This window comes from Sphaerochaeta associata (assembly GCF_022869165.1).
Taxonomy (GTDB): Bacteria; Spirochaetota; Spirochaetia; order Sphaerochaetales; family Sphaerochaetaceae; genus Sphaerochaeta; species Sphaerochaeta associata.
Window position 1 is genome coordinate 574,717 of the sequence record NZ_CP094929.1, and the last position, 115,343, is coordinate 690,059.

Genomic DNA, 115,343 nt, shown 5'->3' on the forward strand with positions numbered 1-115,343 from the left:
CAACAATCTCTATCGAAATGCCGTTGGTATTGAAAAAGGAGGAGGAAGAGGATGATCAAGATACTGATAGTTGATGACGAAAGTGTCGAACGAGAGCTTCTGTATAAAATACTCTCGCCCAATCCCCTCCTGGAACTGTATCAGGTGGAAAACGGGCGGTTGGCCGTTACGTATGCCTCCCTGTACGATGTGGATGTCGTCCTTATGGATATTGAGATGCCGGCTCTCAACGGTTTGGAAGCCGCCCAAAGGATTCTGGCGGACAAGCCCTTGTGCCGTATTATTTTCATAACGGCCTACAGTGTATTCTCCTACGCCCGTGAAGCTGTAAAGCTGGGGGCCATCGACTATATTCTCAAACCAGTGGATAAGGAGGATGTGTTGAGGGCTGTAAAGCGGGCGATCAGCCAGGTGGAAGCCGAGCGGCAGCTGAAGGCTGTCCGGCCTCCTGAAGGCGATTGTCTGGAAGTGGATGAGGTTTCCGACAAGGCCGCCCTGATGATGGCCAAGGTAAAGAAGTATCTGGAACACAGCTATATGAACTACGACCTTTCCTTGGATTCGGTAAGCAGCCTGCTCAATATCAATGCATCGTATCTGAGCTGCATCTTCAAACGCTGCACCGGGGTCAATTTCCTCGATTACATCACAAATCTCAGGATTTCGGCGGCAAAGGACTATCTGTGCGATCCCTTCAAGTCGGCTTCGGAAATCGCCTCGATGGTCGGCTACGACAGTTCCAGCTATTTCACCCGTGCCTTCAAGAAAAATACGGGGCTTACTCCAACCGAATACCGAAGACAGGTCAGTGGGGGAGTGAGAAAATGAAGAAAGTCCTGCTTGTTGCATTGTTGCTCATCTGCATCTTCTTTGCCTGCCGCAAGGAGGAGCCCAGCCATCCCGAGTTGGTGCTCCGCTATGCCGATAACCAGAGTACCGGCTACCCCACTGTTGAAGCGGCCAAATATATGGCTGAACTTGTGAAAAAGCGGACTGGGGGGAAGATAGAGATCAGGATCTACCCCGATAGTGTATTGGGGTCGGAGAACAGTGTGATGGAGCAGATGACCTATGGAGGCATCGATATGTCCCGTTTCTCGCTGGGCACGCTCTCCCGTTTCTTTCCAGAGCTCTGGACGCTCCAACTGCCCTACTTGTACACCGACAGCGAGCATATGTGGAGGGTCCTGGACGGGGATATCGGTGACATGTATCTGCGTGAAATGTCGGGCAAGGGTATTATTGGATTGGCTTGGTACGATGCCGGAGCCAGGAGTTTCTACACAAGAACTCCGATTTCCAGCTTTGCTTCCCTTCAGGACCTTACGATAAGGGTCCAGGAGAATGACATGATGAGTCGTACCATCGAACTGCTTGGTGCCGAGGCGGTGCAGATTCCCTATGGGGATGTCTATTCTGCATTGCAGAAACTACGAATCGACGGGGCGGAGAACAACCTTCCCAGTTATGTGTTTATGGACCACAACCAAGCGGCCCCTTATTTCTATCAGGATGAGCACTTCCGGCTGCCCGAAGTCGTAATGATAAGCGCCGATGCCCAAAAGAAAGTATCCGCCATCGATCCCGGCTTTGTTGAGATTATCGAAGCATGTGCAAGGGATAGCGGGGTGTATGAGCGAAAACTCTGGCAGGAAGAGGAGAACCGGGCGTATGAGAAGGCAGTGCAATCAGGAGTTACATTCATCATTCCCAGTGATGAGGACATGTTTGCATTGAAGCAAGCCATGGAGCCGCTGTACCATGAGCTGGGACAGAAGGAACGAGAAATTGTTGAAAGGATTAGAGATACCTAAACAGTTTTTTCAATTTTTTGGATAGATTGTACTTTCTTTGACTGCTCCTTGTGTGCGTGATTTTCCTGATTTACATTTTTCATGTACCTGTGGTAACCAGGTCGAATTTCTATTAGGAGGCTCCTATGAAACGTGTAATGTTGGTTCTTTTGGCGCTCGTGCTCTGTTCATCCATGGCATTTGCCGCTGGTTCGCAAGAAGCTCCAGCTGCGGGTCCCGCAGTTGAAAAAAATGTAAAGCTTGTCTATGCCGAGGTAAACCCTCTTGACAGCATCGTTGGCAAGACCGGTGTCTATTTCAAGCAGCAGGTCGAAAAACTCAGCGGTGGAACGGTGACCATCGACATCCAGGCTTCCGGTGTTCTTGGATCGGAGAACGACGTTCTTGACTCGATTCTCGGTGGTGGTACCTCGATCGACATGTCCAGAATTTCCGCTTTTGCACTGACCAGTTATGGTGCTGTAAAGTCCAAGCTTCTTTCTATTCCGTTCACCTTCGAGAACAGGGCTCACTTCTGGGCATTTGCCAACTCCGACCTTGCTCCTGAATTCTTGAACGAACCCCAGACCATCGGTCTTCCCATCCGCGGTGTTTTCTATGGTGAGGAAGGTTTCAGACATTTCTTTACTGTAAAGAAAGTTGCAAAGATGAGTGACCTCAAGGGCATGAAGCTTCGCGTATCCAACGACCCCGTTATGAACGGCATGGTAAGAGGCCTTGGGGCTTCCCCGACCGTAGTATCCTTTGGTGAGCTCTATTCCGCCCTGCAGACCGGTGTTGTCGACGGCGCCGAGCAGCCGATTGCAAACTACAAGGCCAACGCTTTCCAGGAAGTTGCCCCTACCATGATTCTTGACGGCCACACCCTTGGTGCCATCCAGGTTGTCATCACCGACAATGCTTGGAACAAGCTGTCCGAGAAGCAGAGAAGCGCCATCATGGAAGCAGGCAAGCTTGCTCAGGCATACAATGCCGAGATCAGCGAGAATGCCGAGAACGAAGTGCTTGCAGCGCTCAAGGCACAAGGCACCAATATTGTTGAAGTAACCAACAAGGCTGAATGGGCCGAAGCCAGCAAGGCTGTGATCGAAGAGAATACCAAGAGCCAGGCTGCTCTGTATCAGAAGATCAAGGCATTGAAGTAAGGGTTTTTATGTCAGGTATCGGTGGGATTGAAGAATCAATCCCACCTTTTCAAGTCTCAGGAGATACACCATGTCAAAGTTCTTTGCAACCATGGATAAAATCAAACATGCATATGATTGGACGGACAGGATTGTCATGATAGCCTGCAAATTATTGCTGATTGCAGACATCCTGATCACCAGTTATGCAGTAGCCGGCCGAATGTTCAATCAATACATTCCTTTCCTTAAAGACCCTGCCTGGTCGGAAGAGGTGGTATTGACTTGCATGTCCTATATGGCTGTCCTTTCCGCCGCCCTTGCCATCAGGCGGTGTTCGCACATCAGGATGACCGCCTTTGATAAATACCTTCCCAAACGGGTCATCAAGTTCCTGGACATCCTCTCTGATATCGCAGTCCTCAGCCTGGGCTTGATCATGCTCTTTGTCGGTTGGCGTTATGCCACGACCATCGGAAGTAGGGGAACATATGTTTCAATGCCATGGCTCAGTCGTTTCTGGATGTATTTTCCTGTTCCCCTCGCAGGATTTGCCATGATCATTTTTGAGTTGGAATCCCTGTACAACCATTTGAAATCCTTCTTTGTGAAGGAAGAGGAGAAAGCCTGATGGACGCAAACAGTATTGCAATTCTGATTCTCCTGGGAACTTTCTTTGCCATGATTCTCCTTCGTTTTCCCATTGCCTATGCGGTAGGGCTTTCCTCAGTCTTCTGTATGCTTTTCCAGGGCTCAAGCCTGAATGATATCTGCCGACTTATGGTCAAGGGCATCAGCTCGTTCTCGCTGATGGCGGTTCCCTTCTTCATAACCATGGGTGTGCTGATGGGTTCCGGTGGGATATCGGAAAAACTCATTGCTCTTGCCAATGCGTGTGTGGGTTGGATGAGAGGCGGCCTTGCCCAGGTGAACATCGTGGCTTCGTACTTCTTCGGAGGCATTTCCGGCTCTGCTGCCGCCGACACAGCCTCACTTGGCTCCATCCTCATTCCCATGATGGTCAACGAAGGCTATGATGCAGACTTCTCCACCGCAGTCACGATTACCAGCTCCTGCGAGGGCTTGCTCGTGCCTCCCAGCCACAACATGGTCATCTATGCCACCACCGCTGGCGGTATTTCAGTTGGAAGCCTCTTTCTTGCCGGCTACCTCCCTGGTGCTCTGCTTGCCGTCACCTTGATGATCGGTTCTTACATCTTTGCGGTGAAGCGCGGCTATCCCAAGGGGGATGCGTTCAGTATCAAGAACTTTTTTGTGCAATTGGGAAAATCCTTCTGGGCTTTGGCGGCTGTCATCATTGTTGTCATCGGTGTTGTCGCCGGTTTCTTTACTGCTACTGAATCAGCAGCCATTGCAGTTATTTACTCCCTTATTGTCTCGGTCTTCATCTATAAGGGCTTGACCTGGAAGGGTGTATGGAAGGCTTTGGACGATTGTGTAGGAACCTTGGCAATAGTGCTGATTCTTATCGCTACCTCTTCGGTCTTCGGGTACTGTCTGACCACTCTCCATGTCCCCGATCTGGCCGCAAATGCAATCACCAGTCTCACCAGCAACAGGATTCTTCTGATTCTGTTGTTGAATGTGATTTTGCTGGTTCTCGGCTGCATCATGGATATGGCACCGATCATCCTCATCGCCACCCCGATTCTGTTCCCCATCGCAACCGGCGTCTGCGGCCTCGATCCCATTCAGTTCGGCATCATGGTGGTGCTCAACTGCGGTATCGGTCTCTTGACTCCTCCTGTAGGAGCCGTTCTGTTCATCGGTTCGGCCGTTGCAAAAATTTCCATGGAAAGGGTTGTCAAGGCAACGCTTCCGTTCTATCTCTGTATGATCGTCGCGCTTTTGCTCGTGTCCTTCATTCCCCAGATCAGCCTCTTCCTACCGATGGTTTTTGGAGGCTATATTCCCACCAATTTGTAGCAGTTGGTGCATGCCTTTTTTTCGTATTAAGCCGGGGTTTACGCCCCGGTTTTTTGTATGGTGATGATGTATGGAATAAAAAATGACCGCGGTCATTTTTTTGTTGACCTCTGATCAAACCCACTCTACCATGGAGCAAAAGAGGGGGTATCATGCATATCATCGTTCCCATCAAACAAGTTCCCCAGACCAGTGATGTACAGATGGACAAACAGACCGGCACCATGATCCGGTCGAGCTCTGCATCCATTCTCAATCCATTGGATCTGTATGCCGTCAGTGCAGCCCTTGCATTGAAGGATCGCTATCAGGCACGGGTCAGCGTCATCACCATGGGGCCGCAAAGCGCCGTCAAGGTGCTCAAGGAAGCCATCGCCATGGGGTGTGACGACGCCGTGCATCTGACCGACCGGGCCTTCGGAGGCTCCGATACCTGGGCTACTTCATACATCCTGTCACTGGCAGTCAAGAAGCTTGGCATTCCTGACTTGATTCTGACCGGAGAGCGGGCAACCGACGGGGACACCGCCCAAGTCGGGCCGGCTCTTGCCTCATGGCTCGGTCTTCCGGTTCTGAGCTATGTATCAAAGATTGAGCAGGTGCATGCTGATTCCCTTATCGCCGAGCGCTTGGTCGAGGAGGGCTATCAGAAGGTGAGAACCACCTTGCCGGCACTCCTTACCGTCATAAAGGAAATCTCGTCGGTTCGCCTTCCCACCCTCAGCGGAAAGAAGCGGGCGATGGCCAGTTCAATCGCAGTCTGGGACGCCCAGGCCCTTGAGGCCGACAGCCGGTTCATCGGTCTTAAGGGATCGCCGACCAAGGTCGTCAAGATCGAGATTCCCAAGGTCAGCCGAAACTGCATTGTCGCCAAGGTTGAGGACGATGCCTCCCTCGTCGCGGCTGTGGACCGGTTGATTGCATTTCTGGAAGAGCGGGATTTGCTTGGTGAAGGAGGTGCCCATCATGGCTGATGTATGGACGCTCAGTGAATATTCCGAGCATGGGATGAAGGATGTCTCCCTCGAGCTCCTTGGTAGAGGAAGGGCCCTTGCCGACAGCTTGGGTGTATCGTTGGCGGCAGTGGTGTTGGGACATGGGATCGAAGAGTCCGCATTGCAATCGCTGATCGAACATGGGGCCGATGTAGTCTACGTTGCCGATGATCCGTGTCTTGCCGACTTTACGTGCGAAAGCTATGCAAACGTGTTGGTTCCTCTGATCAAGGAACACAAGCCTCAGGTGATGATTGCAGCGGCCACCACCACCGGACGCACCTTGATGCCCTATGTGGCCGTCCAGGTCCATGCCGGTTTGACTGCCGACTGCACCGAGCTGGCGATCGAGCCGGGAACGGGGAATCTGCTACAGACCAGGCCTGCAATCGGTGGCAATATCATGGCAACCATCAAGAGTCCCGACCATCGCCCCCAGATGGCGACCATCAGGCCTCGTTCAACCAAGAAACCAATGCGTGACGGCAGTCGTGTTGGTACGATTGTGCATATTCCTCCATCTCCGAGTTGGAAGAATGCATGTGTAGAGGTTCTCGGACTGAGGAGTTTGGAAGGCCAGAATGCAAGCATTGAAGAGGCCGAGATTGTTGTCAGCGGAGGTAAGGGCTTGAAGAAGCGGGACAACTTTACCTTGGTCGAGGACCTTGCAAAGGCTCTCGGCGGGGAAGTTGGAGCGAGCAGGGATGCAGTGGACCGCGGGTGGGCGGCCTATCCCCATCAGGTCGGACTCTCGGGCAAGACCGTCTCACCGCGCCTGTATGTGGCGGTGGGGATTTCGGGGGCCATCCAGCATCTTGCAGGCATCAAGACCGCAAAGTGCATTGTGGCGATCAATCACGACGAGCATGCAAACATTCTCGATCTCGCAGACTTCGCCCTGGTCGGAGATTTATTCACCATCCTGCCGGAGATTCAAAAGCGGCTGGAAGCAAGGAGGCAGGCATGAATTCGATATATGGAGTCGTCACCAGGGAACTGGTCGGTGAACTTGAGGCGATTGTTGGCAAATCCAATCTCCTGACCGACCTTGAGCGGATGGAAAACTACAGTCATGACGAAACCTCCAAGGAGGAGTATGCCCACAGTCCCGAGGTGGTAATCACCCCGACCTCGGCCGATCAAATTGCTGCGGTTATGAAGCTTGCCACCAGAGAACGTATTCCTGTAACACCCCGTGGTGCGGGTTCGGGCCTCTCAGGTGGTGCCATTCCCTTGTTCGGAGGCATCGTATTATCGGTGGAAAAGATGAACAAGGTCTTGGAAATCGATGAGGCAAACCTGACGGTCACCGCCGAGGCCGGTATCGTCACCAATGAACTGAATGAACAATTGAAGAGCCGGGGGCTCTTCTTTGCAGGCTATCCGATGAGCCTTGAGACCTGTTTTTTAGGCGGCAATATTGCAGAGAATGCCGGTGGAGGAAAGGCGGTCAAGTACGGAGTGACCGGTCGATACATTTTAGGTATGGAGGTGGTCACCCCGCAGGGAGACATTGTGGAACTGGGCGGAAAGGTGACCAAGGATGTGAGCGGATATGACTTGAAGCAGCTGTACATCGGCAGCGAAGGGACGCTGGGAATCATCACCAAGGCAACGATCAAGCTGCTGGGTGTGCCCAAAGTCGCCTCCAATCTTTTGGTACCGTTCGCCACCGCCCAACAGGCAATCGCGGTGGTTCCCCTGATCATGAAGCAGGGCATCATCCCCACCAGCATTGAATTCATGGACCGCAGCTCGATCGAGATGTCCTGTTCCTACCTGAATGAGAGCCTGCCTCTTGAAGGGGTGGGTGCCATGCTGCTCATCGAGATTGACGGAACGGATGAACAGACTGTCGAGCGGGAACTGATTCAGGTTGGGGATCTGTGCAGCGGGCAGGGGGCGATGGAAGTCTACATCGCCGAGGATGCCACCACCCGTGAACGCATCTGGTCGGTGCGGCGCAACATCGCCGAGGCGATCAAGGTCTACAGCCCGGTTCAGAGCCTGGAGGATGTGGTGGTTCCCATCGCCTCCATCCCGCTTGTACTCCCCCGTCTACAGGAGCTGAAAGAGAAGTATCAGGTCAGGATTCCCTGCTACGGCCACGCCGGGGATGGGAATCTCCATGCGACCATAGTCAAGGATCCCGGGATGAGCCTTGCTGATTGGAAGGAGTTGGAACCAAAGCTTCTTACCGAGCTCTATGCCTTCATCACCGGCGAGCTGGGAGGGAAGATCAGCGGGGAGCACGGTATCGGTTTGAAGCGAAAAGGGTTCTTGAAAGCGTTGATTCCTGATGCGGAGTATCAGCTCTTCAAGGCCTTGAAAACTGCCTTCGATCCCCTGTACATAATGAACCCCGGCAAGATTCTGGACTGAGGAGAAGGAATGGCAAAGCAACCCAAACCGCACGGCAAGGCAGAAGCAACCAAGCAACTGATTTTTGAAAGAGCATTGACGCTGTTCAAGAAGAAGGGCTTCGACCAGGTCTCCATCAGGGAGATCACCGATTATGCGGGTACGGCGAAGGGGAGTTTTTACACCTACTTCAGCACCAAGAGCGACATCATCGTCGAGGAGTTCTGGACCATCGATGCCTACTACCGCAGCATTGAGGCAGAGGTGCTCAAGCAGGCCTCTGCTCCACGGCGACTGCTCAGGTTCACCGAGTTGCAGCTTCTGTATGTACGCGATGTCATCGGCTGTGAGACACTGAAGGTCCTGTATGCCAATCAGGTGCTCAAGGAGGGATCGGACAAGGTCATCACCGACCAAAGCCGATTCTGGTACACCTTCATCTGCTCGATCATCGAGGAGGGGCAAGAGACGGGCTTGTTTCGGAAGGAGAAAGGGGCTGCTGAATATGCAAACTTCTTCAACCGAGCGATTCGCGGTCTCTTCCTCGATTGGAATATCAGCTCGGCCTCCTTTGATTTAGTGGAGGCCGGGCTCGATTATTGCAGGTCCTTGTTGCTTCCCGCCCTGCTACAGTCCTAATCCCTGCTGAATTAGGTGTGAGAGGGTTTTCATTCCCTGTCTGGTGGGGTGGAGGTTGTCTGCCAGCATCCCGTCCCCTTCGTGGATGGGATAGGCTGCCAGGTCGATAAGGTTGGCTTTCGGATGGCGAGCAACGCAGTCGCGTACCACCTGCGCAAGCTCAAGCTGACTCCAGTTGTGCATGTTCACTTGCTCCAGGGTTCTGTCGGTGCGTTGCAGGGGAGTGCAGAAGTAGAGCTTGCTTGCTGAATGCCGCTCAAGCATGGCTGCCACCAACTGCTCATATGCTTGGATGAACACCTCCTTGGTTACCGGCAGGTCGGCCTGTCCCCAGTCGTTGGTTCCTCCAAAGACGATGATCAGGTCGCCACAGAGCCGGGACTGCCTTTTTTCATCCTGGAAACAAGAAGAAAGGGGTCTCAAGCCGGTTCTGCTGATCCTGCTGCCCGAGTACGACTCGTTCATGATCAGGTCCAGATTGCACCGCTTTGCCAGCTGATGCCACCAGGTGTGTTCGACGTTGATGACGTCCACCCCCTCCTTGGGGTAGAAGAGTTCGTTCTCTTGGGGAACAAAACCTTTGAAGGTTGATATGGAATCACCGAGGATTGAGAAGGTTGTATGTGTCATGGAGGCAGTGTATCGCACTGCTTTTCCTCACTCAAGAGTCTGTGGTATGCTCAAAAAGGAGGCTTGCATGGATACGAAGATTTCGCTGGTGCAAAGAGGGGCCTTGAAGAAGGTAGGCTCAACCTTTGTGGAGGCATTCGGTCATACGAACGCGCTGTTGATCGCCGATGGGAACACCCTTCGCATTGGAGGCTTTGCCACCGCCCGATCGCTACAGAAGGCCGGCATCGAGGTTCGTCAGTTCATATTCCCGGCCCACCCGCAGCCCTATGCGGACGAGCACTCCATCGCCCAGGTCCGTCTCAGTCTTGAGATGGACAACAGCATCGCCGTCGTCCTCGGCTCGGGGACGCTCAATGATATCACCAAGCGTGCAAGTTCAGAGCTGGACCGTCCCTACATGGTAGTCGCCACCGCCCCTTCGGTGGATGGATACACCTCCTATGGCGCAGCCGTCTCGATCAAGGGTTTCAAACAGACGCTCAGTTGTGCCGCCCCTATGGTGGTCCTTGCCGATACCGATATTCTCTGTGAGGCTCCTGCTGAGATGATAGCCAGCGGCTATGGTGATTGCATGGCCAAATATACGGCGGGCATGGACTGGATCCTTGCAGATCTTTTAGGTGTGCAACCCATACGGGACGATGTCTGGGAGATGGTCCAAAAGCCTCTTCGCTTGGTGTATGCTCATCACAAGGGTATCGCCAACAGGCAGCGCGAAGGTATCGGCCTGCTTTTCGATGCGCTCTCGGCAAGCGGGTTTGCCATGCAGATCATGCATGACTCACGCCCGGCAAGCGGTGCAGAACATCTGATCAGCCATATTTGGGAGATGGAACACCTGAGCAAGGACGGTCTGCCGGTAAGCCATGGGTTCAAGGTCGCGGTAGGGACGATGGCAATCGCTCACCTCTATGAAGAACTTGCCATGCTGGATGTTACTGAATGTTATGGCAAGCCCACCCAAAGCTGGGAGGAGCGGAAGCAGGCAATTCTCTCCTTCTTTTCCAATAAAACGGTAGCCGAGGAAGCTCTTTCCGTCTCCAAGGCGAAGTTCTTGGAAGGGAAGGCCTTGCAGGCAAGACGAAAGGCGTTGATTGCCCTGCTGCCCACCCTGAAGGAGCGAATCTCCGTACAGCTTCCTCCTTCCAAGGAGCTGAGGGATTCTCTTATTGAAGTGGGCTGTCCCGTGCATCCGAGCCACATCAATGCAACGCTCGAGGACTTGAAGCGGGCCGTGACCGGGGCGCAGATGATTCGCAATCGCTATACCGTGCTCGACCTTTATTATGAGCTTGGACTGTTCGACCGGGCGCTGCAGAGCTTGGAAGCGCTCAGCGGAAGAGTTGGTTGATGCTCTTCTGTATTTCCATTTCCAACGACTCAATGTCGAGGTTCTGTACTGCAGGACTGAACGGTTCAAACGAGAAGGTTCCCCGATAGCCGCTGTTGACCAAGGCTTGCGCCTGTTCCCTGGTGGCCAGCAGATCGTCCTCCAAGAAGAGGATCCTGTCGGCATCGGTCGGTTCTTTGTGCAACGAACCTGCTGCCACAGAGGAGAGATGTACCAAGCCGGTCATTGAGGCAAAATACTGCTTTTCGTTGGCAAGGTGATGGTGGAAGGTGTCATGCACAAGGCGGTACCACCGCTCATATCCGCTGCCTTCGATCGCCTCAATCGCCTCGGCTTTGCTTCGCAGGGAACTTGCTGTGAAGCCCAGCGGTTCTACATAGCCGTATAGTCCATACTCTTCAAACAGCGGTCCGTACTGGGAGAGTGCATAGCGGGTGCGTTCCAACCACGACGAGCGATTCTCATTGGCATCGATGCCGTTGACCGGGCAGAGCACAATCGCATCGGCACGCAGGTTTTTTGCATATTCCAAAAGAGTGCGGAGCTCTTGATTCTTAGCCTCGGAATACTCATTGAAGCGTTGGAGGGCGTTGATGGTAGCCACCTTGAGCTGATGCTTGGCAAGATGGTCGCGTACCTCTTCTGCCTTTTTCCCGTCGAACGGGTGTTGAGTTCCTCCATCATTTCTCAATTCAATGACCGAGCAGCCACACCGCTGGGCGAGAGAAAAGAAGTCATAAAGGGGCAGCGAGGGGGCGATGATTCTATTGAGGCCGATCTGCATCTGAATAATCCTCCTGTGCCTCATAGTATCATCCGATATTCTGCTGTCAAGCAAACGATGCTGGTGTTTGCAAGACAGCGGTGCTACACTTGCCCTATGCAAATAATGAGATGGCCGGTTATCGGGGTGAAAATGCCCAAAGTCAGAACCTTGGAGGCCCTCGATGCCTTCCTGGCAAAAGTTCAGGGGCAAGGATTCGATGCCGTTGAGATGTCGCTGGAGATGTTCCCCTTCATCATCGATGGGAATATTTGCTCGGCCTGGGTAGATGCCGTCGAGCCGGTGCTTGCACGGTACCCCCTACTGTATTCAGCTCATATCGGACGTGGCCTGGATTTACGCAATCTGGAAAACCACGAACTTCATGCTTCGGTCCTGCGCTCCTCGCTTCAAATCTGCCACGTCCTGCATATGGATATCCTGGTATTGCATTATGAGGTGAAGACCAACAACCTGAAGGCCGAACGGCAGTTCCTCGATGCCCATAGATGGGCGGCCGACCTTGCCCTCAGGCTTGGAATAACCTTGGCTGTCGAGAACATCGAGGTTGAGCTGGTAGAGCCGGTGGTGGCATTGATGGATGAAATCCGTCATCCCAATCTCAAACTCAATCTCGATACGGGTCATGCATACCTCGCATCCAAGCGCTTTGGGTTCGACTTTCTGGAGGCTGTGAAGCAGATGGCCCCCCATCTATGCCATATGCACCTCAATGACAATACCGGGCGTTTCGAGGAGTTGAGGATCACCGACCGTCTTGCCTACGACTGCCTGTCGATGTCCCATCGCAGGGAATTCGGACGGGGTGATATCCACATTCCGCCTTTCTTTGGCAGTGTTCCGTTTGACCAGGTGTTCTCCCTTGTCCAATCGTATCAAGGTCGATTCATCTGTGAGTATACCTATGAGGATTTCGAACCGTTCAATCAAGCAATCGGAGAGAAGGTTCGCTCCCGTCTGCTTGCCTCTCGGTCCCTGCTGTAATGTGAAAACGTTCTTACAGTCAAGCCTGATGAATTCCTGCAATTTTCTTGCAGTGCATTGCTGTTGCTGGTGAATGGGAAGAAATTTGAGAATTATTTGACAAATGACAACTTTGATGCAATCATCAAAGTATGGTAACGTTTTCATGAAAGGGTCAGGGACAAAGGAGGATGCGTTCCTGAGCTCGAAGGTGTTGCCGCTCCTGGTAAAGGAGCTGTATAGAAAGGAGGATCGATTATGAAGAAAATGGTATGTGTAGTGGCAGCTGTGCTCATGCTTGTCATGCCTTTGTTCGCCCAGGCGACAGCGGAAAGCGGACCGAAGAAGTATCAGACGCTGCAGATGTATACTGCGCTCGATACCGAGGAGGCTCAGTACTACTTGGATGTATTTCAGAAGTCTTCTGGGATCAAGGTAGAGTATGTACGTATGAGCTCTGGTGAGGTTTTGGCCCGAATGGAGGCGGAGAAGTCCAATCCGCAGGCTAGTGTTTGGTTCGGCGGTTCCAATACCGATCACATCAATGCCCAGTCCAAGGGTCTGCTGACTCCCTACAAGCCCGCCACTGATTTCGAGCTTGCACCGATGCTGCATGCCGATGATTACAGCTGGAATGGCTTTTATACCGGTGCCATCGGCTTTGTGACCAACACCGAGTTTTTGAAGAAGCATAATCTCCAACCCCCCAAGAGTTGGGACGATTTGCTCAACCCTGTCTACAAGGGACAGATTGAAATGGCGTATCCGTATACCAGCGGAACCGCCTACACAACCTGGGCCACCATCATTCAAATGAAAGGTTTGGCCGGAGCCCTCGATTGGTGGGAGAAGTTCGATAAGAACGTTCATCAGTACACCAAGAGCGGTACTGCCTGTATCGCACGCGCCGGCCTTGGCGAATGTGCCGTCGGCATCTCCTTTTCCCACGATATTGTTGCAAAGGGTGTTGCCATGGGGTATCCGTTGGTCATGAGCTTCCCCGAGGAAGGAACCGGCTATGAAGTTGGTGCAGTTTCCATGATCAATGGGGCCAGGCAGGTGGAAGAAGCCAAGATTTTCATGGATTGGTGTTTCACCGAAGAAGCACAGAACCTGTTCAAGAAGTACTCCCGTCTGCCGGTCAACCCGAAGGCTACCGTTGCAGAAGGTGCTGTGAAGCTGTCCGACATCAAGTTGATCGACTACGATGCAGTGAAGATGGGTCTTGCCAAGGATGAGTATGTCACCGCTTGGAGAGATCGTATCGGCAAGTAACAGTTCATGTCCGAATTCAAGGTGCAATCTCAGCTCTTCCTGTGGGGTTGCACCTTGCTGTAAAGAGGTAGGTGATGAAACATCAGGGCCGCAGCACTATTCAGCGCATCAATGAGATAAAGAAACTGATACAGGAACCGTTCTTGCTAATTTCCATCCTTGTAATTTTCTATCTCTTGATTCTCTTTGTCATTTTCCCGATTTATCAGGTGTTTAAGACCAGCCTGTCATACGACGGGCACTTCAGCCTGAAGAACTACAGTGATGTTCTCAGGCAGTCGTACTATATAAAGCCGCTCTTCAATTCAATGATTCTTGGAGTCCTGGTGGCAACCATTGGAACATTGGTCGGCTTTGTATTCGCCTATGCCATCACCAGGACCCCTATGAAGGCGAAAGGTGCATTCCGCTTGATTGCAACCTTCCCGATGGTAAGTCCTCCGTTTGTCGTGGCTCTTGCCTGTATACTGCTCTTTGGTAGATCGGGGATATTTGCAGGTGCGATCGGAAACATCTACGGCCTCACCGGTCTTACCATTGTTGAGGTGATCGCCTACGCTCCGACGGCCTTTCTTGCCTTAGTCGGGGTGCTGCAGGCAATAGATCCGGCCCTTGAAGAGGCCGCCATGGATTGCGGGGCCTCCAGGATTAAGATTTTCAAGACCATCATCCTGCCACTGGCCACTCCGGGCATCGTCAGTGCTTGGCTCCTGGTGTTCATCCAGTCCCTTGCAGATTTCGGCAATCCCATGATTCTAAGCGGGGATTTTTCCGTTCTCTCGGTGCAGGCGTATCTGCAGATCACCGGCATGTATGACCTTGCCCGTGGATCGACGCTGGCCATCCTGCTTTTGGTTCCCACCGTCGTCGCCTTCTACCTGCAGAAGTACCTGCTTTCCAAGAAGTCGTATGTCACGGTTACCGGCAAGCCTACATCGGCAACCATCAAGAATCTTGAATGGTACATCAAGTATCCGGTCTATGCGTTTTGCATGCTGTTTGCCCTGATCGTACTCTTGTTTTACAGCATGGTTGTCTGGGGTTCATTCCAGAAACTGTGGGGCGTCGACTCCACCCTGACACTGCGCAACTATGTGCAGATGTGGCGTGTGGGAAAGAACTACATCATCGACTCGCTCTACATTTCGGCCATCATCACTCCGATCACCGGAATTTTGAGCATGTTCATCGCCTATTTGATCACCCGCAAGCAGTTCTTCGGGCGCAATGCGATGGAGTTCTCCAGCATGCTGACCTTTGCGGTTCCCGGAACCGTTGTAGGTATCGGCTATATTCTTGCCTTCAATACTCCCTCTCCCTTGATGCCTATCACCCTTACCGGTACGGGTTTCATCATCATGGCTCTCTTGGTGTTTAGAAACCTGCCGGTCGGCATTCGAAACGGGGTTGCCGCCATCGAACAGATCGACCCTTCCATCGAGGAGGCCTCGATTGATTTAGGCGCCGACAGCGGTCTTACGTTCCGAAAGATCACCTTGCCGATGATCACCCCGGCGTTCTTTTCCGGTTTGGCCAACTGCTTCGTCCGTTCGATGACCGCCATCAGTGCCATCATCTTCGTTGTCTCGGGTCGGTGGAACTTCATCACCGTCGCCGTACTCGGGTTTGTAGACAATAGTCAGTATGCTCAGGCTGCAGCCATGAGCCTCCTGCTGATCGCCATCGTTTTGCTCGCCTTGGGCCTGATCAAGTTTGTAACAGACAAGATGGGCAGGGGCATGCAATCCACCTCAATCATTGAATAGGAAGAGAAGCCATGAAAGAAGCATATTTGGAGTTGAAAGATTTGACGAAGTCCTTCGGAAACGATGCGGACAAGGTAGTTGCCGTCGACCATATCAATTTGCAGGTGAAAGAGGGCGATTTGGTGACCTTGCTCGGTCCCTCGGGATGCGGAAAGACCACCACCCTCAGGATGATTGCGGGTTTTCATACACCCACCGGAGGTGATGTGTATATCGACGGGGTGAGCATGAATCAGATTCCCCCGAACAAACGTCCGACTGCGATGGTGTTTCAGAACTATGCACTGTTTCCGCATATGACGGTTTTTGAGAACATCGCCTATGGGTTGAGAATCCGAAAAGAGAGCAATGATGAGGTGAAACGCAAGGTAGAGGATATCATGCGCCTGATCGGCCTGGAGAATCTGGGAGACCGACAACCCCGCCAGCTTTCCGGCGGTCAACAGCAGCGTGTCAGCCTCGCCAGGGCCTTGGTCATGGAGCCGAAGGTGCTGCTGTTCGATGAGCCGCTTTCCAATCTTGATGCCAAGCTCCGTGTTTCCACTCGATTGGAGATACGCAAACTGCAGCAGCGGGTGGGGATCACCAGTGTGTATGTCACCCATGACCAGGAGGAGGCGATGACGCTCTCCGACAAGGTTGTGATCATGGATAGAGGACTGATTCAGCAGGTGGGCTCCCCAGCCGAAATCTACAGCCACCCGGTCAATCGTTTTGTCGCCGGGTTCATCGGCAAGGCGAACTTTTTGCAGGCGGTTGTGGATTCGGTGGAATCAGAACAGTTGGTTCTGCAGTTTTTGGGCAAGAAGATCGTTGCACCACGTTGGAACAAGGAAATCAAGACAGGGGATGAGGTGCTCATCGTTGCCAGGCCGGAGTCGATTCTTCCTGAACACCCCAATGAGGAACTGGTGGAAGGAGTGGTTGTCAACTCTGTCTACTTCGGCTCGCAGATGCTCTATGAGGTGGAGCTGCCCGACCATACCGTACTTCAGATTGAGGTGGCCGATCCTCAGTATCACCCGATATTCACCCAAGGCCACAAAGTCGGATTGGCATTCAAGGACCGCAGCCTTCATGTGCTGCCGATGGAGAAATAAAGAATGAACTATGACATCTTGATGCTGGGCCACATCTCCCAGGATGTTCTGATCGACCATCAGAACGTACGACAGGACATCGTGGGAGGGGCTGTTGTCTACTCCTCGTTTGCTGCAGGTTCTGCAGGCAAGCGTGTAAAGGTGATCACCAAGCTTGCGGCCAAGGACCTCAACATCCTCAAGGACCTTGAGCATCCGCTGGTGGACTGGGATGTATTGCCCTCCAGGGAGAGTACATCGATCAAGAACACCTATTTTACTGCAGACAAGGAGAGGCGCGAGGTGATTCTGCTCTCCCAGGCTGATCCTTTCACCCTCGAGGAAGTACAGGCAGAGGCCTCCATCTACCACCTTGCCGGCCTGTTCGGCGGTGAAATTCCCGACTCCTTGGTCCTGCCGCTTTCCAAGCGGGGCAAAGTCGCCCTCGACGCCCAAGGGGTGCTTCGGTGTCTGGATGAACAGAAAAATCTTGTTTTCAAGGACTGGCGGCGCAAGCAGGAGTTGCTTCCCTATATTACCTACTTCAAGACCGATGCCGCCGAGGCAAAGATACTCACCGGCTTGGATAACCGACAGGAGGCCGCCCGTCTCTTATACTCCTGGGGGGCCCAGGAGGTGATGCTCACGCACAATACCGAGGTGATGGTCTGCCATCAGGGGAACATCCATACTGCTCCATTCACCAACGTCAACAACAGCGGGCGGACCGGACGGGGTGATACCACCTTTGCCGCCTACCTCGCATGGAGGCAGGACCACGATGCAGCAGAGTCCACCCGCTTTGCTGCTGCACTGTGCAGTCTGAAGATGGAGAAGCCCGGAGTCTTCCGGGGAACCCTTGAAGAGGTGCTCAAGCGGATGGAGCAGGATCGAATGTAGTGAATGTATCCGTGGAGTATGGGAGGTGTTTCAAGGGAGACCTCCCTTCTCTTTTTATTGCAGATTTTCCGTTAATCATTATACTGATGATGCAAGGAGCAGCTATGCACATACTTGGAGTGGCCGTCATCGGTTGTGGCGGTATTTCTAAAGCGCATGTCGAGGGGTATCAGGCGTTGGGACAGGAGTGTGAGATTCGCTGCCTTTGCGACATCTATCCCCAGAAGATGGAGAGCCTGAAACAACAATATATGCTAGGCAATTTGGTTGAAGTGGAAGATTATCACCAGTTGCTCGATCGGAAAGACATTGACTTGGTCTCCATTTGCCTTCCTCCCTCACTGCACTGTCAGGTTTCGGTTGATTTTCTCAGAGCCGGTAAACATGTTCTGTGTGAGAAGCCTATGGCGCCTTCTCTTGCTGAGTGCGACATTATGATGAAAGCCGAGATTGAGAGCGGAAAAATGCTTTCCATCGTTTCGCAGAACCGCTTTAAAACCGATACGATGCGCATGAAAGCCTTGATTGAAGGAGGCAAGCTCGGCAAGGTGTTGCTGGCTCGCGTCAACTCCATGTGGTGGAGAGGCTCGAAGTATTACGACCTTTGGTGGCGCGGAACCTATGAGAAAGAAGGTGGAGGCTGCACGCTCAACCATGCAGTGCACCAGATTGATATACTGGTTTGGCTCCTTGGCATGCCGCAAAGCGTGTACTCAGTCATGAGTAATGTGGCGCATACCAACTCGGAGGTGGAGGATCTCTCTCTTTCAATACTAACGTATCCAGGAATGCTCGCCCAGGTTGACGCTGCTTTGGTCGACCATGATGAGAAGCAGGAATTTTTCTTCGCTTGTGAAAAGGCTACAGTAGGTATTCCTTGGATGGTCAAGGCATGCAAACAGCGGCCGAATGGATTTCTTGAGCCGAACTTGGAACAGGAGCGGGAGCTGAACAGGTTTGTAGAAACCCTGCCGATGCTTGAGAAGGAACGGCATGCAGCCCAGATTGAGGATGTAGTGCAGGCTGTTCTCAGCGATCGAACTCCTTGTGTGACATCAAAGGATGGGCGTAATGCAGTCGAGCTGATCAGTGCCATGTATAAGAGTGCAACATGTACTCACAGCGTAATACTTCCTTTGGAGTCTGAAGACCCGTTCTACACTCAGGAAGGAATGATGAGGCATGCGGTTCGTTATTACAAGAAACAACAATCAGTGGATAACCTTGAGGATGCTGGAATAACCTTGTAGGATGATTCGGACTTGAAATTCAGCGAAGCATCGCTGATCGCTTTCCTTCCTGCTCCTCGGGGGTCTGCAATATCCTGGGCAGCGATGCATGGGCATTACGCTCGGGGTCGGACTGACGAAGAAGCAGTAGTGATTGGTGATTCACATCCTTTCTGAACTCAGTCGGATTCATGTTGCAGTATTTGTGGAAAACACGGTTGAACTGACTGAATGAGGAAAATCCACATCGTGAGCAGATATCCCTGATCGGGGTAGTGCTGTACAGCAACAGGTTCTGTGCATTACGCACCCGAACCAGTTGAAGGTAGGTGATGTAGGTCGTACCGGTCACCTCCTTGAATTGCCTTGAGAGATAGAAGGGACTTATGGAGAACTTGAGGGCTATGTCGGCAAGCGGCAGGTCCTCTTCGAAATGGCTGTGCATGTAGCTGGTGACTTCGTAGATTTTCTGGGTGATCGAGTCGACAATCTCCTGCTTGGTATAGCGATTGGCCTTCCTGTTGGTGGCAATGATCCAGAGAATCCTCTGGAAGGTGTTGTGGATCATCAAATCCGAGCCGGGAATGCTGCTTGTTCCCATCAGGTAGATTTCATTGAAAAGCTTGATGATGCCTTGCAGGATGGTCGGCTCGAACCGATAGATGGGAATCTTCTCCTCGAACAAGGAGAGCAGTCGCTCCGTCTGTCGCTCAAACCCGATGGGAATCGGGAACTGAAAGGCAATTACAAGCCGAGACTTCGAACTCTCGTGCTCCGGGTAGAGACTCTTATGCAGGCACATCGGCTTGAGCAGCACTATGTCGCCACGTTGCAAGGAAAAGTATTCACCCTCGATGATGTGTGTCGCAGCATCGTCGAGCAGGACATACACCTCATAGTAGGTGTGAAAGTGCTGGAACTCCATATTCAAATGGCGTTTCTGATAATCGAAGACATAAAAGACAGGATCATCCACCTGATTGACCTTGATGACCAAGGACTCATTGAAGAGCATGTCCAATTTTTCGTACTTCATGCTCCCATCCTACTGTAAAACGCATGAAATGCAAGCTCGAATATATTTCTCAGCAAGAAATACGTGGTTCTTGCAATAAAGCGGGCATATACTTCTCTATGTGGGAGGACCATCCATGCAATATCTTACCTATGCATTACAGCAAGGCGGCATCATCAATCGGTTTCTCGTCAGTGAAACGCATACACAACCTGTCAGGGGTGAAGCCGTAGTCATTCAAAAAGAGGCGAATGTCTGGGAAGGCTCGGTGGGTGCGGCAACGCATGTGAATCCCGTGAGGGAAACCTTTGTCCAGCAGCGAAGACAGGCCATTGAATCCTATCCAACGTTCATCGAAAAACAGGCTGGAGGATCAGTCCTCATCGACGGGACAGCTCATCAGCTTTCAGCCCGTTTTCCCTTCAACGACCCGGTGCTCTCACTTTCCGGCTTCTATCCCAATCCTACGTGGATCAGTGCAACAGCAATCACCTACCTCGACTCACAAAAGCAGAGGGATGTCGGTTGCGTTCTCTCTGTCTGTGGAGGAGCCAGAATTTGGGTTAATGAAAACCTGGTGGCTTCGTTTACTCCGCACTTGAGAAACCAGATGCAGCAGACACACATTGTGCTCCCGCTGAAAGTGGGTGAGAACGAAGTGGTGGTGTTCTGGGATGAGTTTGCAGAGCGTGACAGCGATTGTTCCTTTTCTCTATCCCTGGATTCAGACTGTGAAGGACTTGTCCAGAAGCTGCCCATCGGCGAGTGCGATGCCGCTCTGGTTCTGGCGGTGGAGGAAGCGTTGGGAAACCTCAGTTGCAGGAGCAATCATGTACGGAAAGGCGAGGTCGAATTGTTCTGTCCCAATCCGTATGAGCATCAGACTCTTGAGATCCACCTTATCGGAGCCACCGAAGAGAACTTCATGGTCGGAGATCTCTACGAGACTACGGCGGTCATTCTTCCCGGAAAGAACACCTGCTCCCTCGGGCCCTGCGAAAAGCTGCCCATCGGATATCTGCAGTTCAAGGCAACGGCAGTGGTACAGGGGATGAGCATGAGCTATCACCTGGCGTTTGAGAACTTCCCCCTCTCCCTGGTTCCACAGGCAAAAGCGACCATGGATGAGCGCAAGCAACAGGCTTTCGAGGTGCTTGCCCGGTACGGAGAGCGCAACGCAAATCGTGCGGTTGCAATCCTGCATGCAGACGGACCGAGGGATGAGTTTGAGCATATCCTGCGCCGTCAGATCACCTTCATCAACAAGCGAAGCGATTGCAGTGACTTCTATCTCTCCTATTTTCCCCATATCCTGAGAACCTTTGCCGACCATCCCTATGTTACCGAGGATTTGAAAGAGGAGATGAAGCACTGCCTGCTCAATTTCCGTTACTGGCACGATGAACCCGGTGACGACGCCATGTGGTTCTACAGCGAGAACCACGCCCTTATGTTCCATGTCTGCCAGCTGCTCGCCGGAGAGCTGTATCCGGATGAGGTGTTTACCAACAGCGGCATGACTGGGGCCCGGATGCAGGAAAAAGCCGTCGGCTTGCTGCGCCCGTGGTTTGAGACCTTCTTCGCCATCGGGTTCACCGAGTGGAACAGCCCTCCCTACCTGCCCATCGATGCACTGGGGTTTGCCAGCCTGTATGCACAGACAAGCAATCAGGAGATGAAGGACCTGGCCAGGAAGGCGATGGACTCAATCTATTACATTCTTGCAATCAACTCACTCGATGGGATTTTCTGTACCACCGCCGGCCGCACCTATCCCAAGGAGTTGTTCGGAAACAACTCCAACTGTCCATCCTTCATCAATTGGATCGGCTATGGCATCGGCAATACCAGCCACGCCGGCAAGGGTGTGACCGCCCTCTGTTTCTCCGACTACCAGGCTCCACAGGAGTACCGCCAATTCTGTCAGGTTCCCAAAGGCAAGGCGCTTATCAGCCAGTCGACGCACGGCTACAACGGACACGCCGATGTGTATGTCTGTAAAACCTCCTGTTCACTGCTCAGCAGCGCCAACAACTTCCGAGTCGGAGAGCGTGGGTTCCAGGAGAATCCCATCCACCTTATCTTTTCAGCCACCGAGCAGGTATGGATTAACCACCCGGGCGAACACAACCTATTCGGCCATGCCCGGCCATCCTACTGGGCGGGTAACGGGACGTTGCCGCGGGTGAACCAGTATGAGAACTTTGCTTGTGTTGTTTTCAACAATGATCCTGCCCATCCTGTAGATTTCACCCATGTCTACCTGCCGACCATGGAGTTCGCTTCTTTTGAGAGGAGAGGCAGCTGGCTCTTTGCTGCATCGCATAATGGAGGGTATGTCGGTGTGTACTGCTCCCAATACCTTGAGCCTGCAGGCTACGGTCCGAACAAGGAGCGTGAGTTCATCGCAGCAGGCAGGAAGGCCGTCTATCTGCTGAGGGTGGGGTCGCAGTGCAGCTTCGGCAGCTTTGCATCTTTCATCAAGGCGATGCTCGATTCTGATTTGTCGGCAACAGATCAGGCGTTTGTATTCGAGGACCCGTCCCTCGGTCGTCTGGAGGGGGGCTGGGACGCATCATTGGAGGTCCAAGGACAGACGATCAAGTACAATAATTTTGACCCGGTTGGAACGAATCTGTGGTATGTGGAGCGATAAAACGCAAGATATGCACACTCAAAACGGTTTATTGGGCAAAAAAGTTGTAGTTTTCTATCTATGGCTCTTTATACTGAAGATGAGAGCATAGCTCTCCAATTCGATTTGTTTTCTCATACGTAGGAGGTATGATATGAAGAAAGTATCGATGATTCTCTTGATGGTTCTTCTGCTCTCCGGCATGGTTTTCGCTGCCGGAACAAAAGAAGCTGCCGCTGCCGGCCCTCAGGTATTGAAGGTTATGCTCAGCGAGGAACCTTCGAGTGAGGATGCCCTGCTCAATACCCTCAAGAAGTGGGCTGCCGAGACAGGAAACACTTTGGATGTCATGGTAATTCCGTACGAAGACCAGTTGACCAAGTTCCCCTTGATGGCGCGCAACAATGATTTGCCCGACCTTCTCACCACAACTCGTCTATCCCGCCTCTATCCGGATGAGTTCCTTGATATGGCACAGTATTTTGACATGTCCATCTTCGAGCCTATGGCCGTTGAGATCATCGTCCAGGACTACAAGTCATCCAAGAAGTCCATCCTGCCGCAGCAGTTCACGATTACCAATGTGTACTACAACAAGGATGCTTTTGCTCGTGCCGGCATCACCGCCCCCACGATTGAGAAGCCTTGGACCCTTGATGAGCTGGAGAAGAATGCCATCCTGCTCAAGGAGAAGGGTGGTGTGAAGTACGGCATGGCAATGGATGCCTCCCGTGCACGCTATGACAACATGATGTATGCCAATGGCGGATCGATGGTTGAAAAAGACGGGGCAAGTTTTGATGTCGCCATCAACAGCCCGCAGAATATCGCCGCCCTGCAGCGGTTCATCGACTGGAACAATAAGTTCATGCCCAAGGCCATCTGGGCCGGCGGTACGACTGACAACCCGGCCGACTACTTCAAGAACGGCGACGTAGGCATCTACTTCAGCGGAAGCTGGAACTACAACTCCTTCTACAACCAGATCAAGAACTTCAAATGGGGCGTCATGCCTTCACCGGTTGGAAAGAGTGCGAGTGCCATTCTCGGTGGAAGCGGTCTTGGCGTACCGGCGAATGCAAAGAACAAGGACCTGGCCATCTCCTTCCTCAAGTGGTTCTACACCAAGGAAAACTTCCAGGAGTATCTTAATCGCGACAAGGGTCTCTCATCCTTGGTCGGCGTGACGTACTCTCCTCTAGATGCACAGGTTGCTGAAGACTACAAGGTATTGCAGAGTGAAGTCGGCAAGGTCACCTATGCATTCAGCACCGACGAGAGTTCCATGTGGAGAAACTTCTACGACAATGAGTACCGCGATGCCATGAAACAGGCTGTCAACGGCGATCTCACCGCCGCAAAGGCTCTCAATGATTTTGCAGCCCTGCTTTCCAAGAAGTCCGGCTGGGATCTCAAGTATTAAGTGTTCTATCCGGGCTGTCCGGTACGGGCGGCCCGGATGATTCAATTGGAAGAAGCAAGGTGTTGTATGCCAACCGGGGGGATGATATGAAGACACGATATGTGAAACGGCACGTAAGAGCCTTCTGGCTGTTCGTAGCTCCCTGTCTGTTGCTGTTTTCCACCTTCTTCCTCGTCCCGCTTGGGTTGAGTGTGGGATTTTCCTTCACCAACTACGATGGATGGAAGACGATAAACTTCATCGGATTGGCAAATTACAGGGAGTTGTTCGCTGACACCAAGTTCTATCAATCGCTTGGAAGGACGTTTGCCTACACACTGTTCAGCCTTCCTTTCAAGGTCGTCGTTCCGCTGCTCATCGCCAGCCTGGTCACTTCCAAACGGGTTGCCATCAAAGGTCTGGCAAGGACGCTGACCTATATCCCTTCCTTGCTCAGTGCTCTGGTCGTCGGTATTACGATCAACTGGATGTTCAGCGCCGAGTACGGACTGGTCAATTACGTCATCCAACTACTTGGAGGAAAGCCGCTTCAATGGGCCCTTAACCCCAAGCTTGCCACTTTTGTAATCAGTTTTGCCTCCAACTGGGCTTCCACCGGATTTTACATGGTAATCTTCATCGGCGGGCTCAACAACATATCCCGTGACATCTATGAGGCAGCGGCCATCGATGGAAGTTCCAATGTGCAGACCTTTTTACGCATCACCATTCCCATGCTCGCCCCCACCACCTTCCTGGTGACCTTGCTTTCCACGGTCAATCTGCTGAAGGAGTACGCACTGGTCCAAGGTATCACCCAAGGCGGACCGGGCTTGAATACCACCTTCATCATCCAGTTCATCTTCGACAAGGGCTTCAACCAGATGCAGTACGGCTACGCTTCGGCCATCTCCTTGGTTGTCATGGTAATTTTCTCCTTCATCGCCTATGTCCAGTTCAAGTTCAGCAATGGAGGTGACCGATGAACAAGCCTTCGCTTCGCGTTTCCAAAACATTGATCCCTTCGGCGTTGACGTTGATTGTCTCCCTGGCCATCCTCTTTCCCATCGTTTGGCTGGTTCTGAGCTCGTTCAAGGAGACAGGGGAACTCTTCAGCTATCCTTTGGCCATGTTCCCCTCCCGCTTCACCTTCATTCATTACCAAAAGGTCATTGGTGAAGGCTTTTTCGGCTATGTCTTCAACAGCCTCTTTCTGGCTGTGGTGGGAACTGCAATAACCTTGGTGATCAGCGCCATGTGCGGTTATGCATTGGCGATCTATCGGCAAGAAGTCTCCTATACCAATTTGGTGTTCGGCATCTTCCTCCTGGGTACCCTGATTCCCGGCGAGACACTGACCGTGCCGCAGGTGACGGTTATCAGCGAGCTGGGCCTGTACAACAACATCTGGGGAGTCATTCTTCCTGTGGTGACCACGACGACCGGAATTTTCATGTTCCGTCAGCACTACCTGTCCATCCCTCTCTCGTTTGTGGAAGCGGCCCGCATCGACGGCAGCAATGAGGCACAGACCTTCCTCTATGTCATGCTTCCGCTTGGAACCTCAAGTACGGTCACGCTTGCCATCTTCAGCTTCATGTGGCGTTGGAATGACTACATCCTGCCGTTGCTTGTCCTGAGCGACCAGAAGAAGTACACCATTCAGATTGCAATCAAGAATTACATTGGATTCAATGGCGTCGACTGGAGCAGCATTCTCTCAGCCTCGGTCATGTCGATCATCCCGATCATCATCTTGTTCATCATTTTACAGCGATACATCGTTGGAGGACTTTCGGCGTCAGGGGTGAAAGGGTAAACTGCTGCTATGACAAAACAACAGCTCCAACTATTCGTTCAGGGTCCTCTTCAGGTACTCAACCAAAGCCGGTATGCTCAGATGCTGGATGTGCAGGATCTGCAGTATAAAACATGCGCCTACCATGACTGGGGTGTACGCCTCGAGGCAGATGGCTGGCTGCCGTTCGACCGAAGCCGCGGCTTTGGGGGTAGGGAGTATCATGCCCTCTTCAAGACCGCTCTGAAAGTACCCCCCTCATGGATGGGGGGAAAGGTCAGGCTGAAGGTGGAGACCGGCTCGTCGGACATTTGGAACTTCAACAACCCGCAGTTCCTGGTCTACCTCAATGATAAGCTTTCCTGCGGCTTTGATGTCCGTCATACCGAAGTAGATCTTCCCGACATGGAGGATGTCGAGCTTGTCCTGTACTGCTATGTCTCCAGCGAGAAGCAGGATGTGTTTCTGGATGTCAGCATATACCTTGTCAACGAAGAGCTTGAGGCTTTCGTCTACGACCTCGGTCTTGCCTATGAAACTGCAATGACGGTCGAATATGACAGTGAGGCATATATAACTCTCAGTAAAGCCTGTATTGAGGCTGTCAAGGCAGTGGACTTCTCCAGTCTGAAGGCGTTGCAGAATGTTTCCATGCTTACGAAGGCAAGGGCCGTTCTTTCTCAAATTCTTAGCTCAGGTACTTCACCTTCCAAGGCAAAGGTGGCCGTTGTGGGACACAGTCATATCGATATGGCATGGTTGTGGACAGTCGACCAGACCCGGGAGAAAGGCATACGAAGCTACGCCACAGTACTCTCCTTGATGGAACAGTATCCCGACTATGTCTTCAGTTCCAGCCAGATGCAGCTGCTTGCCTTCATCAAGGCCGATATGCCCTCCTTGTATGACCGGATAAAGGCCCGGATCGATGAGGGCAGGTGGGAAGTGGAAGGGGGTATGTGGGTCGAGAGCGATACCATCCTCACCAGCGGGGAGTCTCTTGTACGCCAGTTCTACTGGGGGAAAAAGTGGATGAGGGATGAGTATGGAAAAGAGAGTGTAGTTCTCTGGCTTCCCGACTGCTTCGGGTTCCCTGCCACCTTGCCGCAGATCATGAAAGGTGCGGGCATCTCCTATTTTGTGACCACCAAGCTTGGGTGGAATGAGACCAATCGATTCCCCCACGACGTCTTTGCATGGCAAGGCTTGGACGGAAGCCGGGTCTTGAGCTATCTGGTCAGCACCACCGACTACGAGAGTCTTGCTTCCTATCCAAAGAAAACAAGCAACGAGACCACCTACAACGGAGTGCTCACTCCCAGCCAGATTCTCGGAACCCGCCAGCGATTTCAGGACAAGGCCCTTTGTTCCTCCAATCTTCATCTGTATGGCTATGGTGATGGCGGAGGGGGACCGACAAAGCAGATGCTTGAGAACCATCAGCGAATGAAGACGGGCCTTCCCGGTCTTCCTAAAACATATAGCAGCACGGTCCGTTCGTTCTTGGATACCGTAAGGAACGAGGTGCCAGATCCCCCTGTTTGGGCGGGAGAGCTTTACCTTGAGTACCACCGGGGTACCTACACCACCATGGCTGAAGTCAAACGGCTCAATCGGTTGTGTGAACAAAAGGCCTTCGCCTCCGAATTCTTCTGCTGTCTTGCCTGGGCTTTGGATGCAAGGCAAAGGTATCCCCATCAAAGCTTTGAGGCGGCGTGGAAGCTGCTGGCACTCAATCAGTTCCATGACATTCTTCCCGGCTCCTCCATCAAGGAAGTCTATGAGACAACCATTCCCCAGCTCACCCAGATTACAACAACCTTCGATGAAGCAGCCTCCCAGGCCCGCTCATTCCTGGCTTCCAACATAGCAAAGGCTGCCGAGGATGTAGTTGTTTTCAACACGTTGGATTTTGTCCGCAACGATCTATGCACCATCGAAGCTGCTTCGTATTGCAGCATTCATGACGAGACCGGCAGGCGTCTTCCTTCCTGCAAGCAAGGCTCAAAACTCCATTTCATCGCTTGCAAGGTACCGTCCAAGGGATGGAAGCGGTATCGATTGGGAAATGAGCACGCTGAATCAGAGAGCCCTTTCTCTTGGGCCGAACCAAACCTCAGCACGCCCTATTACGAGGCGACCTTTGCCGAAGATGGCTCATTGGCGCGTCTGTATGACAAGCAACAGAGGCGGGACGTGCTTGCACAAGGCAAGCGTGGCAATGTTCTATCCCTATCGGTTGACCTTCCCAAGGAGTATGATGCCTGGAATATCGGCAAGCAGGGTGCTTTGATGCAGTATGCCTTGGACGGCGAGGTGCGCTACCGCGTACTCTCTTGTTCTGAGGTTGGGATCACGCTCGAAGGTACATGGACGTGGCTCAAGTCGACCTACCGGCAGCGCATCACCTTCGGCGCCCACTCCAAGCGCATTGATTTCAACCTGCATGTCGATTGGAGGGAAGACCACCTGATGCTTCGTACAGCCTTCGACGTCGATGTCCGGGCTATGCGCGCATCGTATGACATCGCCTTCGGGGTGTGTGAGCGCAGCACCCATACCAACACGAGTTGGGATGAGGTGCAGTTCGAGGTGCCGGCCCACAAGTGGGTTGACCTGAGTGAGAAGACCCATGGGGTGGCGCTGCTCAGCAAACAATCGTATGGATACTCGGCTAAGGGTAATACCCTGACGCTCTCCTTGCTGCGCGCCCCCACCTATCCAAGCCCTCAAGCCGACAGGGGCGAGCATGACTTCTCCTATGCCCTTCTGCCTCATGCAGGTGGTTATGAGCAAGGCAAGGTGATCGAGGAGGGCTACGCACTTCATCAGAGCCTGATCGCCGAGCGTTCGGAGCAGGTGTGCGATAAGTTGGATGATCACTTCAGTTTGGTTGAAGCGACCGGCGATGGTGTTGTAATTGAGACCATCAAGAAGTGCGAAGAGCGGGCTTCGCTCATCCTGCGCTTGATCAGCATGGCAGGCAGGGATGGCGTATGTACGCTGCGTTCGGCGCTTGCAGTCAAACAGGTGTGGATATGTAATCTGGTCGAAGAACGACTCGAGCAACTGTCCGTGGCAGGACAAATGGTGGAGATTGCGATGAAAGGACATGAGATTGTAAGTGTGGAACTTGTCCTGAACGATGAATGAGGAGTTTTCATGCAAGAAGTAGATGAGACATTGAAAAAATTGGTTGCAGGGTTTTTGCCGGTGCTATATGCCCCCGATGATCCTGATTATGCTTCCCATAAACTGGCAAGTGCCATTGATGATGCCCATCGCAAGCTGTATCAGTTTTGGGAGTGGCCCCATGGGGTCGGTCTCTTCGGGCTGTGGAAGCTGTTTGAGAAGACCAAGGAGAAACAGTATTTGGATATTCTCACCCAGTACTACGATCAGCGTATCGCCCAGGGCTTGCCTGGAAAGAACGTCAACACGATGGCTCCCATCCTTGCACTCTCTTTCCTTGCCGAGTATACGAATAAACAGGCGTATATGGATATTGCCGTTGAATGGGTCGAGTGGGTGATGGAAGGAGGTCTTGACCGGACCGAGGAAGGCGGGTTCCAGCACCGCACCACCGATGATGAGAATCCCGGGGAGCTGTGGGACGACACCCTGATGATGACTGTCCTTGCGGTTGCCAATGTGGGGCGAATCCTTGGAAGACAAGAGTACATCGATGAGGCAGTCTACCAATTCCTGCTGCATGTTGAGTATCTGTGTGATGTGAAGAGCGGTCTCTGGTACCACGGGTGGACCTTCGAGGGGCGGCATCACTTCAGCGAGGCCTTCTGGGGTAGGGGCAACTGCTGGGTGACCATTGCAATTCCAGTATTTCTGGAGATGGTGGAGGTGAGCGCCTCTGTCAGCCGTTACCTGAAGACTGTGCTGGTGCGTCAGATCAAAGCCTTGGCAACGCTGCAGGATGAGAGCGGGATGTGGCACACTGTGTTGGACGACCCGACCAGCTATTTGGAGAGCAGTGCAACCTGCGGCTTCGGATACGGGATTCTCAAGGCGGTGAACATGGGTCTGCTTGACCGCTCGTACTGTGCTATATCGGATAAGGCATTGTGTGCGCTGCTTGCTGTGGTGGATAAGGACGGTGTGGTTCAGCAGGTCTCCTATGGAACCCCGATGGGACGGGAGAGCAAGAACTTCTACAAGGAGATTCCGCTGAGGCCGATGCCCTACGGACAAGCGCTTGCCATGCTGTTCCTGATGGAAAATCAAGGGTGATTCACCCTTGCAAACCGAGCGGATGGCCGGTATCGTTTTCCTATGGAACAGTGGGATAAGAGATTGTTATTCAAGCAGGATTTCTCGATCACCGTCAACAATGACAGAAGCCCGCTGTTCTATGTATTTGACTATGGGGTTCGCTCGGATTCCATGAATATGGAGTTCCAGCACTTTCACGACTTCTATGAACTTTTCTTCTTGGTGGACGACCATGCCAGTCATATCATCGAAGGGGAGTATTTCAGTTTGCAACGGTATGACTTGGTGCTGCTCAAGCCTTCCTTGTTGCATATGACGATGTATCCCAAAGGTGAAAATCCCAAATCCCGGCTCATTGTGGCGTTTCGCATCCCTCTCGAAGTACCGGGCTTGGAGCGTCAACTCAAGAGGCTGTTCACCGTCTTTGATGAGCAGCCTCCGATTTTTCGGTTTCCTCTGGAAGTGCAGGCTAAAGTCGTAGAGCTGCTCAATTCGATATACATTTTGGGTAGTGAGCTGCGAGTCGGATATGAGTTGATGGTTCACAGCAAGTTTCTTGAACTCTTATGGCTTCTCTTTACACATCGAAAGGCGAATACCTACGCCAAACAGGAGATAACCGATTCGATCACCCAGAAAATCTATGAAGTGACCAGCTATCTGCATACCCATTTTCAAGAGGAGTTGAGCCTGCAGCTTGTTGCTGACTATTTCACCGTCAGTTCATTTTATCTTTCCCACCAATTCAAGCGGGTGACGGGGTTGAACTTTGTGAACTATCTACAGCAGATCAGAGTAAAGAACGCCCAACAGTTGCTTCTCTACTCTCCGCTCAAGATCAAGGATATTTGCGAGCAGTGTGGTTTCTCCTCCTTCAGTCAGTTCAATCGGGTGTTCTCCAAGTTCTGCAGTGTTACTCCCTCAGCGTTCAGAAAGAATAGTGATCACCGATCGGAGCAGATGCTTCGATCCCTCGATCCGGAGCGCAATACCGATGCAACGCCCTCGAAGGCGCTGCAGAGCGAGGATGAGTATCGGGCGGTAAAGAAGAAGGAGCTGCTTACGAAAGAGACGGTACGGTGACGCAGCCGTCGGGAAGCAGGATTACCGACGGCCTCTCTATTCCTTTGGACTTTGCCTCTGCGATTGCACCATCGAGTGCCGCCTGCAGATCTGCAATCGGTTCAAGAAAAAGCGAAGCAACCTGTCCCTCAGTCAATTCGGTATATGCCATGACGTTCACCCGCTTGCAGACACTGGCCATCTTGGCCGCCTTGTGGTAGCCCAGCTTGTAGGACTTGTTTATCATCTGCAGTGCCTGGTCGGGTGAGCTGCAGGAACCCAACAGGTCGGCGAACTCTTGGTCTCCAATCCCTTCCCTGCACGCTGAGACGAGAATCAAAGTCCCTCCATCCTTGACGGCAAGCGCGCCGTTGTCGATGGCCTTCTGGGACTGATAGAGATTGATATCCATAGGGAACTTGGCGATTGAGACCACGATATCGGCTTTTTGAGGAATCGGCACACAAAACACACGGGTGGCGATTTCCACCGCTTTCCCAAAGCTTTCAACAATATCCCCGCCGGTCGCTGCTACCACGTTCTGTTCCTTGTCCAGGACGGTCATCAATGAGAAAACCGGAGCCTTGATGTGAGTCAGGGCATCCATCATATCCTCGTGGACGGGGTTTCCCTCCAAGGCCAAGGAGTGGGCTGTGTCACTGACGGCGAGCTTGTGGTTCGCTACGATGGTCTCGTAGCCGGCAATGCCCGGGAGGAAGGCTTTCCTTCCTCCGGTGAAACCTGCAAAGTAGTGGGGTTCGACACTGCCGGTTACCACGATGCGGTCGTAGGCGAAGAGCAGCTTGTTCAATAGGATCGGGGTTCCGTTGCGCGTCACCCCGATTCGCACCAGACTCGATGCATCCTTTGCTTCATGGCTGACCAGTCTGGGGGAAAGCCTTTCCTTGAAAGTCCCGAGCAGTTGGTCGAGCTCACCATCCTTTACCGGACGATGAGCTCCGGTTGCAACCAGAAGCGTCAGGTTGTCATCACTAATCCCTGCCTGTTCGAAGCACGGCAGCAAGGCAGCCAGCATGGCTTTGGTAGGAGTGGGGCGGGTGGCATCATTGATGATTACAAGAACGTTGGAGGCACCTTCCAGGAACGTCATGATTCCATTCCCCAGGGCCTGGGTAAGTGCCTCTTGTGCCCCAAGGGAGGGTATTTCATTGGGCTCGAAGATGCCGAGCAGCAGCTCATCGTCTATGCTCAGCAGTATATTCTCGCTTTTGTTGTAGGGGATGCTCACCAGCATACCTTACTCCTTGTCCCGCTCCCAGGCCTTCTCCATTGCCAGGATCAGGGGAAGCTTCTTGCCTGAAAGGAAGCGAACCATCGCACCTCCTGCGGTGCAGACATAGGAGTAGTCCTCCAGGTTGGTGAACTTTGTTGCTGCTGTGATGGTGTCGCCCCCGCCGATGACAGTGTAAGCATTGCATGCGGCAATGGCCTTCCAAATCTCCTTGGTCGCCTTCTCCCATCTGCTGTCCTCATAGACGCCGGCCGGTCCGTTTACAAAAACCGAGCCTGCCTTGGCAATCTCCGTCTTGTACAGCTCGATGCTCTTGCTGCCCAGGTCTGGGAAGAGTTTTGTCTGCAATTCATCACGTTCGACAATCTCAAGTACGTCTGACTCAAAACGCTCTCCATCCTTTTCATAGGCAAGGTCGAGGGGGGTGACGAAGCGATCGGGCCACACGGCGAGCAGCTCCCGTGCCTCATCGATGAAGTGTGTCAGATCGCGGTCCTGGAGGAACGTCCTGGTTCTCTGACCAAGTTCCTTGTTTTGGGCAAGCAGCATGACCAGGGCGGTGATGCCGCCGCACAGGATCTTGTCGGCGGTATTGTTGGCCAATACATGCTTCATCATGCCAAAGGCGTCGCTGATCTTTCCCCCGCCCAGAACAAAGATGCAGGGATGGATGGGATGTGACGCCACGTTGGAGAGGGCTGTGTACTCGGCCACCAGCTGTTTTCCACCTGCGGTCGGCAGAACTTCCTGGAATGCAACCATGGAAGGGCTGCTTCGATGAGCGGCGGCAAAGGCGTCGTTGACATAGAGGTCGAAGAGGGGTGCAAGTGAGCGTACCAGCCAGGTGCTCTGCATCTCCTGGGGTGCCAGTTTTACTTCTTTTTCGAATGCGGTGATCTCTTCGCTCAGATACCGAAGGTTTCCCAAGAGAACCGCTTCGCCTTCCTTCAATGCTTTCACCGTTTCAATCGCCTTCGGGCCGCAGACATCGTCAAGGTATGTGACCGTCCTGCCGGTCAAGCTGGAGAGGATGGATGCATGCTCCGATAGCGGGATGAGGTTCTGGTAGTCCAGGGTGTCGCCTTGGTGGGCGATGATGGCCACCTTCGCCCCTCCCTCAAGCAGGTGCGTGAGGGTGGGAGCGGCTTTCTCCAAACGGTTTGTATTGACGATTTTCTTGGTTGCCGGATCGATGGGGCTGTTGATGTCAGGGCGAAACAACACGGTTTTGCCCTTCAGTGCAACAGCATCGATGCTCGTCATGCGAATTCGGTTTACTTCTTCCATGTTCCAATCCCCAAGTAGGTGTTGGTTGCTTCGGTACCGCTCTTGCGGTCCAGCTGCATCTTCATAGCGGCACGGACGGCATCGATGTTCTCAGGGATTACCACCGACTCCTGGGGGATGTTGATGGCGAACATCAAGTCCTTTCCGCTCTTGACCACCGAGTCTCTCCACAAGGCGATCTCATACATGTCCCCACGGGGATTGCCGAGGTCGCGGGCATACCGGAAGAGGCTGGCGTCGCCCAAGAATCCCTCATCGATGGAGACCATTCGGATTCTGGGGTGCTTCTCGAACATGGCGATGGCTTCTTCAACAGAGATGTCCTTCTTGGGCGTCATAACCACGGTGATGATGTGCCCGTGGGTCACCGGTGTGTGGACAAGGATGCCGGTAGCCTCGACATGGGGCATGATGGTCATCAAATCGACAGCCTGGTGGCTGGGAGCCTTGTCGATCTGCAGGGCATTGGTAAGGCCGCGGTGATAGTCACCGGGGTCCGCTACGCGGCGGATGATTGTGATGGCAACCTTTTCCACCCCGACTTCACGGTCGATGCAGTCCACTGCACGGATGAGGCCGGTGGTATTGCAGCTGGTGAGCTTAAGATAGTCGACACCCAGACCTTTTTCATAGTTTGCATAACCATGGAAGAAGACATCGGCGATGGCATTCTTCTCCCCGCCTTGGAATACGGCTTTTTTGCCGTACTTCTTATAGATTTCCTTGTTCTTCAACCCGACTCCGGCACTGGTGGCGTCGAGCATGATGTCAACCTGCTTCACCAGGTCCTCAAGCGTGCCGCTGATGGGAATTCCAACAGCTTCAAGCGCTGCCGTATTGTCCGGTGCGGCGGTAAAGAACTTGTAGGGCATACCCTTTTCCTTGAGGGCCCGTACGCTGAGCGTTGGTGCCACATCGGCGACCCCGATTAGTTCCATGTCACCCTGCAGGGCGACTCCATCAGCGAGACGCTGTCCAATTACTCCGTATCCGGCAACGCCGACCTTGATTTTGTTCATTGTTGTTTCCTCCTGATTATCTCAAAAAATCTGTATTGTCAGAGGCTCTGCGCCTGCTCTGATTCCGGGGTCAATACAGTTACCTTGTTATGTTTTAGCACATTGCACGTAGCTGTATCTGTTATCGGCTTATCGGTGATAAGAAAATCGAGCTCAGAGAATTCACAAAACACATTCACTCCTGCCATAGTGAATTTTGATGCATCAACCACCCCATAGGCCTGCTTGGCGGATCTAACCATCAGTCGCTTTATTTCCGCCTCATAGGGATTCAGTGTCTCCAGACCTACGCTTTGACGAACTCCGCTTGCACCTACGAAAGCTTTATTAACCTCAATTTTTTTAAAGAAGGCTTCGGCATCAGGTCCTTGGGTGGACATGTTTTGGCTGAACAAGTGCCCACCGGCAAATAAGAGTGATACCTTTGTTGGTGCTAAAATGTTGGCGATCGGCAGTGAGTTGGTAACAATGGTGAGGTTGTTTTTCTGGGTGAGTAGTCTGGCAATTTCTAAGGTGGTGGTACCTGCATCAAGAATGACGGTATCATTGTCTTGTATGAGCTTTGCAGCGATATGGGCGATGATTTGCTTTGCAGAGCGATTGATGTTTTCCCTTTGTTGGAATGCACTTTCCAAGGATTTCTTGAGCACAAAGGCTTCTCCACGCCTACGCATGATGCATTGTTTTTGCTCCAGTAGCGTTAAATCCCGTCTAATCGTGGCTTCTGAAGCAGGAATCTGTGAAAAGAGTGTATGTATGTTGATTGAGCCACGCTCTTCGATAAATCGGAGAATCGTGCTCTGACGAGTGTTCAAGCTTTTCACTAGTACCTCCTGCCTCATACACCATCCATCATATGACAAGAAATATATGTTTGCAAGAAATAGTTTCAAATTCAGTCATTAATGATCATTATTTGATTGTATGAGATTGGATATGAAAGAAATATCTGCGTTTCGTCAAGCCATTCTTGCTTTATGCCGAGCCCTGCCGTACTATCGGAGTTGTGGAACACTGCTTCTCTGACGTACAGGTACTCTGGGCTTCTCGCTTTGACTACCAAAATGATTGGTCGTTGAGGGTTCATGCGCATGACCACTACTATCAAATCATCCATTTCCTGGAAGGCTCGGCACAGGTTCAGGTGGGGAAAAGGGTGGTGAAAGCACAAGGCAATCTGCTTATGTTCCTTCCTCCGGGTGAGATGCATGGGATACTGCAGGTATATTCAGAGAAGTTGTGCACATTGGACATCAAATTCACCATCACCAATCCAACCCTTGCGAATGCCTGCAACGTCATTCCTGTGCTCAGTCTCCCTTCCGGCGATACCCTCAGCCACATTATGCAAAGCATTCTGCAACAAGGCGTGTTGAAACCTCCGCTCTATCAGTCGATGTGTTCAGTACAGATGGGGATGTTGCTCATCGAGCTTATACGGAATTTCCAGACTCACAGCAATGATCCGATCATCAAACAAAATGTCGATATCCCCATCGAGCGGGTACATCACCCACTTGTCAGGGATGTGTTGCGGTATCTCGATTCCAGAAGTCTGGATGTACTGTGCTCCGAGGATCTGGAAGCGGTATTTTCGGTCAGTTATCGCTATTTAAGCCAGCTGTTCAAGCAGGCTTTGGGGTGCACCCCGATAGCCTATGCCCAAAAAAGCAGGATTGAAACGGCGAAGACGCTGCTGATATCCACTAATGCGACAATCAAGCAAATCAGCGAAAAACTTGGATATGCCGACATTCATCAGTTTACTAAAAGTTTCTGCAAACTGGTTGGCTTGCCTCCTGCTCGTTGGAGAGAACAGGAGCTCAACTTTATTTGCAAGGATGTGAATATAGATCCTGACTTTTCCAACCAGTATTTCCTGGAGACAGGCTCCTCGTTCCCGAAATGACAACAACATGACCAATTTCGACAAATACAGATGCCTGCCCTGCCTCGTATAGTGAACATATCCTATACAAGGAGGCCGCTATGCCTACAACCATGACGTACGCCGATCTTGCTTTACTTTCCGAGCGCGAAGCCAAAGGTGACTATCAGAAGGTTGCCATTCTTGAAGAACCTTACAAGCTTTCTTTGGCGAAAGCTGCAATACCTGAACCATCCGATACTGAAATTCGGGTGAAGGTGATCTATGTGGGAATCTGCGGCTCGGACTTAGAGGCCTTTAAAGGAACACGCAATCCGGAATTCATCACCTTGCCTGCAAGACTTGGGCACGAGGTAGCTGGAATCATCGACAAAGTTGGGTCCAATGTTCTCGGCCTGAAAGTCGGAATGAAGGTAGCCTGCCGGTATGTGTGGGGTGCCTATGCGCAGTATATCGTATGCAAGCCGTTCAATGTACAGGTAATGCCCGATTCATTCCCGCTGAAATCCATCAGCCTGATTGAGATTCTTCCTGGTGTCATTCATGCAGCAGAGCTTTCCGCCATCGACTCGGGGAAGCGGGTTCTTATCATCGGCCAGGGTGTAAGCGGTCTGATGCTCACGCAGGTGGTTTCTCTGTATTCCCCTTCTGCTTTGGTGGTAACCGACCACAAGAAGAGGAATCTGGAACTTGCCAAGAGCTATGGAGCAACCCAGACAATTCAAATTCCCGTTGATAAGATTGATAATGCGCCGTATGTGCTACAGGCTCATCCCGAGGGGTATGATGTGGTCATCCCTTGTCTCTTGGAAGGGGACTGCGTGGTGGATGCAATTTCCTGCTGCAGAATTGGAGGAAAGGTGGTGATGTATGGAGGAATAGGAAAGACATCACAACCCGTCGACTATTTTGCAATGCACAGAAAGCGTGCTGAAATTCTCTCAACCGAACCAAAACGTGATATCGATATGTATCGCTATTTCAAGGAAGGCATATCCCTGGTGACCGATGGCCTGATCAGGACTCATGACTATATCGATAGAATCTACCCATTGGAGGCAATCCAAGAAGCATTCGAAGTTCGAGCAGAGAATTCCAATGATGTCATACATGTCTTGATCCAGGTTGCAGAGGAGATTTGATATGAAGAATGGAGTTTACAATATCGGGTTTCTGGGATATGGCGGGGTCGCCCGTAATCAAATGAGACCAGCGGTAGAAGCCTGCAAGCGGCTGAATTTATACGCGATTGCCTCTGCCTCGCAACAGAAAATCGAGGATTTCTCCGGGGTTCTGTATCAAGATTACCAGAGTCTGCTCGATGATCCGCAGGTTGATATTATCTATATAGCCCTGCCTAATACGCTGCATGCCGGATATGTCCTTGCCTGCCTTCAGAAGGGTAAGCATGTCATCTGCGAAAAGCCGCTTGCCATGCGGGAAGAGGAGGTGGATGCCATCATGCAAGTCTCCTTGAAAACCGGATGCAAGGTGATGGAAGGCTTCATGTATCGGTACATGGATAGGATGCAAATCTTGCAGAAATTGCTTGAAGAGAAGGTCATCGGGGAGCTGACGCTTATCCAGTCGTCGTTCTTTTCATTGCGCGAGAGACTGAAGGGCATTCGAGCCAACCCTTCCTTGGGAGGGGGAAGTCTCTGGGATTTAGGCTGCTATCCCATCAGCCTTATCAGCTTTCTTACAGGTGGAGAGAATCCTCTCACGGTCCAGGTGATGGCTAAACGCGAGCAAGGCGTGGATGGCTACATGGCAGGACAGTTGGGATACGGCAGCGCTCTGCTCGCTTCCTTCTCTTGCGGTTGGATCTCCGAGGTGAGAACCATTGAAACCCGGCTGATCGGGACAAAGGGAGTCATTGAAATCCAAAGACTGTTCAATTGGGAACAGGGTTCGATTCGCATACTGACCAAGGACGATGACAAGCAGATGCTTCTCGATGCAGAAGATCCATTCCTCAAGGAACTTGATGCATTCATAGGGCATATTGAGACGAATTCTGCACTAGGGATGCCACTAGAGGAGAGCAAGCGAATCATCTCGTTGATGCAGAGACTAGAGACTTCAATTACATGGATCTAGGACAGGAAAGGAAAATTTCTCCCTAGCTCGCCCATTCTGGTCTATACTGCATGCAGGAAATAGTTCTGCTTGCTACGCTTGCTGATGGAGTACTCATGAAAGGTGGAGCGTCCAAAATTCCTGTCATCTCAAAGTTTATTGGCTCGAAATACAGCATTCGGGCCAAATTGATTATCATGTATTTGTTGGTGGCCACCTTACCGATCATCATTATCTCCATCATTTCTTATACCTTGTCGTTTCGAGCAATGCGGAGATCTGCTGTTGATACATTTTTCACAGTTGCCGACCAGTTGAACAACAATATCGAGTTGTTGCTGCTGGACAGTAAAAACTTCCTAAAAATCGCTGAATCAGAACAGGTTCAGAACTATCTCTACCGGTCCACTGATGAGGAAACTAAGTATAAGAATGCTATGGAAGTAGTGACTCTCTTCAAAAGTTATAGAAACTTGTTTGATTTCACCAACTACATTGCCAATGTTGTTATTCTAAACAGAAATGGCAGTCATATCAGTGAGCATCGTGGCGTCTATGACCTGCCTGTCGGAATCGACGAGCTTGAGATAGTGCAGGAGATCCGCAAGTATGGCGACCGTATTTCCATCATTCCTGCAGAGAAGCACCCATACATGATTCCTGAGAGCACACAGGGGTATCTCTCCATCTGCCAGGTGATCCGAAAGAACATTACTCATGAGGAGTTGGGTTATATTATTGTTAATGTCAGGATTGACACCCTGCATAACCTCGTGGATACCATTTCCATCTCACCTCCTGGTGATTTCTTCATTGTGGAGGGGCTGGACAACTTCATCTACCCGCGCACGTTTGCCTATGAAGAGGGACTGCTGCCAAGCAATCGGATAGAGCAGATTCGCACAGAACAAAGCGGCTATTTCACCGAATCCTATAAGGGTGTGGACTCCTTTTTTGTATTCAATACACTGGGGTTGACAGGGTGGAAGATTATCGGGCGTTCTGACAGTAGAAATCTGCTTGCCGGTGCCATCACCATCCGCAATACAACCTTTCTGCTTTTGCTGGTGACGATGACCATTTCTGTCCTCATGTATGTCTATATTTCCAGCAGACTGACGCATCCGATCAGAAATCTGAAACAGTCGATGACCCTCGTCGAGCAGGGGGACCTTGACTTACAAATAACGACTGTTTCAAAGGATGAAATCGGGGATTTGACGCATAGTTTTCACTCAATGGTCGGGAAAATCAAGGAGCTTCTGGATATCACCCGTGAAGAGCAGATGCTCTCAAAGAAGATGGAATTTCGTGCGCTACAGGCTCAGATCAATCCCCACTTCCTCTACAACTCACTGGAATCGATACTTTGGATGGCGGAAGCCGGCAAGAAGGAAGATATTCTCACCATCACCAAGTCGCTTTCAAACTTCTATCGCATCAGTTTGAGCAAGGGTGATTACAAGATTCCTATACGCAATGAGATTGCACATGTGGAGAATTATCTCATCATCCAGAAGTTGCGGTACCGTGACATTCTCTCGTACAAGATTGAAGTTCCCCAAACCCTGTATCAGTATACAATCATCAAACTGGTCCTGCAGCCGATTGTAGAGAATGCCCTGTATCACGGTATTAAGAATAGACGCGATATGGGAACGCTACTTATCAAGGGGTATGAAGAGCCTGACGCCATTGTGCTTGAGGTGAGTGATGATGGCATGGGTATGGATGCAGAGCAGATTCAGAGTATTGAGCACATGCTGAACATACCCATTACATCTAACACACTCTCTGCAAGCTATGGACTGAGGAATATCCATCAGCGCTTGAAGCTGGAGTATGGAGAAGGGATGGGAGTGCACATAAAAAGCGAACGGTCGGTTGGGACTGTAGTCAGCATCCGCATTGCCAAGGAGCCGTATGATGTATAAAGCAGTACTCATCGAGGATGAAATAATAATTCGTGAGAATATCAGGGAGAACTTTCCTTGGGCGGAAAATGGTGTTTTGCTTGCAGGAGAAGCCTCCGATGGAGAGACGGCATTGCAGCTTATTGAGGATGTGAACCCTCAAATTGTCATTACCGATATCAAGATGCCGTTTCTGGACGGCTTGGACTTAAGCCGTATCATCCTTTCCCAGATGCCTTGGATCAAGGTAATCATCATGACCGGTCATGATGACTTTGAACTTGCCCAGCAAGCCTTGAAGATAGGAGTAAGCGATTATCTACTCAAACCGGTCGGCATGGAGGAGCTGAAGGCAAGCCTGCATTCGGTAATCCAGAGAATCGATGATGAGCGTGCGCATCTTGATAATATTGAGAAACTGCAAACCGAGATGGAGATCAACAAACAGTTTTTGCAGAAGGAGTTTCTCAGTAATCTGATCGCCGGGGTGCTGAGCGTCTCTGAAATCTTCGATACGGCAACATCGCTAAATATCGCAATCAAGGCAAAAGCCTACGGGGTTATTGTCCTGAACTTGGAAATGCAGCCAGCCTCCGTATCAGAGGAGTTCATTAAAGCCGGTTCCATCATCAATACATTGCAGACCGACGATGTATTGTTGATACGATCAAGTCTCAAGGAATATATCCTTTTGATGAAGGGTGCTAGTGAGAGAGCCTTGCAAAATGACAGATACCGCATCAGCCAGTCGATCAAACGGGAGCTCGAGCGACAAACAAAAGTACAGGTAAGTCTCTCCATCGGAGGAGTGAAGAGTCGACTCCAGGATATTCATGAGTCGTACGAGGAGGCGCAAAAAACGGCCAAGCTCTCCTATCTCTTTGGGAAAAACAAGGTGGTAGGATTTGAGGACACGACCATGCTCAACCCCTATCAAGGAGCGAAAATCCCCTTTGAGCGTTCGGAGATTTCTGACTTTTTAAGAATCGGCCTTAAGGATGAATTGGAAGACTTTATAGCTCGACATATCCTGCGTTTTGAGGCATTCCCGTCCAATCTCTTTTTCACCATGCTTGCCCGCTTTAATGTGTTCTACGAGACAACCTTGTTCTTGGAGGAGATCGGGTACTATCAGCAGAGTATGGAATCGAATCAGCAACTCAATCTCTTGATAACCGAGTGCACAGAGAGCTTGAGTTTGGACGAAGTAATTGAACAGACCAGGCAACTATTTGCCTTTGCCCTGCAACAACGGGAACAACAAAAGACTCAGACCTACGAATCGGTCATCAATAAGGTGAAAAACTTTATCAAGGCCAACTATCAACACAGGACACTGCAACTTTCGGATGTTGCCAATCATGTGAATATGAGTTGCAGTCACCTCAGTACAATCTTCAATCAAGAGACGGGTATGAGTTACACAGACTATGTTTGCGAGATTCGAATTGCCAAGGCTAAAGAGTTGCTCTCCCTTGGATCACTGCGCTCGGCGGAAGTGGCCTATGCAGTGGGATTCAGTGATCCTCACTACTTTTACACAATCTTTAAAAAGGTAACCGGTATGACTTCAAGCGCTTATCGGATGAGTGTAAAAGGTGCCGATATCGAAGTATAAAATTTTTAGGTGGGGAGCACGAGTTCAAAAAATTTTCTACACTCCAAAGTCTTTCTTATGAATGATTTTCAACTCCGTCCCGATTTAATTCTATTGTGGGCTGAAAAAAACGGCTCATATACTTTAGGCAGATATTACGAACAATCTTTCACATTCACCAAAAAAAAGGGGGAGAATTATGAAAAGACGTAGTGTAATCACCACCGTGGCTATCGCGCTCGTGCTTCTTGCCGTGTCATCCCTGTTGTTTGCAGCTGGATCGTCAGAAGGCAAAGCTGGAGCCGCAAAAACCAAGACGTACGCAATCGTGTATCCAATCGTACACCCGTTCTTCGAACCGGTGACCGATAGTGCTGAAGCGTATGCAGAGAAGATGGGGTACAAGGTCATTACCAGAGCCCCTGAGGGAGTAGGAGTCAATCAACAAATTGAGATCATGGAAAATCTGATCGCAATGAAGGTTGATGGTATTGCAATCGTTCCGACCGATCCTGATGCTTTGGCACCGTATATCGACAAAGCTATCGATGCAGGAATTCCGACCATTTGTTTTGAATCCGACAACCAGGAAAGTAAGCGATTGGCGTTCTTGGGAACGTACAATTACAATGCTGGTAGACACCTTGGCTCGGTCGTAGGGCGTGAACTCAATGGGAAGGGGACGATGATCATCTGTACCGGTCTGCCCACCCAGAGAAGCTTGAACGAGCGCATACAGGGTATCCAGGATGAGCTGAAGGAAAACTTTCCTGGCGTGAAAATTCTCGACATTCAGACCGGACAGGGTGACCCGAACTTGACTGTCAACGTCATTGAGACACAAATTCAGTCGTATCCCAATTTCGATGTTTTCACCAGCATCGATGCAACAGGCGGACCTGCTGCTGTGGCAATCTGGAAATCCCTTGGCTGGACGGCAGATGACCATATGATCATCACATTCGATAACATGGAAGAGAACATCCAGGGAATCCGTGATGGCCAGGTAACCTCTGTCGTATCCCAAAAGCAGTGGCTCTGGGGTGAGATGATCCTCAAGACCCTGGACGACATTGTTGCTGGAAAGAGCGTTCCAGACTCCACAGATACCGGAACGGTTGAAATCACCAAAGCTAATGTTGAAACCTACATGAGCAATTGATGTATTGGACTTCAGCGATATCCTCTGGGGTATCGCTGAATCTCTGTGTTTCCAAACAGCTTTCGGTGTTAGGGAAGCTGTCATGAAATAGGTGTCTTGACCATGAACAAAGTAATAACAGGCAAACAAATTAGGATTTGGGCTACCGACCTTAGAAAAAACAGGATGACCGGGCTCATCGTGCTGATGGTTCTTCTGATACTTATCCTTTCCTTATTGCGGCCGGACACCTTTTTTTCTTCGACTAATCTATTCAACATTCTCAAGCAGGCAAGTATTGTCTCCATTATCGCCTTCGGTCAAACCTTCATTATGGTCTCGGGGGGAATCGACCTCTCGGTCGGCTACTCCTTGGGCTTGTCCGGAGTAATCATGGCCGTTATGATTACCGCCGGTTTTTCTCCTATGCTGGCCATACTCGGCGGATTGGGAATCAGCTGTCTTATCGGTTTGGCCAATGGTGTCATCATTACCCAATTCAAGCTGCCTCCCTTCATCGTCACCCTGGGCTTGGCCAAAATTGCCAGAGGAATTATGTATGTATTAACCCGCGGTTATCCGATTCCTGTTCGCGACCCGTTTGTAATCGGGGTGGGAAACAAGTATCTTGGGCCGTTTCCCATTATGTCTCTCATTATGCTCGCGCTCTTTGTTGTCTCAGCCTTTGTATTGGGAAAGACGGTTTTCGGCTTGAGAACAAAGGCCATAGGCGGCAATGAAACCGCCGCCCGACTTTCAGGTATAAAAGTTACTCGTCATAAAATTATGCTCTATGTGCTTACTGGTTTGCTCTGTGGTATTGCCGGAATCATCATGGCTGGTCGTGTGAACTCAGGCAATCCAAACTCGGGTGTAAACTTCGACCTGGACTCAATCGCTGCCGTAATTGTCGGAGGAACCGCCATGAGTGGCGGCGAGGGTACGGTAATCGGAACCTTGCTGGGCGCTTTGATCCTTCAGATAATCAGCAACGGATTGGTACTGATGAATGTAAGTATCTACTGGCAGACAATCGTAGCTGGTGTGCTGATCATTTCCGTATGCGCCTTGGATAGTTTCTCCCATTCGAGAAATCAGGCATAAGGGAGGATTTTCTATGCAGTCCAACTATATACTGGAGATGCAAGGGATAACCAAACGTTTCCCAGGCGTGGTTGCCCTCGAAAATGTCTCATTCAATTTGATGAAGGGAGAAATTCACGCCCTCATCGGTGAGAATGGGGCTGGGAAGAGCACACTGATGAAAATTCTCGGTGGTGTCTATATACCCGATGAAGGTTCCATCTTTCTTGAGAACGAGCCGGTTCAGTTCCATACTCCACGCGAATCTTTGGCCCACAGTATCAGTGTCATTTACCAGGAATTCAATCTGGTTCCGACCCTCAGCGTTGCTGAGAATATTTTCCTTGGCAAGGAGTTGATAGCCAAGAATCGATTGGCAGCTGATCGAAAGACAATGGAAGCGGAGGCGGCCAAGGTGATGGCAAAGTTGGGTCTTTCGAATTTTGATTGCTCTGTATGGGTCAAGCATCTAAGTGTTGCACAACAACAATTGGTGGAAATCGCAAAGGCTATTTACAATAATGCCAAGATTCTTGTCATGGACGAGCCTACTGCAGTGCTCAGCCCCAACGAAACAGGCCTTCTTTTCAAGCTTATGCGTGACTTGCGTTCCCATGGGCTTTCCATCATCTATATATCCCATCGACTATCGGAAATTCTTGATCTCTCCGACAGAGTCACCGTGCTGCGTGACGGCAAGTTTGTCGTTGAGCTGGAAAATAATCGAGATCAGGTCCACGAGACGGACTTGGTGAAATACATGGTTGGAAGGGATTTGAAGGATACGTTTCCGATGCGGGAAAACCTCGAATTCGGCGACACCATTCTCGAGGTCAAAAACCTGACCAAGAAGGGGATGTTTTCCGATATCTCATTCTCACTTCGCAAAGGTGAAATCCTTGGATTTTCCGGTTTGATTGGTGCAGGAAGAACCGAGGTGATGAAGGCTCTATTCGGGTACTATCCCGTCGATTCGGGGGAAATCTTTGTCGAGGGAAAGGAAGTTCATATCAGATCGGTCAGCGATGCCATCAAGCATCGCATCGCCCTCATTCCAGAGGACCGTAAGCGGGAGGGCTTGGTGTTGGTGCTTTCCATGGCACAGAACATGGTTTTGACGAGCATCGATTTGGTTCAACGCTATGGGATTCTGATTAAGAAACAGTTCAACAAGGTAGTGAATTCCTATATCGAGGAGCTTTCAATTCGACCTGCACTTCCGAATCGTAAGATTAAGGATTTCAGCGGCGGCAACCAGCAGAAAGTCGTGGTTGCCAAGTGGTTATCCAATAATCCACATATTGTAATTCTTGACGAACCTACCAGGGGAATCGATGTCGGGGCCAAGGTCGAGATTTATAAATTGATCAATGCGTTGGCCCAGTCGGGTCTGGGAGTAATCTTCATCTCATCTGAACAGTTGGAGGTGATCGGCATGTGTGACCGGGTGCTGGTCATGCACAACGGAAGGATGAGCGGAGAGTTTGAGAGGAGTCAGGTGACTGAAGAAGGTCTTATGGCCGCAGCTGCCGGGCTTCGTGCACTGAATAAATAAGGGGGATTCTATGAAGCATTATGATTTGTTCATTGACAACAAGTGGGTGAAGAGCTCCATCGGTGAAACGTTTACATCAACGTGTCCAGCTACCGGGGAGGTGCTTGCATCGTTTGAGGAAGCCGGTCTCGACGATGTTGACAAGGCCTGTCAGGTTGCCAGAAGAACGTTCAATAGTGGTGTCTGGTCGAGAATGGAAAACAATGAGCGCGCCAAAATCATGCTCAAGGCTGCCGATATCATGCAGCGTCGTTGGGATGAGTTGTGCAGAATGGAAGCTCAGGATACCGGTAAGCCGATTCATGAAGTCGAAACAGGAGATATGCCCTATTCAATCTATGCATTTCGGTATTTTGCAAATATTGCACGTGAGATAAACGGCGAACTCATCCCGGTTGCCAACGAACCCTACATGCATGACTACATGACATATGAGCCGTATGGAGTGGTTGCCATTATCAGTCCTTATAACTTCCCGTTGCACCTGCTGACCCGCAGTCTTGCCCCGGCTTTGGCTGCAGGAAATACGACGGTATGCAAAGCTTCTTCCATGACTCCTTGGACAACCGCAGTGTTGGGTGAAATCATTGAAGAGGCAGGGTTTCCAGCCGGTGTGGTAAACATCATCTCCGGAAAAGGAAGTACTGTAGGTGAAGCATTGGCCTCTCATCGTGAGGTTGATGTTGTAGCACTTACCGGGTCCGAACAGGTAGGTCGGAGACTGTTGGAACTGTCCGCCAGGTCGGAGATTATTAAAAAGAATGTGCTTGAACTGGGAGGAAAGGGACCTGTCATTGTGGAACCCGATTGCCGCTATGAGGACACCGTGGTTGGAGTGGCCGACGGACTGTTGCTGAACGGTGGGCAGGTATGCTGTGCGCAGACCCGTCTGTTGCTCCATGAGTCGCTCTATGACCGCTTTATTGCAGATCTCTGCAAGGAACTTCAAAAACGCAAACCCGGTGACATCCTCGATCCAGAAACCCGATTGGGCTCTATGATCAACAGGGCCCAAATGGAAAAGGTCCACAAAACCGTCATGGATGCCGTCGCCGATGGTGCTACCTTGGTCTGTGGAGGCGAGCCGTTCAGTGGACCTCTCTTTGACAAGGGGTCTTTCTACAAACCGACCTTGCTGTGTGATGTACGAGAAGACATGAAATGCTACCGTGAGGAAATTTTCGGACCTGTGCTTGTGGTGATGAAGTACACATCCTTGAATGAGGCCATTGACTATGCAAACGCCTCAAAGTTTGGTTTGGGTGCAGGAATTTTCTCGGAGAGCCATAAAACCATTCATTATGCAGCCCAACGCCTCAATGCAGGTTCGATCTTTGTGAATATGCCCAACACTGCTCGGATGAACGCTCCATTCGGAGGGAACCGCAACAGTGGTATCGGGCGCGAATATGGGAAGACTGGATTGCACGAGTACCTGCGAACCAAGAATACCATATGGAATATGGCATTTGGCTACCCGCAGGAGCAGCGTGATATCTACTTCTGAGTTATACTAACTTCCTTTGCGTGGGAGTCCGTGTTGAGGTGGGGAAGACCCACCTCAACACATTTGTGGATAGAATAATGCCCTCTCAAATATCTGAGAGGGCATTGGATGAATTTCCTAAATTCCTGCAGTAGTGCGGATATAGGCTCGTGCCTTCATTGCATATTCGAGGGGGTTGGCTTTTGCAGGATCCTGCTCGGCTTCCACCACCCACCAACCCTTGTAACCGGCTTTGATCAGTTCATCAAGAATAGGCTTGAAGTCGATGCAGCCATCACCAGGGACGGTGAATACGCCTTCAAGTACTCCCTTAAGGAACGACCACTTCGCAGAGATGGCCATCTGGCGCTTGTCTGCGCGCACATCCTTGAGGTGTACGTGACGGATGCGGCTCATCCACTTGGTCAGCACTTCCATCGGATCCTCTCCGCTGAATACCAGGTGGCCGCTGTCGTAGAGCAGGCCCACCAGGTCAGGGTCGGTTTGTTCCATCAGGCGGTCGATTTCACCTCTGGTCTGCACCCCGGTTCCCATGTGGTGGTGGTAGGTGAGCTGCATTCCCATCTCCTTGGCCTTGTTGCCAAGCTTGTTCAACCCTTCGGTCAGAAGTTTCCACTCTGCCTCGGTATTGACCGGCTTTGCATCGAAGACAGGCAGGTCCTGCCTGCCTTGGATGGAATTGCCCTGTTCGGCGACTCCGACGATGGTCGCCCCCATGGTCTTGAGGAATGTGCAGTGCTGTATAAAAGCCTTTTCCACTTCTTCGTAGCTTTGGGTGGTCAGATAGGTGCTGAACCAGGCGTTGCAAATCTGAAGGCCCCTGAGCTTCAGTGCTTTCTTAAGCACCTCGGTGTCCTTGGGATACTTATTGCCCACTTCACTGCCGGTAAACCCAGCAAGTGCCATTTCACTGACACACTGTTCAAAGGTGATGTCGCCTCCAAGCTGCGGGAGGTCGTCATTGGTCCATCCGATCGGGGCTATTGCAAGTTTTATGGCCTCTTTGCTCATACTGTGTTCCTTTTAGAATTGTCGTGTCTTTGCAATCTCGGATTGCAATTCAGTCCAGGCTTCAACAACCTTGGGGTTGTTGGAAACCTCTGCAGTACCCACGCGCCACCAAGAGTCGTAGCCCTTGGTCATGGACTTGGGAGCCACATGGCAGTGGATCAACGTCGATACCTTCTCGGCCAAGGCCTGCTTCACAGCCTGCTCCAACTCCTCGATAGTATCGGCTCTCAAGCCAACCGCACCCCAGCTTTGAGCATTGAGTGCATAGTCGACCGAGAGGGAGGAACCGGTCAATCGACCCGTCTCATCCTCGCGCCGTCTCCACTCGTTGCCGTAGTGGACAATGCCCTGGCTGTTCTGCAGGTTGTCGATGCAGTGGAAACCGGCGTTGTCCAGCACCACTACAATAATTTTCCTTCCTTCCTGGATGGATGTAAGCAGTTCGGTGTGCAACATGGTGTAGGCTCCATCGCCGATGATGGTCACTACTTCGCGGTCAGGATGGGCGATCTTTGCTCCAAGGGCCGCCGCCACTTCATATCCCATGCAGGAGAAGGCATACTCCATGTGATAGGTTCCCCGCACCCGCGTTCTCCATACCCGTTGCATATCGCTGGGAATCGAGCCTGAGCCGGAAACCACGATGGCCGAGGGTGGAAGCAGGCGGTCGTTGAGCTCGCCCAGCACCCGTGCCTGGGAGAGCGAAGAGGGAACAACTTCCTGATAGAGGCGGTCGACCTCTTCTTTCCACAGGTTTCGCTCCGTCTCAATGGCCCGGCCCCAACTACTCGTGTAGCCGGACAGCTGAGGCTGAGAGAGCAAAGCTTCCAAGGTGAGCTTGGCATCGGCAACGATGGGAAGGCTGTTGAGTTTATAGGCATCGAAGGACGCAACGTTGATCGAGACAAACTCACATGCCGGGTTCTGGAAAAGCCACTTCGAGCAGGTGGTGAAGTCACCGAAACGGGTACCCACCCCTATGATCAGGTCACTTACCTTGGCCAAGCGGTTCGCCGCCTGGCTGCCGGTGGTCCCGATACCCGAAAGGTTGAATGGATTATCCCAAAGGACGGTTCCTTTCCCAGCCTGTGTCTCGGCAAACGGAATGGCAAAACGCTGGCAGAACGCTGCCAATGCATCGCCGGCTTCGCTGTACCGTACACCGCCGCCGCAGATGACCAAGGGCTTGGTCGCCTTGGACAACAGCTTGGCGAGGCGATCGAGCTGGCTCTTCGTCGGTATTCTTCGCTCAATATAATGCACCCGTTTGGCAAAGAATTCGAGGGGGTAGTCGTAGGCCATGCCCTGCACATCCTGGGGGAGGGCGATGGTCACTGCTCCAGTGTCGGCAGGGTCGGTGAGGGTGCGCATTGCGTTGAGCATGGCACTCATCAACTGCTCAGGACGATTGACCCGGTCCCAGTACCGTGATACCGAGCGGAATGCGTCATTGGCAGTGTTGGTGTAATCGACAGGGGTCTCAATTTGTTGAAGAACCGGGTCGGGCTGACGGGATGCAAAGACATCACCGGGAAGAAGGAGCACCGGAATGTGGTTTGCTGTCGCCGTACCGGCTCCTACCACCATATTCAATGCTCCGGGGCCGATGGAGCTGGTTACCGCCATGATTTTTCTTCGGTTGTGCTCCTTGGCAAACGCCGTTGCTGCGTGGACCGCTCCCTGTTCATTCTTTGCTTGATAGAAGGGCAATCCATTCTGCTCATCAGCCAAAGCTTCCCCGATGCCTACCACACAGCCGTGGCCGAAGATGCCGAAGACACCCTCGACAAATTTGGATTCCTCTCCGTCGAACCAGATGTATTGGTTGTCCAGAAAGCGCAACAGGGCTTGCGCCATAGTCAGTCGTATCGTTGCCATGCGTCTCTCCTTAGAGCCCGAGCTCTTTCTTCATCTCTGCTATGGTAACCGGCTTTCCTTCCTTCAGGCTCTTGCCGGCGGCAAGGGCCGCAACCATATCCTCAAGACCATCCTCTCCGCTGACAAGTACGTCGGTATCTTCGACGATGGCCTGGGCGAAGGAGACAACCTCATCCACGAAGGCATCCTTGTACCGCTCAAGGAAGAAGTAGAGGGGTTTGTCGGCAGCTACATGCTCAACAGTTGAAAGGGTGACGGTCGAGGGGGTGTCGTTCTCTGCCTTTGCACACCCTTTGGAACCGAAGACTTCAACGCGTTGGTCGTAGCCATAGACCGCCTTGCGGGAGTTGTCGATGACACCGATCGCCCCATTGGCGAAGGTGAGGGTGACGATGGCGGTATCGACATCACCGGCCTTGCCGATCTCTGGATCGACAAGTACAGCTCCGGTTGCGTGTACACTGACAATCTCACTGCCTGCCTGGTAACGGGCCATATCAAAGTCATGAATCATCATATCGAGGAAAATTCCTCCCGACACTGCTGCATAGGCGGCTGTCGGAGGAGCCGGGTCGCGGCTGGTGATCTTGACAATGTGGACATCGCCGACCTTGCCGGTTTTGGTCAGCTCTCTCACCTGACGGAAATTGTGGTCGAAGCGGCGGTTGAAGCCGAGCTGTAGTTTTACCTTATGAGCTTTTGCTGCCTTGATGGCTTCCAAACCTTTCTTTACTGACAAGTCAATCGGCTTCTCACAGAAGATGTGCTTGCCTTCCTTTGCAGCAGCAATGGTATAGTCGGCATGGGTTGCAGTGGAACTGCAGACCATGATGGCGTCGATGTCGGGGTGCTTGATCAAATCCATGGCTTCCTTGGTGACAACCCGGATTCCCAAGCCCTTCGCCCAAGCTTCCATCTGCTCATTCATCAGGACATCGCTGATGCCCACCACCTCCACCGATTTTACGAATTTGGTGATATTCTCTGCATGCAGCTTGCCGATCCGGCCGGCTCCGATAATACCGATTCTCACAACCTTGCTCATCTATGATCTCCTCTCCACTTGGAAATTCCTGTACGATTTTCCCTACATTTTGAAAACGTTATCATGTATATGTTGAGTATACTACGCACCAGTTTTTTGTAAAGAGTTTTTACGTGGTTGAGATATTTTTATCCCTATTGGTACTGCAAAAAGTGTTTGACAAAGCACAAAAGTAGTGTAAACATGTATTTGATGGTAACGTTTTCAAGTGTCATGAGGAGTTTAAGAGGTTGTATCCACATGGATGCCGCCCATTGAGATATTACTGATAATGCAACTTAGCTTCTTCGAACAGGAGGGATAAGTGGACAAGTATACTCATCTCTTGGAGCTTCGAATGATAACCAAGCGCTATCCCGGCGTTCTTGCTTTGGATGAAGTAAGCATGGACGTCCGGGTGGGTGAGGTTCATGGTCTGGTTGGTGAGAACGGGGCGGGCAAGTCGACCTTGATCAAAGTACTTGCAGGCGCCCATGCCCCCGATGGCGGAGAGATATTCTTTGACCAAGAAACGTTTACCTCCCTCACTCCTCATCAGGCAATGGACCTCGGTATAGCCTGTATTTATCAAGAGCTGAACCAGGTGCCGTACATGACCGTAGCCGAGAATATCTTTCTCGGCCGAGAACTGAAACGAAAATACTCTTTGCTCGATAGAAAAGCGCAACTTGAACAGGCTGCTTCCCTGCTTGCAGACTTTGAATTGGACATTAATCCCAATACGCCTGTCGGGTATTTAGGCGTCGGGCGCAGGCAGATGGTTGAAATCTGCAAAGCGGTTCACTCCCATGCCAAATTGATCATCATGGATGAACCGACAGCAAGCTTGAGTGAGAAAGAAACAGGCGAGCTGTTCAGGATCATAGAGAAGTTGAAGCAGCAAAAAGTAACTATGATATTCATCTCCCACCGACTGGAAGAGGTAAAGGCAATCTGCGATACCGTGACGGTGATGCGCGATGGAAAGGTCGTTGCGAACAGGGAGATTAACGAGGTGTCGGTCGACGACATCATCAAGCTGATGGTCGGTCGGGATATCAGTAATAAGTATCCGAAGAAACCTGTCGATCGAGGTGAGTTGGTGCTTGAGGCACGCGACTTGAAACGTGAAGGGATATTTGAAGGTATCAGCTTCTCGGTTCATGCAGGAGAGATTTTGGGCTTCTCAGGTCTTGTTGGGGCAGGTCGCACCGAAGTAATGCGAGCGCTTACCGGTGCAGATCGTCTGGATGGTGGACAGTTGTTCATTCATGGCAAGCCTTTGACTATTAAGAATCCAAGGGATTCCATCCGCGCAGGCATCGCCTTCTTGACTGAGGATCGCAAAGGCCAAGGCTTGGTTCTACTCCAATCAGTGGAGTTCAACGCAACCTTGGTAAACCTCAAGGAGTTCCGTACCCATAAACCCTTCCTGGACCGGTTGAGAATACGGGAATCGACACAAAAGATGGTTGAGGATCTGAGAATAAAAGTTCCTTCGGTTTTCACTTTGACCCGGCAACTCTCCGGCGGCAACCAGCAGAAAGTAGTCATTGCCAAGTGGCTCATGACTAAGGCAAAGATTTTCATTTTCGACGAACCCACCCGAGGAATTGATGTTGGTGCAAAAATTGAAGTGTACAACCTGATCAACAATCTGGTGGAGAACGGTGCTGCAGTGATTATGATCAGCAGCGAGATGGATGAGTGCATGGGGATGAGTGATCGAATCCTGGTCATGCATGAAGGACGGCTGACCGGTGAGCTGACACGCGATGAGTTCAGTCAAGAACGAATCATGTACGCAGCATCGGGGATCAAAGCATAGAAGAGGTGGAGTATGGAGCGGTTGCGTTGTGCAGTGATTGGTCTTGGTCGATTGGGATGGAGGCACGCTGTTCATTTGAAAGCGACAATCCCACAGGCGCAATTGGTGGCGGTTTCCGAAACAAATGACGAACAGCTTGGACGATTCATTGATTTGCATTCCGACGTGAAGCCGTATTCCTCCTATCAAGACTTACTTCAAGCACCTGATATCGACGCGGTGGTCATTGCCAGCTCAACCAACACACATACTGCGATGGTCAGGAGCGCCATTAAGGCCAAGAAAGCGATTTTCTGTGAAAAACCGCTGTCAATGGAACTTTCTGAAGCCCTCGAGATACAAGCGATGCTTTCAAAGGAGAGAACCTTTTTCCAACTCGGGTTCATGCGTCGTTTTGACCCGGCATACACATCTGCGATGAACAGAATTGAACGTGGAGATGTGGGAAGCGCCATATCCCTTCGTGCCGTCAGCCGTGACCCCGGTTGCCCCCCTTTGGCATTTGCAAAGTCCAGCGGTGGTTTGGTCATGGACCTCTGTGTTCATGACTTGGATCTGTGTCGATGGTTCTCAAAGAGTGAGGCAACAGAAATCTATGCACGGGGATCTGCAATACGATACCCAGAGCTGGGAAGTCTGGGTGATATCGATCACGTAGACATCACACTCACCTTTGCAAACGGGTTTCTCGCCACTGTGGAGGGCAGTAGGAATTCCCAATACGGCTATGATGTCAGAACCGAAATCGTCTGCACTCAGGGAGCTCTCTTTGTAGGAAAGCTAGAGGAGGATTCGCTTTTAACATTACGCTCAGAGGGGGTCTGTGTCCCCACTGTACCTGGATTTCTCCAGCGGTTTGAAACGGCGTATCGGCTGGAACTTGAAGCATTCGTATCTGATGTGTTGGAAAACAGACAGCCATCGGTGGGTGTCGAGGACGGAATCCATGCACAACGTTTGGCCGAGGCTGCAAATCAATCGCTTGTACGTGGAAAGCCGATTCGCTTGACCAACGAGAAGGAGGATGAGCAATGAGTGATGTCGTGGAAGTGAAAGACGAGGTGAAGAAGAAGCGTCGAAAAAGCGAAGGTCGTAAAAGTCTGGGGATTTTGCTGAGTCTGATAATTTTGTGTGCAATCATCTCTGTTCTTTCACCGCGATTCCTCACCATCGATAATCTACGCAATGTCACCAGTCAGGCAACCGTAAGTGCCATAGTCTCCATCGGCCTATTCCTTGCAATTCTGACTGGGGGCATCGACCTTTCGGTTGGTTCGATACTCGCTCTTTCGATTATGATGATGGGCATTTTTCAAGTAAAGATGGGAATCAACTCTTTCCTCTCCATGTTGCTCTGTCTCGGTGTCGGCAGCCTCATGGGTTTGATCAACGGACTTTTGCTCACTAAGCTCAAGCTTCCACATCCCTTCATTTCCACCATGGGTACGCAGAAAATCGCTCGCGGGCTTTCACTTGCCGTTACTGCGGCGGCACCAATCAGTGGCTTTGCCGTACCGGTGCAATTCCTCGGAAGCCGAACGATCGGACCGGTCCCTGCAAGTGTTCTTTTGGTAATTGTTCTCTATGTAATCATGTTCCTGTTTTTGACGCATACCGCCACTGGTCGGTACATCTACGCCGTTGGAGGCAACGTGGAGGCAAGCCGGCTCAGCGGCATCAATGTCGATCGGGTCTTGTGCATCGTCTATACCATCAGCGGGTTCATGGCTGCTCTTGCGGGCATTGTCTTGGTAGGGCGGGTGAATGCAGCCTACCCCTTGGCCGGACAGGACTACGAGACCGATGCGATAGCAGCAGTAATCATCGGAGGTTCCAGTTTTTCAGGAGGAGTTGGAAAGATTTACAACACGGTCATCGGAGTACTCATCATCGCGGTGCTTCGCAACGGTCTGAATCTGCTCAACGTCGACTCCGCTTGGCAGACCGTTGCAATCGGTGTGGTCATAATTCTGGCAGTGTATCTGGATGTAATCCGACAGAAGAAAGCTGTCATTTCGAAGTAGGCGTAATGAGGAGCTTTGCTCCCCTGGTTATATCTCGCGTTTTCATTAACTATCCAAAAGGAGGAAGAAATGAAAAAGGTAAGTGTATTTGTCCTGATCTTGGTTCTAGTTCTGGTATCGGCAAATCTCTTCGCACAGGGAACCAGAGAAGAGGCCGCTGCAAGCGGGAAGATGAAGGTCGCAATGGTGCTCAAGACTCTCAGCAGTGAGTACTGGAAGCGTGTTGTAGCCGGTGCAGAGGAGGCAGCTGCCAAGTTCGACGTTGAGCTGATCAAGCTTGGCCCTCCGAGCGAGGATGCAGTCGAGCAGCAGATCAACATGGTGCAGGATGTGCTGACTTCCAACCCTGCCGCTCTCGTCTTCTCTCCATCCCAACCCCCTACCGCTGTAAACGTTTTGATGAGTGCTAAATCAAAAGGCATTCCCGTCATTCTGGTTGACACTCCGATGCCCGATACCTTCACCGATTTTGTGACGTTCATCGGAACAGAGAACTACACAGCCGGTAAGCTGGGTGCAGAGGCTATGATCAAGGTTCTGGGAAAGGGCAAACGTGCTGTCATCATCGAAGGTGCTCCGGGCAACCCCTCGACCACACAACGTGCTGATGGAGCTCTCGAAGCCTTTACCGCAGCCGGGTATCAAATTATCTCCCGCCAGCCTGGTTACAGTGATCGTGAACGCGCCTACACAACCATGCAGAACATCCTGCAGGCCAATAAGAGCGTTGATGCAGTATTCTGCTCCAACGATGAGATGGCGCTCGGAGCCCTGCGTGCACTTGAGCAGGCGGGCGTCAAGGCTTTGGTCATGGGCACCGATGGAAACAAGGGAGCCTTGGAATCCATCCTTGCTGGAGGTCTCTTCGGCTCAGTTGCCCAGAAACCCGAAATGATGGGGTATATGGGTGTTGAGTATGCTATCAAGGTCGCAAAGGGTGAGAAGATCGACAAGCGTATTGACAGCGGTGTAGACATCATCACCAAGGAGAATGCCAAGGCAGCCTTGGAATCTCAAAATTAAGGACAATCGTTGAAGGAGGGCTTTCAAGGAAAGCCCTCCTTCCTTCTCAAAAGGGGAACCGTATGAATCGTAAACTATCCGTTGGCGTCATAGGGACCGGCAGCATGGGAGAGAGCCATGTGCGGACACTCCGTTGCAGTTGCCCCTCGGTGATGGTTTCTGCAATAAGCGATACGGATGAAAACAGGATGAGAAGTCTTGCAGAAGACCTTGGGGGTTTAGACTGTTTCAGCAATCCGATGACCCTCATCGACCAAGTGGATGCGCTGGTAATTGCAAGTCCTGATGCTACCCACAGTACCTATGTCCTGGCAGCCCTTGAACAAAAGAAACCAGTTTTCTGTGAAAAGCCACTTGCCTCTACTGTTGAGGATGCTGTGGGTATTCTCCAAATGGAAGAGAGCCTTGGAATCAAGTTGGTAAGCGTCGGGTTCAATCGACGATTCGACAACCGACACACCGCTCTCAAACAACTGCTCGCCGATAGTGGATTCGGTCGTCCTCTCTTGTTCAAGGGGGAGCATAGGAATGCCCGGGCAATGTATCATACAGACGGTCCCTTCATACTCAACAACAGTGGCGGGCACGACGTAGACTCTGCATGCTGGTTGCTCGGCTCTATCCCGAAAGAGGTCTATTGCTACGGCATACGATCCCGTGAAAGTCTTGATGCGATGGCATGCGACTTATTGGTGGTCAATTTGCTGATGGAAAACGGTAGTCGTGCCATAGCCGAAATTTATGTCAACGCAGCGTATGGGTATGAAGTAAATGCTCAGGTGGTGTGTCAGGAGGGGGTGCTCTCAACGGCAGGAGTCGAGTTGGTCACAGTTCGAAGGCAACAGAAACAATACAGCTGCGTTGGTGATGATTTCAGGGCGTATTTTGCTCACTCATATCGATTGGAAATGCAGAATTGGGTCCATAGTCTCACATCCAAGGTACCGTTTCAGGGTGCTGATGCATGGGATGGATATCTTGCCTTGTTGACTACCAATATTGCTGGATACTCTCTGACCACCGGTACAATCTGTCCAATAGAACCGATGGCAAAACCATCCATCTATCAAGGAGAAATCATATGAATGCACTGTGCCTGATGACAGATTCTCTTTCATCCCTTTCATTCGAGCGGATGGTGAAAACAGCACAAGCACTGGGATTCGAGCAGTTGGAGATTGCCACTGGGAATTGGTCGTCGGCTCCCCATCTTGATGTGGATCTTCTTTTGCAGTCCAGGGATGCACGGCAAGCATACCTAGGGACACTGAAGGAGCACCGACTTGTCCTTGCAGCATTGAATTGCAGCGGGAACCAACTTGCCCCCAATGCTTTAGGGGCTGAACATGCAACCGTAGTAGAAAAAACCTTTGCCCTTGCACCATTGCTCGGTGTTGCTAAAGTCGTGATGATGAGCGGTCTGCCCGGTGCTGGAAGTGGTGATACCCATCCTAACTGGATTACCACCAGCTGGCCGCCGGAAAATGAGGTTGTCTTGGACTATCAGTGGCGGCACTGCCTGCTGCCGTATTGGAAACAGTTGGTTAAGCGTGCACGTGATTGTCAGGTCGATCGGATAGCGTTGGAGAATCATGGATGTCAACTCGTCTACAATGCACGCACACTGAAAATGTTGTGCTCTGAAATTGGCCCGACCGTGGGTATGAATCTTGATCCAAGCCACCTGTTCTGGATGGGAGGCGATCCAAGGGCCATGGCCCGCTCTCTTGGCCCTATGATTTATCATGTGCATGCCAAGGATGTTCGGTTTGAGGCAGGATTGTGGGAGGCGGATGGCTTGCTCGATACCTTGGGAATCGAGGAATTCGCACAGAGGAGTTGGAACTATGTCGCCCTTGGATATGGGCATGATGAGTCGTGGTGGAAGGAGTTCTTCAGCATATTGGTCATGGTAGGGTATACAGGCCCGGTGAGCCTTGAGATGGAGGACCGCACAATGGACCAACTGACAGGGGTGCTGAAGTCGTTGGATGTTCTGAAGGCTGCACTGCCGCGACGTTGGCAGGAGATTGAGGAGGTATGATGAGATTCTCTGCCAATATTGAAATGCTTTGTAAAAACGAGTCGTTTGTAGATCGAATCAGGACAGCCAAGGCCTCCGGCTTTGACGGTATTGAGTTCTGGTCCTGGGAGAACAAGGACTTGAGGTCCATTGGCCTTCTTTGTCAGGAGCTCGGTTTGGGCATCAGCAGCATCAGCGGAGACAGCTGTGAGTATGCGCTCTGCGATGACACCCATTCACGGCCCTACATTGAGTATGCGAGAGCCTCATTCGAGGCTGCCGAACAGATAGGGTGTTCCATGGTGGTACTTCACTCCAACGCACTCGACAATGGGGTAGTGGTTGATTCATATGAGAAAGTTCCTTCTCATCGGTTGTTCCTATCCATGGCGAAAACACTTACCGCTCTTTCCCCCTATGCGCAAAAAGCGGGCATTACCTGTGTGTTGGAGCCCCTGAACATACAGGTTGATCATCCTGGTTGCCTGCTTCACAGCCTCGCAGAAGCAGCATTGGTGGTGGAGTCTGTTGGGTCGCCTTCCATCAGATTGCTGTACGATTTGTATCATATGCAGATTGAGACTGGTAACCTTATTGCGAATTTTAATCGATTCCAGCCATTAATTGCCCATATTCACGCAGCCGATGTTCCCGGTCGACATGAGATGGGTACTGGTGAGATTAATTACACGACTGTATTTTCCCATCTCAGGAGCCGGGGATATGGGAATTGGGTTGCTTTCGAGCTAAGTCCGAGTGAAAGCTACGAAAAAGCCGTAAAGGCAATCATGGATATGAAATGAATGGGAAAATACCTTGTTAGTGGGTTGTCTTACGCGATAAGATGACAACTGATTAGTCACTTGGCTTGAGGGAGATATGCATGATAAGTATCAAGGACATAGCGAAATTAGCAGGGGTTTCTGTTTCCACCGTTTCACGGGTGCTCAACCAGCAGGACAACGTCAAGGCTGATAAGCGTGAACGTATACTTGCTGCGATCAAGCAGACCGGCTATGTCCCCAATCGTGCCGCACGCGATATGGTCAGCAAACACACTTCCACCGTCGGCATCGTCATGCCGGGAACCTTCAATATGTTCCAGCGTCAGTTGTTCAGTATTGTGGAACACCATCTGGAGCAGTTCGGCTACCATACCAGCTTCTATTTTGCCTCCACCGATGAGGATGGGGAGCTGGCTTGTCTCAAGCGACTGAAGGCCGACCGCCTGGATGGAATCATCATCCTCCACGAAGTCGCATTGCCCGAGTTCCGTGATCATCTGGAAGATAATCATATTCCCACTGTACTTGCCACCTTTGAGCGGGAAGGGTGGAAGGCTACTTCGATACATATCAGTGAGGATGAAGCCGCCTTGCGTGCGGTCAGCTATCTGATCAAGCTCGGTCATCGCGATATAGCCTGCATCGGAGGAACGAAGTACAGCTTCTCCTCCCAACGCCTGCTGGGGTACCGCAAGGCGCTGGAACAGGCCGGTATTGCATACGATGAAAGAAAGGTTGCCTTCGCCGATGCCTACAACATGGAAGGGGGTGCTTTGGCCCTGAACCAGCTGATGGAATCGAATACCAACTTTACCGCATTGTTTGCCATCACCGATGAGTTGGCCCTTGGTTCAATCCGCGCTCTTGCCGACCACAACCTGAGCGTGCCCGGCGACGTTTCGGTTGTTGGATTTGACAACATCGAGCTCTCCTCGTTCTCCGTTCCCCGCCTGACGACCATCAGTCAACCGCTGGTTGAAATGGGGCAGATGTCGGTAGCGCTGTTGCACTCCCTGATAACCAGCAAGAACGGGCTGCCGGTGAGCATTGCCCTTCCCTTCACCTTTGTCGAGCGTGATTCCACCGCTCAATTGAGATAAACTGGGTTGGTCAGAGCCGCCAGCAGCTCAATCCCAAGGGTTTTTCGATAGAGCTCAATTCGGTAGAATTTTCGTCTTTCCACCGGGAATATGAAGGTTAGAGAGCCATCGTACTCGGCATTCCAACTCTTTTCGATACCCATGTCACTTACAAGAGTCAATCGGTCACCCTGCTTTGCCCGTTCTACCGAGGCCTCTCCTTCAAGCCCGTCATTCCAAGGGCTGGTTTCTCCAAGGCCTGAGCTGCCGAGATAGAGGTCAAGTCGGGCTCCATCGGCGGTTGCCGTTATGAAGGACCTTCCTTGCACCAAGGCATCCAGAATATCCTTGGGAGCACAAGAGAGCGCATGCACATACGTGGTAGGCGTTCCATGGCTGCGCCCCTGCTCGATACGATGGGTATCGGAGCCTCCGACGGCAGCCAGATGACGGCCTTCCGCCAATCGTTGGTGCCACCAAGCGATCGCCTGCATGTCTGAAGGCTTGATAAAGCCGTTCCATACCTCGATTAGGTCGTAGGGAATGTCGAAACCGAGAACCCAAGGGCAGCCTGTGTCACAGATGTGGTTGAGCGAGACAATGGCATTTCTTCGCTTTGCCTCTGCGATGGTGGCCTGCATCTCTTCCGAGGTGTTTGAGAGCGGGTTTGCAGTAAAGATTCCGTCATCGGTGAAGAAGAAGTTTGCGTGACCGCCATAGTTGGTATACTCCATCCCTGCGATTACCGTAATTCCGTCAGGATTGCCGATTTCCTTGTTCTGCTCGGTATTGTTGTGGTCGGTGAGGGCTATGAAGTCCAGCTTGGCATGCTTGGCATAGGTGATGACCTCATCTGTGGTGTAGATGCCGTCGCTGTTGAGGGTGTGCATGTGCAAGTCGCCTTTCAGCCAACGCCTCTGTTTGGGAACAAGTCGTATGGTGAGCTGCACCTCGACGCTGGTCTCAACTTTATAAATTCCCAAGGCAACCTGCCAGGTTCCCCTTCGTATCGGGAGCCGGCGGTACCCGGCAGTACTGTTGTGTTCACTGACAACGACTGAAAGCCGTTCTGAGCCTGACCAGCCGCAAAGCTGCCCCTGCTCATCGAACAGCCCCAGATCGATGATGTTGATCTCCCTCTTCTCCTCTCCATACGGTGTTTGCCGCTGTTTATGGCGCAAATAAGCATATGATATCTCAATACGCTCTATGTTCTCTCCCACCTCGAAGGGGATGCGAAGGTACTGTTTCTGCTCTTCACTGGTATAGGTCCTGCTCAAGCGAATCTCTTCCATGTCGTTTCCTGCAAGAAGGGCGCAGCAGTTGCTGCGCCCGAATCTGATACTACCGTATCATCAGTCGATGAGCTTGTTGGTCCTCAGCTCGTTCTCAGCACCCTTCATGGCGGCCTCGGCGGTGGTTTTTCCCATCACGCATTCGGTCATCCACTTGGACATGATATCATAGTACTTGCGGGCGTCCAGCTCTCCGTTGGCATATCCCATCGGGGCAACCTGTACATCGGCTCTCCTGCCGATCGATACCGATTCCAAGACACCAGGGTTCATCTCGCCCAGGACGGTAAGGTCGAAAAGCTTGGAAATCGGGAACGGAGCCCCGTGGTCCTTTGCGTGGGCCTTTCCGGCTTCGGTGTATTCGATCTTTCCATCCTTGAGATTGTAGTCATGTCCCTCGATGCCTGCTGAGAGCAACAGTGCTCCTTCCTTGGTGGCCATGTACTCGATGATCTTGAAAGCTTCATCGGGATTCTTGGCGTTGGCGGGAATCGCCCACAGCGATGCTCCGCCCTGTTCGAGCATGTACGTGCCGTTCGGCCCCTTGGTCCCGGGAAGTCCGACTACATTGACCTTTGCAGGATACGTCCCTGCCGTGCGGGCGTTGTTGTTGTACAAACCAGTCCAAGCAGCCCAGTCGACGTCCATGACAATGTCCTGACTCTGCCACATCTTGGAGCGCATGTCGCCGGTTTTTCCGGTGAAGGAAGTGGGATCCATCAAGCCTTCACGATAAAGCTTGGCAAGCCATTCCCAGACGACCTTGGCCTTAGGATCGACATACGGGGCGTACTTTTTGCCGTTTGCATCCACAAAAACACCACGTCTGAGACCGACCGAGCTGAACCACGGCTGCAGATCCCAGATGTCCGGCATGTAGGTGAAGAACGGATAGTAGGGCTTGCGTCCTTCAGTCTGCTCCATGTAGGTCTTCACCTTTTTCAGCATCTGATAGTAATCATCCAAGGTGGAGAGCTTGCTCAAGTCGATGCCCACCTTGTCGGTGATGGCCTTGTTGACGTTGACCAAGGGGAACACCTCAAGCTTGTTGAAGCCGGCGTAGTACTTGCCGTTGAACTGGATTTTCTCAAGTTCGGCCTTGTCTACGTTTTCTGCATAGACCTTCGAGGCTGCTATCCTGGCCGTCAGGTCCATCAATGCTCCTTGTTTGCCCAGGGTGTACATCTGGAACTGGTTGAGGTAGATCAGGTCGTACTGCTCACCGGCTCCAAGCTTCTGCATCAGGACCTGGTCATACCCGGAGGGTACCTTCTCCCAGGTGATGTTCAGACCGGTTCCTTTTTCCATGGCCTCTTCGAACAACTTGTTCTCAGCGTCATCCTTTCCGCCGGTTACTCCGGCCAGCACCTTTACCTCCACCGCAGCCTTGTCAACCTGACCTTGGGCGAACAGCGTGAGGCTGATGGTCAGAAGCACCACCAACATTACCAATACGCGAGTACGTTTCATATGCATCCTCCTTTTGGATTCATGGTACGTAATATCGTTTGTCTCTTCTGTACAAGAAGAGTGTCATTCCTTGACGGACCCGATCATAATTCCGCTTGAGAAGAATGACTGGGTGAAAAAGTACAGGACGATCAAGGGAAGGGCGGTCATCACCACCGCAGCCATTTTTGCATTGGCGAAAATATAGCTGGTTCCCGAAGTGGAAGTCTGGTCGAACAGGATGAAGCGCAGAACCACCGGCAGCGTCCACTTCTTCATGTCGCTGATGAGGGTGATGGTCATGGTGATATTGTTCCAGCGCCGGATCAACTCAAGGGTCCCGATGGTCATCAACCCGGAAACCGAAAGACGCAGGTAGATGGAGGAGAAGATTCGCCATTCCCCCGATCCGTCGATGCGTGCCGACTCTGCAAGGGAGAGGGGAATGGCCTGGAAGTAGTTGCGCATCAGAAAGACGCTGAAACCGCTGACCATGCCGTTGACGATAAGGCCGGTATAGGTATTGGTGAGCCCGAGGTCCCTGTTCACTGCGTAGATGCCGATCATCGTAAGCTCATAAGGTACGGTCATGGTGAGCAGGATGAAGGTTGTCATCGCCTTGCGAAACGGCAGCTTGCTTTGGCAGAGGATGTAGCCGGCAAGAGAGGCCATCAGCACATGCAGGACCGTTCCCACCACCGAGACGTAGACGGTGTTGAAGAAGGGGCGGGGAAGGTTTGTGTGCTTCCAAATGAAAGTGTACCCTTCGAAGGTGGGCGGAGCGGGAAGCAGCACCAGACCGGGGGAGTCGCTTTTGGCTTGGGTGGAGAGGGAGACGGCAAGAACGTTGAGCATGGGAAGTCCCATCAGCACCACGACAAGGACCAGCAGCAGGATGCTCAGCAACCGTAGTGCAAGGGGTAGATCGTCTTTCTTGCTGAGTCGATTTTTCATCGTCTACTCCTTGTCGTAGCCGATGAACTTTCTCATCAGGCCGGTGATCAAGAGGGTGCCAGCCATCACCAGGGTCGCCCCTGCCGATGCAGTTCCTGTCTGGAAGTTGAGAATACCGGTTTCATACACATAGAGAAGCAAGGTGCTGATCAGCCTCCGGTTGGCGGGATTGACCATGACGTAGATTTCGTCGAAGTGGGTGAGCACACCGATGGAGAGCAGCACGATGATCGTCTTCATGGTGGGAATCAAGGAAGGGAGGATGATCTTGCGGATTTGCATCAAGCGCGAGGCCCCATCGATGCGTGCAGCTTCATAGAGCTGACCCTCGATATTCATGATTGCCACCGTAAAGAGCAGGGCGAAGTAGCCCATGGAGCGCCACACCCCCATGGCGATGATCAGAGGACGAGCATAGGCGGGGTCCGCGAGAAAGAAGATGGGTTCGGTTCCGAATAGGGAGAGGAATTGGTTGACCAAGCCCTGCAGATCGAAGATAAGGACCCAGACGCCTCCGATGACCGCCCAGCTGAAAAGATAGGGAATATAGGCGATGGTCTGGATGCTCTGCTTGATCGTTCGCTGGACAAGTTCGTTGAGGATGAGAGCAAAACCCAGGGAGAAGAGGAAGTAGAGGACCATGTCCCAAAGGCCGATGATCAGCGAGTTGGCGACCGCTGCAAGGAAGTTTGAGTCCTTGACGACAAACCGGTAGTTGGCAAGGCCTGAGAACGGCCGATTACCCAAGAGCCTGTTCTCCTGGAAACTCATGATAAGGCCGCGAAGGAATGGATAGTAGGTGAATACGATGAAGTAGATAGCTACAGGGATGAACATGAGGTAGAATATTCGGTATTTCTTGAGCTGTCTTCCCAATGGTGTATTCATACTGCTCCCTAATTCGTTCGTCTCGACTCTCTGCAGCGTACGTTGTTCAAACGCACCCTCCTTGCAGGGGCAGTATACCATGGATTATAAAAAATAGACAAATAAAAAGTTTTACGAATTTCAATTTTTAGACATTTTTAACACTATTTGGTATGACTAAAAGTAATAAAACTATACAATATAGTAAAAAGAGGTTATAAGACTATGAATTTTCAGTCAGAAGTTAATTTTTTATTTGTAAATTTTTGGACATTTAGGTATGATGTATATCGAGCTTCTCCAGAATCTGCTCACGATATGCACCAGGGGTTACTCCCTCGGTTTTTCGAAAAACCGTGTTGAAGTAACTGGTGGTGGAAAAGCCCAGTTCCTTGGAGATCTCAACCAAGGAGTATGAGGTGGATGTGAGCATTTTCTTGGCCTGCTCGATTTTTGCCAGGGTGATGAAGCGTTTGGTCGAATATCCCTCCGAGGCAAACACAATACGGGAAACTTGTTTCTCGCTCAGGTTCATGAAGGCGGCGATATCGGCAGGACTGATGGGTCTGAAGAGATTGTCCTCGACGAAATCGGCGATCATATCCATCCTGCTTTTCTCTTTGGTGGTGGTGAGGCTGTTGCTTAAGCCCATGCTTCTGGCCGCGGCAACCAGTATGGAAGGAACAAGGGAGTGAATGACTATCGAATACCCGGGTTTCAGGGCAAGCGCCTCGTTGAGGGCTTGATCGAACAGTGCAATGACACCGCTGGTGTCCTTGACGGGAAGACAGGCACAGGAGAGGAAGAACTCATGAAGCTCTACCCATTCGCTCGGAGAACCGATGCTCTCTTTCCGTGGGCGGAAGGTGCAGTCGAGGCTGTACTCGACCAGATCCTCCTCGGACCGGGACCATTGCTGGTGGTAGACACCCGGTGCGGTAAGGTAAAAGCTACCCGCTTCGGCTACGAAGGAACGAGTGTCCGTGGCGACTTTGCAGGAGCCTCGGGCAATGATATGGAATTCAAAACTGGAGTGGGCATGACGTTCAATCTCCCACTGCCCCGATTTCTGCATGACGCGCAGCCACTGCACATCGATGGTGAAGCCGGAAAGTTCAATGCTGATGGGAAGCTCAGACAAACGCCTGGAAGCTTTGTTCAGTTCGGTGTCCACGGTAAATCCTCTTTACGCAGTATGCCTTCGTTGTTGTCTTCATGCAAGCATAAGGAGAGAATCTAAGTATGATCAAAACCGTACACGTGGTTTTCAAGACACATCTGGACATTGGTTTCACTGATTTTGCTGCAAGAACCATCGAACGGTATCACAAGCAATTCATTCCTCAGGCGATCGAGGTGGCAAAGCAGCTTCGACGAAGGGGAGGAAAAGAACGCTTGGTGTGGACCACCGGCAGTTGGCTGGTGAAGGACTACCTCGAGGCATCGGGTCCTGAGGAGAAGGCCTTGTTCGTCGACGCGGTCGAGGCGGGCGACATCACCTGGCACGCCCTGCCGTTCACCACTCATACCGAGTTGATGAGCGGCCCTTTGGTTGAATACGCGCTCTCCTTATCACAGAACCTTGATGCACGATTCGGCCACACTACCATAGCTGCAAAAATGACCGATGTGCCGGGCCATACCCTTGCCTTGGTACCTTTCCTTGCCAAGGCCGGGGTGCAGTTTCTTCACATCGGAGTGAATGGAGGGTCTCCCTTGCCAGATGTACCTCCGCTTTTTGTCTGGCGGGCTCCCACCGGCGAAGAAGTGCTTGTTCAGTACGATGCCTCCTACGGCTCATCCGAGCCCATCGGCGAACTGGAGGATGTACTGGTCATCGAAAACAGCGCGGATAATGCAGGACCTCCCAAAGCCGAGGAGGTATATGCCGTATTCGAGAAATTGGAGAAGAAGTATCCCGGCTCGGTCATTATGGCAAGCGACCTTAGTTCCTACGCACGTGCAATCCTGCCGTTCAAGCATACACTCCCAGTTGTGAAGGGAGAAATCGGGGATACCTGGATTCATGGTATCGGCAGCGATCCTTACAAAGTCAGCTGCCTCAAGCGCCTGCTAGCCTGGGCGCAGACTAACGTCGAGGTATTGGGCAACGACCGCTTCATGGATCGGCTCTTGATGATCTGCGAACATACCTGGGGCATGGACTTCAAGAAGTACCTGGGCGATTACACCAACTATGCAATCGAGGATTTTCACCGGGCAAGGGAACAGGATATAGTCGCTGCTTCGGCGGTGCCTCCCGCCTACCGGTTCATCGAGGCGTTCGCCCAAAAAGAGTATGCCCATATTTTCGGTGAGCAGGACCAAAGGCGAAAGACGCGCAGGTACTCGCTCTTTTCTGCAAGCCATCAGGAGCAGCGCTCGTATGTCGAGCAGGCAATCGCTTCTCTTCCTCCTCTGTTGCGCCAACAAGCACCTGATAGTCTGAAACCACGGAATACTTCAATCGATCGCAAAGAAAAACCTGCTTATAGGTTATCGTCCAATACCCCTATACAGATTGGATCGGTACAGGTGGTCATTGCCGATGACGGCAGCATATCCTCGCTTCTGACCTCTGAGGGAAGACAGATGGCCAAAGGGGAGGGTATCGGCGTGTACCGCTATGAGAGCTTCAGCTCCGCTGATTACGACCGGTTCCATCATCAGTACAACCGCAACTTTGAGTCAGGAAGGGATTGGATTCTTGCCGATTATGGAAAGCCGGGGATGGAGGCCTTGCAACCTGCGCCCGAGCATCGCTTGTGCAAGGCCCGGCTCACGGATTTGGTCCGCTGTGATGCAAAGGATATCGTACAAATCCGTGCGAGCCTTGAGGCTGACGAAGAGAGTCCCAGGGGTGCTCCGAAGCATATACACATACTGTATTGCTTCAGCAAGGCAGGAACCCTTGTTGAGATTACGCTTGCTTGGAACGAAAAGGAGGCGACGCGGCTTCCCGAGGCTTTGTGGCTTTCAATAGGGCTCAACACTGAAGAGGGGGGAACCTGGCGAATGCGAAAGCTCGGGCAATCGCTGCCTCTGGACACCACGGTATCGAAGGGGGCGCGCAGTATTCACGCTGTTGAAGGCCTTGCCTATGAGCATGCAACAAAGCCTCTTCTCATCGAGAACCTTGATTCACCGTTGGTTTCGCTTGGTCAGCGCAAACTGCTGTGCTTTGATGATGAGCTGCCCCGAAACGACGGGGTCTTTCACTTCAACCTGTACAACAACATCTGGAATACCAATTTCCCCCTCTGGTGTGAGGAGGATGGTAGGAGCACGCTTCGATTTACCTAGGCTTCGACACCCCAGACTTCAATCTGGGTGAGGGCCGGGAAGGGGGACGGGTCGCGCTCGTCCTTCTTCAGGTCATGCAAGGTAAGGCTGGTTACCACTTTTTCCTTGATCGGAAAGCGTTGTGGAAGGGCGTCCTTCTGTAGTGCCAAGGTATAGGTCTCACCTGTATCATCGGTAACCGAGGCTTCGGTCCACCAGCTGTCATGCGGCCAATCAGCACGGAGGGTGAGCCTGATCTCATCAATGCGCACCGGTCTGCCGAAATCGAGGGTGAGCTCGGCTTTGGGGTCGCGGTTTATCCCCCAGCTCTCAAACGGGTAATTCCCATGGCTATGGTTTGCAAAGTTCCCGTCAATCGCATTGCGTGCTGCAAATACCATCTCCCCGCGGGTCTCCACATTTGCCTTGGCCTGGGGGAATATTCCTTGGGTGTGATGATGGTCGTACGGGTTGAGTGCGAGGTTTCTTCGGCAGGTTTGCTCCACCTTTGCAAGGGTAAGCAGGTGCATCGAACCTAGAAAAGCCTGGACTGGATAGCAGGTGCGCAGTGCAGGCTGCAGGGGAATGGCATAGCGGGCTTCCTTCTCAAGGTAGACCACCTGGTTGCCCAGCGTCTCATCAAGTTGAATCTGATAGAGGCCGCCCTGGGGAACATGGATGACGATCTGGTCTCCTTCATTGTAGGCAGCCTGATGGACCAAGGCGCAGCCATAGCCGCAGTCGACGCTCTGTCTGATAATGTTTTGATCCCTGTCCTGAATTTCGATGTGCATTTGCTTCCTCCTGCCAGCCTACTATAGCATATACGTCCTGTCTTGACAGCATGCTTTTGTTCGTCCATGGTTATGGTATGGATTGTACATATATAGGTCACAGCACCTTTCTCCTTGAGACAGAGCATGTGTTGCTTCTTTTCGATTACACCGGAGGCCCGTTGGAAGTTAAGGACGGAAAGAAGAGCCTGCTGGTGTTTTCCAGCCACCGTCACACAGATCACTTCAATGAAACGATTTTCTCTCTTGCACGACGGGAAGGGAATACCGTTTTCATTCTCTCCTCGGACATCGCCACCCATCTCGTCCCACAGAACGTACAGGTTCGTTGGATGGGCCCGTATGAGGAGGTGAGTATCGACGAAGTGGCCGTCAGGACGTTGAAGTCGACGGACGAGGGTGTTGCATTTGTTCTGCAGGTTGATGGAAAGACCATCTACTATGCAGGGGATTTGAACCATTGGCATTGGGAGGGGGAGAGCGAGGCCTACAACCTGCAGATGAAGCGCGACTACTACGCCGAATTGAGATTGCTTCCCGCCAAACTCGACATTGCCTTCGTGCCTGTAGACCCCAGGCTCGGTCCTTTCTACAGTCTGGGTGCGAAAGACCTGGTGGAGAGAGTGAAGGTTAAAACACTCATCCCCATGCACTTTTGGAAGGACCACTCGGTATGTGAAAAGCTGAAAGCCGAGCTCAAGGATACGGACGTCACGGTAGTACAACTCACCCATGAAAATCAAACTTGGAGGATTCTATGAAGTTTACCTTTACACACAATAATTTCAATGTCACCGATCTTGAGAAGTCGCTTGCGTTCTACAAAGAGGCTTTGGGCTTGGTGGAGGTTCGACGCAAGGTTGCCACCGACAATTCCTTTATTCTTGTCTTCCTCGGTGACGGAGTGTCCAAGCACCAGCTCGAGCTTACGTGGCTGCGCAACTGGGAGAAAGGCACCTACAACTTGGGGGACAATGAGTTCCATCTGGCTTTCGAGGTGGACGACATGGAAGCCGCCCGTGCCAAGCATCGCGAGATGGGGTGCATCTGTTACGAGAATGCCAACATGGGCATCTATTTCATTGTGGACCCTGATGGATACTGGTTGGAGATTGTCCCCAAGAGGCAATGAGACGGGCCTTTCAGTCTCTTGAGCTTGTGAGCCTAAAGTTCTATGCTTGGCCTGCATTCATATGAACGTATGTGGGGGTGGGTGGGATGCGTAAAGCTGATAGTCCAAAACAAGCTACATTTATTTCCGACTTGAAAGGTGAATTCTCCTCGTATTCGGCGGCCTCGTTTTCCAAGGACCTGTTGGCAGGTCTGACGGTGACAGCCGTCGCCCTGCCGCTGGCTCTTGCCTTCGGAGTGAGCTCCGGCCTGGATGCCGCCAGCGGTCTGATTACAGCAATTCTGGCAGGCCTGATCATTGGGGCCCTGGGTGGGGCCTCTTTTCAGATTTCCGGGCCAACCGGTGCCATGGCTGCCATTCTAGTCAGTCTGGTCGTCCGCCACGGTACCGAAGGTGTATTCATCGCCGGGTTCCTCAGCGGCCTCATTCTTCTGGCTGCAGCCTACCTGAAAGTGGGAGCCTTGGTGTCTTACATTCCCAGCCCTGTTGTTACCGGATTTACCAGTGGAATCGCCGTCATCATCGCTTTGGGCCAGATTGACAACTTTTTCGGCACATCCAGCAGTGGAGAGGGTGCGCTGGCCAAGCTGTTCTCCTATACTTCTCTTGGATTTCCCATCGACCTCGCCACCTTGGGGTATGGCTTGTTTGTGGTGCTGTTGATGATTCTGTGGCCCAAAAAATGGAATGCTCGATTCCCTGCAAGTCTGCTGGGTATAATCATTACCTTGGTCGTACAAATGCTTCTGGACCTTCCGGTGAAGGAAGTCGGCATGATCCCCCGTTCCTTGTTGGGAGAGAACAGGCTGCATATTTTCGCGCTTCCCCTATCCGAGTTGTCCCAGTATATCTCCCCGGCGATTTCCATTGCAGCGCTTGGCATGGTCGAGAGTCTGCTTTGCGGAAGTTCTGCAGGAAAGATGAAGGGGGAGAAACTCAATGCCACCCGGGAGCTGTATGCCCAGGGCATCGGTAATGTAATCATTCCCTTCTTCGGAGGCATCCCTGCTACTGCGGCCATCGCCCGTACCTCAGTGGCGATCAAGAGCGGACAGCAGACCCGCCTGACCGGCATCATTCATGCAATCGGACTGCTCGCTTCGATGTTCCTCCTCTCCCCGTACATGAGCAGGATTCCTCTGGCTTCATTGGCCGGGGTGTTGATGGTTACCGCGTGGAGGATGAATGAGTGGCACTCCATTCGCCAGATTTTCTCCAAGAAAATCAAGACATCGATGGCCCAATTCCTTATAACCATGGTGGCTACCGTAGTTTTCGACCTTACCATCGCCATTCTCATCGGTCTGATTTTCTCAATGGTGATGTTCATCATCCGCAGTCATCATATTTCCATTGAAGTTGATCCCGTAACTGCTGAGCTCGGATCCTATGATGCAACAACCAAGGTTGTCTATGTTGATGGTTCGCTGTTCTTCGGCAGCCAGGAACAACTTACCAGGACGGTGGAGGGCCTGCTTTCTGAGGGGGTGGATCGTATTATTTTCAGCCTTCGCGGAGTTGCCACCATCGACCACAGCTCGATCAATGAGTTCGTTGAAATCGTGCAGATGTGCAGAAAGCAATCGGTGGAAGTACTGTTTTGCGGTGTGCAACCTTCGGTTCAGTCTCTGATGAAGCGCCTGGATTTCTACTCCCTGGTGGGAGAGGAGAAGTTCTTCTCCTCTGCTGTGACCGCCTTGGAGTCGCTTAGGTAAAGCGACTGGTGAAAATCCGCTGGTACTGCTTGGGGCTCATTGCCATGACCTTGCGGAACTGGCGGGAGAAATAATTGGGGTCCTTGAAGCCGCACGCCTCACTCACCTGACCCATGGAAAGGCCTCGCTCCTGGATGAGCGAGCATGCGTGGGCAATGCGCTTGTGGATGTGGAACTCTATAGGTGAAAGGCCTGTACTCTGCTTGAAACAGCGGTTGAGCGTGCTGGTGCTCATGTTTGCTATTGCGACAAGGTCTTCGGTGGTGAGGGCCTTGTCAAGGTTCCCGTCCATATAGGAGATCACCTCCCATAATCTGCGGGCGGTCTGGTTTGTCTCACGGGGAATCTGGTCGTAAATGCGTGATATTTGGACAAGAAGCTCGATGAGGTAGGCGTAGGCAAGGGTTCTTGAACCAGAGCCGTAGCTTTGGTCGTCTGCTTCCTTTTCCATGAGCTGGACCAGAGGTATGAGTTCGGCGATTTGGGATGGGGAGAGCGTAAGCCCCACGATGTGTTCTGATTGCAGGAAAATGGTACAAAAGCCGGGCAATTCGGTCAGATCCAAGGCATGACGGGTGATGAGATTCCTTCCATAGAGAATGTTGTACAGTACGAGGTTTTCGACATCCTTGTACCCGTGTTCGACTCCCGGGGGAATGAAAAACACCGAACCCTCGCGCAGCGGTATCTGTTCGGTTGCGGTAAAGTTAATGCCCCTGCCGCTGATGACAATTACAAGTTCATGAAACTCATGGCTGTGGAGCCGGTAGGGGAGCTCCGGGTCACGCTTGATCACCTTCAGCTGCATCGTAGGCTCATAGAAGAAGGAATTTTCAGTAAGGATGGTCTCACTCATGCCGAAATGGTTGTCCATCCCCCACTGTTTGTCAAGAACCATTGGTAGGGAGTTGTCCAGTTTTGTATTGTGTGACACACTGGCTACAGAGGTATTGCCATGGATTTATTGCTTGATACTGCAGATCTTGCAGAAGTGGAACATGCACTCCAATATTATCCCATCAAGGGAGTTACCACCAATCCAACGATGCTCTCCCGCTTGGAGCAGACTCATGTGCTGTCACACTTGAAAGCTATTCGGGCTCTTATCGGTGATGAACGGGACTTGCATGTGCAACTGATGGCACGCGACCGAGAGACGATGATCAGGGAAGCCCACCACCTTGCAACACAGTTGGGCGAGCAGACCTTCATCGCTGTTCCTGTAACCGAGGTGGGTCTTTCGGTCATCAAACAGCTCGCCCAAGAGGGCCTCAATATCACCGCTTCAACGGTTTTCTCCACCATCCAAGGGATTCTCGCGATGCTCAGCGGGGCACGCTATGTCGCTGTCTTTTACGACAGGATGCTCAATCTCGACATCGATGCGGGCAGGGTCATCAAAGAGCTTGCCGGTTTGCTTTGGACGAACACTAGTTCCACCCAGGTCCTTGCTGCGAGTTTTCGCAACGTGGCCGAGGTCACCAATGCCTACGCCAGCGGAGCCGGAAGCTGCACCGTGCGGCCGGAGCTTCTTTCAACCGGCCTTGCCATGCCCTCGATCAAGAAGGCGGTGCAGGATTTTGCCGATGATTGGAAGAAGGTCTACGGGGACAAGACTCTCCTGGAGCTTTAGCAAGAGAGGGCCTTCCCCACCGCTTTCTGCCAACCCAGGTATAGTCTGTCTCGCTCCTTGCTGTCCATGCCTGCATGATAGAGTGCCTTCGGTGGTCTGTCGAAAGCCGTCTGTTCATCCAAAATGCCCAGCTTCAACAATGCAAGCAACGCCGGCCCTTGTCCGCTCAACTCCTCAAGATTCGCCACCCGCACTTCGCTTTGCAATATGTCGGATTGGAACTGCATCAGGAATGTGTCGTTGGTAGGCCCTCCATCGACTCTGAGGCTCATAATGTCCTTGTGACTGTGTTTCTGCATGAGAAAGAGTATGTCGGCTATTTGATAGGCTATCGCTTCCTCTGCTGCTTTCACTAATTCAGCTTTTCCTGTTCGGCGGTCCATGCCGATGATCAGGGCTCTGGCATTTGCATCCCAATAGGGGGCACCCAGTCCGGAGAAAGCCGGTACCATGTACAGTCCTTCAACCACCCTGGCCGATTGTGCCATTTTACCAGCTTCCTTTGAACTGGCAATGAGACCCAGATCATCGACCAAGTAGGAGATGGTCGCTCCGCTGTAGTTTATATTGCCTTCCAGGACATACGTTATGTTTCCATCCATTCCCCAGGCCACACTGGTTACCAAATCCTCACACAACACTGCCTCAGAACCAATATTCATCATGATCGAGGAACCGGTGCCATACGTTGCCTTGGTCAATCCCTCCCGGAGGCAGCCTTGTGCAAACAAGGCGCCTTGGGAGTCCCCGAGCACTCCGCATAGAGGAACAGACGATTGCAACAAACCTCCGATGGTGGTATGAGCGAAGACTGCGTTGGAGTCGCACACCTCGGGCAGGCAATCGAGAGGGATGCCGAATAATTGGGCCACCTCAATGTCCCAGTCGAGCTTCACAAGGTTCAGCAGCTGGGTTCGTGATGCATTGGAATAATCGGTTTTCACTACCTTCTCCTCACTGAGATGGTGAAGAAGGAAGCTGTCCATGGTGGAGAGTACAAGCTGTTGATTCTCTGCGGCCTGCCTGACCTGTTCTACATGGTTCAGCAGCCAAGAGAACTTGGCTGCGCTGAAGTAGGGGGAGAGGTGCAGTCCGGTATGGCTGTGGATCAATGTTTTTTGGTCGCTCAGATTATTGCAGATCTCCTGGGCACGTCCGCACTGCCAGACGATGGCGTTGTAAAGCGGATTGCCGGTGGTTCGGTCCCAAGCCAGGGCTGTCTCCCTCTGGTTGGAGATTGAGACGGCCTTGATGCAATTACGGTCAACTCCGGTTTGAAGGAGCAACTGTTCCGCCGCCTTGAAGACATTGGCAAGAATCTCCTGTGCATCGTGTTCCACCCATCCCTGGTCGTTGATGATTTGTCGGTGAGGGATGTCCGCTCTGCCAACCAATGCCGCGTTCCGGTCAAACAGGAGGGCTTTGGTTGTAGAAGTGCTTTGGTCGAAACTGAGAATATATTGGTTCATCACCGCTTCCTCTGAAGAAGTTTTCTTGCTGATTCTGCTATTCCTTTTGCATCGAGGCCATACTCGCTAAACAGCTCAAGGCTGGTTCCTGTCACCAAGTACTCATCGGGAAGACCCAAGGTGGTTACGGGAACTGGATGATTCGCACAGACTATCTGGCTTACCGTAGCACCCAGCCCCCCATTGATGCTGTGTTCTTCCACGGTCAGGATTGCCCCGGTTTCCCCGGCGGCTTTGATGATCGCTTCTTCATCGAACGGCTTGAGTGTGGCCATGTCCAGAACACGGGCTTCAATGCCCTGAGTCTTGAGCAATGTTGCCGCTTCAAGAGCATGATACACCATCTCCCCGCAGGCGACCAAGGTCAGGTCGCAGCCTTCCTTGAGCGTATTGGCCTTACCGAATACAAAGGGTTCCATGCCCAATTCCTCAGTGTACACTGCTGGAACCTTCTCCCTTCCTATACGAAAGAAGACAGCGTCCTTTGTCTGGGCCACTGAGCGCAGGGCTGCTGCAGTCTGAATGGCATCACAGGGAATGATGAGTGTAAGATCGGGGATGCAGCGAAGAGCTGCAATATCGTGCAGGGTATGGTGGCTTGCTCCCAAGGCACCGTAACTGATTCCTCCGCTGACTCCCAGAATTTTTACATTCTGATGGGAGTAGGCTACATCCACTTTGATTTGTTCGAGACTACGGGCCGTCAGGAAGCAGGCGGGAGCGCAGACATAGGGTTTCTTTCCGACCACCGACAGCCCGGCTGCAACGCCAATTTCATTCTGTTCGGCGATTCCAATTTCCACAAACTGGTCGGGCAGTGTTTTTACATAGGTGTTCAACGAGCATGATCCACGGGCGTCACTGCTGATGACGATGATATCAGGATCGTTTTTGGCCAGCTCGAGCAGGACCGTCGTATATGCCTCTCGGCATGCTTTAGAGTTTGGCATTGCGAAGTTCCTCCTCAAGGCGTGTAAAAGCAGCCATAGCCTCTTCATAGAGTCCCTTGTTCGGAACCCCGTGGTGCCAGGACGCTACGTTCTCCATCGCCTTCACGCCTTTGCCTTTGATGGTATGGGCGATGATCAACGTTGGTTTTTCCGGCTTCAGGGGCGTGGACGTCAAGGCTTGAACAACCTCATCCATGGCATTGCCGTCGATCTCCTTGACCTCCCAACCAAAGCTCTCCCATCGGGCTGCCAGCGGCTCCAAGCTCATGACATCTTCGGTCGAGCCCGAAATCTGCAGATGGTTGCGATCGATGATCGCCACCAGGTTGTCCAACTTGTAGTGGCCTGCCGCCATAGCAGCTTCCCACACCGAGCCTTCGGCCTGTTCGCCGTCACCCATAAGGGTGAAGACGCGATTGGTCTTGCGGTCTTTTTTTAGTCCAATGGCCATCCCCACGGAAATGGACAATCCGTGTCCAAGTGCTCCTGTATTCATCTCGATGCCGGGAATTTTGTTGTTGGGATGTCCAATGAGGCGGCTTTTGAATCTGCTGAAGGTCTCCAGCTCTTCGGGGGGGAAGAAACCTCGTTCGGCCAGGACTGCAAGATACCCTTCGACGCAATGGCCCTTGGAGAGAATGAAGTAATCCCTCTCCTCCCAGAATGGGTTGGAAGGGTCCAACTTGAGAACATGGAAAAAGAGTGCGGTCATAATATCGGCGGAGGACAAGGCCCCGCCGGTATGGCCTGTCTTTGCATGATAAATCATCGATAGCAGGGCCTTGCGTGTCTGCACGGCTTGCACCTTGAGTTCTTGTAGTGTCATCTGGTTCCTCATTTACTGCATCGAGGGGACATCTTCACCCCGGAGGTAGGCTTTCACATCCTCCTCAATCGGATCATAGAAGTCTGGTTCCACGTTGATGTACTTGCAAGCCTCATACAGCACGGGAACGATGTTCTGATGGATGCCTACACAGTGGTGGATGTACGGACCGGTGACAATCTTATGTTCAAGCCTCTTGATGTTCTCCACCTCGATCCACAAGTAGGTCCCCATGCACTTCGGGCCGTCGGTCCCTTCTGCGGTGCCGAGCAGGAGGGAATAGTGTCCATTGTCCCCATCGAATCGACACAGTGTGACCTTTCCGCTTTTAGCTTCGGCAGTGAGACTTCCAGGATGGTCGAAGGCCAGCGGATAGCCGAGAATCGGCTTCTCCTTTGCCACCGAAACCGGCCAGGGGCCGCAATGCTGCAAGAGCTCGCCGTTTGGAATATCGGGGTGTCGGATGGTCCAGTCGGCAAAGAAGGAACGATTCTTTCCCATCCCAGCGGCTTCCACCAACAAGGCTGTAATAGCTCCATGGATATCGGTCTCACACACTACCGGAATTCCTTCGTCATTCATAAGTGCATTGGCTGCACAAGGCATGATGCCCAATTCAGACTGCAAGGCGTTCCAGCACTGGATGGCCACCGCCTGACACCCATAGTGGGATGCCAGCTTGGTCATAGCCACTTTCAGCGCTGCAATAACTTCCAGCTGCTCGTCGGTGACCTGGATGATCATGCTCTCTTTTACATACTGGATCACCTTCTGGATTTCTTGTCGATCAGTTTTCTGACAGTCTCTGATCGTCTGGATCAGTTCGGGCATGGGGATCGGGGCGAGCTGGACATTGTACTTCTCCAAGAGCTCGCCTTCATTGCACATGGTAGTAAGAAAATCGAAGGGGCGGGTGGATATCTGCAGGATTCTGATAGACTTGAAGGTCTTTACGACATTGCAGACAGCGAGGAAGTCACGAAGTCCGCGTTCGAACACAGGGTCGCTGAGTCTGCAGTTGGTCATATAGGTGAAAGGAACCTGGAAGCGTCTGAGAACCTTTCCGGTTGCAAACAGTCCGCACTGGGTGTCGCGCAGTCTCACTCCGTCAGGTTCCGGCCGTTCATCGAGCGGGCCCCACAGCAGTACAGGCACCCCCATTTCTTTTGCAAGACGGGCGACTACATATTCGGTGCCGAAGTTGCAGTGGGGAAGAAAGAGGCCGTCGACGCCCTCAGCCTTGAACTTTTGGGCTATTCGCTGCATGTCATGATCGTCATAGAGCAGTCCTTCTTCATTGATATCGGTGATATCGACGAACTCAATACCCAATTCAAGAAGACGATCGCGGGTAAGGTTGCGGTATTTAATTGCATCGGGTGCACTGAAAATGCTTCTTCGGGTGGGCGCATAGCCCAATTTGATGGTAGGCATGATGACACTCCTTATAGGATTTATCTCGTTAAGCCCATGGTATTCCAAGTTTTCGTATTCGTCAATGAAAAATATTTCGATTGTTTTCTTTTGGCTTTCTTTTGTTTACAGTTAAAAAGGTGGTCTCTGAAATATCCAGCTATTGTGAGCAAGATAATTTGTACTTTCAAGCTTCGAACTTGCGATATTTCGTTAGGATTCAAAAACAAACCTTTTCTTTTCATTTGTTTCCGAGTATGATACCAAAGGAATACGACGAGAGGGTGAAAGCATGTTTCAAGATCAACGGAGAGAGAAAATCCTGCAGCTGTTGCAGGAAAACGGCAGCTGCCGCGTACAGGAGCTCAAGGAGCTGTTCAAGGTATCGGAGCCCACCATTCGAGGTGATTTGGAGAGTTTGGAAAAACATGGCTTAATCACCCGCCAGCATGGGGGTGCCTTCATCAATTCGCTTGCTTCGGCAAATCTTCCGCTCACTCCGCCGCGCCGCGGCCATGAGGAAGAGAAGGCCAGGATTGGGAAAAAGGCTGCTGAATTTGTCAGCAATGGGGATAACATCATCCTCGATTCGGGAACAACAGTCACGGAAATGGTCAAGCATCTGGGAGACCGGACCAACCTTAATATTGTTACAAATGCCCTCAATATTGCCCTGCATCTGGGTATGGAGCCTTCAAATCGCGTTTTGGTGGTGGGTGGGGAGTTCAAACCCCCTACGCTCTCGCTTACAGGAGAGAAGGGGCTTCTCCTCTTTGAAAACCTCTATGTGGAAAAACTCTTTTTGGCAACCGGTGGCTTCAGTTTGGACGCCGGTCTTACCTATCCCTCCTTCAGCGACATCGCCCTCAAGCGTGCCATGATTGCATCAGCAAAGACGGTCTACCTGCTTGCAGATTCCAGCAAGCTCGAGAAAGTCCAGTTTGCTTCGCTTGGGTGTGTAGACAAGATCAAGTATCTGCTTACCGACAGCGGTATCGACAGCGAGTATGCAAAACGCCTGAGAAATGCAGGGATCAATGTGATCATTTGCTAAGCAGCTTCCAAACACTGCCTGACACCTTCGGTTTTTCGGAGGTGTTTTTCTTTTGGTGAAAGCGGTACGAAAAAAAACTGGAAGGTAGTAATTACTGACAAATAATTACGATTACATTCGAATCATGCACAAATTTTCGTGTAATCAACGAAAAGTTTTCATTGCATTCTTCATAACCCTGTTATACACTACTATTGGGTTCGAAAACAAAAGCATTCGAAACAAAAAGAAAAATTATAGTAGGAAGGTATGACATGAAAAGAAAGTCTATCGTGCTTCTGTCCCTTGTGTTGGCCTGTTCCATGGCTCTTGCATTTGCTGCAGGCGCCAAGGAAAGTGCAGGTGCCGCACAAGAAGTGAAGACCATCAAGTTCTACGGCTCTGATGCCCAGTATAACAAGAACATCATTGCAAAATTTGAAGCTGAAAATCCTGATGTAAAGGTTCAGATTGTGCCCATCGATTTTGACAACGCAGAGCAGATCATCAAAACGGGTATTGCCTCTGGTAATCCTGTCGATGTCTCCTTCTTCTGGGGAAGCCAGATCAGCGCATTCGTTTCCAGCGGAATGGCATTAGATCTGACTCCGTATCTTACTGCAGACAACAATGCATGGATGAATACGTTTGTTCCCAAGTACATCGATGCAGGAAAAATTGACGGCAAGTACTATGCAGTCAGCTACCAGCCGGTTATCGAAACGCTGTTCGTCAATGAAACGATTTTTGCTGAGAACAACCTGCAGGTTCCCACCACCTGGGATGAACTGCTGGTTGTTGCAGAACAGTTGAAGCAGAAGGGCATCTATGCACTTGGCAACTGGTCCGGCCAGAACCACCAGCTGTTGGTGTTTGCCTACCAGGTCATGGCTAACAATGGCGTACTTGAGCAGGCTGCAGCCGGCAAGCTTCCGTTTGCTGGTTCGAATGAGGCTCCCGGCCTGAGAACGGCGCTTGAATTGCTGCGTGATGTCTATAAGAAGGGTTACTGGTATCCAGGTGAAGGCGCTCTTACTGCAACCAAGGACCAGGTACAGGCTGCGTTCTTCCAGGGCAGAATCGCCATGCTCTTCGATGCAGGCTCCAACGTCGGCCAGTATGAGAAAGATGCTCCGTTCAAAGTCGGCGTAGCCAAGTTCCCCTTGGTGGAGAAGGGTGGCAAGTATGGTGTGAACGTAGTAACTAATGCACTCTTTGTTCCAATAAATGCTGCACATAAGGAAGAAGCTGTGCGCTTCATCAAGTTCTATACCAGCGAAGCCGGCCAGAGCGAGACCATGGCTACCGGCAGACTTCCTTCGATCAAGGCCAAGCAGGACAAGATCGACAACAAGCTGATGCAGGCGCTGATGAACACCACCACCGGTGACAACGTAGTCAGCTACCGCCACATGCAGAATATCTCCCCTGAAGTAAACAGCTATTTGCAGAACGACTTGGTCGGCGCAGTCTGTGCCGGCGAATCCATCGATTCCGCACTAGCCAAGCTTGAAGCTTTGCGCGTCAAGGCAATGGGCAAGTAAGGACGATTCTCTGGATGGAAGGCCCTCCCCGATTGGGAACGGGCCTTCCTGTCTTTCTCTCGTTATGTTGGAGTGTAGTATGGCATCACAACCCGGCAACGCACTGAAGCGGTCGTATATGATCAAGGGCTTTCTCTTTTTGCTGCCCGCAACCTTGGTCTACCTCTTTTTTGCAGTTATCCCCTTTTTCGATAATCTGGTACTCTCCTTCCAAGACTGGAATGGGTTTAGTGCACGAGTGTTTGCAGGCTTTGACAATTATCTGGAGTCGTTTCGCGATGCAAATTTTCTTCTTGCCATCAAGAATTCCGTCTATCTGGGTGTTGTCTCTTCCATCATCAGCGTTGTTATTGGAGTGTTGCTTGCTTGGTTGTTGCTCTTCGTTGGAAAACGAAGCGGTGGCTTTTTCAGAACCATTCTGTTCTCTCCCAGCATGATTCCTGCCGTCATTACGGCCTTGATCTTCTCCTTTGTGTATGAGCCGGAGATCGGAGTGCTGAACCAGCTTCTGAAAGTCCTTAATCTTGGGAGTCTGCAGACGGCATGGCTTACCAACCGCACTACCGTGCTCAACAGTATTTTGTTTGTATCCGCCTGGAAACAGGTCGGCCTGACCATGGTGCTCTGTTTTGCCGGAATGCAGGCAATCTCGCCCTCCTTGTTGGAATCAGCGCGGCTTGAGGGAGCAGGGGATTGGGCGATCCTGAGAAAAATCATCCTCCCCTTGATTATGAGCTTTGTTCAGCTCAGCGCCATCTTTGCGCTTATGTCCGGTTTGAAAATCTACGACACTGTATTGGCCCTCACCAACGGCGGCCCTGGAAAATTCTCCGTCGTCATGCCGATGTGGATCATGCAGAATGCCTTCTCGTTCAATCAATACGGATATGGGGCGGCAATGTCTGTCATTTTTGTGTTGATCGTACTTGCAGGCATGCTGCTTACCAAGCGCTTGATCAAGGGGGACAGCTATGAGCTCTAAGAACACAATTCTCTACAATAATAAACCTTTGGTCATCATTGCCTATACGATTCTCATTTTGGGAACTTTGCTGGTAGCCTATCCGATTCTGTTTCTGTTTTTCACCTCGTTGAAATCAACCAGCGAATTCTATGTCAATTTATTCGGCTTCCCCAAAGAGCCGGTCTGGGCCAACTATGCTGCAGCCTGGTCTACCGGACATTTGGGGGATTATTTTTTCAATTCCGTCTTCGTAACCGTCATTGCTGTACTGTTGACCACCGTCCTGACAACCTTGGGCGGGTATGCACTGGGAAGAATGAACCTGCCCAAGAGCGAGCTGATCATCATGGCTTTCATGACGTTCAACTTCATTCCCGGCATCGCCATCTACATCTCATTGTATAAAATGATGGCCTCGGCAAGTCTGCTTACCAGTCATGCCGCCCTGATCCTTCCCTATACCGCCTGGCAGATTCCGTTCAGCATGTATATTTTCAAGAAATATTTTGAGACCATTCCCATGGATATTATTGAATCGGCACGCATCGACGGATGTTCGGAGCTCACCACCTTCTTGCGTATCGTCATGCCTCTGATCACCCCCGCCGTTGCAACCGTCATTGTCTTTACCTTCATCGGCAACTGGGGCGAACTTATGTGGGCCCAGATTACCACCGCGAGTTCGATGAATCTCAAGACGCTGCCGGTCGGTTTGTTGAACTTCAAGACGGAGATGGGTGTACAGTGGGGACAGTATGCTGCCGGCCTGAGCTTGGTCACCGTTCCCTTGTTGCTGATATTCGGATACTTTCAAAAATACTTTGTTGCCGGACTGACCCAGGGTGCGGTCAAAGGCTGATAGGAGTCACCATGCGTTATACCTCATATGCATTCCAGGTTCCCGAAGAGAAAATCGTGCGGGTCATCACCAATACTGATGCAAAAAACGAGGCGGACGACCAGTTTGCCATCGTGCATGCACTGCTCAGTCCCAAGTTTGAGAATGTCGGATTCATTGCCGCCCACTATGGCATCACCCGTCATCAGGACAGCATGCAGCAGAGCTACCGGGAACTTGAGACAATCTTCGAGAAGATGGGCTTTCCTTCGGACGGTCTGCTGTTTCATGGCTGCGAACGGCCGCTTGCGTCCAAGACGGAACTACTCCCCAGTGAAGGCGCTTCCCTGATCATCGAGGAGGCGATGAAGGACGACCCCAGGCCCTTGTATGTGCTCTTCCTTGGTCCCTTGACCGACTTGGCCAGTGCGTACCTGCAGGAACCGCGTATCGCAAACCGGCTTACTGCCATTTGGATCGGTGGGGGCGCCTATCCATCGGGGAGCATCGAGTACAATCTGAGCAACGATATCCATGCGGCGAATGTAGTGTTCAGTTCCACGATTCCGGTATGGCAGGTTCCCAAGAACGTGTACGAGATGATTCCTGTCTCGCTCGCGGAATTGGAGCAGAAGGTGTATCCTCATGGAGAAATCGGGGCGTATCTGCTGGATCAGTTGAACGAGCACGCCCATGAGGAGGGCCCCCGTAAGAGTGCCTTCCGCAGCGGTGAAACCTGGGTGCTTGGGGACTCTCCCGCCGTCGGCTTGGTGCTCTACGAACACCGCTATGAGTTCGATTGGGTGCCGGCTCCTATGATCGGCATGGACATGCAGTATGTCCATACCGGTCTGAATCGACCGATACGGGTATACCGTAGAATCGACCCGCGTCTAATTCTTGAGGATTTCTACTCCAAGCTGGCGCTGTTTGCCTCTACAACCGCTCGTACTTGAGATGGGAAAAGTCTGCATGGATGCCATCACCGGCCAGGTCCTGGCATCCAATGCCAACCATTGCACCGGTGAAGCCATTGCCCTGGATGTACTCGTCACTGAGATGGCGCATATCCAGGGCTTCTGTATGCAGGTCGACAAATGCTATTCCATCGAGACTGTAGGAGAAGATCAGGGAATTGTCTCTGACTGTGGCGCGAAGGTATACAGGCGAGCTTATCTCTAGGTGAATGGGTTCTCCGACCTGCCTGATTGCCGTATTGTCCATCTCAACAACACCCAGGATTGGCTGCTTCTTGTCATCAGTACTCTGGTAGGCATAGAAATAGTTGTCGGCATTGTAGTAGGCAAGCAGTCCCGCCATGTGCCATGGCGACCGGGGTTTGAAGTCAAGCAGTGTTGTCGCCTGGTACTCCAGGGTTTCTTGACTGATCGCCATAAGGTGCTGACGCGCTCTCGAGGAGAGTGAGTTGCCCCCATGGATTCGCAGCCATCCCTCTCGGCTGGTTACGTCCACACCGCAGTTGGCCAACGGTTCTCTCAGCGTTTTCATACGATGGTCGATATGATCGAAATGGAGAACCAAAGGCGCCTCTTGTGCCTTTGGCAGTGAAGGAACTTCCAGCTGAGGACTGTGACTTCCCTCGGGATAGAGAACCGGCCATCCTTCACTATTCCACACGACTTCAGCCAAGGCGGTCTCTCGGCCAAGGATTGAGTAGGCATGGTCCACCGAACGTGAGCACAGGTAGGCAAGGTAGGTTCTTCCATCCTTGGTGTTCACCAGCGAGCCGTGACCGGCACGCTGCAGTTCATCATCACTCCTGCTTTTGATCAGGGGATTGCAGGGGCTTTGCTCGTACGGTCCAATCAGGGAGGATGAGCGCAACACGCTTACCTGATGGCCGAATTCCGTTCCTCCTTCTGCCAAAAGCATATAGTATAAGCCGTTGTGCTTATAGAGGTTGGGTGCTTCCGTACTTCCGGTCGCCGTACCTGCGGTCAGGTAATGAACATCGCCTACAAGGCATTTCTTTCGTAGATCCAATTCCTGCAGGATGACTCCTGCGAAGCGATTCTTGTCAGGTCTCCAATCGAGCAGCATGTTGATGAGATAACACGTTCCATCTTCGAAAAAGAGGGAGGGGTCCCATCCGCTGTTGTTGAGGAATACCGGATCGGTCCATGGCCCCTCCATCGAAGGGGCGCTGATGATGAAATTATGCGGATCCTTGAACCTGCGTCTGTTTGTCTCAACAACCGTACAGACTATATGGAACTGATGGTCATGATAACTCAAATTCGGAGCCCAGATGCCGCATGAGGAGTCGAGTCCACGCAAGTCCAGGTGCTGAATCGGGGAGGCTATCTGCTCCCAATCGGAAAGATTGGTCGAGCGAAACAGGTTGATCGGAGGATACCATTCGAAGGTGGAGGTTGCGATATAGTACGTATCCTCCACCCTGAGAATGGATGGGTCGGGTTTGAAACCTTTGAGTATTGGATTTTTCAGCATGCTAGAACCCGAACCGAACAAAGGTGTAGCTGTCCTTCCAGTAACTCTTATCGACCAGGCTTCTATCGATCGCAACCGCCTCGGTAGGCCGTTCACACCAGCTGAAGACACCTTCAAAACTCTGGGGCCCCACGCTGTAGTTCTCCCCGCTGATATGGTGGTGGGGACCGAGCATATTGCGGTTGCTTGCGTAGAGTGTCATGGTGATGGTATTTTCCCCCTCATGCACATAAGGCGTGATATCCACTTCCCACGGTGCCCAAAGGAAGTTCTTGACCAATGCTCCATTGATCCAGAGCTTTGCCATCTGCAGTCTCGGGTTTCCCAAGGAGAGCATCATCGGCTGATCCTCCCTTTTCTTGATGAGCATTGTTTGGCTGATGGTGAGCTTGCCGGCAAAACACAGGAGGCCCTGCTCGGTAAAACTTTGATGGGTGAGCTTGCTTGGTCGTGTGGTGATTACAAACGGACCATCAGTTTCCAAAGCCTCGCGCTCACCTTTGGTGAACGGGCTCTTGCTGTATACCCCGAAATTCCCCAGGATATACATGCTCTCAAGCTCCATGTCGTAGGTCAGTTTGTTCAGCTCAGTTTCATACATGTTCTTGCCGAACAGCGTGTCGTAGACATGCTGTGACTGAAAGAATGTGCCTTCGATGGAAATGGTATTCTCTCCCTCCACCACAGCGTCTGTTATCAGAAGTTTCTCAAAGGCACGATCCTTATACCAACCGGTCGGCTGGGAAAGTTGGGTGCCATTGACGGTGATGTTGAAGTGCTTGCTGTCCTCCATGACCAGGTAGAGATCAGCTGGTATACTGTCTCGGTCCTGGATGGTGAAGGAGAACTCGAGCTCGATCGAGCACGAGCGTTTGAGGGTCAACAACTCTTTCATAATCCTGATGACAGCCTTCTTCTGTTGCCACTCGCCCTTATCGATTCTGTATCGGCAGGTATCCAAGGTAAGGACATTCTCATCCATGTGCTGGATTTCCCACATCGGGTTGGGAGTGATGAAAACTACATCAGCATCCCGGTTTGAAGCCATTGTTCTTGATTGTACAGGAGGCTCAAGCAGGTAGACACGCCCTTCCATTGCCTCGAAGGATGTTAGAAGATGTTGAACAGAATCAGCAAGCTTGGTGCGGGTGTTTGTCTGTAGGTCGAGCAGGCTTACCTGATATGGGCGACCCAAGTCGATGGTTGCGCCCCCCACACGTTCTGTTTTGCTGTTGTTCACAATATAGAGGCTCACACACTCACCTTGGTCATGCATGCAGCAGGTCAGCCGCTTCTCTTCCTTGTTGTCAACAAGCAGTTTGACTGGATGGGTGAGTCTACTCTTTATTTCGTCCAGGATTGCCTGGTCATCGGGAAGTCTTGTGATGACTTGCTTGAGTTTTGCAAGTACCGCTTTGTTTTCTCTTCCGCTGATCAAGAGAGGCCCTTCTCCCATGCTGTAGAGTCTCCCTCCTGCTTGTGCAAATGAAACCAAAAGATCAGCGGTATGCTCATCGATGCTCAGCAGCGAGGGGAGGACTACCGTTTGGTAGGAGTACAAACCAACCTGCAAAGCATCGTTCTCTACGTTTGCATACTCCTTGAGAATCGTTTCATCGCCCAGGTGGTAGTCGATATGCAGAGCGCTCAAGGTCTTGGTTGCTTCGCTGAATGCAGCATCGTAGTGCTGGATGGTTGGGTTGTTTGTTCCATCGTAGGTGATCCAACCGGTATGCATCGGGTGCAACAGCAAGACTTCGACAATCTTCTTTCCTTCGATGAGCAGCGTGCTCAGCCTGGCCATGTAGTCGTTGAAGTGGTGGTATTCATCCCACCAGCTCTGCTGCGTGAACAACGAAGGTGGGTAGTCCCGCTTGCGAAATCCTTTCAGTGAGTAAGCCTGGAGGTGTTGGCAGATGATGTTCACTCCGTTGACAAACTGCCAGTTGAGAATCCAACGCATTTCCTCAAAGTTCAAATCCCAACCGCTGAGAGCAAAACTTTCGGAAATCACCCGCTTTGTTCCCAGCTGCTCGGCCACCGAGCTGACCTGCTTGGGCATGCGGGGGTCGTGGATCATGCGTCTGAGAGAATCGATGCCGGGCATGTGGAAGAAGGGGTAGAAGGGCATGCTGCCACTGGTTCCTGTCATCTGGCTGTACAGGCCTTCCTCCATCATCATATGGCCGGTGAGCTTGATGTGGTGCTTCTCGCACCACAGGTACAGCTGCTCCATGTAGGAGTGGACGAACAACCTGCTAACCGTTGCCCAGAAGTCTGTCCGAACCGCTTCAAACCCTTCACAGGGAAGGTAGAGGGACGGCAGAACATCAAGCAGTTCATAGCCATGGTCGTTTCTGAACTCATCTTCCATGATGTAGGACCAAGGAATCGGGCCTTCTGAGAGCCTGGGTTCATCGGTGAAGAATCCTTCGGGCATTTGGTCGCCGAACTGCTCGTAGTAAGCTTCATGCGTTGCCTCGATGAAGGCCTTGGTGGTAATAGGGTTGAGGATGTCGATGTAGTAGGGTGACACCGAATGGGTCATGACGATGTAGCCGGTGATGACAGCATCCGAAGGAACCTTATCCAGCGCATATACATGGGTAAAGTCCTGGGTGTGTGCATACAGACCTAGGACATTTTCTGCCTGTTCGAGCTCTTCTTTTGTTTGGGCTTTCTGCATCCTCAGCCCTCTGGCATGGTAGGCATCACCGAGTGCGGTTACCTTGCCTCCTGCAAACCCACTGGGCCAGCCTTCCTCGTCATACGCCCAAGGGTGCAGGCCTTCCTTGCGGCCTTCGTCAAGACCTGCTGCAATGGCTTCAAACCAAGGTTTGCCGAGATAGGTGGTCTTCAGCCCGCTGCGGGCGTGCATGAAGTAGCCGCCGACTTTCGCCTTTGCCATCTCCCGGATCTGGGCCCTGAGCTCCTCGGGATCGAGTACATCATTCCAGGACCAGAATGGGATGCTTCGGTTTTCTGCTGGGGGATTGGAGAGTCTCTGAGAGATTTGCATACGAACGATTCCTTTTCTTATGATAGATAGAGCGGGTGCCAGATTTTCATACCCCCAAGGCCGCGGTTGTCCCAGGCGTAATAGGGTATGAGCGAGAGTGTAGTCGGTTCAGCCTTGAGACCGGAGGCGTCTTGGTAGAGGCCACCCGTTTCCCAGGTTAGTGATTGATAGGCTACGCCGTCTTCGGTTTGGAGGCAGAGCATGGACTCTCCTCCAATAGTTCGCGTTACCGTAGTAAAGTGTGCATTCTGGCGCAGTCCGAGGCTTGCCCAGTTCACCTGGGGATGGTCGACCTGTTCGCTGCAGTATACCAAGGGGCCGCGCATGACGGCAACTTGGTGGGTGCACTCCTCGATCAAGGGGTGGGCCAAGAGGACTCGAGCCTCCATTGCAAACTCGATGGTGATCACATCGCCTTGCTTCCAACCAGAGCGAAGCGGCAGGTACGTGTCAGCCATTTCAGCAGTAATTGCTTGATTCTGTATACGTCCTTGCCTGACCCAGGAGGGGATGCGGACATATAGGGTGAACGGGGTGCCGTCGGTCTCTGCAATGGTAATCGTAATTGGACCGTCGAAGGGGTAGGCTGTGGTTTGTTCAAGTACCACATGGTTGTTGCCCACCTGAAGAGAGGCTCTGCTTTGGCCGTACATGACGGTATAGATTCCATCTTCAGCCTGTGAATATGCATACTCGCTGCTTTGTGAGAGCACGCGCAGCATGTTGGGAGGGCAGCAGAACGAGGAAAGATACTCACTGCGGCTTCTCTCCCACTTTAGATGGAAGGGAAGCTGTTTCTCTTCCCGGGCAAGGGGGTTGGAGTAGAAGTAGCGCAGGCCGTCTCGGCTGACCGAGGCAAGCACCAGATTGTAGAAGGATTGTTCAATACGGTCGGCGTGGGCTGCCCGAGCATTCAGATGAAGGAGTCTCCAATTGAGAAAGATGTTGCCGATGGACGCACATGTCTCGTTGTATCCGGTAAGATTCGGCAGTTGGTACGGCCTTCCGAAGGCTTGGTGGGTCCGTGCCAGATTGGGGTGGTCGCCGGCATAGCCGGAGGGAGAAACTCCGTCATAAAGGGCGCCGCATCCGCTGTTGATGTACATTTTTGTGTACTCTTCGCTCTCCCAGACCTTCATCAAGGTAGTACGATACGTTTCATCCCCTGTCTCTGCGACCAGGTCGGCAAGCCCGCTGTAGAGGTAGGTTGCCCGCACTGCATGGCCGAGCATCTCGGTATGGTCTGCAAGTTTCAGCCTGTCCTGGTTGTCGTCGGTTCCTCCGACCACTTCATCGCGCAGCCTGATCGCAAGCTCTGCCGTATCCAGGTGTGTCTTGTCTCCGGTAAGGCGATACAGGTCGATGAGAGCCATGTAGTGGGAGGGACAGATGGCTGTCTTGGCCGTATGGGTTTTCTCAGCTTCCTCGAAAAGAGCCTTAAGGCAACGTGCTGCTTTGAGCCCCAAATCCAGAAGGGATCGTTCGCCGGTGGTCCTTGCGTGGACACAAGCCGCAGTGATGAGATGGCCGAGGTTGTAGGCCTCAAAATTGAGGCTGTTGCCAAGCTTCTCTTCGTTTGTTCCCTGCTGGAGTCTTATGGTGTATTGGGTGAAGATGTAGCCGTCTTCTCGCTGCACCGAGGCGATGAGCTCGATCGCCTCATCGATTTGGTTCTTTAATTTTTCATTCTTGGTTACTCCATACACATAGGAGGCGGCTTCGAGCCACTTGTAGAAATCGCCGTCACCGAACGGAGGACCCTGATGCGCGCCCTCTTGTCTGCCTGCGGCGATGCGGAAATTGGCGATGCAGTGGCTGATGGCATCGGAATCGAAAAGGTGGAAGATATTCGGCAGGATGGTATCGGAACACAGCTCAAACTGCCTTAGCCAAAATCCGCCGGTCCAATGAGTGCTGTGCAAGGGCGGTCGCTTCAAGGCGGTATAGCTACTCTCTACTTCTGTTTGCATGAAATACGCTCCTAACCTTTCACCGCACCGGTGGTAAGACCGGCGATGATGTGTTTTTGTAATAGTGCATAGACGACCAGGACCGGGAGGATGACCATCATCATGAATGCGAACACCGTGCCCCAGTTTGTATAGTACTGGGAAGCAAAATTGTAGACGCTGATGACGATCGGCCATTTCTTGCTGTCGCTGATCAGGTAGAAGGGGGCCGAAAAATCGTTCCAGACTGCGGTGACGGTAACGATGGTGCATGTTACCAGCGGGGTACGAAGCAGAGGGATGATCAACTGGGCGAAGAGCCTCGGGTAGCTGCAGCCTTCGATCATGGCGGCTTCGTCGATCTCCCGTGGTACCGTCTTCATGAAGCCTGTAAGCAAAAAGACTGAAAACGGCAGGTTTACCGCCCCATAGAAGAGAATGATGCCCAGATAGGTATTGTGAATCCTGCTCTGCATCATCAATTGGATGGTAGGAATGATCGATACCGGAACAATGATGCCCGCGAAAAGAATGAAGTAGAGGGCATTGCCCAGCTTTCCATTCTTGCGCTGGATGACAAATGCCGCCATCGCAGCCGACCCGTTCACGAGAACCGTTGCCAGCGTGGTAACGATCAGGCTGTTGCGCAAGCCCCTCCAGAAGTAAGCTTTGGAGAGGACGGTGATATAGTTCTCGAGCGTCGGTGCTGCAGGAAGCGTCAATTTGAAGAGAGCCGACTCACGGATATCCTTGAAGGAGTTGACCAGCATCATGGCAAACGGAACGAGGATGATGACCGATAGTACAATGCACAGAAGGTACAGCAGTCCATGGTAGGTGCGTTCTCTACGTGTCATAGTTCGACCTCCCGTTTCTTGAGGAAGAGCAGCACCGGTAGTGCTATGACAATGATCAAGAAACTCAGAATGATGTTTGCCGCCGTTCCACTGCCGTACAGTCCTAGGCTGAAGGTACTCATAATGTAGGTGTTTATGACTTCGGTGGCATAGCCCGGCCCGCCGTTGGTGAGCACGAGGATCATGACGAAGACTTTCATGGTGCCGATCAAGGCGAGGACCACGTTGATGGTGATGGATGGGGCAAGCAGGGGGATGGTGACGTTGGTGAGTTTCCATCGACCGTTCGCGCCGTCAATCTCGGCGCTTTCATAGAGTTCATGGGGTATGGCCTGCAGTCCTGCAAGGTAAATGACCATGCTGAAACCGGTGGTCCTCCACACGTCGGTCATGATGGTAGAGAAGAGGGCGATGTTGGGGTCGTTCAGCCAATCCTGGGCTAGGAAACCCATACCGAATGCACGAAGCGATTGGTTGAGAATGCCTTGGGCGGGATTGTAGATGGCGGTGAACAGGTAGCCGATGACCACAGGGGCGATGACATACGGAAGGAATATGATGGTTCTGAACAGGTTTCGGCCTTTCAATTGTGCATTGTTCAACAGGATGGCCAAAAAGAGTCCAAGAAAATTTCTGACAAAGGTGACGCTGAAGGAGTACGTCAGGGTATTGCCCAGCGTTGAGCGGAACTTGACATCAGAGAACAACTCCCTGAAGTTCTCCAAGCCGATGAAGGAGATCACCCTTCGGTTGATGTTCCAGTCGGTGAGGCTATAGTAGAAGCTGGTAAGTGTGGGGATAACAAATAAAAATCCGAATATCAGGATGGTTGGAAGCAGGAACCAGTTGGGATATCGGGAGCGTTGCATGGAGCGCATCATAGAAACCTCGGCTTTTACATGTCTAGGATAGGAAGCACCAGGCCTTGCGGCCTGGTGCAGGATTACAAGGATCGGTTTTAGAAGCCGGGAAGAGCGCGGGCTTTTCCGGTTCTGCGGAAGTTCTCATCCAACAAATCGAGAGCTCCATCGACATCGCTGGTGATCAAGAGGTTCTGCAGGATCTTCGGGAAATCAGTAAAGGAAGATGAGAGCCTGTTCTGTACGTTGATCTTGGCCTTCCCTGCCTGGTCATAGGCAAGTACGTCCATTTCGTACGGCAGCAGCTTCTTCTCGACTCCCTTGTACACGGGGATGCCTGCATTGTACTCAAAGTAGATGTTCTGATTCTCCACCTTGGTCATATAGCGGACGAGGTCCATGGCAAACTCGGTGTTCTTGCCATCACGAGGAACAAGAATCTGGTGTGCCGGGGTGAGCATGGCCACACCCTTGTCAGTGTCGGACGGAAGGGGGAACCAGCCGATTTTCTCTGAAACATAATCCTGGCCGAACTTAGCCATCAACGAGGGGATGAAGTTGCTGATCTGGAAGGCGACAGCCGCCTTGCCGGTTGCAAGCAGTTCCATCTGCTCATCGTAGGTGCCGCTCTGATAGCCGTTCTGGAAGAGACCTGCATCCCTGAGGGCGACATAGCGGGAGAATACATCCTTGAGGGCGGGAATCTGGTTCAGCCTCAGCTCATTTCTCTCCAGCTTCTGCACACCTTCATCACCGATTTTCGGATCGACAAAGGTCGGCCAAGCAATCAGGGAGAAAACCTGAAGGGGCCATTCGGTCTTTGCGGCTTCATAGACAGGGATGTATCCGCTTGCCTTGGCTTTCTTGAGAATGTTCAAGAAATCTGCATAATTCTTAGGAACATCAGCACCGATTGCCTTGAAGACGTCCTTGTTGTAGTAGACGCCGTAGGTGCCGGTACCTCCCCAGGGAGCCCCATAAAGCTTGCCCTGGTAGCGCTGGAAGTCAAGTGAAGCTTCCAGTACGTTGTCAAACAGCTTGTCTCCGGTCATTTCCAACAAGCGGTCGATACCGAACTTGGTGTATTGCTTGGTACCGGGGTCCATTGTGAAGAGATCGGGATAATCCTTGGTTGCGAAGCGGGTCTGCAAAAGACGGCCGTACTCCTCACCTGCAGGAAGAGCCTGGATTTCCACTTTGATCCCGGTCTCAGCTGTGTAGTTGGCGAAAATTCTTTCCAATGGATCCAAAATGGTTGTGTTGGGTACCACGACAGTGAGCGAGGCGGGTTTCTTCGGGCCTGCTTCAGCCGTCGGGGCAGCAAAAGTCAGCGATGCAATCACGACAAGCATCAACGTTGCTACAAATGCCTTTTTCATGTTTCCTCCTTGGTTTAAACTCCTCCGCATGTGGTGATGGAATCTAAACATCATACGTATTATCTCTATATCCAGTAGAGCATGAGTTCTTGGGTTTGTCAAATAAAACTCTTTTGATTGTTTAGTTCATTGCGAAAACAATCTTTTGATTCATAATGTTGTATTTCATTTGTTTACGTTTTTGTATAATATTTGTTTCAAATGGAAAAATAAGAAAGCTTAGAATTTCAGCATACCCCATCGTCCGATGGTCTCAAAGCCGAGGCGGTGATAGATTGCGCCTGCCAAGGGATTGTCATAGAACAGGCAGAGAAAACTCAGGCCGTCGGAAAAGCATTGGGAGCACAGCCTGCTCATTACCTGGGATGCATAGCCGCGGCTGCGGTAGGAAGGGTGGGTTGCCACTCCGATGATCATGGCCCCGCTTTTTGTTTTTGCTGTTATCGTTGCCATGCAGACAAGATTTTCCTCATTGAAGATACCGAATCCCAGGCCTCCATTCTCTAAAAGTTCCCGTGTCTGCTTCAGTTTGTCCTGTTCATGCTCAATATAGGGCCTGGCAAACTCCTCAATCTGCTTGTACAGGTCGATGATGGACCGGGAATCATCGGCAGTCAGTCGAACTACCGCCTTATCCGAGAAAGCCTTGGATGTGAAATGTTCCTTATCGAGTCTGCACAGGTACGTACCCTGCACCTTGGCCTGGGGGAAGTACTGTTGGATTTCCAATAAAATATCTTCTTTTGCACTCAAGCAAAGCATGTTCTGCTGTTTCAGGAATGCTGCAACTTCTGCCAAGTCCCCACCAGGTTTGTTGGTCGTGACCATATAGTTCTCATAGTAGCGCAGGACCAGATAATCCCATGCATCACCGAAGGCGTACATGGTTACGATGTCTCCCTCGAGACCGTAGTTCTCGATATCGCCTTCGATGAAGAGATTCAACTCTTTCTCTTCGGCGATGTAGTCAAGGACTGCCGGGATATCCTTGTTCGTCAACGTATATGGAATATTCATGGAGCTACTATACGATGGTATTCGGTGCAATTCAATTGTCTGTATCCTGTGGTATTTGTTTGACCAAACGACTTGGACATCCTATGATGGACTTTGTTGGGGGAGCTTCATTGCCATCGTGCGAAGTCAACTTCTCCCCCCATTCTTATACTGGAGGTTCTGTATGGACTTCTTGTTGGACGGGCTGCTCGCCACTACTTGGAAGCAACTGGTTATGTTCGGCGTCGGCGGTCTTCTCATCTATCTTGCAATAGCAAAGAAACTCGAACCCTCGTTGTTGCTTCCCATGGGATTCGGGGCGATTCTGGTAAACCTGCCGTTCAGTGGGGCCGTCACCCAGATGATGGTGGGCATCGGGGAAGTTCCGGGCATTCTCGACTGGCTCTTCCATCTTGGCATCGAGGCGGCCGAGGCCATGCCCCTGCTGCTCTTCATCGGCATCGGGGCGATGATCGACTTCGGGCCGCTTCTGGCCAATCCGAAGCTCATCCTCTTTGGGGCCGCAGCCCAATGGGGGATTTTCGCTACGATCAGCCTGGCCACCCTGATGGGCTTCAGCCTCGTCGATGCAGCGTCCATCGGCATTATCGGGGCCGCGGACGGGCCGACATCGATATTGGTCTCCCAGGTGCTGGGAAGCACGTACATCGGGCCCATCGCCATCGCCGCCTACTCGTATATGGCCTTGGTCCCGATCATCCAGCCGTTTGCCATCAGGCTGGTGACAACCAAGAAAGAGCGGATGATCAGAATGCCGTACAATCCCCGTTCGGTATCCAAACGCTCCAAGATTCTCTTTCCGATCATCGTCACCGTGGTTGCCGGCTATGTTGCCCCTGCCTCCGTATCGCTTGTGGGAATGCTGATGTTCGGCAACCTCATTCGTGAATGCACGGTACTGGACACCCTGTCCACTGCGGCCCAGACGGTTCTTGTCAATCTCGTCACCCTGCTTCTGGGTATCACCATCGCTTCGACTATGAAAGCTGATGCTTTTGTGACGGTGCAGACAGTCATGATCATGGCCCTGGGCCTTCTGGCTTTCGTTTTCGATACGATAGCAGGAGTGGTCTTTGCCAAGATCCTGAACCTGTTTGTCAAGCAAAAGGTCAACCCGATGGTAGGGGCCGCCGGTATCTCAGCCTTTCCGATGTCGGCGCGTGTCATTCAGAGAATGGGCCAGCAGGCCGATCCTCAGAACCACCTTTTGATGCATGCAGTCGGGGCGAACGTCGCCGGGCAGATTGCCTCGGTCATCGCCGGTGGAGTGATCCTGGGCTTGGTCCCGGGTCTGTTGTAAGGAGGGAAGCATGAATACGCTGTTTGGTAAGTCCTTGACCCTCATGGCACAGGGGATGACGGGCATTTTCGTTGTGATTCTCATCATCTTCTTTGTGTTGTTGGCTTTGGGAAAGAACAAGACAAAGAAAGAGTAATTTTTCTTAAGAGAGGGAAGCGATATTCCCTCTCTTATAACCTATATCGATAACTGGATATCGATATGTTTATACGCTATAAGAAATTTGTAACAAAAAGTTGTTGACATCCCGTACTTGTATGATAACTCAAAGTTCGCATACTGCTAGGCCCTAGAATTTTGGATGAAAAGCAAAGGAAAAATTTGGAGATTAATTAATAATTACATATAATATATAGACATAAGCTCGAATATCTCGTATAATGGATGTACTATAAACCTATACAAGACAAGGAGCTTATGCCTAACATGTTGAGGGATTTTACCAACAATACCGATGCCATTACAAGTCAAGTCAGTGTTTTTTCCCAGAGATTTAAAGTCGGAGCCATCCTTCGCCATTGTGGTGCACACAAACAAAAGGGCATAGAAGTCCGGAAGGTCTTCTCCTACCTGTGTACCCTGCTGTTCTGTGGAATATCCATGAACAGGGATCAAAAAACCCGCAAGTACGGGAACATGGTGAAAAAGGATACAAGCCATCGGTTCCTCCAATCCATGAAGATGGACTGGAACCGGTTCCTTTCCCTGCTGGCCAAAGAGATCATCGACAAGGATTTCCGCCCGATATGCCGCAACGATTGCAAGGGAGTGCAAAAGCCTTTTTTCCTGGTGGCCGATGACAGCAGCTACTGTCGCAACAGGTCCAAGAAGGTGGAGCTGAGCGCCAAGAACTGGGACCATGCCCTCAAACGCTACTACAAGGGATTCAGGATGCTTACCCTTGCCTGGACCGATGGCGTATCGGTCCTTCCCGTATCTTTTTGCAATATGAGCACATGCGACGATACGAAGGTGCTCAGGGGATCCAAAGGGCTTACCGCCAAAGAAAAGGAAACCTTTGGCTTCAAGATACGCAAGCTGGCAAAACAGAAGATGAACGACACGCTGCTGGACCTTCTGGATGTCGCTGCAGCGGCGAATCTCCAGGCCCGGTACCTGCTGTGCGACAAGTGGTTCGCCAACCCCGTCACCATCTTCGCCATCAGAGACAAGGGATACGAGGTGATCTGCATGCTGAAAAACTCCTCCACCTATTATCTCTACAAGGGAGAAAGGAGAAAGCTCAGCCAGATTTTCCGCATGTGCGCCAAGGAGGAGAGGCTCCAGCGCAAACTGGACCGAAAGGCCGGAAATGACGACTCGAAAGGCAGGAAATTCCTGTTCTCCGCTGCCATCTCACTGATCAACAAGGATGAGAAACCCAACCAAGAATCGAAAATCGTGTTCGTCAGGAACAGGAACAAGAAGAGTGAATACCTGGCGATTCTCTGCACAGACAACAGCCTGTCAGAGGACCAGATAGTTGAATATTACTGCAGCCGATGGGGGATAGAAACAATGTTCCATACCTGCAAGTCATTCCTGCGCCTGCAAAAGAGCACCCAATCGCTGGATTATTCAGAAATCCATGCCAGCACCGCCATAGTCATGTTCCAATATGCGATGCTCTCCTGGCTGAACCGCCAGAACTCTGATGAAATAGGTTTCGGTGAACTGTTCTACCAACTCCTGGAAGAGGTCCAAGATACTGCTCTCTTTCATGCCATTGAACTGGTGTTGACATTGTTCGTCGAGACCCTCGCTTCTGAATATGCCATGCCACCGGGAAAGCTCAATGAAGCGATGAACAAATTCCTCAAGCAACTGCCTGAGAGGCTGAAAACCTGTCTGGATCTAGCTGCTTAGGCATGTGCGAACTTTGAGTCAATAACACATATGAAAAGCCTATGAAGGATATTCAAATCCGATGTGAACAGCCTCATACTGAGGTCCTGCTTTGTTATAGGGCAGCATCTTTCAAGGAGCAGTTATGACGGATAAAAAAGCTCTCTTGTTGGTTGGTGGCTGGGATGGCCATCAACCTGAATTGGTTGCAAAGCGTTTTTCCACGTTTCTGGAAGAAGCGGGTTTTGAAGTACAGCTCGAACGTTCACTCGATATCCTTCAGGAACGGGAGTATCTGTTCAGTCTCGACCTGTTCGTTCCCATCTGGACGATGGGGGAACTGCATTCCAAGCTGACTAACCATCTAGCCGATGCAATCGGCAGCGGTGTGGGGGTGGCAGGTTGTCATGGGGGCATGTGTGATGCATTCCGCACCAACGTGCTGTGGCAGTTCATCATGGGAGGCAACTGGGTCGCACACCCGGGCTCCGATGGTGTTCCCTATCAGGTACATATCAAGCAGAGCTCAAGCGAACTGACGCGGGACGTCAAGGATTTTTCCGTATCGAGCGAGCAGTACTACCTGCATGTCGATCCAGTGGTGGAAGTCCTTGCCACGACCACCTTTCCAACCGTCGATTGGTATCACAGCACCAACGGAAGGGTTGAAATGCCGGTGGTATGGACAAAGAAGTGGGGACACGGGCGAGTGTTCTACAACTCGCTGGGACACCACGATGACATATTCGATATTCCCGAGGCTTGGACGTTGATGAAACGGGGTCTCTTATGGGCGGCAGAAGGGAGGCAGATTGCTCAAGAGCAAGGTCTGACCATCGAGCGATTCGCCAGTGAAAGGAAGATGTTCTGATATGAAAAAACTGAGAGTTGGAATTATAGGGCTGGGAAAAATCAGCGGAATCTATCTTGAGAACCTGACCAAGATGTTCTCCAATACGGTGGAACTGGTCGGGGTTGTCGACCTGGTGGCAGAGCGATCGGCTGCAGTTGCAGAGCAGTACAAGGTCAAGCGGTATGCCGATGCAGAAGAAATTCTTGGCGATCCATCCATCGATCTGGTACTCAATCTCACCACGCCGCAAAGCCATTACAACCTGTGCAAACGGGCCTTGGAAGCAGGCAAGCACGTCTATGTGGAGAAACCGCTCTCCCTCACTGTAGAGCAGGCGGGTGAGCTTGTAGACTTGGCTGGTGAAAAGCAGTTACTGCTCGGCGGAGCTCCAGACACCTTCTTGGGAGCAGGAATCCAAACCTGCCGAAAACTCATCGATGATGGATGGATCGGAAGACCCATTGCCGCCTCTGCCTTCATGATGAACCACGGACATGAGAGCTGGCATCCAGATCCCGAATTCTACTACAAGAGGGGCGGCGGCCCGTTGTTCGATATGGGACCGTATTATATAACCGCCATGGTGAATCTGCTTGGGCCTGTCGACTCGGTTACCGGTTATGCTCAAAAAAGCTTTGAGAGGCGGACCATCACCAGCGAACCCAAGCATGGGGATGTCATCGATGTCGAGGTTGCAACCCATATTGCAGGAGTGCTTCACTTCGAGGGGGGTGCTGTTGCAACGCTGGTGACCAGCTTCGATGTTTGGCATCACAGCATGCCCCGGTTGGATATCTATGGGACTGAAGGCTCGTTGCAGGTCCCCGATCCCAATACCTTCGGTGGCCCCATCCTCTTTTGCAGGAAGGGAACAAAGGAGTGGAAGGAGCTTCCTTTGCTCTTCGACTATGAGCAAAACTCCCGGGGGTTGGGGGTTGCCGACATCGCCCTCTCTCTTGCCGAGGCAAAGAAAAACCGGGCCAGCGGAGAACTAGCCCGGCATGTTGTTGAGGTGATGAGCAGTCTGCTCTCTTCTGCGGATACAAAACAACAGGTGGCGATCAAGCACTCCTGTCAAAGACCTCAGCCTAGATAAGGGTCTCGAAGATTCCCTTCTCCTTGTTCTTGCGGCAGTTGTCCCAGCTGAAGATTCTCCCGCTCATGGTCAGGTAGACCCCGGGCGGGAGCAGCTGGACAGACGCAATGGCTGTTCCCAGGTTGAAAATGGCATCCGATCCTTCCAGGGAGTAAGGAATCATGGCTCCGGTGAGTACCACCGTCTTGGTGTTCTCCTTGCCAAGTGTCTCGGCAATTACCTTTGCAGTGTTGCACATGGTATCGGTACCGTGGACGACGATGATTTTATCCTCGGCACTATGCAGGCAGGTTTTTGCCACTTCATGACGCTGCTCCTCGGTCATGTAGAGGCTGTCCACCGCAAGAGGACCCTCCAGATGGACGGTCAGGGTGCAACGTGACTGGCCCAGAATCCTCGGCAGCTGGGACTCACGGAACGTAAGCTCCCCGCTTATCGCATCGTACTGCTTGTCGAAGGTTCCCCCGGTTGTGATGATTCTCAAATCTTGTGCCATGATGTGATCCTCTTATGTAAGAATCCTGCATAATATTACTCAGTGTGTACGATGTACAGTATATCACGCAAAATTCCTTCATGCGTGAAAATTGTCTGAGGAATGCAAGGGTGAAGACGTTTTCTGGATGTTTGCCAGGGAGCAACGCTGCAGTCTGCGGGGTGGAAAACAACCCCAATATTGCTTTCAATTCTCTTTGCTTAAGGATTTGCAAAGTCTGAATCGGTATGTAATACTCGAGTCTTGAGGGAGTGGTGTATGGACAAGCATACCTATCGGAAGATTCTGCAGTTACTGATAATCGGGGCGGTGTTTGCCTTGCTGGTTGTGTACTTCCCTGTGGCACTGCAAGTCGTATCAAAGCTCATGCAGTTGCTGACACCGTTGCTTCTTGGTGTAGTAATCGCCTACCTTGTTGATATTCCCGCAAGGAAACTGGAGACAAGGTTTCTGAAGCGGATCAAGAAACCAATGGTAGGCCGGGTTTTGGCAACCCTCATTTCCCTCTTCCTTTTTCTGCTGATCATCACCGGGGTATTGGTACTCCTGCTTCCCCAACTCGGGGTTGCAATCAAGCAGTTCGGGACCAACCTGCCGGTTCTCTATCAAGAGAGCGTACAGTCGCTAGAGCAGTTGATGAGCCGCAGGCCTGAGCTTGCACAAGGCTTCGCCTTTCTCGAAACATATGCTACTGCCGCCATCGAGCAGGTCAAAGCCTCATCACCCAAGATTGCAGACTATACCATCTCCTTGCTCGGAGGGGCTGTAAGCGGTGTTGCAACAAGCCTCATCGCCCTGATCTTCAGTTTATATCTGCTCTTCGGCAAGCATCGGCTGGTGGGCCAGCTCTCCTATCTGTCCGACCGCTTCATCCCCGAGCAGTACAACCGCAAGCTCATGGCAGTCCTGTCTGTCGCTAACACGACTTTCTCCAAGTTCTTCACCGGCCAGTTTTTGGAAGCGGTGATTCTCGGAACGTTGTGTACCCTGGGCATGCTGCTTTTCCGATTCCCGTATGCCCTTACCGTCGGCTCTGTGGTAGGCATGACCGCCCTCATTCCCTTGGTGGGAGCATACCTTGGCGGGGCCATCGGCTTTGTGCTCATTTTCGGTCAAAGCCTGCGCCTTGCGCTCTTCTTTTTACTGTTCCTGGTCATTCTCCAACAGCTGGAAGGCAACATCATCTATCCCCGCGTGGTCGGCGGCTCGGTAGGCTTGCCCGGCGTCTGGGTCTTTGCCTCGGTGCTGCTCGGTGCAGGCCTGTTTGGAATTCCCGGAGTCCTCTTTGGAGTTCCCTTGGCGGCAACAGTGTATCAGTTGCTGAAGCAGCAAAAGGAAGCCTCCTAAGGTAGGGTTTTCCCCCTTGCGTAGAATAAAGTGCTTAATCTACGCATAAAATGCGGTAATTATGCGTATAATAGATTGCTTATTCTACGCATGTGCTCTAGTATGCTGGTATGAGCACCTATATTTGGCAACGACCAGACTGGCCGCACATTTTCTATGATGCACATTCTTTGCTCTCCTCCATCAATGAAATTGCTCATGCACAGGGGAGGCTGGAAACTTTGCTCACCCAATTAGGTATTTCGAATCTTAAGGATTTTGAGGCGCGGACCTTCACCGATGAAATCTATCATTCACATGAAATAGAAGGGGAAATCCTTGAGCAGCAGAAAATCTACTCGTCAATCTGCAGAAGGCTCCAAGTTCCCAATGCATCGATGCAGCTTTCGGGACCTCATATTGAAGGTGTTGTCAAAACGTTGTTGGAAGCTTTGGAATGTGCACAGTCGCCGCTTTCGCACCAGAGACTGTGGTCTTGGCACAGAACCTTGTTCCCACACAATCTGAGTGGACCCTTTCCCATTCATGCAGGAGCGTACAGAACAGATGCCATTGCAGTGATTTCTGGATCCTCCAAGAATCAGGAAGTTCTGTTTGAAGCACCCTCCGCAGATCTTGTACCTCAAGAAATGGAGGCTTTCATCGCATGGATCAATGAGATTAGCGACATCCCCGATTCAATTCACAGTGCGATAGCTCATCTTTGGTTTCTGACCATCCATCCATTTGAGGACGGAAATGGAAGGATGGCAAGAATCATCGGAGATTATACGTTCAATAGGCACCATACGAACAACCAAGTCTTATTCAGCCTTGCTACCCAGCTCAAGAAGCATCAGGGCGAGTATTATGAACAGCTTCGCCAAGCACAAACGGGTAGTCTTGATTGCACCAACTGGATACGCTGGTATCTTGGACAGATTCGTGAAGCCCAAGAACGAGCAATCCAGAGTTGTGAAAAGACGCTGTATGTAAGACACTTGTTTGAGCGACTGACTTTCAATGAACGCCAACGTTCCATGATCGTGCGGTTGACTACGGATTTTTATGGATCCTTGACAACCCAGAAATGGGCGAAACTCATGCATTGCAGCCATGATACTGCAATGCGTGACATCAAGGATCTGATGAATAAAGGGGTGCTCAAGCAATCCGAACACGGAGGAAGAAGCACCAGTTATGTTCTGGTGCTCCCAGAGTCCCTTCAATAGCGGATCGGTCTTCCTTCTTTCTGGCTGCGGTACATGCCCTCGATGAGCTTTACCGTCTCTCTTCCTTCCTCTCCGCTGCTGATTAATTTCTCTTTGCCCAGGATTGCTTGGGCAAAGTGTTCCTGCTGTTTGGTGAAGAAGTATGCTACTGCATCGATCGAACCGAAGAAGGCGGTATCCTCCTCCTTCCACCGGCTCAGGTTCTGTTGCTCGCCTTCGATGGTCCACAGGTCGTTGACCGGAGGCTCAAGGATGCCGCTGCGTCCTGCGATGAACATAGCCCCTCCATCGGTCTGCACCCCGACCGAGTAGGCCGAGGAGCCGTGGACATGCACTTTTGCATGGATGCCGGGCTTTTGCGAGTTGGAAACAAGAATGGAAGCCATGGCGCCGCTTTCAAAGCGCACAACCGCAACGGCGCTGTCCTCCACCTCGATGTATGGGTGATTGATGTTCTCCCACTGGGCGTACACTTCCTTGACCGGGCCGAGAAACCAGTGCAGCAGGTCCAGCTGATGAGGTGCCTGATTTATCAGGACACCGCCGCCCTCAAGGCTCCAGCTGCCACGCCACGGGTCGCTCTTGTAGTACTCCTCGTCGCGCCAGCCAAGCATGGTGACCTGTCCGAGCATCGGCTTTCCCAACTTGCCATCGATGATGGCATCGTGAATGCGCCGACTTGCAGGATACCACCGCCTCTGACTGATCACCGAAAGCAGTTTTTTCTCTGCCTTTGCAGTCTCGATCATGGCATCGCAGTCGCTGACGGTAAGTGCCATCGGCTTTTCCACCAATACATGGGCGCCGGCTTTCAGTGCCGCTATCGAGTGTTCCTTGTGCAGGGGATGCGGGGTGGTGATGATTACTGCATCAACCTTTGCTTCGGACACCATGATGTTTATATCGGTGTACGGCAGAATCCCGAACTCCTGGGCGAAGGCTTGTGCCTTCTCCTCAGACCGACCCCAGACAGCCACCAAAAGACTGTCCTTGGCATTCTTAAGGGCCTTGGCATGGACCTTGGCCACTTTCCCGTACCCGATCAGGGCATATCGTATCGTACTCACTACAAGCCTCTTTCTTCTCAGGGAACCAGGACAACCTTCAGCAGGTTATCCTCTCGGTTGTACAGTTTGTCGAACCAGATCTTGCCTTCCTTCAGGGGGGCAACCTTGCTGATCAAGTCGGTGACGTCAAGCTTCTTGTCCGCCATCATCTTCAGTACGGTCGGATACTCGCCGTTGATGGCACACGAGCCCTGCAGCCTGACCTGCCGGGTTACCACACTCTGCAACGGCAGCTCGATCGTCGGGGTGATGTTTCCCACCAGGACCACCGTCCCCCCTTTTCGTACCAGCGTTATGGCTGTGTTGATCGGGCTGCTCGCTCCAACCGCCTCGTAGACAAGGGGAAGCATTTCGCCGTTTGTGATGGTTCCAACCTTTGCAAGCAATTGGGGATCGCCGGGATCGAGGGCGACATCGGCGCCAATCTCGAGTGCTTTCTTTCTTCGTTGTTCATCCATCTCGATGGCGATGATGGTGCCGCTGGTCATGGTTCTGAGCAGCTTGATGACAAGCAGGCCGATCAAGCCGGCCCCTACAACCGCCACATCCTCTCCAAGCTTCGGCTCTGCCAAGCTGATGGCATGAGCCGCCACTCCTGCAGGCTCTGCCATGGCGGCCTCCTCGAAGGAGAGGCCGTCGGGAAGGTGGAAGAGCACGCGCTCTTCAATGAGGGCGTACTCGGCAAAAATTCCATCCTGATGATAATCACTGCAGCTCACTCCGAGTACCCTGCGGTTATTGCACAAGTTGAACAAGCCCTGCTTGCAGAATGAGCAAGTCCCGCAGTAGATGGTCGAGTCGAAGGTCACCCGGTCGCCGACCTTGAAATTGGTTACCAGTGAGCCCGTTTGCTCGATAATTCCGCTACCCTCATGGCCCATGATGACCGGCGGCCTGCGCCTGCCCGTAGACCCATCATAGCCATGCACATCGCTGCCGCAGATCGAGGCGGCCTTGATGCGCACCAAAACCTGCGTGGGGGAGAGCAGTTCGGGTTTTGCTACCTCCTGCATCTCCAGATTCTTATATGCCGTCAATACGAGTGCCTGCATGTTTTACCTCTGTATACGGGCACTGCCGCCTTGGGCCAGTGCTTCGACCTGAGAGAGCGTCGCCATGGTGGTATCCCCTGGGTAACTGGTCAAGAGGGCCCCATGAGCCCAGCCGAGTCTGAGCGCCTCTTGTGGATTCCTGCCTTCCAAAAGGCCGTAGATCAGGCCGCTGGCAAAACCGTCGCCGCCTCCGACGCGGTCATACACGTCGAGTTCGCAGGTAGGTGCCTGATAGCCTTTTCCATCAAGATAGAGCACTGCGCTCCAACGGTGTCGATTGGTCGACTGGACCTCCCGCATCGTCGTGGCGACAGCCTTGATGGAAGGAAAGCGCTTTTGCACCGACTCCATCATACTGTAGAAGGAGGAAGGGTCGAGCTTGTCGGTCTTCACCACCTCAGGACCTTTCAATCCAAGTCCAAGTTGCAGATCCTCTTCGTTTCCGATCAAGACATCAACGTGCTCGACGATGGAGGAGAGGACCTTTTGTGCATGCTCCTGAGGTTTGTCGGAGAGCGATTTCCAGAGCTTTTCACGGTAGTTGAGGTCGAAGGAGACCACCGCCCCCTGCTGTTTTGCTTTGTTCATCGCCTTGATGATCAAGGCAGGAGTGGAAGGGGAGAGCGCGGAGAAAATACCTCCGCTGTGAAACCAGCGGACGCCGCCTGCAAGCAGGGCGTCCCAGTCGAAGCTTTTTTCGTCCAACAGGGCTGCTGCTTCATTGCTCCGGTTGTAGAACACGACCGGGGCCCTCAGACCTTGTCCTCGGTTGCTGTAGACGTGAGCCATATTCGGACCACGTACTCCATCGTGGGCAAAGCGTTTGTAGAAGGAAGCAACCCCCATTCGACGTACCTCTGCTTCAATCTTCAATCCGATGGGGTAATCGACCATGGCACTGGCAATGGCCGTACGCTGACCGAACGCCCTGCTGAGGTTCGCAGCTACATTGAACTCCCCGCCGGAGACATGAAGGTCAAGCTGGGAAGCATATTCGAACGGAATGACTCCCGGGTCAAAGCGGACCACCAGAGCTCCGAGAGAGAGCAAATCCAGATGGGCATGCTCCTTGGGCATGAGTGCAAGCTGAGCCATAACAACCTCCTCAGGTCAAATGCTATACGTAGTGGAAGCGGTGTTGCCTCCACGGCCGGTCCAATTGGTATGGAAGAACTGTCCACGAGGACTGTCGACCCGTTCATAGGTGTGAGCCCCAAAGTAGTCTCTCTGAGCCTGCAGCAGGTTGGCCGGCAGGTTCTCGGTCCGATAGCTGTCGAACCAAGAGAGTGCTGCGCCAAGCGACGGGGTGGGAACGCCGTTGAGAGCGGCAGCTGCAACCACTTCGCGCAGTTGCTGCTGGGTTTCGGTCAGGATTCTGGAGAAGTAGGGGTCCAGGATGAGGTTCTTCAGTGAAGGATCCTTGCTGAAGGCCTGACTGATCTTATCCAGGAAGGCCGAGCGGATGATGCATCCACCCCTCCACAGAAGCGCGATGCCTCCCAGGTTCAGATTCCATTTGTTCTCCTCTCCTGCCGTTTTGATCAGGGAGAAACCTTGGGCGTAACTGATGATCTTCGCCGCATACAATGCAGAGCGCAGTGCCTCGATGAAATCCTTCCTATCTGCAACAGGAGCTGATGGATTGAAGTCGAATACCTTGCTTGCCGCAACGCGCTCTTCCTTCTGGCTTGAGACGCTGCGGGCAAAAACCGATTCAACGATCAAGGTAAGAGGAACACCGGCGTGCAAGGCGCTGATGCCGGTCCATTTACCGGTACCCTTCTGTCCGGCGGTATCGAGGATCTTATCCAGAAGAGCCGAACCGTCCTCCTCGCGGTACCCCAGGATGTCACGCGTGATTTCTATAAGGTAGGAGTCGAGCTCACCCTTGTTCCACTCCGAGAAGACAGCCTGCATTTCGTCGTTGGAGAGCTTGAGAAGCCTTCTCATCAGGTCATAGACCTCTCCGATAAGCTGCATGTCACCGTATTCGATGCCGTTGTGCACCATTTTTACAAAGTGACCCGCTCCGCCGCTTCCAATCCAATCGCAGCAGGGAATTCCATCAACGTGGGCGGAAATGCTCTGCAGGATCGGTTTTACCTGCTCCCAGGCTTCAACTGAACCTCCTGGCATGATGGACGGACCCTTCAAGGCTCCTTCTTCTCCACCGGACACACCGGTTCCGATATACCAAAGGCCTTGGTTTTCCACATAGGCCATCCGTCTCTGGCTGTCCTCGTAGTTGGAGTTCCCTCCATCGATGATGATGTCACCCTTGTCCAGCAGTGGCAGCAACGTCTCGATGGTGTCGTCCACCGCCTGGCCTGCCTTGACCATCATCATCACCTTGCGCGGTGTCTGAAGTGCCTCGACGAGCTGGCGGAGGCTATGGGTGCCGATGATTTGCTTTCCATTCGCCCTGCCGGCGATGAAGGAATCTACTTTGTCGATGCTTCGGTTGTATACTGCAACACTGAATCCCTTGCTCTCGAGGTTGAGTACAAGGTTCTCCCCCATTACTGCGAGGCCGATCAGTCCGATGGTTGCTTTCATGATAATTCTCCTCTAGATGCGTCGTTTTGCGATGACACTTCTCATTTTATTTAAATTCTCGACCCCGGTCTCTCCAATGTGCTCAAGCACCTCCACATAAAGGACGTCGATGAGCACAAGACTGGTGATTCTTGTAGAAAAGGACTCGGCCACCACCGATGAGGTGGGGTTGCTGACACTGAGCACCAGATTCCCCAGCTTTGCCAGCGGAGAACGAATGTTGCTGGTCAGGATAATCAAAAAGCAGCCGTTATTGCGAAGCTCCTCGGCAAGGGCCAGGGTGTCGTGGCCTGCTCCCGTGTGTGAGATGAGCAGGGCCGCATCGCCTTCACCTGCCTGGCTTGCAAGCATCAGCTGCATATGGTAGTCGGAGGCGTACTGGCAGTTCAGCCCGGTTCTGATGAGCTTGTGATAGGCATCCTGTGCCAGGATGTTCGATCCACCGAGGCCCATTAGAAAGAGGGTGTGGGAGAGTGCAAACCGCTTGGCCGCCTCCTTGAGGACGTTGCGGTCAAGCTTGGCGTAGGTCTCTTCGAGGTTTTTTCTTGCATTGGCAAAGACCATGTCGGCGGGATCCTCTCCTTCCGATACTTCCGTCTCGAAGAGTTGTTCGCTTGATGGGATGGTCTCACGTGCCAGGGCGATGCGAAAGCGTTGGTATCCGGTATACCCGAGTTTTCTGGCAAAGCGCACCATCGTCGATTCGCTGATGCCGATACGCTCGGCCAGCTCCTCGATGCTTGGGTTCACCGACTCCTTGGGATGCTCGAGGATGAAGTCGGCAATCTTCTTCTCCTTGGCGCTGAGTGTTGCATACTTGGTGCGAATGGTGTAGATGGCACTGACTTCCTGCATCGGCTTCCCCTTGTATCACAGTATAGTATGAAAAAAATATTCAGGCAATCAGAAATAAATATTCATTTATCGCTTCACTTCTGGAAAAAACGGGGTATACTAAGAGAAAGGTTGTACAAATCAAAAGGAGTGTAGTGTAGTATGAAAACAAGAAACGTACTGGTTGTATTGGCACTGGTATTCTGCTTGGCTTTCCCCCTGTTTGCACAGGGTGCTGTTGAGGCAGCCCCAAAGCAGGAAATCCGCGTTCTCTTGGCGAACCATCCGTATGGTGAGCTCTTGAAGACCAAGATTCCTGAATTCGAAGCAAAGACCGGCATCAAGGTCAACTATGAGAGTCTGCAGGAGAGCCAGCTGACCAACAAGCTCACCACCGAGTTTGCCACCAAGAGCTCGACGGTCGATGTATTCATGACTCGTCCGTTGCAGGAAGGTCTGATGTTCATCAAGAACGGTTGGTATGAAGGTTTGGACAGTTACAACTTTGCAGATTATCCGACCAACTCGGTTGATATCGGTAGAAAGGACGGCAAAGCCTACATCGTACCGCTGGTAACCGAATGGCAGGTGCTCTACTATCGCAAGGACCTGTTCAAGAAAGCCGGTCTCTCCGTTCCCACCAACTTCACCGAACTCGAAGCCGCCGCCAAAGCCCTGAACAAGGATGGCGTTGCTGGTTTTGCATCCCGCGGAAAGGGAGCGGCTGCAGTCACCCAGCTTTCCAGCTATGTGTATAACTTTGGCGGCAGGTACCTGGACGGCGGAAAGGCTGTATTCGACAGCCCCGAAGCTCTTGAGGCCATCCGCTACTACGGCAGACTTTTGGGTAATTATGGACCTCAGGGTGTGACCAGCATGTCTTGGGAAAATGTCATGCCTGTCTTCCAGGCCGGCAAGGTAGCCATGTGGACTGATGCTTCAGTCTTCTACGGCCAGATCGTCGATCCCGCCAAGACGCAGATTCCTGCCGCCGACATCGGTGTTGCACAGCTTCCCAGAGGCCCGAAGGGCGACAGTCCGTTCATCGTAGTCTCCTGGGGTATGGCTATGTCCTCTGCTTCCAAGAACAAGGATGCTGCCAAGCAGTTCCTCGATTGGGCGACCAGCAAGGAACTTGCCATCGAAGGTATGCTTTCCAATATCACCATGGCCCGCGACAGTGCTTGGGCTGATGCTGAAGTCCGCAAGATCATGAACCCCGGTTTGGTTGAGACCCAGGCACACGCAGCAAAGAACGGCTATCCGTACGACCGTCCGTTCATGAGCTCCGTCGGCCAGGCCCGCGACCTTATCGGTGAAGTGATCATCGAGTCCATCAATACGAAGGGTACCAGTGCCAAGCTCGCTTCGCTTGCACAAGAGAAAGTGAAGGCGGTTGACGAGCTGCTTAAGACCGACGGTGAGTACGGTCTCTAGACCTGGATGAGATGTATTTGGCCGACCGAGTAGATCGGTCGGCCACTTGTGCTACAAGGAGCTTTCTATGGTTCGACAAGGATTCTTCGAGAAAAACCTACGGTATATTTTCCCGCTTCCAGCAGTCCTGTTTGTAGTTGTCCTGATGGTATTTCCTGTGGCATATACCTTCTTTCTCAGCTTTACGGATTGGACGCTCACCAGCGGCAGGCCGCTGTCGGTAGTCGGCCTGAAAAGTTATCTGCAGGTTCTGAAGGAGCCTCGGTTCCTGGAAGCCTTGGGTAGAACCTTCTATTTCACCTTCGGCTCGGTAATCGTTGAGATGTTGCTGGGCACTGCCCTGGCTTTGATCCTCAATCGCTCGTTCAAGGGCAAGGGCGTGGTCAAGACGCTGCTTCTGCTTCCCTTGGTCGCCACGCCGGTTGCAATCGGCATTGTGTGGAACCTGTTTTATGACCCGACCATTGGTATCCTCAACTATGTTTTGAGCGTACTCAAACTTCCCCAAAGCGGCTGGGTCAGTGATGCAAAGTCGGTAATGCCGTCGCTGATTATTGTTGATATCTGGCAATGGACCCCGATGATCACCATCATCGTGCTTGCCGGTCTTGCGGGTCTTTCCTCCGAGCCGTATGAATCGGCCATGGTGGATGGGGCCAGTGCCCGTCAGGTGTTATTTCACATCACCCTCCCCATGTTGATGCCCACCATCCTTACAGCCGTTATCCTCAGGGCCATCGATGCCCTCAAGACCTACGACATCATTTACTCGATGACCGGGGGAGGGCCCGGCTATGCTTCGGAGAACCTCAATGTGCTTGCCTTCAAGTACAGTTTTGAATATTTCAGGATGGGACAGAGTGCAGTAATGCTTGTCTTCCTCTTCATCATCGTCCTGCTCTTCAGCCTCTTGGTCATGCGGCTGCGTCGAGCCTTTGAGTTGTAGGGGAGGAGAGAGTATGAAAGAGAAGCGCATAACAACCATTTTGTACGGCATCGTTCTGGCTTTGATCATCATCCCGATACTTTTCCCCTTCATTTGGATGCTGATGAGCTCGTTCAAGACACAAGTGGATATCATCAGCTGGCCTCCGAAGTTCATCTTCAAGCCGGTGATGCAGAACTATAACCGGGTGTTCGTTGAGCAGAACTTTCTGCAGTACATGCAGAACTCCCTGATCGTCTCCACTGTCAGTGTTTTCTTCTCCCTCCTGCTCGGCCTTCCGGCCGCATATTCCATCGCCCGCTACAAGCAGAAGAAGCTTTCGATCTTCATTCTGGTCGCCCGCCTGATGCCGGGTATCTCATTTTTGATGCCTTGGTATATCGTATTCTCGAGACTTAGGTTGATGGACAGCTACATTGCCTTGATTCTCAGCCACATGCTCATCGCCTTGCCGCTCGTTGTCTGGGTCATGTCCCCGTACTTCGACTCGGTACCCAGGGAATTGGAGGAAGCCGCCATGGTTGACGGTCTTACCCAGCAGTCGGCATTTCTAAAAATCCTGCTTCCACTCTCCGGCCCGGGTGTTGTTACTGCTACTACGCTTAGCTTCATCTTCAGTTGGAACAACTTTATGTTCAGCCAGGTCCTGAGTCAGCAGAAGACGCGCACCCTTCCCATCGCCGTCTACAACTTTCTCTCCTACGTCGAGGTTGACTGGGGGGCTGTGATGGCAGCGGCAGTGACCATCATGGCACCGGCAATCATTCTTACGATGTTCTTCCAGAAGTACGTGGTCAAGGGCCTTACCATGGGAGCGGTCAAGGGGTGATGACTGAAACTTATGTATAGTTGTGCTTGAGTACCAAATCGCGCATGGCCCCGCCGACATGCTGCATGATCACTTCGCATTTGATGATGAAGAGGAAGAAGATCGGCCCTTGCTCATCAGAGAGTGCTTCAAAGTTGCCTTGTCCCTTGCTGATGACCATATCCGCTTCCTGATACAATTGTAGAAAAGCCGGATCGGCTTGGGAGAGCACCAAGCCCGGGGTCTTGCTTCCACTGGAAATGATTGTTGCAACAGAGTCGAGTCCGCATTCAATGGCATCTTCGGGCAGTACGTCATTGAGTATGGGTAACCCTCTGGTGACCAAGTACAGTTCAGTTTCGGGGAACATGGATGCAATGGTTTCCAGCAGGACCCGGTCGAAGACGATTTCTCCGGCATTGTCGGCGATATACATCACCCGCTTTGCTTTCTTAAGCGCTTCATGAAAAGCGGTGAATTCGAATAGGGGGGAGTCTGCAACCGTGCTCATGCCTTGGTTTTGCATGATTTTTGAGATTTCCGCCTGTACGTCGATACCGCTGGGAAATGCTCCGTAATCGATGATGTTTCCTGCACAGGCCAGTTGCACTGCGGTTTTCAAGGGAGTCTGTGATTCCTTAATCATGGCCCGCAGGTCATCGATTACTGCAAGCGCTTCATTGTTGCTCAACATTTTTACATCAAGATAAGGGTCTTCCTTACCGGAATGCTCTGCAAACAGGCGTTGCATATGATATGCCATTTCAGGTGGGCTCATTTCCAAGGGGAAGTGTTTGAGCTCATCGCCTATCTCATCCATGATGTGCTTTATCGATGCCGGAGGTAAGCCCAGCATTCTTCCCGCTTCCAGGACTTGCTTGAAAAAACATGGGAGACAATCAAGTGAGGTATTCATGCGCCTGAATATAGCATAGGTGTTCATTGTTGTAGTAGTCGTTATCTCCATGGTAGCCAAAGGCTGGCGTCCGTCACCACCCTCTGGTATACTATACAAAAGGGTGGTAGCGGTATGAGAATAGTCGGCATACACTACACCAGATGGGCTTCTCCGGCCGAAGCGGATATCGCTTCCTTGGTCCAGAAGGCCAAGCATCTGCTATACGATCAACTCGAAGTGGATGGGATCATCATGCAACAGATGAGCCCGTGGGGGCGTAAGCGCCTCGGCTTTGAGGCGAGAAACCACCAGATAGATATATCCTACAGTATTGTCCCTCCACCCGAGTACGACTTGTCCTCTCTTGACGAGGATGTGCGCAGGCATGCCCTCTCCCAATTTCAGGATCTTATCCGAACCATCGGGGAGATGGGCGGCGGAAGCCTCAACGGTCCGCTGTACACAAGCTTTCCCGGGAACCGAGAAATGCAGCACGATAGGCAGAAACTACTCGAACAGAGCGTAAAGAGTCTGAGATCGCTTACCCCGCTTGCCCAGGATGAGGATGTGGTATTGAACATCAGGCCGGTCAACCGGTATGAACATTTCCTCATTCCTACAGCCGGTGATGCTCTCTCGTATGTGCATGCAGTCAATCACCCGAACTGCGGCATCGATCTCGATACCTTTGAGATGAACCTTGAAGAGGACGACATGAAGGCCGCAATCCTAGAGGCCGGCATCTACCTGCACTGCCTGCATGTGCGGGAGAACAACCAGAAGATGGTGGGTCTTGGAGCTCTCGATTGGTCTGCTGTCCGCAGTGCTCTGGATGCAATCTATTACAAGGGGCCTTTGGTACACATGCCCGCTTCAGGCCAGAGAGATCGGGAAGACCCTGCAGAGAGCCGAAGAATCCGCAATCTGCTGTGTAGCGACACTCCTCTTTAACCGTAGGGAGGCTTGCCAAGCAGCGGTATGACAGCCAAGTAATTAATCACTGAGAGCAGGGTTTTTCCGCTCTTGCCTGTATCTTCGCTTCTGAGTACTTTGAAAGGAGATAGGAGGCAGCAATGCACAGTACATTTTATCTTCCAACCAGAATCATATTCGGCTCACATTCGCTTCAAAAGCTTTCAGAGCAGAAGCTTCCCGGAAAACGAGCCTTGATCGTTATTTCCAGCGGGAAATCCACCCGTTCGTTTGGATACCTTGAACAAGTTGAGAAACAACTCGATGCAGCAAAGGTCTCGTATGAGATTTATGACAAGATTCTTCCCAATCCCATCCTTACCCATGTTACAGAAGGGGCCCAGCTTGCAAGAGAGAAGGGTTGTGACTTTGTCATCGGCCTCGGCGGAGGCTCGGTCATCGACTCGGCAAAAGCCATAGCCCTTATGGCAACCAATGAAGGCAATCTCTGGGACTATATCCATGGCGGCAGCGGCAAAGGAAGGCCGATGACCAAAAAGCCTCTTCCCATTGTTGCCATCACCACCACTGCCGGCACAGGCACCGAAGCCGATCCCTGGCTTGTCATCACCAAGGAGGAGACCAACGAGAAAATCGGATACGGTAATGACGATACCTTCCCTGTCCTCAGCATCGTCGATCCCACCCTGATGGTCACCGTTCCCCCGCATCTCACCGCCTACCAAGGCTTCGATGCCCTGTTCCACAGCACCGAAGGGTATCTGAACAAAATTGCCAATACCTTCAGCGACCAGTACAGCCTTGAAGCGATCAGGCTCATCGGTAAGAGCCTGCCTGAGGCGGTGAAGAATGGCAAGAATCTGAAGGCACGCGAGGATATGGCCATGGCCAACACCCTGGCCGGCATGGTGGAAACATTCAGCGGGTGTATCAGCGAGCATTCGCTTGAGCATGCTATGAGTGCGTTTCACCCCGAGCTTCCCCACGGGGCGGGCTTGATTATGATCAGCAAAGCCTACTACACCCACATCGCTGATCACCACATCGCCGACGAGCGGATGATTGCCATGGCGAAGGCCTTGGGAAAAAGTGATGCCACCCAAGCGATGGACTTCGTGCATGCCCTTGTCGACCTGCAAAAGGCCTGCGCTGTGGATGAGCTGAAGATGAGCGACTATGGGATCAAGAAAACAGAGCTTGCTGCAATGGTGAAAAACGCCCGGGAGAACATGGGAGGCCTCTTTGGTGTCGATCCCATGACGCTGACCGATGAGGATTGCCTGAGTATCTACCAGAAGTCATTCAAATAACCAAACGTATCAAAACACAATACCCGCAACCAGGACGGCTAGTACGACCAAGGGGGCGGGTATTTTCTTTGTTGCAAGCACCACGATGGTAAGGCCCACCACCGTCAGGTGCTCTCCTGTGATCCCGCTCTTTTGCAGCAGCAGGATTGCCGCAGCCGTAATAAGACCGCCGGCAACCGCATTGATACCCTTCAGCGATACCTTCACCGCCTGTATCCGCTTGAGTTCCTCCCAGACAGGGTAGATGAAGAAAATGAGCAGCGTACCAGGCAGGAAAATTCCCACTCCTGAAAGAAGGGATGCGAGGACCTGGATGAAAGCACCTTCACCTCTTGCAGCCATGCCTCCGGCATAGGCGCTGAAGCTGAACATGGGACCTGGAAGTCCCTGTACCAGGCCGTATCCAGTTAAAAACTCCTCGTTCGTCATATATCCTCTGGTTTCCACCAACTCTGCGATCATGACAGGCACCACCACCTGTCCGCCTCCGAAAACCAGATAGCCATAGCGGTAGAAAGCCTCAAAGAGGGTGACCAGAAGATTGTGGGTGATTAGGGAAAGCAGCAGGGTGCCCAGAGCGAAGAGGACGAAAAGTACCAGATACCTGTACGGTGCCCGTATGGTGATTCTGTTGAACAGGTTCTTTTCGTTGCTCGAGAGAATGGAGACTGCTCCTCCGATCAGTAAAACAGTGGGGAAAACCCAGGGGGACCGAATGAAATAGGTGGTCAGCGCTCCAAAGAGAAAGAGCGCAATGGTCAGCCCATCGGTAAGTACTTTCTTGCCGATTCTGAACGCAGCGAGGAAAATGAACCCGACTGCCATGGGGCCGATAAAGCGCAGGATATCCTCCGAGATTTGATGGTCCTTGAGAAACTGATAGAGGAAGGAGAGGGTGGTCATCACCAGAACCGGGGGAAGGGCCCAGACGAGCAGGGTGAGGAAGGCCAGTAGGGGGCCTCCCATCCGGTAGCCGACTGCGGTAATGGTCTGGGTGCTGGTAGGTCCGGGCAGAATGCTGGTCAAGGCAAGCAGTTCAACCAGCTCTTCTTCGCTCAGATAGTGTTTCTTGCTCACCAAGTGGTCGAGAAACACACCAAAATGAGCCTCCGGCCCTCCATAGGCACCAAGTGAACAGATAAGGACATCCTTGAGGAAGTGTCTGTACGGTACATTGTGCATGGCAACTCCTATGCAATGATGCTATAGAATTGCGTAATCTTGCTCAAGAAGGCTGGGGTTCACCCTCTCAGAGGTGTACACTTGTCTGGATTGGAGGAGAGATCATGCTGCCAAAAGAAATTCTCGATGGTTGGAAAGAACGGGAGAAAGCCGTTGTACTCACCACGGTGTCGTTGGATGGAATGCCCAACAGCATATGGGCAACCTGTGCTGATATGTATAACGGAGAAGCGGTGGTTGTGGCGGACAACTATTTTGCCAAGACCAAGCAGAACATAGCAGCTGGTACGCCTGCAAGCGTTCTGTTTCTGACCAAGGACAGAACGTCGTACCAACTCAAGGGTAAAGTCAGCTACCACACCGAGGGCCCGTATTTCGCCTTCATGAAGGCGTTCAATCCAGCTCAGCATCCCGGGCATGGAGCCTTGGTCATCCATGTCCAGGAAGCCTACAACGGGGCGAAAAA

Annotated in this window: 100 protein-coding genes (2 of these 100 only partly in view); 64 read left to right on the top strand and 36 right to left on the bottom strand. The window is 51.8% G+C overall.

Annotated features, from left to right (window positions below; translation table 11 throughout):
• The 10 genes from MUG09_RS02645 to MUG09_RS02690 all read left to right on the top strand — a co-directional run.
• Window positions 1-74, top strand: partial view of a sensor histidine kinase gene (locus tag MUG09_RS02645; protein WP_244773292.1) — the 3' end only. Its footprint begins 1,135 nt before the window's first position; the window shows 74 of its 1,209 coding nt (coding positions 1,136-1,209); its start codon lies beyond the left edge, outside the window; it ends in the stop codon at window positions 72-74.
• A complete protein-coding gene (locus tag MUG09_RS02650; protein ID WP_244773293.1) occupies window positions 52-828 on the top strand; it encodes a response regulator transcription factor in 777 nt (258 codons plus the stop codon). The genes MUG09_RS02645 and MUG09_RS02650 overlap by 23 nt, the downstream gene beginning before the upstream one ends.
• Window positions 825-1,814 (top strand): TRAP transporter substrate-binding protein, encoded by a 990-nt coding sequence (locus MUG09_RS02655; protein ID WP_244773294.1) that lies wholly within the window; start codon window positions 825-827, stop codon window positions 1,812-1,814. The genes MUG09_RS02650 and MUG09_RS02655 overlap by 4 nt, the downstream gene beginning before the upstream one ends.
• 125 nt (window positions 1,815-1,939) lie before the next feature.
• Window positions 1,940-2,959: a TRAP transporter substrate-binding protein gene (locus MUG09_RS02660; RefSeq protein WP_244773295.1), complete on the top strand. Its 1,020-nt coding sequence runs from the start codon at window positions 1,940-1,942 to the stop codon at window positions 2,957-2,959.
• Window positions 2,960-3,029: 70 nt separating this feature from the next.
• Window positions 3,030-3,569: a TRAP transporter small permease gene (locus MUG09_RS02665; RefSeq protein ID WP_244773296.1), complete on the top strand. Its 540-nt coding sequence runs from the start codon at window positions 3,030-3,032 to the stop codon at window positions 3,567-3,569.
• Complete coding sequence (locus MUG09_RS02670; protein WP_244773298.1) at window positions 3,569-4,885, top strand: TRAP transporter large permease; 1,317 nt, start codon at window positions 3,569-3,571, stop codon at window positions 4,883-4,885. The genes MUG09_RS02665 and MUG09_RS02670 overlap by 1 nt, the downstream gene beginning before the upstream one ends.
• 152 nt (window positions 4,886-5,037) lie before the next feature.
• Window positions 5,038-5,859 carry an electron transfer flavoprotein subunit beta/FixA family protein gene (locus MUG09_RS02675; RefSeq protein ID WP_244773300.1) on the top strand — a complete coding sequence of 274 codons (822 nt, stop codon included), beginning with the start codon at window positions 5,038-5,040 and terminating at the stop codon, window positions 5,857-5,859.
• Entirely contained in the window at window positions 5,852-6,847 is a 996-nt protein-coding gene (locus MUG09_RS02680) for an electron transfer flavoprotein subunit alpha/FixB family protein (RefSeq protein ID WP_244773302.1), read from the top strand. The genes MUG09_RS02675 and MUG09_RS02680 overlap by 8 nt, the downstream gene beginning before the upstream one ends.
• Window positions 6,844-8,262: an FAD-binding oxidoreductase gene (locus MUG09_RS02685; protein WP_244773304.1), complete on the top strand. Its 1,419-nt coding sequence runs from the start codon at window positions 6,844-6,846 to the stop codon at window positions 8,260-8,262. The genes MUG09_RS02680 and MUG09_RS02685 overlap by 4 nt, the downstream gene beginning before the upstream one ends.
• 9 nt (window positions 8,263-8,271) lie before the next feature.
• Complete coding sequence (locus MUG09_RS02690; protein WP_244773306.1) at window positions 8,272-8,880, top strand: TetR/AcrR family transcriptional regulator; 609 nt, start codon at window positions 8,272-8,274, stop codon at window positions 8,878-8,880.
• Here MUG09_RS02690 and MUG09_RS02695 read toward each other — a convergent pair.
• On the bottom strand, window positions 8,869-9,510 hold the full coding sequence (locus tag MUG09_RS02695; protein WP_244773315.1) for an SGNH/GDSL hydrolase family protein: 642 nt from the start codon (window positions 9,508-9,510) through the stop codon (window positions 8,869-8,871). The genes MUG09_RS02690 and MUG09_RS02695 overlap by 12 nt on opposite strands.
• A 67-nt stretch (window positions 9,511-9,577) precedes the next feature.
• Between MUG09_RS02695 and MUG09_RS02700 the strand changes: the two genes are divergently transcribed.
• A complete protein-coding gene (locus MUG09_RS02700) occupies window positions 9,578-10,864 on the top strand; it encodes a sn-glycerol-1-phosphate dehydrogenase (protein ID WP_244773317.1) in 1,287 nt (428 codons plus the stop codon).
• Here MUG09_RS02700 and MUG09_RS02705 read toward each other — a convergent pair.
• Entirely contained in the window at window positions 10,845-11,648 is an 804-nt protein-coding gene (locus tag MUG09_RS02705; protein ID WP_244773318.1) for a TIM barrel protein, read from the bottom strand. The genes MUG09_RS02700 and MUG09_RS02705 overlap by 20 nt on opposite strands.
• Window positions 11,649-11,744: 96 nt before the next feature.
• Here MUG09_RS02705 and MUG09_RS02710 point away from each other — a divergent pair, with 96 nt between their 5' ends.
• From MUG09_RS02710 to MUG09_RS02735, 6 genes are all read left to right on the top strand, one after another.
• Window positions 11,745-12,632, top strand: a complete 888-nt coding sequence (locus MUG09_RS02710) for a sugar phosphate isomerase/epimerase family protein (protein ID WP_244773319.1) — start codon at window positions 11,745-11,747, stop codon at window positions 12,630-12,632.
• Window positions 12,633-12,869: 237 nt separating this feature from the next.
• Window positions 12,870-13,886 (top strand): ABC transporter substrate-binding protein, encoded by a 1,017-nt coding sequence (locus MUG09_RS02715; protein WP_244773320.1) that lies wholly within the window; start codon window positions 12,870-12,872, stop codon window positions 13,884-13,886.
• 74 nt (window positions 13,887-13,960) lie between these two features.
• A complete protein-coding gene (locus MUG09_RS02720; RefSeq protein ID WP_244773321.1) occupies window positions 13,961-15,652 on the top strand; it encodes an ABC transporter permease in 1,692 nt (563 codons plus the stop codon).
• 11 nt (window positions 15,653-15,663) lie between these two features.
• Window positions 15,664-16,752: an ABC transporter ATP-binding protein gene (locus MUG09_RS02725; protein ID WP_244773323.1), complete on the top strand. Its 1,089-nt coding sequence runs from the start codon at window positions 15,664-15,666 to the stop codon at window positions 16,750-16,752.
• A 3-nt stretch (window positions 16,753-16,755) separates the two neighbouring features.
• A complete protein-coding gene (locus tag MUG09_RS02730; protein ID WP_244773325.1) occupies window positions 16,756-17,631 on the top strand; it encodes a PfkB family carbohydrate kinase in 876 nt (291 codons plus the stop codon).
• Window positions 17,632-17,735: 104 nt separating this feature from the next.
• Window positions 17,736-18,881, top strand: coding sequence for a Gfo/Idh/MocA family protein (locus tag MUG09_RS02735; protein ID WP_244773327.1), 1,146 nt, complete (start codon window positions 17,736-17,738; stop codon window positions 18,879-18,881).
• Between the two features lie 19 nt (window positions 18,882-18,900).
• On the opposite strand, the gene MUG09_RS02740 is transcribed toward MUG09_RS02735, so the two are convergent.
• Window positions 18,901-19,896, bottom strand: coding sequence for an AraC family transcriptional regulator (locus tag MUG09_RS02740; RefSeq protein ID WP_244773329.1), 996 nt, complete (start codon window positions 19,894-19,896; stop codon window positions 18,901-18,903).
• Window positions 19,897-20,011: 115 nt separating this feature from the next.
• On the opposite strand from MUG09_RS02740, the gene MUG09_RS02745 reads away from it, so the two are divergent.
• The 7 genes from MUG09_RS02745 to MUG09_RS02775 all read left to right on the top strand — a co-directional run bounded on the left by MUG09_RS02745 (window position 20,012) and on the right by MUG09_RS02775 (window position 31,020).
• A complete protein-coding gene (locus MUG09_RS02745; protein WP_244773331.1) occupies window positions 20,012-22,531 on the top strand; it encodes a hypothetical protein in 2,520 nt (839 codons plus the stop codon).
• 133 nt (window positions 22,532-22,664) lie between these two features.
• Entirely contained in the window at window positions 22,665-23,933 is a 1,269-nt protein-coding gene (locus tag MUG09_RS02750) for an ABC transporter substrate-binding protein (protein ID WP_244773333.1), read from the top strand.
• Between the two features lie 86 nt (window positions 23,934-24,019).
• Window positions 24,020-24,898 carry a carbohydrate ABC transporter permease gene (locus MUG09_RS02755; protein ID WP_244773335.1) on the top strand — a complete coding sequence of 293 codons (879 nt, stop codon included), beginning with the start codon at window positions 24,020-24,022 and terminating at the stop codon, window positions 24,896-24,898.
• Complete coding sequence (locus tag MUG09_RS02760; protein WP_244773337.1) at window positions 24,895-25,731, top strand: carbohydrate ABC transporter permease; 837 nt, start codon at window positions 24,895-24,897, stop codon at window positions 25,729-25,731. Before MUG09_RS02755 ends, MUG09_RS02760 begins: the two co-directional genes overlap by 4 nt.
• Before the next feature lie 9 nt (window positions 25,732-25,740).
• Entirely contained in the window at window positions 25,741-28,863 is a 3,123-nt protein-coding gene (locus MUG09_RS02765; protein ID WP_244773339.1) for an alpha-mannosidase, read from the top strand.
• 9 nt (window positions 28,864-28,872) lie between these two features.
• Entirely contained in the window at window positions 28,873-29,955 is a 1,083-nt protein-coding gene (gene bglB, locus MUG09_RS02770) for a beta-galactosidase BglB (protein WP_244773341.1), read from the top strand.
• Window positions 29,956-29,997: 42 nt separating this feature from the next.
• Window positions 29,998-31,020 carry a helix-turn-helix transcriptional regulator gene (locus MUG09_RS02775; protein WP_244773348.1) on the top strand — a complete coding sequence of 341 codons (1,023 nt, stop codon included), beginning with the start codon at window positions 29,998-30,000 and terminating at the stop codon, window positions 31,018-31,020.
• On the opposite strand, the gene MUG09_RS02780 is transcribed toward MUG09_RS02775, so the two are convergent.
• Genes MUG09_RS02780 through MUG09_RS02795 form a run of 4 tightly spaced genes read right to left on the bottom strand, consistent with a single transcriptional unit; the run spans window position 30,998 to window position 35,381 of the window.
• Window positions 30,998-32,254, bottom strand: coding sequence for a nickel-dependent lactate racemase family protein (locus MUG09_RS02780; protein WP_244773349.1), 1,257 nt, complete (start codon window positions 32,252-32,254; stop codon window positions 30,998-31,000). The genes MUG09_RS02775 and MUG09_RS02780 overlap by 23 nt on opposite strands.
• Window positions 32,255-32,257: 3 nt before the next feature.
• On the bottom strand, window positions 32,258-33,538 hold the full coding sequence (locus MUG09_RS02785) for a phosphoglycerate kinase (RefSeq protein ID WP_244773350.1): 1,281 nt from the start codon (window positions 33,536-33,538) through the stop codon (window positions 32,258-32,260).
• Window positions 33,526-34,557 (bottom strand): type II glyceraldehyde-3-phosphate dehydrogenase, encoded by a 1,032-nt coding sequence (locus MUG09_RS02790; RefSeq protein ID WP_244773352.1) that lies wholly within the window; start codon window positions 34,555-34,557, stop codon window positions 33,526-33,528. The genes MUG09_RS02785 and MUG09_RS02790 overlap by 13 nt, the downstream gene beginning before the upstream one ends.
• Window positions 34,558-34,595: 38 nt before the next feature.
• Window positions 34,596-35,381 (bottom strand): DeoR/GlpR family DNA-binding transcription regulator, encoded by a 786-nt coding sequence (locus tag MUG09_RS02795; protein ID WP_244773353.1) that lies wholly within the window; start codon window positions 35,379-35,381, stop codon window positions 34,596-34,598.
• A gap of 182 nt (window positions 35,382-35,563) precedes the next feature.
• Here MUG09_RS02795 and MUG09_RS02800 point away from each other — a divergent pair, with 182 nt between their 5' ends.
• The 9 genes from MUG09_RS02800 to MUG09_RS02840 all read left to right on the top strand — a co-directional run bounded on the left by MUG09_RS02800 (window position 35,564) and on the right by MUG09_RS02840 (window position 47,320).
• Window positions 35,564-36,466, top strand: coding sequence for an AraC family transcriptional regulator (locus MUG09_RS02800; RefSeq protein ID WP_244773354.1), 903 nt, complete (start codon window positions 35,564-35,566; stop codon window positions 36,464-36,466).
• A gap of 80 nt (window positions 36,467-36,546) precedes the next feature.
• Window positions 36,547-37,587 (top strand): zinc-dependent alcohol dehydrogenase, encoded by a 1,041-nt coding sequence (locus tag MUG09_RS02805; RefSeq protein WP_244773355.1) that lies wholly within the window; start codon window positions 36,547-36,549, stop codon window positions 37,585-37,587.
• 1 nt (window position 37,588) lies between these two features.
• Window positions 37,589-38,545 (top strand): Gfo/Idh/MocA family protein, encoded by a 957-nt coding sequence (locus tag MUG09_RS02810; RefSeq protein WP_244773356.1) that lies wholly within the window; start codon window positions 37,589-37,591, stop codon window positions 38,543-38,545.
• Window positions 38,546-38,595: 50 nt separating this feature from the next.
• Entirely contained in the window at window positions 38,596-40,458 is a 1,863-nt protein-coding gene (locus MUG09_RS02815; RefSeq protein ID WP_244773357.1) for a sensor histidine kinase, read from the top strand.
• Window positions 40,451-42,055 carry a response regulator gene (locus MUG09_RS02820; RefSeq protein WP_244773358.1) on the top strand — a complete coding sequence of 535 codons (1,605 nt, stop codon included), beginning with the start codon at window positions 40,451-40,453 and terminating at the stop codon, window positions 42,053-42,055. Before MUG09_RS02815 ends, MUG09_RS02820 begins: the two co-directional genes overlap by 8 nt.
• Before the next feature lie 178 nt (window positions 42,056-42,233).
• The gene (locus MUG09_RS02825; protein WP_244773359.1) at window positions 42,234-43,196 is read left to right on the top strand and encodes a sugar ABC transporter substrate-binding protein; all 963 of its coding nucleotides are present in this window, start codon (window positions 42,234-42,236) and stop codon (window positions 43,194-43,196) included.
• A gap of 102 nt (window positions 43,197-43,298) precedes the next feature.
• Window positions 43,299-44,279 carry an ABC transporter permease gene (locus MUG09_RS02830; protein ID WP_244773361.1) on the top strand — a complete coding sequence of 327 codons (981 nt, stop codon included), beginning with the start codon at window positions 43,299-43,301 and terminating at the stop codon, window positions 44,277-44,279.
• A gap of 13 nt (window positions 44,280-44,292) precedes the next feature.
• Window positions 44,293-45,813 (top strand): sugar ABC transporter ATP-binding protein, encoded by a 1,521-nt coding sequence (locus MUG09_RS02835; protein WP_244773363.1) that lies wholly within the window; start codon window positions 44,293-44,295, stop codon window positions 45,811-45,813.
• 10 nt (window positions 45,814-45,823) lie between these two features.
• Window positions 45,824-47,320, top strand: coding sequence for an aldehyde dehydrogenase family protein (locus MUG09_RS02840; protein WP_244773364.1), 1,497 nt, complete (start codon window positions 45,824-45,826; stop codon window positions 47,318-47,320).
• A 117-nt stretch (window positions 47,321-47,437) separates the two neighbouring features.
• Here the strand turns inward: MUG09_RS02840 and iolE are convergent, their stop codons facing one another.
• From iolE to iolG, 3 genes are read right to left on the bottom strand one after another with little or no spacing between them, the layout of a single operon-like run.
• Window positions 47,438-48,331, bottom strand: a complete 894-nt coding sequence (iolE, locus tag MUG09_RS02845; RefSeq protein WP_244773365.1) for a myo-inosose-2 dehydratase — start codon at window positions 48,329-48,331, stop codon at window positions 47,438-47,440.
• Window positions 48,332-48,343: 12 nt separating this feature from the next.
• Window positions 48,344-50,209: a 3D-(3,5/4)-trihydroxycyclohexane-1,2-dione acylhydrolase (decyclizing) gene (gene iolD, locus MUG09_RS02850; RefSeq protein WP_244773366.1), complete on the bottom strand. Its 1,866-nt coding sequence runs from the start codon at window positions 50,207-50,209 to the stop codon at window positions 48,344-48,346.
• A gap of 10 nt (window positions 50,210-50,219) precedes the next feature.
• On the bottom strand, window positions 50,220-51,254 hold the full coding sequence (gene iolG, locus MUG09_RS02855) for an inositol 2-dehydrogenase (RefSeq protein WP_244773367.1): 1,035 nt from the start codon (window positions 51,252-51,254) through the stop codon (window positions 50,220-50,222).
• A gap of 304 nt (window positions 51,255-51,558) precedes the next feature.
• On the opposite strand from iolG, the gene MUG09_RS02860 reads away from it, so the two are divergent.
• The 8 genes from MUG09_RS02860 (at window position 51,559) to MUG09_RS02895 (ending at window position 60,016) form a co-directional block, all read left to right on the top strand.
• Window positions 51,559-53,061, top strand: a complete 1,503-nt coding sequence (locus tag MUG09_RS02860; protein WP_244773368.1) for a sugar ABC transporter ATP-binding protein — start codon at window positions 51,559-51,561, stop codon at window positions 53,059-53,061.
• Between the two features lie 12 nt (window positions 53,062-53,073).
• Window positions 53,074-54,096: a Gfo/Idh/MocA family oxidoreductase gene (locus MUG09_RS02865; RefSeq protein ID WP_280529379.1), complete on the top strand. Its 1,023-nt coding sequence runs from the start codon at window positions 53,074-53,076 to the stop codon at window positions 54,094-54,096.
• Window positions 54,093-55,085, top strand: coding sequence for an ABC transporter permease (locus MUG09_RS02870; protein WP_244773371.1), 993 nt, complete (start codon window positions 54,093-54,095; stop codon window positions 55,083-55,085). Before MUG09_RS02865 ends, MUG09_RS02870 begins: the two co-directional genes overlap by 4 nt.
• Before the next feature lie 69 nt (window positions 55,086-55,154).
• Window positions 55,155-56,108, top strand: a complete 954-nt coding sequence (locus tag MUG09_RS02875) for a sugar ABC transporter substrate-binding protein (protein WP_244773373.1) — start codon at window positions 55,155-55,157, stop codon at window positions 56,106-56,108.
• Between the two features lie 62 nt (window positions 56,109-56,170).
• On the top strand, window positions 56,171-57,193 hold the full coding sequence (locus tag MUG09_RS02880) for a Gfo/Idh/MocA family oxidoreductase (RefSeq protein ID WP_244773375.1): 1,023 nt from the start codon (window positions 56,171-56,173) through the stop codon (window positions 57,191-57,193).
• Window positions 57,190-58,152, top strand: coding sequence for a sugar phosphate isomerase/epimerase family protein (locus MUG09_RS02885; protein WP_244773377.1), 963 nt, complete (start codon window positions 57,190-57,192; stop codon window positions 58,150-58,152). The genes MUG09_RS02880 and MUG09_RS02885 overlap by 4 nt, the downstream gene beginning before the upstream one ends.
• On the top strand, window positions 58,149-58,934 hold the full coding sequence (locus tag MUG09_RS02890; RefSeq protein WP_244773378.1) for a TIM barrel protein: 786 nt from the start codon (window positions 58,149-58,151) through the stop codon (window positions 58,932-58,934). Before MUG09_RS02885 ends, MUG09_RS02890 begins: the two co-directional genes overlap by 4 nt.
• Before the next feature lie 80 nt (window positions 58,935-59,014).
• Window positions 59,015-60,016, top strand: coding sequence for a LacI family DNA-binding transcriptional regulator (locus MUG09_RS02895; protein WP_244773379.1), 1,002 nt, complete (start codon window positions 59,015-59,017; stop codon window positions 60,014-60,016).
• Here the strand turns inward: MUG09_RS02895 and MUG09_RS02900 are convergent.
• The 5 genes from MUG09_RS02900 to MUG09_RS02920 all read right to left on the bottom strand — a co-directional run bounded on the left by MUG09_RS02900 (window position 60,004) and on the right by MUG09_RS02920 (window position 65,734).
• On the bottom strand, window positions 60,004-61,290 hold the full coding sequence (locus MUG09_RS02900) for a CehA/McbA family metallohydrolase (RefSeq protein WP_244773380.1): 1,287 nt from the start codon (window positions 61,288-61,290) through the stop codon (window positions 60,004-60,006). The genes MUG09_RS02895 and MUG09_RS02900 overlap by 13 nt on opposite strands.
• 60 nt (window positions 61,291-61,350) lie before the next feature.
• Entirely contained in the window at window positions 61,351-62,760 is a 1,410-nt protein-coding gene (locus MUG09_RS02905; RefSeq protein WP_244773385.1) for an ABC transporter substrate-binding protein, read from the bottom strand.
• A gap of 63 nt (window positions 62,761-62,823) precedes the next feature.
• Window positions 62,824-63,693, bottom strand: a complete 870-nt coding sequence (locus MUG09_RS02910; protein ID WP_244773386.1) for a carbohydrate ABC transporter permease — start codon at window positions 63,691-63,693, stop codon at window positions 62,824-62,826.
• Between the two features lie 3 nt (window positions 63,694-63,696).
• Complete coding sequence (locus MUG09_RS02915) at window positions 63,697-64,581, bottom strand: ABC transporter permease subunit (RefSeq protein WP_244773388.1); 885 nt, start codon at window positions 64,579-64,581, stop codon at window positions 63,697-63,699.
• Window positions 64,582-64,834: 253 nt separating this feature from the next.
• The gene (locus tag MUG09_RS02920; protein WP_244773391.1) at window positions 64,835-65,734 is read right to left on the bottom strand and encodes an AraC family transcriptional regulator; all 900 of its coding nucleotides are present in this window, start codon (window positions 65,732-65,734) and stop codon (window positions 64,835-64,837) included.
• Window positions 65,735-65,802: 68 nt separating this feature from the next.
• Between MUG09_RS02920 and MUG09_RS02925 the strand changes: the two genes are divergently transcribed.
• Window positions 65,803-67,863: a DUF5054 domain-containing protein gene (locus MUG09_RS02925; RefSeq protein ID WP_244773393.1), complete on the top strand. Its 2,061-nt coding sequence runs from the start codon at window positions 65,803-65,805 to the stop codon at window positions 67,861-67,863.
• On the opposite strand, the gene MUG09_RS02930 is transcribed toward MUG09_RS02925, so the two are convergent.
• A complete protein-coding gene (locus MUG09_RS02930) occupies window positions 67,860-68,636 on the bottom strand; it encodes a discoidin domain-containing protein (RefSeq protein WP_244773395.1) in 777 nt (258 codons plus the stop codon). The two genes, MUG09_RS02925 and MUG09_RS02930, sit on opposite strands and share 4 nt — an antisense overlap.
• A 77-nt stretch (window positions 68,637-68,713) precedes the next feature.
• On the opposite strand from MUG09_RS02930, the gene MUG09_RS02935 reads away from it, so the two are divergent.
• The 3 genes from MUG09_RS02935 (at window position 68,714) to MUG09_RS02945 (ending at window position 71,483) form a co-directional block, all read left to right on the top strand.
• Window positions 68,714-69,397, top strand: a complete 684-nt coding sequence (locus MUG09_RS02935; RefSeq protein ID WP_244773397.1) for an MBL fold metallo-hydrolase — start codon at window positions 68,714-68,716, stop codon at window positions 69,395-69,397.
• Entirely contained in the window at window positions 69,394-69,768 is a 375-nt protein-coding gene (locus MUG09_RS02940) for a VOC family protein (RefSeq protein WP_244773399.1), read from the top strand. The genes MUG09_RS02935 and MUG09_RS02940 overlap by 4 nt, the downstream gene beginning before the upstream one ends.
• Window positions 69,769-69,854: 86 nt before the next feature.
• Complete coding sequence (locus MUG09_RS02945) at window positions 69,855-71,483, top strand: SulP family inorganic anion transporter (protein WP_244773400.1); 1,629 nt, start codon at window positions 69,855-69,857, stop codon at window positions 71,481-71,483.
• Here the strand turns inward: MUG09_RS02945 and MUG09_RS02950 are convergent.
• Window positions 71,476-72,339 carry a helix-turn-helix domain-containing protein gene (locus tag MUG09_RS02950; protein ID WP_244773401.1) on the bottom strand — a complete coding sequence of 288 codons (864 nt, stop codon included), beginning with the start codon at window positions 72,337-72,339 and terminating at the stop codon, window positions 71,476-71,478. The two genes, MUG09_RS02945 and MUG09_RS02950, sit on opposite strands and share 8 nt — an antisense overlap.
• A gap of 99 nt (window positions 72,340-72,438) precedes the next feature.
• On the opposite strand from MUG09_RS02950, the gene MUG09_RS02955 reads away from it, so the two are divergent.
• Window positions 72,439-73,116, top strand: a complete 678-nt coding sequence (locus MUG09_RS02955) for a fructose-6-phosphate aldolase (RefSeq protein ID WP_244773402.1) — start codon at window positions 72,439-72,441, stop codon at window positions 73,114-73,116.
• Here the strand turns inward: MUG09_RS02955 and MUG09_RS02960 are convergent.
• From MUG09_RS02960 to MUG09_RS02975, 4 genes are read right to left on the bottom strand one after another with little or no spacing between them, the layout of a single operon-like run.
• Complete coding sequence (locus tag MUG09_RS02960; protein WP_244773405.1) at window positions 73,113-74,585, bottom strand: FGGY-family carbohydrate kinase; 1,473 nt, start codon at window positions 74,583-74,585, stop codon at window positions 73,113-73,115. The two genes, MUG09_RS02955 and MUG09_RS02960, sit on opposite strands and share 4 nt — an antisense overlap.
• The gene (locus tag MUG09_RS02965; RefSeq protein WP_244773407.1) at window positions 74,585-75,535 is read right to left on the bottom strand and encodes a transketolase family protein; all 951 of its coding nucleotides are present in this window, start codon (window positions 75,533-75,535) and stop codon (window positions 74,585-74,587) included. Before MUG09_RS02965 ends, MUG09_RS02960 begins: the two co-directional genes overlap by 1 nt.
• The gene (locus MUG09_RS02970) at window positions 75,522-76,361 is read right to left on the bottom strand and encodes a transketolase (RefSeq protein WP_244773409.1); all 840 of its coding nucleotides are present in this window, start codon (window positions 76,359-76,361) and stop codon (window positions 75,522-75,524) included. The genes MUG09_RS02965 and MUG09_RS02970 overlap by 14 nt, the downstream gene beginning before the upstream one ends.
• A gap of 12 nt (window positions 76,362-76,373) precedes the next feature.
• Window positions 76,374-77,795: an L-fucose/L-arabinose isomerase family protein gene (locus MUG09_RS02975; RefSeq protein ID WP_244773411.1), complete on the bottom strand. Its 1,422-nt coding sequence runs from the start codon at window positions 77,793-77,795 to the stop codon at window positions 76,374-76,376.
• Between the two features lie 271 nt (window positions 77,796-78,066).
• On the opposite strand from MUG09_RS02975, the gene MUG09_RS02980 reads away from it, so the two are divergent.
• From MUG09_RS02980 to MUG09_RS03000, 5 genes are all read left to right on the top strand, one after another.
• Window positions 78,067-78,828, top strand: coding sequence for a DeoR/GlpR family DNA-binding transcription regulator (locus MUG09_RS02980; protein WP_244773413.1), 762 nt, complete (start codon window positions 78,067-78,069; stop codon window positions 78,826-78,828).
• Between the two features lie 254 nt (window positions 78,829-79,082).
• Window positions 79,083-80,351 carry an ABC transporter substrate-binding protein gene (locus MUG09_RS02985; protein ID WP_244773415.1) on the top strand — a complete coding sequence of 423 codons (1,269 nt, stop codon included), beginning with the start codon at window positions 79,083-79,085 and terminating at the stop codon, window positions 80,349-80,351.
• A gap of 79 nt (window positions 80,352-80,430) precedes the next feature.
• Entirely contained in the window at window positions 80,431-81,333 is a 903-nt protein-coding gene (locus MUG09_RS02990) for a carbohydrate ABC transporter permease (protein ID WP_244773417.1), read from the top strand.
• Window positions 81,323-82,174, top strand: coding sequence for a carbohydrate ABC transporter permease (locus MUG09_RS02995; RefSeq protein WP_244773419.1), 852 nt, complete (start codon window positions 81,323-81,325; stop codon window positions 82,172-82,174). Before MUG09_RS02990 ends, MUG09_RS02995 begins: the two co-directional genes overlap by 11 nt.
• Window positions 82,175-82,185: 11 nt before the next feature.
• Complete coding sequence (locus MUG09_RS03000) at window positions 82,186-83,109, top strand: nucleoside hydrolase (RefSeq protein ID WP_244773420.1); 924 nt, start codon at window positions 82,186-82,188, stop codon at window positions 83,107-83,109.
• Here MUG09_RS03000 and MUG09_RS03005 read toward each other — a convergent pair.
• The 7 genes from MUG09_RS03005 to MUG09_RS03035 form a co-directional block, all read right to left on the bottom strand.
• Window positions 83,090-84,625, bottom strand: a complete 1,536-nt coding sequence (locus MUG09_RS03005; protein WP_244773422.1) for a glycoside hydrolase family 43 protein — start codon at window positions 84,623-84,625, stop codon at window positions 83,090-83,092. The genes MUG09_RS03000 and MUG09_RS03005 overlap by 20 nt on opposite strands.
• A 1-nt stretch (window position 84,626) precedes the next feature.
• Window positions 84,627-87,644: a glycosyl hydrolase gene (locus MUG09_RS03010; RefSeq protein WP_244773424.1), complete on the bottom strand. Its 3,018-nt coding sequence runs from the start codon at window positions 87,642-87,644 to the stop codon at window positions 84,627-84,629.
• A 17-nt stretch (window positions 87,645-87,661) separates the two neighbouring features.
• Window positions 87,662-89,614 carry a glycoside hydrolase family 127 protein gene (locus MUG09_RS03015; RefSeq protein WP_244773426.1) on the bottom strand — a complete coding sequence of 651 codons (1,953 nt, stop codon included), beginning with the start codon at window positions 89,612-89,614 and terminating at the stop codon, window positions 87,662-87,664.
• 11 nt (window positions 89,615-89,625) lie between these two features.
• Window positions 89,626-90,450 carry a carbohydrate ABC transporter permease gene (locus MUG09_RS03020; RefSeq protein ID WP_244773429.1) on the bottom strand — a complete coding sequence of 275 codons (825 nt, stop codon included), beginning with the start codon at window positions 90,448-90,450 and terminating at the stop codon, window positions 89,626-89,628.
• On the bottom strand, window positions 90,447-91,319 hold the full coding sequence (locus MUG09_RS03025; protein ID WP_244773431.1) for a carbohydrate ABC transporter permease: 873 nt from the start codon (window positions 91,317-91,319) through the stop codon (window positions 90,447-90,449). The genes MUG09_RS03020 and MUG09_RS03025 overlap by 4 nt, the downstream gene beginning before the upstream one ends.
• 89 nt (window positions 91,320-91,408) lie before the next feature.
• Window positions 91,409-92,689, bottom strand: a complete 1,281-nt coding sequence (locus MUG09_RS03030) for an ABC transporter substrate-binding protein (protein WP_244773433.1) — start codon at window positions 92,687-92,689, stop codon at window positions 91,409-91,411.
• A gap of 219 nt (window positions 92,690-92,908) precedes the next feature.
• The gene (locus MUG09_RS03035) at window positions 92,909-93,706 is read right to left on the bottom strand and encodes a GNAT family N-acetyltransferase (protein WP_244773435.1); all 798 of its coding nucleotides are present in this window, start codon (window positions 93,704-93,706) and stop codon (window positions 92,909-92,911) included.
• A gap of 163 nt (window positions 93,707-93,869) precedes the next feature.
• On the opposite strand from MUG09_RS03035, the gene MUG09_RS03040 reads away from it, so the two are divergent.
• The 5 genes from MUG09_RS03040 to MUG09_RS03055 all read left to right on the top strand — a co-directional run bounded on the left by MUG09_RS03040 (window position 93,870) and on the right by MUG09_RS03055 (window position 98,800).
• The gene (locus tag MUG09_RS03040) at window positions 93,870-95,006 is read left to right on the top strand and encodes a sodium ion-translocating decarboxylase subunit beta (protein WP_244773437.1); all 1,137 of its coding nucleotides are present in this window, start codon (window positions 93,870-93,872) and stop codon (window positions 95,004-95,006) included.
• A 10-nt stretch (window positions 95,007-95,016) separates the two neighbouring features.
• Complete coding sequence (locus MUG09_RS16530) at window positions 95,017-95,142, top strand: hypothetical protein (RefSeq protein WP_280529380.1); 126 nt, start codon at window positions 95,017-95,019, stop codon at window positions 95,140-95,142.
• Window positions 95,143-95,432: 290 nt separating this feature from the next.
• A complete protein-coding gene (locus MUG09_RS03045) occupies window positions 95,433-96,872 on the top strand; it encodes an IS4 family transposase (RefSeq protein WP_244773441.1) in 1,440 nt (479 codons plus the stop codon).
• Between the two features lie 124 nt (window positions 96,873-96,996).
• Window positions 96,997-97,722 (top strand): ThuA domain-containing protein, encoded by a 726-nt coding sequence (locus MUG09_RS03050; RefSeq protein WP_244773442.1) that lies wholly within the window; start codon window positions 96,997-96,999, stop codon window positions 97,720-97,722.
• A gap of 1 nt (window position 97,723) precedes the next feature.
• A complete protein-coding gene (locus MUG09_RS03055) occupies window positions 97,724-98,800 on the top strand; it encodes a Gfo/Idh/MocA family protein (protein WP_244773443.1) in 1,077 nt (358 codons plus the stop codon).
• Here MUG09_RS03055 and MUG09_RS03060 read toward each other — a convergent pair.
• The gene (locus tag MUG09_RS03060) at window positions 98,793-99,296 is read right to left on the bottom strand and encodes an asparaginase domain-containing protein (protein WP_244773444.1); all 504 of its coding nucleotides are present in this window, start codon (window positions 99,294-99,296) and stop codon (window positions 98,793-98,795) included. The two genes, MUG09_RS03055 and MUG09_RS03060, sit on opposite strands and share 8 nt — an antisense overlap.
• Window positions 99,297-99,554: 258 nt before the next feature.
• Here MUG09_RS03060 and MUG09_RS03065 point away from each other — a divergent pair, with 258 nt between their 5' ends.
• Both MUG09_RS03065 and MUG09_RS03070 read left to right on the top strand, forming a co-directional pair.
• A complete protein-coding gene (locus tag MUG09_RS03065) occupies window positions 99,555-100,643 on the top strand; it encodes an AI-2E family transporter (RefSeq protein ID WP_244773445.1) in 1,089 nt (362 codons plus the stop codon).
• A 110-nt stretch (window positions 100,644-100,753) separates the two neighbouring features.
• Window positions 100,754-101,854 carry a Fic family protein gene (locus MUG09_RS03070; RefSeq protein WP_244773446.1) on the top strand — a complete coding sequence of 367 codons (1,101 nt, stop codon included), beginning with the start codon at window positions 100,754-100,756 and terminating at the stop codon, window positions 101,852-101,854.
• On the opposite strand, the gene MUG09_RS03075 is transcribed toward MUG09_RS03070, so the two are convergent.
• The 5 genes from MUG09_RS03075 to MUG09_RS03095 are packed head-to-tail and all read right to left on the bottom strand — an operon-like array spanning window position 101,848 to window position 107,384.
• The gene (locus MUG09_RS03075) at window positions 101,848-102,921 is read right to left on the bottom strand and encodes a Gfo/Idh/MocA family protein (RefSeq protein WP_244773447.1); all 1,074 of its coding nucleotides are present in this window, start codon (window positions 102,919-102,921) and stop codon (window positions 101,848-101,850) included. The two genes, MUG09_RS03070 and MUG09_RS03075, sit on opposite strands and share 7 nt — an antisense overlap.
• Window positions 102,922-102,938: 17 nt before the next feature.
• Window positions 102,939-103,973: a zinc-dependent alcohol dehydrogenase gene (locus MUG09_RS03080; RefSeq protein WP_244773448.1), complete on the bottom strand. Its 1,035-nt coding sequence runs from the start codon at window positions 103,971-103,973 to the stop codon at window positions 102,939-102,941.
• A 3-nt stretch (window positions 103,974-103,976) separates the two neighbouring features.
• Complete coding sequence (locus tag MUG09_RS03085; protein ID WP_244773449.1) at window positions 103,977-105,068, bottom strand: sugar kinase; 1,092 nt, start codon at window positions 105,066-105,068, stop codon at window positions 103,977-103,979.
• Window positions 105,069-105,083: 15 nt separating this feature from the next.
• The gene (gene gnd / locus MUG09_RS03090; protein WP_244773450.1) at window positions 105,084-106,529 is read right to left on the bottom strand and encodes a decarboxylating NADP(+)-dependent phosphogluconate dehydrogenase; all 1,446 of its coding nucleotides are present in this window, start codon (window positions 106,527-106,529) and stop codon (window positions 105,084-105,086) included.
• Window positions 106,530-106,541: 12 nt separating this feature from the next.
• Complete coding sequence (locus MUG09_RS03095; protein WP_244773452.1) at window positions 106,542-107,384, bottom strand: MurR/RpiR family transcriptional regulator; 843 nt, start codon at window positions 107,382-107,384, stop codon at window positions 106,542-106,544.
• A gap of 141 nt (window positions 107,385-107,525) precedes the next feature.
• Here MUG09_RS03095 and MUG09_RS03100 point away from each other — a divergent pair, with 141 nt between their 5' ends.
• The 3 genes from MUG09_RS03100 (at window position 107,526) to MUG09_RS03110 (ending at window position 110,575) form a co-directional block, all read left to right on the top strand.
• A complete protein-coding gene (locus MUG09_RS03100; protein ID WP_244773454.1) occupies window positions 107,526-108,800 on the top strand; it encodes an ABC transporter substrate-binding protein in 1,275 nt (424 codons plus the stop codon).
• Window positions 108,801-108,867: 67 nt separating this feature from the next.
• A complete protein-coding gene (locus MUG09_RS03105) occupies window positions 108,868-109,746 on the top strand; it encodes a carbohydrate ABC transporter permease (protein ID WP_244773456.1) in 879 nt (292 codons plus the stop codon).
• Window positions 109,747-109,759: 13 nt separating this feature from the next.
• The gene (locus tag MUG09_RS03110; RefSeq protein WP_244773458.1) at window positions 109,760-110,575 is read left to right on the top strand and encodes a carbohydrate ABC transporter permease; all 816 of its coding nucleotides are present in this window, start codon (window positions 109,760-109,762) and stop codon (window positions 110,573-110,575) included.
• A gap of 10 nt (window positions 110,576-110,585) precedes the next feature.
• Here the strand turns inward: MUG09_RS03110 and MUG09_RS03115 are convergent, their stop codons facing one another.
• Window positions 110,586-111,470 carry a damage-control phosphatase ARMT1 family protein gene (locus MUG09_RS03115; protein ID WP_244773460.1) on the bottom strand — a complete coding sequence of 295 codons (885 nt, stop codon included), beginning with the start codon at window positions 111,468-111,470 and terminating at the stop codon, window positions 110,586-110,588.
• Window positions 111,471-111,584: 114 nt separating this feature from the next.
• Between MUG09_RS03115 and MUG09_RS03120 the strand changes: the two genes are divergently transcribed.
• Both MUG09_RS03120 and MUG09_RS03125 read left to right on the top strand, forming a co-directional pair.
• The gene (locus MUG09_RS03120; protein ID WP_244773462.1) at window positions 111,585-112,403 is read left to right on the top strand and encodes a sugar phosphate isomerase/epimerase family protein; all 819 of its coding nucleotides are present in this window, start codon (window positions 111,585-111,587) and stop codon (window positions 112,401-112,403) included.
• A 122-nt stretch (window positions 112,404-112,525) separates the two neighbouring features.
• A complete protein-coding gene (locus tag MUG09_RS03125; protein WP_244773464.1) occupies window positions 112,526-113,695 on the top strand; it encodes an iron-containing alcohol dehydrogenase in 1,170 nt (389 codons plus the stop codon).
• A gap of 9 nt (window positions 113,696-113,704) precedes the next feature.
• Here the strand turns inward: MUG09_RS03125 and chrA are convergent, their stop codons facing one another.
• Window positions 113,705-114,877 carry a chromate efflux transporter gene (gene chrA / locus MUG09_RS03130; protein WP_244773466.1) on the bottom strand — a complete coding sequence of 391 codons (1,173 nt, stop codon included), beginning with the start codon at window positions 114,875-114,877 and terminating at the stop codon, window positions 113,705-113,707.
• 104 nt (window positions 114,878-114,981) lie between these two features.
• On the opposite strand from chrA, the gene MUG09_RS03135 reads away from it, so the two are divergent.
• On the top strand, window positions 114,982-115,343 hold the 5' portion of the coding sequence (locus tag MUG09_RS03135) for a pyridoxamine 5'-phosphate oxidase family protein (protein WP_244773469.1). Its footprint extends 10 nt past the window's final position; only the first 362 of its 372 coding nucleotides appear in the window; it begins with the start codon at window positions 114,982-114,984; its stop codon lies beyond the right edge, outside the window.

Bases quoted from the DNA above. Each gene is read 5' to 3' on its own strand.
- MUG09_RS02650 (WP_244773293.1), top strand. From the start codon at position 52: ATGATCAAGATACTGATAGTTGATGACGAAAGTGTCGAACGAGAGCTT.
- MUG09_RS02655 (WP_244773294.1), top strand. From the start codon at position 825: ATGAAGAAAGTCCTGCTTGTTGCATTGTTGCTCATCTGCATCTTCTTT.
- MUG09_RS02660 (WP_244773295.1), top strand. From the start codon at position 1,940: ATGAAACGTGTAATGTTGGTTCTTTTGGCGCTCGTGCTCTGTTCATCC.
- MUG09_RS02665 (WP_244773296.1), top strand. From the start codon at position 3,030: ATGTCAAAGTTCTTTGCAACCATGGATAAAATCAAACATGCATATGAT.
- MUG09_RS02670 (WP_244773298.1), top strand. From the start codon at position 3,569: ATGGACGCAAACAGTATTGCAATTCTGATTCTCCTGGGAACTTTCTTT.
- MUG09_RS02675 (WP_244773300.1), top strand. From the start codon at position 5,038: ATGCATATCATCGTTCCCATCAAACAAGTTCCCCAGACCAGTGATGTA.
- MUG09_RS02680 (WP_244773302.1), top strand. From the start codon at position 5,852: ATGGCTGATGTATGGACGCTCAGTGAATATTCCGAGCATGGGATGAAG.
- MUG09_RS02685 (WP_244773304.1), top strand. From the start codon at position 6,844: ATGAATTCGATATATGGAGTCGTCACCAGGGAACTGGTCGGTGAACTT.
- MUG09_RS02690 (WP_244773306.1), top strand. From the start codon at position 8,272: ATGGCAAAGCAACCCAAACCGCACGGCAAGGCAGAAGCAACCAAGCAA.
- MUG09_RS02695 (WP_244773315.1), bottom strand. From the start codon at position 9,510: ATGACACATACAACCTTCTCAATCCTCGGTGATTCCATATCAACCTTC.
- MUG09_RS02700 (WP_244773317.1), top strand. From the start codon at position 9,578: ATGGATACGAAGATTTCGCTGGTGCAAAGAGGGGCCTTGAAGAAGGTA.
- MUG09_RS02705 (WP_244773318.1), bottom strand. From the start codon at position 11,648: ATGCAGATCGGCCTCAATAGAATCATCGCCCCCTCGCTGCCCCTTTAT.
- MUG09_RS02710 (WP_244773319.1), top strand. From the start codon at position 11,745: ATGCAAATAATGAGATGGCCGGTTATCGGGGTGAAAATGCCCAAAGTC.
- MUG09_RS02715 (WP_244773320.1), top strand. From the start codon at position 12,870: ATGAAGAAAATGGTATGTGTAGTGGCAGCTGTGCTCATGCTTGTCATG.
- MUG09_RS02720 (WP_244773321.1), top strand. From the start codon at position 13,961: ATGAAACATCAGGGCCGCAGCACTATTCAGCGCATCAATGAGATAAAG.
- MUG09_RS02725 (WP_244773323.1), top strand. From the start codon at position 15,664: ATGAAAGAAGCATATTTGGAGTTGAAAGATTTGACGAAGTCCTTCGGA.
- MUG09_RS02730 (WP_244773325.1), top strand. From the start codon at position 16,756: ATGAACTATGACATCTTGATGCTGGGCCACATCTCCCAGGATGTTCTG.
- MUG09_RS02735 (WP_244773327.1), top strand. From the start codon at position 17,736: ATGCACATACTTGGAGTGGCCGTCATCGGTTGTGGCGGTATTTCTAAA.
- MUG09_RS02740 (WP_244773329.1), bottom strand. From the start codon at position 19,896: ATGAAGTACGAAAAATTGGACATGCTCTTCAATGAGTCCTTGGTCATC.
- MUG09_RS02745 (WP_244773331.1), top strand. From the start codon at position 20,012: ATGCAATATCTTACCTATGCATTACAGCAAGGCGGCATCATCAATCGG.
- MUG09_RS02750 (WP_244773333.1), top strand. From the start codon at position 22,665: ATGAAGAAAGTATCGATGATTCTCTTGATGGTTCTTCTGCTCTCCGGC.
- MUG09_RS02755 (WP_244773335.1), top strand. From the start codon at position 24,020: ATGAAGACACGATATGTGAAACGGCACGTAAGAGCCTTCTGGCTGTTC.
- MUG09_RS02760 (WP_244773337.1), top strand. From the start codon at position 24,895: ATGAACAAGCCTTCGCTTCGCGTTTCCAAAACATTGATCCCTTCGGCG.
- MUG09_RS02765 (WP_244773339.1), top strand. From the start codon at position 25,741: ATGACAAAACAACAGCTCCAACTATTCGTTCAGGGTCCTCTTCAGGTA.
- bglB (WP_244773341.1), top strand. From the start codon at position 28,873: ATGCAAGAAGTAGATGAGACATTGAAAAAATTGGTTGCAGGGTTTTTG.
- MUG09_RS02775 (WP_244773348.1), top strand. From the start codon at position 29,998: ATGGAACAGTGGGATAAGAGATTGTTATTCAAGCAGGATTTCTCGATC.
- MUG09_RS02780 (WP_244773349.1), bottom strand. From the start codon at position 32,254: ATGCTGGTGAGCATCCCCTACAACAAAAGCGAGAATATACTGCTGAGC.
- MUG09_RS02785 (WP_244773350.1), bottom strand. From the start codon at position 33,538: ATGGAAGAAGTAAACCGAATTCGCATGACGAGCATCGATGCTGTTGCA.
- MUG09_RS02790 (WP_244773352.1), bottom strand. From the start codon at position 34,557: ATGAACAAAATCAAGGTCGGCGTTGCCGGATACGGAGTAATTGGACAG.
- MUG09_RS02805 (WP_244773355.1), top strand. From the start codon at position 36,547: ATGCCTACAACCATGACGTACGCCGATCTTGCTTTACTTTCCGAGCGC.
- MUG09_RS02810 (WP_244773356.1), top strand. From the start codon at position 37,589: ATGAAGAATGGAGTTTACAATATCGGGTTTCTGGGATATGGCGGGGTC.
- MUG09_RS02815 (WP_244773357.1), top strand. From the start codon at position 38,596: ATGCAGGAAATAGTTCTGCTTGCTACGCTTGCTGATGGAGTACTCATG.
- MUG09_RS02820 (WP_244773358.1), top strand. From the start codon at position 40,451: ATGTATAAAGCAGTACTCATCGAGGATGAAATAATAATTCGTGAGAAT.
- MUG09_RS02825 (WP_244773359.1), top strand. From the start codon at position 42,234: ATGAAAAGACGTAGTGTAATCACCACCGTGGCTATCGCGCTCGTGCTT.
- MUG09_RS02830 (WP_244773361.1), top strand. From the start codon at position 43,299: ATGAACAAAGTAATAACAGGCAAACAAATTAGGATTTGGGCTACCGAC.
- MUG09_RS02835 (WP_244773363.1), top strand. From the start codon at position 44,293: ATGCAGTCCAACTATATACTGGAGATGCAAGGGATAACCAAACGTTTC.
- MUG09_RS02840 (WP_244773364.1), top strand. From the start codon at position 45,824: ATGAAGCATTATGATTTGTTCATTGACAACAAGTGGGTGAAGAGCTCC.
- iolE (WP_244773365.1), bottom strand. From the start codon at position 48,331: ATGAGCAAAGAGGCCATAAAACTTGCAATAGCCCCGATCGGATGGACC.
- iolD (WP_244773366.1), bottom strand. From the start codon at position 50,209: ATGGCAACGATACGACTGACTATGGCGCAAGCCCTGTTGCGCTTTCTG.
- iolG (WP_244773367.1), bottom strand. From the start codon at position 51,254: ATGAGCAAGGTTGTGAGAATCGGTATTATCGGAGCCGGCCGGATCGGC.
- MUG09_RS02865 (WP_280529379.1), top strand. From the start codon at position 53,074: ATGGAGCGGTTGCGTTGTGCAGTGATTGGTCTTGGTCGATTGGGATGG.
- MUG09_RS02870 (WP_244773371.1), top strand. From the start codon at position 54,093: ATGAGTGATGTCGTGGAAGTGAAAGACGAGGTGAAGAAGAAGCGTCGA.
- MUG09_RS02875 (WP_244773373.1), top strand. From the start codon at position 55,155: ATGAAAAAGGTAAGTGTATTTGTCCTGATCTTGGTTCTAGTTCTGGTA.
- MUG09_RS02880 (WP_244773375.1), top strand. From the start codon at position 56,171: ATGAATCGTAAACTATCCGTTGGCGTCATAGGGACCGGCAGCATGGGA.
- MUG09_RS02885 (WP_244773377.1), top strand. From the start codon at position 57,190: ATGAATGCACTGTGCCTGATGACAGATTCTCTTTCATCCCTTTCATTC.
- MUG09_RS02890 (WP_244773378.1), top strand. From the start codon at position 58,149: ATGATGAGATTCTCTGCCAATATTGAAATGCTTTGTAAAAACGAGTCG.
- MUG09_RS02895 (WP_244773379.1), top strand. From the start codon at position 59,015: ATGATAAGTATCAAGGACATAGCGAAATTAGCAGGGGTTTCTGTTTCC.
- MUG09_RS02900 (WP_244773380.1), bottom strand. From the start codon at position 61,290: ATGGAAGAGATTCGCTTGAGCAGGACCTATACCAGTGAAGAGCAGAAA.
- MUG09_RS02905 (WP_244773385.1), bottom strand. From the start codon at position 62,760: ATGAAACGTACTCGCGTATTGGTAATGTTGGTGGTGCTTCTGACCATC.
- MUG09_RS02910 (WP_244773386.1), bottom strand. From the start codon at position 63,693: ATGAAAAATCGACTCAGCAAGAAAGACGATCTACCCCTTGCACTACGG.
- MUG09_RS02915 (WP_244773388.1), bottom strand. From the start codon at position 64,581: ATGAATACACCATTGGGAAGACAGCTCAAGAAATACCGAATATTCTAC.
- MUG09_RS02925 (WP_244773393.1), top strand. From the start codon at position 65,803: ATGATCAAAACCGTACACGTGGTTTTCAAGACACATCTGGACATTGGT.
- MUG09_RS02930 (WP_244773395.1), bottom strand. From the start codon at position 68,636: ATGCACATCGAAATTCAGGACAGGGATCAAAACATTATCAGACAGAGC.
- MUG09_RS02935 (WP_244773397.1), top strand. From the start codon at position 68,714: ATGGATTGTACATATATAGGTCACAGCACCTTTCTCCTTGAGACAGAG.
- MUG09_RS02940 (WP_244773399.1), top strand. From the start codon at position 69,394: ATGAAGTTTACCTTTACACACAATAATTTCAATGTCACCGATCTTGAG.
- MUG09_RS02945 (WP_244773400.1), top strand. From the start codon at position 69,855: ATGCGTAAAGCTGATAGTCCAAAACAAGCTACATTTATTTCCGACTTG.
- MUG09_RS02950 (WP_244773401.1), bottom strand. From the start codon at position 72,339: ATGAGTGAGACCATCCTTACTGAAAATTCCTTCTTCTATGAGCCTACG.
- MUG09_RS02955 (WP_244773402.1), top strand. From the start codon at position 72,439: ATGGATTTATTGCTTGATACTGCAGATCTTGCAGAAGTGGAACATGCA.
- MUG09_RS02960 (WP_244773405.1), bottom strand. From the start codon at position 74,585: ATGAACCAATATATTCTCAGTTTCGACCAAAGCACTTCTACAACCAAA.
- MUG09_RS02965 (WP_244773407.1), bottom strand. From the start codon at position 75,535: ATGCCAAACTCTAAAGCATGCCGAGAGGCATATACGACGGTCCTGCTC.
- MUG09_RS02970 (WP_244773409.1), bottom strand. From the start codon at position 76,361: ATGACACTACAAGAACTCAAGGTGCAAGCCGTGCAGACACGCAAGGCC.
- MUG09_RS02975 (WP_244773411.1), bottom strand. From the start codon at position 77,795: ATGCCTACCATCAAATTGGGCTATGCGCCCACCCGAAGAAGCATTTTC.
- MUG09_RS02980 (WP_244773413.1), top strand. From the start codon at position 78,067: ATGTTTCAAGATCAACGGAGAGAGAAAATCCTGCAGCTGTTGCAGGAA.
- MUG09_RS02985 (WP_244773415.1), top strand. From the start codon at position 79,083: ATGAAAAGAAAGTCTATCGTGCTTCTGTCCCTTGTGTTGGCCTGTTCC.
- MUG09_RS02990 (WP_244773417.1), top strand. From the start codon at position 80,431: ATGGCATCACAACCCGGCAACGCACTGAAGCGGTCGTATATGATCAAG.
- MUG09_RS02995 (WP_244773419.1), top strand. From the start codon at position 81,323: ATGAGCTCTAAGAACACAATTCTCTACAATAATAAACCTTTGGTCATC.
- MUG09_RS03000 (WP_244773420.1), top strand. From the start codon at position 82,186: ATGCGTTATACCTCATATGCATTCCAGGTTCCCGAAGAGAAAATCGTG.
- MUG09_RS03005 (WP_244773422.1), bottom strand. From the start codon at position 84,625: ATGCTGAAAAATCCAATACTCAAAGGTTTCAAACCCGACCCATCCATT.
- MUG09_RS03010 (WP_244773424.1), bottom strand. From the start codon at position 87,644: ATGCAAATCTCTCAGAGACTCTCCAATCCCCCAGCAGAAAACCGAAGC.
- MUG09_RS03015 (WP_244773426.1), bottom strand. From the start codon at position 89,614: ATGCAAACAGAAGTAGAGAGTAGCTATACCGCCTTGAAGCGACCGCCC.
- MUG09_RS03020 (WP_244773429.1), bottom strand. From the start codon at position 90,450: ATGACACGTAGAGAACGCACCTACCATGGACTGCTGTACCTTCTGTGC.
- MUG09_RS03025 (WP_244773431.1), bottom strand. From the start codon at position 91,319: ATGCAACGCTCCCGATATCCCAACTGGTTCCTGCTTCCAACCATCCTG.
- MUG09_RS03030 (WP_244773433.1), bottom strand. From the start codon at position 92,689: ATGAAAAAGGCATTTGTAGCAACGTTGATGCTTGTCGTGATTGCATCG.
- MUG09_RS03035 (WP_244773435.1), bottom strand. From the start codon at position 93,706: ATGAATATTCCATATACGTTGACGAACAAGGATATCCCGGCAGTCCTT.
- MUG09_RS03040 (WP_244773437.1), top strand. From the start codon at position 93,870: ATGGACTTCTTGTTGGACGGGCTGCTCGCCACTACTTGGAAGCAACTG.
- MUG09_RS16530 (WP_280529380.1), top strand. From the start codon at position 95,017: ATGAATACGCTGTTTGGTAAGTCCTTGACCCTCATGGCACAGGGGATG.
- MUG09_RS03045 (WP_244773441.1), top strand. From the start codon at position 95,433: ATGTTGAGGGATTTTACCAACAATACCGATGCCATTACAAGTCAAGTC.
- MUG09_RS03050 (WP_244773442.1), top strand. From the start codon at position 96,997: ATGACGGATAAAAAAGCTCTCTTGTTGGTTGGTGGCTGGGATGGCCAT.
- MUG09_RS03055 (WP_244773443.1), top strand. From the start codon at position 97,724: ATGAAAAAACTGAGAGTTGGAATTATAGGGCTGGGAAAAATCAGCGGA.
- MUG09_RS03060 (WP_244773444.1), bottom strand. From the start codon at position 99,296: ATGGCACAAGATTTGAGAATCATCACAACCGGGGGAACCTTCGACAAG.
- MUG09_RS03065 (WP_244773445.1), top strand. From the start codon at position 99,555: ATGGACAAGCATACCTATCGGAAGATTCTGCAGTTACTGATAATCGGG.
- MUG09_RS03070 (WP_244773446.1), top strand. From the start codon at position 100,754: ATGAGCACCTATATTTGGCAACGACCAGACTGGCCGCACATTTTCTAT.
- MUG09_RS03080 (WP_244773448.1), bottom strand. From the start codon at position 103,973: ATGCAGGCACTCGTATTGACGGCATATAAGAATCTGGAGATGCAGGAG.
- MUG09_RS03085 (WP_244773449.1), bottom strand. From the start codon at position 105,068: ATGGCTCAGCTTGCACTCATGCCCAAGGAGCATGCCCATCTGGATTTG.
- gnd (WP_244773450.1), bottom strand. From the start codon at position 106,529: ATGAAAGCAACCATCGGACTGATCGGCCTCGCAGTAATGGGGGAGAAC.
- MUG09_RS03095 (WP_244773452.1), bottom strand. From the start codon at position 107,384: ATGCAGGAAGTCAGTGCCATCTACACCATTCGCACCAAGTATGCAACA.
- MUG09_RS03100 (WP_244773454.1), top strand. From the start codon at position 107,526: ATGAAAACAAGAAACGTACTGGTTGTATTGGCACTGGTATTCTGCTTG.
- MUG09_RS03105 (WP_244773456.1), top strand. From the start codon at position 108,868: ATGGTTCGACAAGGATTCTTCGAGAAAAACCTACGGTATATTTTCCCG.
- MUG09_RS03110 (WP_244773458.1), top strand. From the start codon at position 109,760: ATGAAAGAGAAGCGCATAACAACCATTTTGTACGGCATCGTTCTGGCT.
- MUG09_RS03115 (WP_244773460.1), bottom strand. From the start codon at position 111,470: ATGAATACCTCACTTGATTGTCTCCCATGTTTTTTCAAGCAAGTCCTG.
- MUG09_RS03120 (WP_244773462.1), top strand. From the start codon at position 111,585: ATGAGAATAGTCGGCATACACTACACCAGATGGGCTTCTCCGGCCGAA.
- MUG09_RS03125 (WP_244773464.1), top strand. From the start codon at position 112,526: ATGCACAGTACATTTTATCTTCCAACCAGAATCATATTCGGCTCACAT.
- chrA (WP_244773466.1), bottom strand. From the start codon at position 114,877: ATGCACAATGTACCGTACAGACACTTCCTCAAGGATGTCCTTATCTGT.